Consider the following 113,344-nt stretch of genomic DNA (forward strand, 5'->3'; position numbering starts at 1 on the left):
GCTGGGTGCTCGCATCCCGCATGGGATATCTGGACACCCTCCAGGCGCGCTTCTTTCCCTCCGTGCGCGAGGCGATCCGCCTGTCTCCCGGAGACTTTCCCGCGGGCGTGTCGGCGCCGGTGGCGGACGTGGCGTCCGTGCCGCTGCGGCCGGTGCTCATCGGTTTCACGCCGCGCGGCTCGGCGGCGGGGCTGCTCGTGGCGGCCGGTGGGGCGACGACGCTGGACAACCCCGCGCCCCCTCCGAACGCGGCGCAGGGCTTCCTGAAGACGGCCTATGCGCTGGACGCGCGGGCGGTGCTCTTCGGCCGAGAGGAGGAGCTGCGGCAGGCCCTGGCCATTGGCGCGGAGAACGGCGGCGTGGACATGGCCATGCTGTCGGTGGACCGGCTGGCGTCGTGGGCCCCGGGCCTGCGGGACGCGGCGCCGAGGACGATATTGCTGGCGGGACGAAGCCGGGGGCAGGAGGCGCTCGCGGCGGTGGGCGTGACGGACCTGGCGAGCCTGCGAGGCAAACGCGTGGGCGTCTATCCGTTCAGCTCCACGCACTACTTCGCGCTGTGGGTGCTGGCGCGAGCGGGGCTGCGGACGACGGACGTGCGCTGGGTGGACCTGCCCTCCACGCTGGATGCCGGGCGAGCGCTGCGCGAGGGCCGCGCGGACGCGGTGGTGGGGCTGTGGGGCGACGTGGAGCTGGCGGCGAAGGACCGGGGCGGCGCGGTGCTCGCGACGACGGCGGATGCGCCGCACCTGGTGGCGACGGTGCTGGTGGCGCGGGGGGATTTCGCGGCGCGCTATCCGGACGCGGTGAGGCGGGTGCTGCGCGGGATGCTGGACGCGGGGCAGAGCGTGCTGAAGGACCCGACGGCGGGGGCTCGGATGCTGGGTGAGGTGGCGCCGTACCTGGGTGACCCGATTGAGGCCATCCGCAGCGCGCCGCCCGCGACACTGGCGGACAATCGAGCGTTCTTCGGCCTTTCCGGCGAGGCGCCGGTCACCTATGACGAGCTGTACCAGAGCGCCGCCGCGCTCTTCCAGAAGCTCAAGCAGGGACCCCAGGTGCCACTCGCGGAGGATACGAGGGACCTGGGAGCGTTGAAGTACGTGTCGGAGGCGCGCGGTCCCTGAGGCAAGTCGACCGGGCGCCGGGAAGGGGAGGTCGGACGTGGCGAAGAAGTCGCCGAACTACATCAAGGCCGCATTCATGCTGCCGGCCAACCTGGTGGGGTTGGGCACGGCGGCCGCTTCGGCGGCGCTGACGGGCGAGCCGTTGCCCGCCTTGCTGGCGCTCGGGCTGGAGGGGCTGTACCTGGGCCTCTTCTCGTCCATGCCGCGCTTCCAGCGGGCCATCCGCTCGCGGGAGCCCACGGACCCGGAGGCCGCGCGCAAGGCGGTGGACTCGCTGCTGGCGGACCTGGCGCCGTCGCAGCGCGAGCACTACCAGCAGCTCGTTGGCCTCAAGGAAAAGATTCTCGCCAACTACCGCAAGCTGCCGGGCGGCAAGGTGCTGGAGTCCGACAGCGAGCCGCGCCTGGACGCACTGCTGACGTCGTTCCTGCGGCTCATCTCCACGCTGAACCAGTACCGCTCGTACCTCAACAGCTCCGACCGGGGACACCTGGAGAAGGACGTGCGGGAACTGGAAGAGGACGTGGCGCGCGAGACGAATCCCCGGCTGAAGGACGTGAAGCAGAACCGGGTGGATATTCTTCGCAAGCGGCTGGCGCGCTTCGAACAGGCGAGCGAGAGCCGGGAAGTGGTCAGCCACCAGCTCGCAGGCATCGAAGACATGATGCGGCTGACGCACGAGCAGTCGATCGCCATCCGGGACCCGGAGGTCGTCAACCGGCAGCTCACCATGCTGAGCGCGGAGGCCGAGGCCACCGACGAGTCCGTGCGGCAGATGGAGCAGTTCCTGGAGTTCACCGAGGAGACTCGCGGCCCGCTGCCGCATGGCTCGCGGGTGCGCTGACGCGTCGTCGCGGAGCTTCGCCTGGGTTGCGCATCATGGGGGCTGCTCGTCCCTTCCTCTGTCTCGCGGAGGAAGGGGCTTCTTCCAGAACGCAATGACTCCGCGGGGGCCCTCCGTCATGAGGATGCCGACGGTCACTGCCCCCATGAGAAGTCCCTGGCAGGCGTAGATGCCCAGCCCTCCGCCGACGAAGAGGCCCACGAGGCTGACGGCGGGATGGATACGCCACCCGAAGACGGCTCCGACGACGGCGCCCGCGAGGGCACTCAGAATCACCAGCATCTCGATGAGCGTCATGGGGACTCCTCGGCGAATGGGCATCGCTCGTGTTTCAAGCGCCGTGCCCTCGCGCCCCGTGACGGGTCACGTTGGAGTGGCCCTCGGGACTCCGTCAGATTGGCAATCTGGCGGCATGGCTTGCTGTCGCATTGACGTCGCGGGTTGCTGGTGGGGCCTCCCCTCCGAAGCCTCTGTGGCGGGCATCGAGTCTCGTGGAAGTTGCCTGCCCATCATCCGGGTCCCTTGGCCGGGAGGCGGACGTACGCCGCGCACAGGAATACATTGACTCTCCGCCCCAGCCGTCCTGTCCTGCCGTCATGTTCCGCCGAGCCTGGCTTCCGACCCTCCTCCTCGTGCTCGCCATCGCGGGCTGCTCACGCTGTGGCAAGGACGAGGGGCCCGTCGCCCCGACGGCCTCCGGCCCCGCGCGCTACCTGCCTCGCGATGCGCAAGCCTCCGTCGTCATCCACGACCTGGGAGCGCTCGGAGAGAAGCTGGCGCGCTTCCAGAACCTGAAGGTCGCCTCCTTCGCCGCCCAGCTCCAGAGCTTCTCCTCGGCGGAGGGCTATGTGAATGCGGTGATGCGGCAGGTGGGCGTCGACCTGCGCAGCCGTCAGGCCCTGGAGGCCGCGGGCCTTGCTCCCGAGCTGGGCGCTGGCGCGGCCTTCCTCGGTGACGGTCGCGCCATCTCCGTCGTGGGTGTCAGGGACGCGGAGAAGCTCGAGGCGACGTTCGCCGGCTTCGCGCGCACCCGACTTGGAGCCTCCGAGAAGAAGGAGGAGAGCGGCGTGGGCGGCAAGCTCGTCACCTTCAACCGCCCGGGCCACCCCGCCGCGGCGCTGGGCCTGCTCTTCATCAGCGGCGGGAAGTTCGCGCTCCTGGGCGCGGGGCCCTCCGTCGCATCGCTGCGCCCCCTGGCCAGCCAGGCCGAGGAAAGGTCGCTCGCGAAGGAGCCCGTGCTGGCCGCTTCGCTCCAGCGCCTGCCGTCGAAGCGAGACTTCCACGTGTTCATCCCCGGCGGCGCGGGCCTGCTGCTCCCCGCGGGCACCGTGCAGGGGCTCACGCTCACCGGGCTCGTCGATGACCGTGCCGTCACCGTCCACGCGGACGCGCCGTGGCCGGACACGAAGGAGTCGCTGGCCGCGCTGGACCCGGTGAAGGACGCGGCGGACCTGCGCGGCTTCCTGCCTCCGGACAGCTTCTTCGTGGCGCGCTTCCGGGGCGACCCGTCCCAGCTCGACGGCGTGTGGCCCTACCTCGTGGGCGACTACCTGACGCGCGCGGTGCAGAAGAGCGGGCTCGACGTGAAGGCGGAGGTGCTCGACAACTTCAAGCCGGGCACGGTGCTGGGCCTGTCGCTGTCGCCCAAGGTGCAGCTGGGCTCCGGCATGCCCGCGCTCGATTTGCGCCGCACCAACCCCTTCCGCTTCGTCAACCTGGTGGCCCTGTCGGAGCTGGAGGACGCCACGCGGACGCAGGCCCTCCTGGAGAAGCTGCCGCAGATCTCCAGCGACTTCGGCGCCAAGGTGGAGGCCTCCGACCTGAAGGGCCAGCGCGTGTACCTCACCTCGTATCGCGCGGGGGAGGGCGCCCACTTCGCGCTCGGGCCCAACGGCAAGTTGCTGGTCGCCTCGCCCCAGTCGCAGTTGGAGGCCTCGCTCACCGCCCTCGCGGCGAAGGCCGGCGAAGGGCCGCTGACCTCGGACCTGAAGGACGTGGGCCAGGACGCCGCGTTCAGCGCGGTGCTGGATTTGCGCCGGCTGGCGGACTCGGTGAAGAACCTCCCGTCTGAGGCGTGGGGCATTGGCGGCTTCGCCATCAAGGCCACCACCGTGCGCTGGCTGGAGGCCACCGATGACCTTCGCGCCGTGACGCTGTCCGTGTCTCGCAAGGAGCGCGCGCTCCAGGCGGAGATGTCCCTGCGCCTCACCCCCACCTCGCCGTCTTCCACCACGACCCAGCCGGCCACTCCGTGATTCACGCTCGAGACGTCACCAAGGAATATCTGGATGGAGATGGCACCCGGGTGCGGGTGCTCGACGGAATGACCCTGGACGTCGAAGCCGGGGACTTCGTCGCGGTGGTGGGCCCGTCCGGCAGCGGCAAATCCACGCTGCTGCACCTGTTGGGCGGCCTGGATGTCGACTACCGGGGCGAGGTGAAGGTGGGCGGAGTGACGCTCGGGGGCCTGAAGGACAAGGACCTGGCGCGCTTCCGCAACACGCACGTGGGCTTCGTCTTCCAGTCCTTCCACCTCATCCCCAACCTGTCGGCGCTGGAGAACGTACTGCTGCCCTCGTACTTCGGTCCGCGCACTCCCGACGCCGTCAAGCGCGCGGAAGCCCTGCTGGAGCGCGTGGGCCTGGGCGCGAAGAAGGACCGCGCCCCGGTGCGCCTGTCCGGGGGCGAGCGTCAGCGTGTGGCCATCGCCCGCGCCCTCTACGGCGGACCTCGGCTGCTCTTGTGTGACGAGCCCACAGGCAATCTGGATGCGACCACGGGCGACGGGGTCATTCAGCTCTTCCGTGAGCTGCACCGCGAGGGACTCACCGTGCTCGCCGTCACACACGAGGAACGGATGAGCGCGGCCGCGCGGCGGGTGTTGCGGCTCAAGGAGGGCAAGCTCGTGGAAGAGCCCGCACCGGAGCGCGCGGCCCTGGGAGGTGCTCCGTGAGACTGGACGCGCTGTCTCGACTGGTGCGACTGAGCCTCGCGCGCGAGCGCCGGGGGGCCTTCTTCTCCGCGTTCGGCGTGGCGATGGGCGTGGGCACGCTGGTGTTCTTCATCGGCCTGGGCCTGGGCGTGGGCCGCGTCATCCGCGAGAAGATCTTCCCCACCGACGCGCGACTGCTGGACGTGGTGCCCCCGGCGGTGTCGCTGGGCTCGCTGCTGGGGGGCGGCAAGCTGGACGCGGAGGCGGTGGAGCGCCTGCGCTCGCTGCCCGGCGTGGAGGCGGCGCATCGGAAGATGAGCGTGCGCGTGCCCGCGGTGACCCGCTACGACGGGGCCTTCTTCGGCACCAAGCTGCGCATGGGCATGGAGGTGCTGGCGGTGGGCGTGGAGCCGGCGCTCGTGAAGGGCGACGTGCAGATGGGCGAGTTCAAGGACCCGGGTGAAGGGCAGCCGATTCCGGCGCTCGTCTCCACGCGGCTCCTGGAGCTGTACAACAAGACGTTCGCCCCGGCGCGCAAGCTGCCGCAGCTCTCCGCGAGCATGCTTGTCGGCTTCGGCTTCCCGGTGGAGTTCAACCGCTCCTACGTGGCGGCGAACTCCGCGTCGGGACCCAGCCGCTCCGCGCAGACGCAGGTGGTGGGGGCGTCGGACCGGGCCATGTTCGCCGGCATCACCATTCCGCTGGAGACAGCGATGCGCATCAACCGCGAGGCGGGCGTGGACGCGGACACCTTCACGGGTGTCACGCTCGTCGCCACGGACCCGTCCAAGGTGCCCGCGCTGGTGGACGCGGTGAAGGCCATGGGCCTGGAGATCGACGACCAGGAGCGCCGCATGGCGGAGAACACGGGCGCGGCCGTCGCGCTCACGACCTCCGCGCTGGCGCTGCTGTCCATCCTCATCTGCATCCTGGCGGCGGTGAACATCGCCCACGCGCTGTCGGCCTCGGTGCGCGCGCGCGCCAAGGAGATTGGTGTGATGCAGGCGGTGGGGGCGTCGCGCTCGGACATCCGGGCCATCGTCCTGGCCGAGGCCGCCGTGGTGGGACTCGTGGGCGGGGCCATTGGCACCGCCGTGGCGCTGCTCACTTCCTTCGGCGTCAACCGCTTCGCCGCGGGCTACCTGCCCAACTTCCCGTACAAGCCCGACAGCTTCTTCTCCTTCCCCTGGCCGGTGGTGCTGGGTGGAGTGGTGCTGGGACTCCTGGCCGCGCTGGCCGGGGCCTACTTTCCCAGCCGCCGCGCCGCCGCCACCGACCCCGCACGGACACTCGCCGGATGAAGCTTCCCTCCCGAAAGACGCTGCTGGGCAATGTGCTCAGCCTGGCCGCCATCGCCTGGATCTACGGAGGGGACCTCGCGGACGCGCTGCGAGCTCGCACCGCGGATGTCTCGGCCCTCGTCGAGCTGCCCTCGCCCGTGCGCCCCGCGGTGGTGCTGGCGCTGGCCGCCCTGGCGACCGCCGTCGTTGTCCTGGGCGGACTTGCGCGGGGCAAGGTCGAGGACTTCAAGGGCTACCGGCTCCTGCCCATCCTCCTGGTCGGCGCGCTCTTCGCGGACCTGGTCCTGTCGGAGAGCCGCATCCCCATCGACTCCACGGACATGGCGTCCATGAGCCTGCAGCGCTTCCACAAGCTCGCCCAGGCGCTGTCCACCCAGGACGCGGTGGCCGAGGACCCTCGCGTGCTCCAGCCCCTGCTGGAAGAGCTCGGCCGCCCTCCCTACCTGGTGCGTGGGGAGCCGCTCACGGCCTATGCCCTCCAGGTCCGAAAGGACTGCGAGGGCCCGGTGCGGGATGCCCCAGGGGTGCGGCCCGGAACGCTGCTGTACTGTGTCGCGCCGGAGCGCAAGGGGGCCTGGGTGACGATGGTGGGCCTGGCCGAGGAGAATCGCTTCGGCGCGCCGGAGCTGCTGTCCGCGGGCGGCAAGCTGCGCTTCCTGCTCGTCCAGCCCGCGATTTCCGACGAGGAACAGGCCGAACCGGGGGACGCGTTCCGGGAGGTTCCGGGGCCCGCGGCCGAGGACGGCACGGACGGCGGCACCTCCAGTCTTCAACCTTGAGAAAAATGGCGCTGCTACGCGCCTGTTGCCTGCTCGCCTGGAGAGCGCGTGAGGGTCGCCGCGAGGTTGACCCTACAGAGGGGCGATCGCTAGGCTCCCGTCGAACGGACCCTCCCCCACGTGACGACCTCTCAACCGAAGCGTCAGCCCATCCCATTCGGGAAGTACCTCCTACTGGACCGCGTCAACATCGGCGGCATGGCGGAGGTGTGGCGCGGCAAGCAGTTCGGCGCGAGCGGCTTCGAGCGGCTCGTGGCGATCAAACGCATCCTGCCGAACATCGCGGAGGACGAAGAGTTCATCTCGATGTTCATCGATGAGGCGAAGATCAGCGTTCAGCTGAGCCACGCCAACATCGCGCAGATCTACGAGCTGGGGCAGATCGCCAGCAGCTACTTCATCTCGATGGAGTACATCCCCGGCAAGGACATGCGGGCCATCTTCGACCGGTGCCGGAAGAAGGGTGAGCCCGCGCCCGTGCCGCTGGTGGCCTTCTGCCTGTCGAAGATGTGCGAGGGCCTGGACTACGCCCACCGCAAGAAGGACGGGATGGGGCGGGACATGAACATCGTCCACCGCGACATCTCGCCGCAGAACGTCCTCATCTCCTTCGAGGGCGAGGTCAAGGTCATCGACTTCGGCATCGCCAAGGCGGCGGGCAAGGCGACCAAGACGCAGGCGGGCATCCTCAAGGGCAAGTTCGGCTACATGAGCCCGGAGCAGATCCGCGGCCTGCCGTTGGACCGGCGCTCGGACGTGTTCGCCATCGGCGTGTGTCTCTACGAGATGCTCACCGGCGAGCGGCTCTTCGTGGGCGACAGCGACTTCAGCGTGCTGGAGAAGGTGCGCAAGGCCGAGGTGCCGCCGCCGTCCACGTACAACCGGCGCATCCCGGAGGTGCTGGAGAAGATCGTCATGCGCGCGCTCGCCAAGGACGTGGACGAGCGCTACCAGTACGCCAGCGAGCTGGGCGACGACCTGCAGCGCTTCCTCATCACCAGTGAGACCATCTTCGGCCGCAAGGACCTCATGCAGTACATGAAGTCCACCTTCGCGGAGGAAGTGGAGCGCGAGAAGCAGCGCCTGTCCGACTACGCCGACATCCGTCCTCCCGATGGCATGCTCGCCGCGCTCGAAGCGGCGACGGGCTTCAGCACGGGAGGCTCGGGCGGGATGATGGCCATGCCCGCGGCGGCTCCGCAGCCTCCGCCTCCGCAGGCGGTTCCCGTGGTGCAGCCGGTGGCCGCGCCGCCCCGGGCCACCGCGACGATGGGGTCCGTGTCGCCCACCGGCGTGCGGCGCTCGCCCACGCTGGCGGCGTTGCCCCGGTTGACGGCGGCCACCGCCGCGCCCGCGCCCAAGGAGGACGAGATCCAGGCCACGCAGTTGGTGTCCAGCGACCACGTCTTCGACGACAGGCCGGAGCCGACCACGCAGCCTGGAGCGACGGTGGGCCGCACCGTCACTCCGCTGGAGACGCGCGCCCAGTCCCAGGGCGACGAGGACGAGGAGCCCACCACGGGCAAGACGTCGATCGTCCCACCCCAGGCCCCCCCGAGGATGTCCCAGCCGATGCCCGTGCTGACGCCCGCGGGCGCGCCGCCACGTCCCTCGGTGACGGTGCCCACGCTGATGCCCTCGGAAGTCGCCGCGTCGGCCCCCGGGCCGCGTGGCAGCCGTGGCGGAAATGATGGGCTGCCCCGCATCGTCCGGGACGGGCCCGCGCCGGACACCTCGCAGGGGATTTCGCGCTCGGCGCTCCCGCCGGATGTCTCGCAGGGGCTCTCCCGCGCGGCGCTGGCGGAGGGGCTGCAGAACAACTCGCGTCCGCCTCCCATGCTCGGCGCGGGAACTCCGCCGAGGCCGCCTCCGCCGCGTCACGTCGAGCAGGACGAGGACGACGACCAGGAAGACCGGCCGACCGCCGCCGTGCCCGCGCTGGGCCGACGGAGCCTGGACAAGCGGGTGCTCTATGGGGTGGGCGGCGCCGTGGCGCTGCTGGTGCTCCTCCTCGTGGGGTGGGTGGCGACGCGTCCGGGGGTCGGCTACGTCATGCTGGATCTCCAGCGCGTGCCGCCCGAGGTGCGAGGTCGGATGCAGGTGACGCTGGACACCCAGCCCATCCCCGTGGAGAGCGGTGGCACCACGCTCTTGCGCGAGGTGACGGCGGGGCAGGTCATGGTGACGGTGAGCGCGGAGGGCTACAAGACCTTCACGCGGACCCTCCAGGTCAACAGTGGCAAGGGCGTGGAGCCGGTGGAAGTCGCACTGGAGAGCCTGGTGCGCACCGCGTCGCTGGTGCTCGTCACTCAGCCCTCGGATGCCCAGGTGAAGGTGGACGGCAAGGTCATCCGGGCGCAGGGCGCTTCGGACGCGTTCATCAAGGGCGTCCCCATCTCCGGCCAGGAGTGGGTGGTGGAAATCAGCGCGCCGCAGCACAAGCCCGCCTCCAAGCGCGTGCCGTTGACGGGTGACGGTCCGTTCGAGGTGTCGCTGAAGCTGGAGCCGGTGGTGTCCAAGGTGTCGGTGAAGATCGACTCCAAGCCGGCGGGCGCGGTCATCTTCGCGGGTGGCCAGGAGCTGGGGGAGACGCCGGCCACGGTGCTGGTGTCCCCGAACGTGCGTCAGCTCACCCTGAAGCTGAAGTGCCACAACGACGCGGAGGTGGACGTCCCCGCGCCGGAGGCCGGAGAATCCATCGCCACGGCGACGGTTTCCCTCAAGCGTCAGCCCCGCTGCCGTTAGATTTCATGAAATCGAGCCCCGCTTCCCTCGTGGGAAGCGGGTGCGTCAGCTCCTCGAACCGGGGAGCGACAGGAGGCGTGTGTCCGTGAGCAAGGTGCGCAAGGTTCACAAGGAAGATCCGCTGGCGGACCTCCCCCGTTGGGCGCAGCAGTTGGCCCGCAAGTACTACACGAAGACGGTCAGCACCTTCCTGCTCTACGGGGCGGTGAGGGACCTCCAGCCGCTCCAGTTGGAGGACGGCGGGCGGGGCTTCGGCACGCTGAAGACCTTCCTCTCCGAGGAGCTGTTCGGCGGGCGGGACCACGTCCTCTTCTACGACCGCTCGTCGGGCATCCGCTCGGCCACGCCGGAGACGCAGAAGGACCTGGCGCGGACGATGTCCGGCTACGACGCGATGTACGGCACGGACTACGCGAAGGTGACGCCGAGAGACCCAGGCCGCGCGCTCCAGATTCTGGAGAACTTCCTGCGGATGCGGCTGAGCGAGGGCCGCTCGCTGGCGCTCATCATCGACTTCGCGGAGACGCTGGTGCCGGGCGGGGAGATTTCCCACCTGTCGTCCGAGGACCGCTTCGTGCTGGCCACGTTGGACAAGTGGGCGCATGACCCGCAGTTCCTCGCGGGCGACGTGTCCGTGGTGCTGCTGGCGGAGAACCTGGCGGACATCTCTCCGCGCATCTCCCGCAACCCGTACGTGGCGCCGATTGAACTGCCGCTGCCCACCGAGGAGGAGCGGCTGGAGTACGTGCGCTACAAGCTGGAGGGCAAGCGGCTCCAGTCGCTGTCGGAGGTGCCGCTGGCGGGCCTCGCGAAGATGACGGCCGGCCTGTCGCGCATCAACCTGGACCGCGTGCTGACGGAGGCGCTGGAGCGGGAGATTCGCATCACCTCCGACCTGCTCAAGGAGAAGAAGAAGGAGATCATCCAGGCGGAGTGCCACGGCCTTCTGGAGTTCATCGAGCCGACGCACACGCTGGATGCGGTCGCCGGACATGCCAAGGCGAAGCAGATGCTGCGGCAGGCGGCCTCCGCGCTGAAGAAGGGGCGCATCGAGGTCATGCCCATGGGCTACCTGCTGTCGGGCCCGGTGGGCACGGGCAAGACGTTCATGGTGAGCTGCTTCGCCGGGGAGATTGGAATCCCGGTGGTGAAGTTCCTGAACTTCCGCAGCCAGTGGCAGGGTGTGACGGAGGCGAACCTCGAGAAGATCTTCAACCTCCTCAAGGCGCTGTGGCCGGTGGCGGTGATGATCGACGAGGCGGACACCTTCCTCGGCAACCGCGACTCGGGTGGAGATTCGGGGACGAGCAGCCGCGTGTTCGGCTCCATCGCCTCCTTCATGGGCAACACGCAGTACCGCGGCAAGATTGTCTGGTTCCTGATGACGGCGAGGCCGGACCTGCTGCCCATCGACCTCAAGCGTCAGGGGCGCGCGGAGGAGCACCTGGCGCTCTTCTATCCGCAGACGGACGCGGAGCGGGACGAGCTGTTCCAGGTCATGTCCAAGAAGACGGGCGTGTCGGTGGAGGGCATCGATTCCTTCTCCAAGATGATTCCGGAGGGGATTCGGGCCTTCAGCGGCGCGGACATCGAGGCCGTCATGGTGCGCTCGAAGTTCCGCGCGCTGGCGGAGGGCCGGGAGTCCGTGGCGAAGGAGGACCTGGCGGCGGTGCTGGCGGACTTCGTGCCCCCCAGCTACCCGCTGGAAATCGAGCTCCAGAACCTGGTCGCGGTGCAGGAGTGCACCAGCCGGGAGCTGCTGCCGGAGGTCTACCGCTCGGTGGACCGTGATGCCATCACCCGTCGCGTGCGCGAGCTGAAGGCGCTGCTCGAAGCGGGGTAGCACTTCAGGAGACCGGCACCGGGGTTCCGCCCAGGTGCGGGTCGTCCACGTGCTCCACGATGGCCACGCGGTCTCCCGCGGAGAGCGCGTCGTGGAGCACGATGATGGCTTCGTTCGAGTGACGGATGCAGCCATGGGACACGTCCGCACCCAAGAGGGCGGGGGCGTTGGTTCCATGCAGCTCCTCGGCGGAGTGCCGGCCGTCGGCCCAGGACAGGTCGAGGATGCGCGTGCCGAAGACGTGCCGGTCGTTCCACAGGCGCGCGCCCGCTGCTTCGGCGGCGGCCTGGTCCAGTCGGGCCCGGATGACCTTGAGTCCCGCGCGAGTGGGCGTCGCGGACGTGCCCGAGGCATTCGGGAAGATGTCCAGCAGGTGGCCCTCCGCGTCGTAGAGGAACGTGCGGTGCTCGCGCAGCGCGACGACGACGCGCACGGGTTGGCCGTCGTAGAGGGCGGGAGGCGTCCCGCGCGACTGGCCGCGCATGCCGGGCTCGGGGGCCAGGGCATCGAGCGCGCGCAGCGTGGGGGCGTCCAGGACGCCCGTGGGTTTAACCGAGGGGAAGTCGCGACGCGCGTGGACCTGGAAGTTGCGCAGGGCGCGCACCGTCTGCGGACCGAACTGTCCGTCCGCGCCGCCGTGGAGCGCGAAGCCCATCTTCAGCAGCGCTGTCTGTACCGCGCGCGGGCCGTCACCTCGCGAGCCCGAACCGAGGACCTGTTGTCCGGACGCAACGTCTACGAGCTGGGGCAGCCCGGTGAAGCGGGCGTTGCCGAGGGGCGGGGATACCGAGAGCCAGGATGAGCTTCCCCAACCGTTCGTGGTGGTGGGCTGCACGGGAGTGGGAAGGACCGCGTTGGCGCTGACGAGGGCGTCGCCGCGCAAGGGGATGGTGCGCTCCGGAGTCCTGAGTGAGGCCGAGTCTGTTGCGAGGATGCTCGGACCTCGTGGAGCGGTTGCGATGTCGCGGGCGGTGGTGCTGGTGCGCACTGGTGTCCCGAAAGGGGGCGCGACTGTTGCCGGATTGCTCGGACGTCGTGGTGAGGTCGCGATGTCGCGGGCGGTGGTGATGGCTCGCTCTATCGTCCCGAGTGAGGCCGAGTCTTTTGCCAGTGTGCGGCTCGAACCCAGCGGGATGTTTACGAAATCGTGGGCGAGCTTACCGGCCCCTTCACCACGTTGTGCCGTCCGGACTTCGTGGGACGGGCGTCGCGAGACCTGGACGGAGAACGCCGCGCGTGGGGCGGTCTCCACGGAGTTGTCTCGGGCTCGCGTCGGGGGATGCGTGTGAGCCCATCCGGCATCCACATCCCTCGAGAGAGGGACGTCGTCGGCGTCGAGCGAGAAGGGCAGGGTGGGTGAGTCGTTCCGCGAAATGGGCGAGGTCATCCCCAGCCCCTGTGCAATTCACTCGCCCGACGATGGGCAGCCCGAAGCAGCCCTCGCGTGGATGCCCAGTGCGCGCTGAACGAAGAGGCGACGTGAGCCCCGTCAGCCTGCAACCGCGCGCCCGACCAGGGGAGATCCGAATCTGCCCTCGCGGGATGCCCACGGTGAACTCAGCGAATCGTCGAGGTCATCCCTCGCCACACGGCAACGACGCGTCCCACGGCGGGACGTCCGAAGACGTCCTCGCTCGGAGGCTCAGGGTGCGCTCAGCGAGAGAACCTTCCCCGTGGGGATGGAGCGGTGGTCCTTGATGTTGTTCCACCGCATGATGTCCTCGACGGTGATTCCGTAGCGCTGCGCCACGGACCAGAGCGTCTCGCCCTCGGCCAGCGCGTGCACCTTTCCGCCCGGCGTCCCCACGTTCGCGGCCACCTGCTTCGCCACCACCACCGTGCCCGCGCGCTCCTGCACCTGGGAGGTGCCCTCGGGCCACACGTACACCAACGAGCCGACCTGCAACGTCGGGTTGCGGCGGCGCAGGTTGTTCCACTTCTTCAGGTCATCCACCGACACGTTGAACTTCGTGGCGATGACCCACAGGCTGTCGCCGGACTGCACGCCGTACGTCACGCGCTTGCGCCCATTGAGCGTCTCCGTCTTCACCGGACCCGCTGCCACGGGGCCCTTCGGAGTCCCCGCGGGAACCTCGTCCTCGGGCCGGTGCACCACCACGCCGCTGCGGCGGGCCTGCGCCACCTTGCTCGCCAGCGCGCCGCCACTCGTGGGGCCCGCCTTGCTCGCCGGCACCGGAATCACCAGATCCGTGCCGAGCTTCAACGTCCGCGCGCTCTTGAGCCGGTTCATCTGGAGGATGGCCTCCGACGCCGTGCCGTAGCGCTCCGCGATTTGCGACAGCGTGTCGCCCCGCTTCACGGTGTGCACCCGGAACGTCAGTCGCTCGGCCGGCGAGAGCTTCTTGAAGCCCTCCACGAACCGGGGCGACGAGCCCGGGGGAAGCCGCAGCTTGTAGGGGTTCTTCGCGCTCGCCGGAGGCGTGCACCAGCGCTTCAGCTCTGGGTTCAGGTCCTGCACGTCCTGGATGTTCACCCCCGCCGCGCGCGCCACCACGTCCAGGTCCGTCGCGTCCGTCAGTTCCACCACGTCGAACTCGAGGGGCTGCTCGTAGTCGAACTCCTGCTCGGAGAAGCCGAACGCCGACGGGTTCTTCGCCACCAGCGCGGCGGCGATGAGCTTGGGCACGTAGTGCTTCGTCTCCTTCGCCAGGCCCTTCTCCTCCGACAGCACCCAGAAGTCGCGCGTGCCGTGGCGCTCCACCATGCGACGCACGCGGTAGGAGCCGGTGTTGTAGCCCGCCCACGCGAGGTACCAGTGGCCCAGCTCCCTGTAGAGGTCCTTGAGGTACGTCGCCGCGGCGCCGGTCGCCTTGATGGGGTCCCTGCGCTCGTCCACCCAGAAGTCCTGCTTGAGGCCGTACTGCTTGCCGGTGCTGGAGATGAACTGCCAAGGACCGGACGCGTGCGCCCACGAGTACGCGTGCGCGGAGAAGCCGCTCTCAATCATCGCCAGGTACACGGTGTCCCGAGGCAGGCCGTGCTTCTCCAGAATGGGCTGCATCACCGGCAGGTAGCGCGCGGAGCGGGACATCCACTTGCGGAACCAGCGCCGTCCGGGCCCCTGGAAGAACTGGATGTACTGCGCCACCAGCGGCTGCATCTCCACCGGGATGTCGTAGCGGTCCTGAATCAGCCCCACGTCGAACGCGGCCAGGTTGGTGATGAGCGGCAGCTGCTCCGGCGTGTCGTCCTCGCGGAAGGTGGGCTCCTCCAGCGCGTCCAGCATGCGCATGCGCAGCGGGTTCGCGAGCCCCAGTCGACGCAGGGACTGCATCACCTCCGCGCTCGGCCGGGCCGCTGGGTCCAGCGTCACGCCTTCCAGCGCGCGCAGTTCCTCCATCTCCGCGGACTCGGACTCCACCACCTCGCGCGTCGCCTCGGGCTCCCCGTCCGCGTCCTCCGCGTCCTGACCGTTCGCGATGGCGCGCTTGTCGTCGAGCTCCGGCGCATCACTGTTGCCCGGTGTCGACGACTTCTCTTCAGCGGACACCGTGTTGCCGGTAGCGGCTTGCGCCGTGCTCGGGGGCACCGGCGTCGTGCGCGCGGCCTGCGTCTTCGCCGCGTTGCCCGAGTTCGCAGTGGCGGGGGCTGTCTTCTCTCCATTCGTGGGCGCCGAGTTCGCAGTGGCGGGGGGCGTCTTCTCGCCACCGGAGTTCGTGGGCGTCGCGGGCTTCACCCCGTTGCCAGCGACGGGGCTCGTTGCCTCGCCGGCACTCGCGGAGGCAGGGGCCTTCACCGTGTTGTTCGTGCTCGGGCTCGCGGCAGCACCGGCACTCGTGGAGGTCGGGTCCTTCACCGTGTTGTTCGTGCTCGGGCTCGCAGTAGCACCTGCACTCGCGGAGGCAGGGGCCTTCACGGTGTTGCCAGAGACAGTGCCGGCGCCCGTGGGCGCATCGACCTGGGCCGTGGAGCCAACAGCAGGCGAGGAAGCAGAGCCCTCGGTCTTCACCGCACCGGTGTTCGTGGGCTGGGTCTTCGTGACGCTGCCGCCCGTGGTGGGCGGCGTGTCCTTCACCGTCGAAGGGGTGGGGGCAACAGCCCGCGTCTCATCCGCGGCGAGCACGCGCATGCCGGGCGGAGGCGGGGGCATGGGCGGTGGCACTCCCTCCGAGAGAGGGAGCGAGGCCAGGTTCAGCACGAGCAGGCAGAGAGGCAGCATTTGGTCGCAGGAAGAGTGCGCCCAGAAGCAGGCGAAGGCCGAAGTATTCGCCCTTTTTCTTGACAGTCAAACAAGGAGTCGCGCGGTATGGCCGAACTCTGCACGCTCCGTGGGTGCGGCCTACCAGGCGCTGACGCGTGATTACGGTTTGGCGGGCTTCCGAGTGTCCGCTGGCTTGCTCGACGGCTGAGCGTCCACCGGCTTGCCATGCCCCGGCCCCAGGATTCGCGGCAGATACGTCGCGAAGTCGAAGTGGGGCGAGTTCTCCGGGTTGTGGCAGGTGACGCACACGGCTTCACCAGGAGACGCGAGGATGTTGTCGGCGCTCGGCTCGTCCGAGTGCGCGGAGCCAGGCCCATGGCAGCTCTCGCACCCGACGTCCTCGCGCCCGGCCACCTTGTCCAGCCGGCACACGCCACCGGGCTGCTCCCAGCCCGTGACATGGCACCCCACGCAGTTGAGGTGGTGCTGCTTGCCGACCTCTTCCAGCGTCTCCCAGGCGTGGTGGTGCTTGGACTTTTCCCACACCGGGAAGGACTCCTCGTGGCATGCGCGGCACGGCTCGTTGCCGACGAATCCCGACTCACCCTTGGCGGGAACAGGGCAGTCCTGACCGTGCTCCTTCGCCCAGGCGAGGTTCAGCTTGCCCACCTCCGCGTCGTAGCGCGCCACCAGCGCCTGCGCGTCCGGCAGCGAGGGCAGTCCCGACTCCAGCGGCACGAAGCGCACCGTGAAGCCGTTGACGTCCGTGGCCGCCGCGGGAGGCGCCGTCACCAGGGCCTGCCTGCGCGCCACCAACTCGTCGCGCTTGGCCTGCTTGAGCGCCTTGAGCTTCGGGTCGATGCCCGGGAGGTTGATGTCCTTGTCCAGGAGCGCGGTGCGCTGCTCCAGGGCGGCCACCTCTCGCTCCAGGTCGGCCTGTCCCTTCTGGAGCGCGAAGCGCCCCGGCTGTGGCGCGTAGCTCAAGTCCACGCGCACCAGCGAGCGCCCCTTGCTCTGCGGCGCGACGACGGGCACCGACGCCTTCACCAGCCGGTTCTGCTCACCACTCATCTCCGTGGCGGAGCGCGTGGACACCAGCACGTCCACCGCGAGCCCCGGCGTCTCCGCGGCCTTCTGCGCCTCTTCCAACGGCGCATCCAGCAGCCCCAGCACGAAGTCCGCGCCCTCCGCGCGGGCCTTGGCACTGGCCGCCACGAGCTGCGCGGGCGTCTCCCCCGCGACGACGCCCACCTTGCGAGCGCCCGCCGGCAACAGCTTCACCGCGCCGTCCGCGACCTCCGGCAGACCGAGCCCCTGGCGGAAGTCCGCGCCGCGTGTGTCATCCAGCGGCCCCGTGGCGCGCACCGACAGCCCCATCAGCCGCATGGCATCCGCCAGCGCCTTCGCCTTCAGCTCCTCCTGGGGAACCTGTCCGGGCTTGAGGATGGTCTCCCCGAAGAGGCTGTTGCCGCCGTCCACGTACAGCACGGGCAGGGTGGTGCCCTGGCGTGCCTCGCGCACCTGGAACGCCGCGCGGGCGATGCCGCCGCGCATGTTCTCGCTGCAGCCGCAGGGGCCCAGGTAGCCGCGTGTATCAGCGGAGACGAAGAGGATGGCGCCGGGCGCCGAACTGGACGCGGTGCCGACACCCGCCTCGGGTTCGGGCGGGTGGGGCGGCGGCTCCTTGCGCATGCACCCACCGAGCACCAGCACCAGGCCCCAGAGGGCGGCGAGGGGGACGGGGCGCGGCATGCGGTTCACCAGAGGATGCTCTGCACCAGTTCGTCGATCTTCTCGCCCATGGCCTCCAGCCCGTTCATCTTCGACAGGAAGCCGTCGGCGCCGACCTGCTCGGCCAGCTTGGACAGCTCGTCGTCGGGCAGGCTGGAGAACAGGACGATGGGGATGTCCTGGGTGCCGTACTCGTTCTTCAGCGTGCGGCAGATGTCGGTGCCCTTGGCCTCGGGCATGTGGATGTCCGTGAGGATGAGGTCCGGCCGCCAGCTCTGGAGCGTCTTCTCGAACTCCATGAGCGTGGAGGTGGCGACGACCTCGTAGCCGCGCGCTTCCAGCACGGCCTTCTCCATGGCGAGCGTGATTTCGCTGTCGTCAATCAGGAGGATTCTTCGCTTCTCGGACACGTCGACCTTCCTTGGGCTCCGTTTCTATCCTACCCCCACCCGGCGCACCAACGCCTTTCCCACGGGGTAAGACGGGGTGGTGTCGTGGACGTCCCCCTCCCGGTCGTCCGGGCGGGGGGCGGAGCCTGACTTCTTCCGGCAAACCCACCGAAAAGGAGTATGCAGGGCGCCATGATGCACCCAGACCGCCGAGCCTGGACGGCCCTTCTCCTGGTGGGGAGTCTCCTCTGGACGCTGCCCGTCGCGGCGCTCAATTCGGGCCTGGGGTCCCCCTCGTCCCCCGTGGACCGGCAGTCCCCCCACTCCACCACCCAGGGGTTCCTGGCCGCGGCCCACCGGGGGGACTACGCCACTGCGGCGCACTACCTGGACCTGGACTTCATCCCCCGCGCCCAGCAGCCCGAGCGGGGCGCCCAGCTGGCCCGCCGGCTCAAGTTCGTCCTGGACCGCAAGCTCTCCATCGACCTGTCCCTCTTGAGCAAGGTCGCGGAGGGTGACCCGGCCGACCCCCGCTTCGACCTGCTGGGCATCATCCCGCTGGAGGGCGCCAATGTGTCCATCCGCGTCCAGCGGGTGGCCCAGGACGGCTCCCTGGTCTGGGTGTTCAGCGAGTCCACCGTGCGGATGGTGGACCCCCTCTTCGAAACCTACGGCCCCCGCGTGGCGGAGTGGCTGCCGCCCTTCTTCTTCTCCGGCACCGTGTTCGGCCTGGAGCCCTGGCAGTGGCTGGGCCTGCTGGTGACGCTCCTGGGCTCGGTGGGACTGGCCCTGCTCCTGGAGCGGCTGTCTCTCGCGTTCGGGCTGCGACTGGCGAAGTGGACGCACCTCACCCTGGATGACCAGCTGGTGGCGGCGGGGCGGGGGCCCCTGCGGTTGCCGTACTTCGCGATACTCCTGGCGGCGGGCACGTCCCTGCTGCTGCTGCCGCGCCCGGTGCAGACGCTGTTCAACCGGCTGAGCTATTCGCTCATCATCATCGCGGTGGCGTGGTTCATCCTGCGCTTCCTGCGGGTGTTCGCCAACTTCGTGCAGAACCGCGTGTCGGGCGACATGCGCGACGCGGGCCGGGCCCGCTCGCTGCGCACCCAGTTCGCGGTGCTGCGCGCCGTCTTCGAGGCGGCGACCTATGTGGTGGCCGCCGCGCTGCTCCTGATGCAGTTCGAGGTGGTGCGCAACGTGGGCGTGTCGCTGCTCGCGTCCGCCGGTATCGCCGGTATCGTCATCGGCCTCGCGGCGCAGAAGTCCATCGCCACGCTGCTCGCCGGCATCCAGCTCTCCATCACCCAGCCGGTGCGCATTGGCGACCAGGTGGTGGTGGAGACCGAGTTCGGCACCGTGGAGGAAATCACCCTCACGTATGTGGTGCTGCGCGTCTGGGACCAGCGCCGCATGGTCATCCCGATTACCTACTTCCTGGACAAGCCCTTCCAGAACTGGAGCAAGTCCAGCACGGAGATGCTCGGGGCCGTGACCCTCCAGGTGGACTACTCCACGGACGTGGACGCGGTGCGCGGGGAGCTGCGGCGCATCGTCGAGCAGGACGCGAAGCACCTGTGGGACGGGCGGCTCCAGTCCGTCGTCGTGTTGGAGGCCCAGGACCGCACGCTCACCGTCCGCGCGCTCGTCAGCGCGGCCAACCCGGACAAGCTCTTCGACCTGCGCGCCCTCGTCCGCGAGCGGCTGGTCGCCTTCCTGCGGGCCCATCCCGAGTGGCTGCCCTTCACTCGCACCGAGTCCCGGCAGGCCCCCACCGCGCTGCCGCCCCCGGAGGCTCGGGACCCCCAGCCGGATGCCCCCCAGGACCTCCCTCCCACGGGCCCTCGCACCTCCTGAGAGGGTGCGACAGAGACAGGGAGCCCTTGCCTGCCGGAAGGGTGTTTTGAATATTGGTGATGCCGCACCGTCGTTGCGTTGGAATTTTCGCACCTACCGCATGTGGGAGTCTTCGAGATGAAGCGTCATTCCAGGTTGTGCGGAGCCCTTCTGTCGCTGGCCGTCGCGGCGCCGTTGACCGCGGCCGCGCAGGACCGGGGCCGCACGGATGGGCCCGAGGAATCCGAGTATGGCAAGGGCGGCTATTCGGGCTCGAACAGCCAGGGCGTGTCGCTCCAGCTCGACTGGGGTGCGGCCATCAATGACAAGGAGCCCCCCGAGGACGCGCCGTCGGGCCCGCCGCTGTACGTGGGCGCCACGCTGTCGTTGTGGGGCGCGGACTGGTTCTCGCTCGACGCGAGCGCCGCCTATGTCTTCGACGGTGGGCGCTTCATCGGCATGGTGGGACCGAAGTTCCGCACCTGGGGCTGGCCGCTGGTGTTCACCGCGGGCCTGAGGGCCGGCGCCATCGTGATTCCCGAGGCGGAGGGGCTGCGCTTCGGCATCTCCCCCCAGGTGGGCGCCGAGATTCTGATGGGCCACCGGGACAACATCCTGCTGGGGCTCAACTACAACCCGGACATCCCCATTGGCGGTGGCGGCGTGACGCACCGGCTGGGCATGTCCATCGGTTACAGGTTCTAGGGGAGGTCGCTCGCCATGATTGCCCAAGTGCTCGCAGCCACGCTGGCGTTGGCCTCCAGTCAGGCCCCCGTCAGCCTCTCCTCCACGGGAGGAGGTCCGCAGGTCTCCCTGCCTTTCCCCACGGGCACCACGCAGACCTACAACATCATCCAGTGGGACCCGAACCAGCTGCCGCGCATCTACGAGCGCTCGGACCAGCTTCCCCTCACGGACGAAGAGCTGACCAAGCTGTCCCAGGCCGGCTTCGAGCCCGCGCAGCTGGTGAAGATGATTGAAGAGCGGCGCTGCGCATGTGACGCCAGCGCGGACGGCCTCATCAAGTTGAAGAAGGCCGGGGTGGACAAGAACGTGCTCGCGGCGGTGTCGCGCCACGGCATCGCGCCCAACCGGGAGCTGGAGCTGCTGGTGACGATGGACTTCACCGGTGAGAGCCGCGTCGCGCGCGAGGCGTTCCTCTACTTCTTCGTCGACGACGGGGACCTCACCCGCGTCTTCAGCGCCAACATCACGGACCTGCTCCAGCGCCGCAACCGCCACGAGGCGACGGTGGACCGCAGCGACATCCTCGTCGCGCGCACGGTGCGCCGCGTTCAGCTCTCCGGGCGGGTGCCGCTGAAGACGTACGGCAAGCACAACGTGCTGGTGGTCGCCAGCGCCAGCCCCACGCTCACCCATCCCTCCCAGCTCACCCCGCAGGAACGGGCGAAGTCGCAGAGCTACACCTTCGACTATCCCCGTGCCTCGCTCATGAGCCTGTGCCGCCTGACGGCGGGGTACCGCCGTGACGCGGTGCTCAACTACAAATGGAACTTCGAGGGCAGCCGCTTCGAATGCGAATGGAACTAGGAGTCATACGCACCATGAAGACCCATCGCCTCATCCTGACCGCCTGCCTCGCCGCCTCGCTCGTCGCGTGCACTGGCCCGCACGCGTACACGCGCGGGTCGTACGAAGACCCGAACGAAATCGAGATGCTGTCGGACCAGTTCAACGAGAACGACCTGCAGCTCATCGCCAAGAAGATGGCGGAGTCGCTGGCCAACTCGCCGCGCTTCTCCACGCCGCGTCCGGACGGCTCGCTGCCCATCGTCCTCGTGGGCAAGCTGAAGAACAGCACGTCCGAGCACATCGACATGCGCTCGCTGGGCGACAAGATTCAGACGGCGCTCGCGCAGACGGGCCGCTTCGCCATGGTGGACCAGGCCGCGCGCCAGGACATCGCGGAGGAGTACGAGTACCAGCAGTCGGGCTACGTGGACCCGAACGCTGCCAAGGGCCCGGGCGCGCAGGTGTCCGTGGACTTCATGATGACGGGAGACCTGGCCTCCATCATCCAGGAGGTCGGCCGCGACAAGCTCGTGTACTACAAGATGACGGCGAAGCTGAGCAACGTGCGCACCGGCCTCATCGAGTGGACGGACGAGAAGCAGATCCGCAAGAAGTTCGAGAAGCGCGGCGTCAGCTGGTAGCAGGCTGACGCAAGCCGCTGGCTCCACGCGAAGGCTCGACTGCTCATGACCTCTCTTCTCCGCCACCTGGCGCGCCCTCGAGGTGGGGGCGTGCTCGCGCTGGCGAGCGTGCTCCTGCTGACTGGCTGCGCGGGCGACTACGTGGCGCGCACGCGCGGCGTCCGCGTGTCCTATCAGTCGGAAGACTATCCGGGCGCGCTGGTGGGGCTCGACGCCGTCTCGAAAGAGGGCTCGGAGAAGGACGCGCTGCTCGTGCTCCTGGACAAGGGCATGGTGCTGCACGCCGCTGGCGAGTGGGCGGAGAGCAACAAGGTGATGGAGGAGGCGGAGCAGCTCAGCGCACGGCTCGACGGCGTCTCCGTCAGCGAGGAGGCGGGGGCGCTCGTGACGAACGAGCGTCAGCGCGCCTACCGCGGCGAGGACTTCGAGAAGCTGATGATCTCCGTCGTCCAGGCTCTCAACTACGCGGAGCTGGGAGACGACGAGGCGGCCATGGTGGAGGTGCGTCAGGTCAACGAGCGCCTCCAGAAGATGGTCACCGAGGAGAAGAAGCCGTACCAGCAGCTCGCCATCGCCCGCTACCTGGGCGGTGTCATCCGCGAGGACCAGCGCGACTGGGACTCGGCCTATATCGACTACGCGAAGGCGTACGAGCTGGAGCCCCGGCTGGGCGCGCTGGTGGAGCCCCTGCTGCGACTGTCGAAGTCCACCGGCCGCGATGACGTCTACGCGGCGCTGAAGGAGAAGTACCCGGAGGTGGCCCATCCGCCCCTGGCCCGTGACGAGTCCCAGGTCGTCGTGGTGGTGGAAGCGGGGCTGTCGCCGGAGAAGCAGCCCACGTCCCGCGACTACGGCACCGGCGGCAACCTCATCGAGGTGCCCGTCTACCGGGACCGGGGCAGCGCGCCGTCGGTGCGCGTGCAGCTGGGCGACCAGGACGAGCGGGCGGTGACGGTGACGTCCCTGGCGGACGTCGCGCGGCTCCACCTGGACACCCGCATCGGCGGGATGCTGGCCAAGCAGCTCGCCAGCGTGGCGGTGAAGGCGGGCCTGGCGGCGGGCCTCGGCGCCGCGACCAAGAGCGAGGAGCTGGGCGTGCTGGCCTTCCTCCTGCTCAACGCTGGCAATGCGCCAGACCTGCGCTCCTGGCTTTCCTTGCCCGCTGAGTTCCAGGTGGCGCGCTTCCGGGTGCCGGCGGGGAGCCACACGGTCCGTGTAGAAGCGGGGGGACGGGTGTCGGAGCACACGGTGGACGTGAAGCCGGGCCGGGTAGGGTTGGTGGTGGTGCGGCGCTACTGAGTCGGCGGTTTTGTTGTGGCGGTTTTGTTGTAGGGTGCGCGCCCCATGTCGGTCCTGGCCACGGTGGCCCTCTACTCCCTCATCGTCGTCATCGGCGCGCTGCTTGGCGCGATGGTGGTGTTGTGGAATCAGCGGCCCACGCAGCTGGTCCGCTTCCTCGCCTTCGCCGCGGGCGTCATGCTGGGCGCGGCCTTCTTCCACATGTTGCCGGAGGCGTACGAGGGCGGGGGCTGGTGGGCCTTCGCGCTGGTGCCCGCGGGCTTCGTCTTCCTGCTCGTGCTGGAGCGCTACCTGGTGGCGCACGCGGGTGAGGACCTGCCCGGAGACCACATGTCCGGCAGCGGGCGCTCCCCCGCGCAGGCCGGGCAGGTGCTGGGGCTCACCGCGTTCCTCGGGCTGTCCACGCACACGCTGTTCGACGGCATCGCCCTGGGCTCGGCGGTGGAGGAGGGCGTGGGGTTGATGGCGCTCCTGGCCATCGTCGCGCACAAGGTCCCCTCCGCGCTGTCGCTCGCCTCCATCCTGAAGACGGAGGGGCGCTCGCGAAGCTCCATCCTCCTGCTCTCCGTGCTGTACGGGTTGATGGTGCCGGCGGGCGCGCTGCTGTACTTCGCCTTCGACGCGGTGCTGCGCTTCGAGAGCATGGCGCCCAAGGCGCTGGCCTTCTCCGCGGGCACGTTCCTCTACATCGCCGTGTCGGACCTGCTGCCGCACGTGCACCGGCACGGCAAGGACCAGCCGGGCCGCAACGTGCTGGCGCTGTTCGTGGGACTGGCCCTGATGTTCGGGCTCGCGCGTCTGATGGGGCATCCGGCGCACTGAGCCTGCTCGCTCGTGCGCTAAAGCCTCGCGCTCCGGAGTTTCGTCACAAACCGTCATTCGGTGCTCTCTCCACCAGGGAGGGGCCGCACGCGCCTGGGCTGACGGCCGGGCGGACGGTGCCTCGACGGAGGGCCGGAAGCGATGAGCACACCCAGTGGCGTGGCGGAGGGCCCGGGCATGGTCTCCCCCGGCGCGGGGAATGCCCCCACGCACGCGGGCTCGGAGTTCGAGGACGCGGTGCTCCAGGGCCTCATCCATGGAGGCTCCGCGAGTCCGGTGCCTCTCCCGGGAGACAGGCTGGGAGGCCTGGACGGCCGTCGGTACGAGGTCCTCGGTCTGCTGGGCGGCGGCGGCATGGGGCAGGTGTTTCGCGCGGTGGACCACGAGCTGTGGCGCACGGTGGCGCTGAAGTTCCTCGCCGCGCACCGGGGCCTCGCGACGCCCTCGCTGCTGGCCGCATTGCGCGAGGAGGCGCAGGCGATTGCCCGGCTGGACCACGAGAACATCGTCCGCATCCATGACGTGTCCGCGTGGAACACCGGGACGCTGGCGCAAGGCGAGGAGGTGCCGCTGCGCGTGCCCTTCCTGGTGATGGAGTTCCTGGAGGGCGAATCGCTGCAGCGAATGCTGCGCCGGGAGCGACCCGACTTGCGGCGCACGTTGGACCTGATGACGGACGTGGCCGCGGGGCTCGCGCATGCGCATGAGCGGCGCCTGGTGCATCGCGACCTCAAGCCCGCCAACGTCTTCGTGCTCGCGGATGGCAGGGCGAAGCTGCTCGACTTCGGCCTCGCGCGCTCACCGGCCGGACCCGCCCTGGCGCCCGAAGCCGCGCGCGCGGGGACTCCCGCGTACATGGCTCCGGAGCAGTGGCGGGGAGAGCCTCCGGACGCGAGGGCCGACGTGTGGGCCGCGGGGCTGTTGCTCTACGAGTTGCTCACCGGCGAGCACCCACTGCCGCGCTCGAAGGCCGCCGAGCTGCGCCTGCACATCCCTTCCGCCCAGCCCATGCCCTCGGTGAGCTGGAGATGTCCCGGGTTGCCGGAGGAACTTGTTCGACTGGTGGCCTCGGCGCTGGCCAAGGACCCGGCGGAGCGGCCGGCGAATGGAGGCGAGCTGCTGGAGCGACTGCGCGGCTTGCGTCGACTGCTGGCGCTGGACGTCAACTCGGCCTCGCGCTCGAGCATCTCCGGTCGTCGATTGGTGACGCTGGTGTCGTGCCGGCTCGCGCAGGAGCGCGGTGGAATGGAGCGCCTGGACCCGGAGGATTGCAGCGAGTTGGAGGGCGCCTTCCACCAGGGCTGCACGCGCATCATCCACGAGCACGCGGGCGCGATGACGCTCGCGGTGGGCGCGGAGGTGCTCGCGTGCTTCGGTTTTCCCGTGGCACGCGAGGGGGATTCGGAGCGGGCGGTGCGCGCGGCGCTGCGGCTGCAAGAGGTGCTTCCCGGTGAGCTCGCGGGGCTGGGGCCTCCGGGTGTGGTGGTGAAGGTGGGGCTGCACACGGACCGCGTGGCGTTGGCGGATGCCTCTCCGCTGCTGCACGGCACGGCGCCTCCCATGCAGGGCGAGGCGCCCAAGGTGGCCTCATGGCTGGCCGCACAGGCGGGGCCCGACGCGGTGCTGCTCACCGAGGGCACGCATGCGTTGGTGCGAGGCCGCATCCGCACGCGCTCACTGGGGGCCTGGGCCTTCGAGGGACTGTCGGGCACGTCATGGCTGGACGTGCATGAAGCGCTGGGAGAGCGGCCGGGTGCGAGCCGGTTCGACCGGGCCCTGGTGGTTGGCGCGTTGTCGCCGTTGGTGGGCCGCGAGCGAGAACTCCAGCGGCTCACGACGTGGCGGGCCGATGCGCTGAGTGGACGCGGCGTGGGCGTCCTGGTGCGAGGAGACGCGGGCATCGGCAAGTCGCGACTCGTCCAGGAGCTGCATGACCGGGAGGCACCGGGGACGAGCACCTGGGCGCGTTGTCAGTGTGGTGTGCGGGGAACGGGCAGCGCCTTCCATCCGCTCATCGACTGGTTCCAGCGCTTCCTGGGCTTCGCCCGCGACGACGCTCCCGAGCGCAAGCTCGCGCGTCTGGTGGAGCGTCTGGGCGTGCTGGGCGTGGACGTGGAGCTCTCGTGTCCGCTCGCTTCGTTCTTGTCGCTGCCTGTTCCGGAAGGCTCGCCCTTCCTGCACCTGTCCGGTGAGCGGCAGCGGGCCGCGATGATGAAGGCCCTGGTGGAGGTGTTCCATCACGAGGATGTGCGCAGGCCGGTGGTGCTGGTGGTGGAGGACCTGCACTGGGCGGATCCTTCCACCCTCCAGTTCCTCGGAGTGCTGCTGGAGCGATTGGAGGGGACTCGCCTGTGTGTGCTGCTCACCGCGCGCCCGGGCGTCACGCAGGTGTGGAGCGAGCGCGCGGCGCTTCAGTTCCTGGATGTGGAGCCCCTGCCTCCCGAGGCCACCGCGGCGCTGGTACGCGAGGTCGCGGGCCAGCGCGCCCTGACTCCGAAGACAGTGGCGCGACTGGTGTCACGGACCGACGGAGTCCCCCTCTTCGTCGAGGAGCTGACGCGGGTGGTGGTGGAGCAGGAGGCCGTGCGAGGGGACTCGGGTGAGACGCTCTCCGCGGTGCCCGCGGTGTTGCACGAGCTGCTCCTCGCGCGCCTGGACCAATTGCCTCCCCGGCAGCGCTCCCAGGTGCAGCTCGCGGCCACGCTGGGGCGCGAGTTCAACTACGAGACGCTGCGCGCGGTGTCCTTCCTCCGGGAAGACGAGCTGGAGCCGGAGCTGGAGCGACTGGAAGAGGCGGGACTGCTCTTCCGGCAGGGCCAGCCGCCATGCACCACGTACGCCTTCCGACACGCGCTCATCCAGGAAGCGGCCTACCAGTCGCTCCTGCGCAGCACACGTCAGCGCTACCACGGTCGCGTCGTGCAGGTGCTCTCCGAGCAGTTCCCCGAGGTGGTGGAGGAGCAGCCGGAGCTGGTGGCCCACCACGCCACGCTCGCGGGGCTGACGCGCCAGGCGGCGGAGTTCTGGCGGAGCGCGGGCCAGCTCGCGGGCGCGAAGTCGGCCTTCCCGGAGGCCATCAGCCACTACTCGCGGGCGCTGGGACAACTGGAGCTGTTGCCTCCCTCTCGCGAGCGGGATGAGTTCGACATCGTGCTGCGCGTCGAGCTGGGACAGGCGCTGGTGGCCTCGAAGGGCTTCGGAACGCGCGAGGTGGAGGACGCCTTCACCCGGGCCGCCGCGCTGTGTGACCCATCTCAGTGCATCCCCACGTCGCTCTTCTGGGGACTGTGGAACATCGCGCTGGTGCGAGGGGATGGTGAAGGCATGGACCGCCTCGCGGAGCTCTTCCGCTGCCAGGGAGACGAGCACGCGGACCTGGAGGCACGCGTGGTGCTGCACGGCGCGCTCAACAGCCAGGCGTTCTGGCGCGCGGACTACACGTCGTGTCGAAGCCATGGCCTGGAGGTGAAGGCCCTGCTGGGCCGGGAGGGAGTGGCGGAGCAGCTCGCGCAGATTCGCGGTGGGCGGCTGGGCCATGCCTCCGAGCAGTGCCTGCATGCGCTGATGTACCTGGCGGTGAGCGAGCTGGTGCTGGGGCACACCGACACCGCGCTCGCGACGCAGGCGCAGGCCTTCGCCCTCGCCGAGTCCATGAGCCATCCCTATGCCATCGCCACGGTGTCCGTCTTCGGAGCGATGCTGGCGCTGGAGCGTGGAGACCCGGCGACAATGCTGGAGGTGTCAGGGCGGGCCGTGGGCCTCTGTGTCGAGTACGGCTTTCCGTTGCCCCTGGTGGGGAGCATCTGCCTGCACGGGCTCTCCCTGGCGGTCCTCGGAGACGTGGAGGGCGGCGTCGCGCGTGTCCACGAGGGAATCGCGTTGATGAACTCGCTGGGCGCGACGCTGCTCCAGGGCGCGTGCCTGACGACGCTGGCTCGCGCATACCTCGCGGGAGGGAAGGTCGACGAGGGGCTGGCCGCCTTGAGTCAGGCGCGGGTCCATGTGGAAGGGCGCGTGGCGCGCCATCCCCTGGCGACGTTGTTGCGAGTCCACGGGCAGCTTTTGTTGCTGCGAGGGGACATGGGCGAGGCGCGCGAGTGCTTCCGGCGCTCGCTCGCGGTGGCTCGAGACACGGGCGCGCGACTGCATGAGCTGGGCGCGGCGGTGGAGCTGGCGAGGCTTGCGCGGCACACCGACGAAGCGGCGGAGGCGCGCGTGCTGCTGGAGTCGCTGAAGGAGGTCTTTTCAGGGAGCCAGGCGCTCGCGGATGCCTGGGCCGCGCGTGCGCTGCTGGCGGAGTGGGACTGACGGCTCACGCCGCCGATGACAGCTCGGAGGGCGGGTCGCCGTGGGCGAGACTCCGGGAGACACACTTCAAAAGCTCGGACAGCTCACCGGACTTGCGCAGGAAGACTTCATCCGCGGCGCCAGGTCCACACTCCATGCTGCTGTGGACGATGCGCGGAATGCGGCACAGCCGTTCATCGGTGCGCAGCCTCCCGCAAAGCTCCAGGCCGCTCATTCCCGGCATCATCACGTCGGTGAGGATGAGGTCTGGCTTCAGCGACTGCGCGAGCGACAGGGCCACCTCACCATTCGGCGCGGAAGCGACCTCACAGCCCAGTTCCCCGAGAGCCTCGGTGTAGATTTCGAGGAGGGTCGAATCATCGTCGACGAGGAGGATGAGAGGCATGCGGGTGTCTCGGGGTGAGGCGGCCATGCCGCTGTTCCACTGGGATGGGGACGCGACGACATGGATGTGAATTCATCGGGACTCCGCGTTCGTCACGATGACGGTGCAAGCCATTCCATCCGCTCGGAGGTGTGAAGAATGTCGCCGAAGGAACGAGAGGCGCTGGAGCAGAGGATTCGCGAGCGCTGCACCCTGGAGGACACGGCGGGCGCCGTGGAAGCCGCGGTGGAGGGATATGGCCCGGAGATACGAAGACTCCTGGGGACGTTGTTGCGAGAGCCAGAGCAGGCGCGAGAGGCCTTCAGCATCTTCTGCGAGAGCCTGGTGAGGGACCTGCCAGGCTTTCGTTGGGAGAGTACTTTCAGGACGTGGGCCTATCGCGTGGCGCGGAATGTCGCGTACCGGATGGCCACCGCCTTCTCGCCGGGGCGGGAGCGGGTGGCGAGCCGGGAGATGGTCGACCTCATGCACGTCGAGCGTTCAGGCACGGCACCCTGGCTCCAGACCCCCGTGAAGGACCGCTTCCGTTCCTTGCGCGCGCAGCTGGAGCCGGGAGAGCGCAACCTCCTGCTGCTGCGAGTGGACCGTCGGATGTCCTGGCTCGACGTCGCTCGGGAGTTGGGGGGCACCCAGTCCTCGGAGGGGCTCCAGCGGAAGGCGGCCGTCCTTCGCCAACAGTTCAAGAGCCTGAAGGAGCGGCTGCGTGAGCTGGCGCGGGATGACCGTCTGATTTCCAGCGCGTGACGCCCGGGGCATGAGGGGACGCCGGCCCCCGCCCGCCTGCCCGCCCTGTCGCTGCGCGAACCGGGGCGCGGGCGCACCCTTGAGGGGACTCGGCCCGAGCGGCGCATGGTGCGCGCGAGGCTCGTGGACCGCGGCGAAAGGGGCCTTGTCATGCTCACCGTGGGCGACCTGATGACCCGGGATGTCGTCACGCTGGAAGAGACCGATGACCTGGTTCGCGTGGATGACCTGCTGAAGCTCAACCACATCCGTCACCTGCCGGTGGTGCGCGAGGGACGGCTGGTGGGGTTGGTGAGTCATCGTGACTTGATTCGCGCGTTGGCGCGTCAGCTCGCGACGAATCAGTCGGAGCCCATCTCCGTCGCGCGCATCATGTCGCGGGATGTGGAGATGGTGAGGTCGGACCTGCCCGTGCGGGACGGCATCTACAAGCTCCTGGACCACCGCTTCGGTTGTCTTCCGGTGGTGGACAGGGACAGGCGACTGGTGGGCATCGTCACCGAGGCCGACTTCATGCGCATGGCGGCGCGGCTGCTGGATGCGGCCTCGGCGCGCAGGGATGACTCGGCGGGAGTCTCCGCTCCTTGAACGGGAGGGTGGGCGCATGCATGACGGACACGCCGTCTCAGGTGGTGGTCCGCCCTCCGCGTCGGCGGAAGGCTCGTCGCGACATCACAGCGTATGGGGCTGGCTTCCAGGTGTGGTGCTGCTGGGCGCGTTCATCGCGTTCGTGGTGCTGCGCTTCGGAGAGGAGCGACAGTTTGCCCAGATGCTGAAGCGCGCGCGGCCGGAGTGGCTGCTGGCCGGTGCCGTGCTCCAGGTGCTCTCGTATCTCACGATGGCGGGCTGCTGGCTGGTGACGCTGAGCACGGCGGGGGTGAAGGCGCCGTGGATGCGCACCGCGGGGCTGGCCTTGATGAAGCTCTCCTTCGACCAGTTGGTGCCCACGGCGGGGATTGGTGGCTCGGTGGTGGTGATGAAGGGGCTCCAGAAGGAAGGAGCTCCCCCTCGGGTGGCGACCGCCGCGTTGCTGGTGGACATGGTGTCCTTCTATGCGGCGCATGCGGTGGCCGTGGTCATCTCCATCCTCATCATCTGGTTCCGCGCGCAGCTCCACGCGGCCATCCTGGGGTTGGCCACGGCGTTCGCCGCGCTCGCTTGCGCGGTGCCCTTCGGAATCCTCTGGTTGACGCGGCACGGAGGCTGGCAGCCGCCGCGCTGGGCTCGGCGCATCCCCGGGCTCAGTGGCCTGCTGGAGTCCATCTCCCAGGTCCCGCCCGAGTTGGTGCGCGACAAGTGGCTGCTGGTGCGTGCGAGCGCGTTGCAGTTCGCGACCTTCGTGCTGGATGCGCTCACGCTCTCGTGCATGTTCTTCGCAGTGGGGCACCCGGTGGATTTCCCGGATGTGTTCGCCGCGTTCATGCTGGCGACGCTGGTGATGACCCTGAGCATCATCCCGGGAGGGGTGGGGACGTTCGAGGCCACCGCGGTGGGGACGCTGTCCTCGCTGGGAGTGCCCGTGGAGGTGGGGCTCACGGCGGTGATGTTGCTGCGAGGTTTCACCCTGTGGTTGCCGCTGCCGCTGGGCGTGGTGCTGCTGCGTCGGATGCTCGGGGTTCGGCTGCGTGACGCGATGTCGAGTCCGGGGTCCGAGTCGTCGGCCTCGCCCGTGGTGTCGTCAGAACAGCGGACCGCGTGAGGGGCTGACACGCTTTGGCTTGGCTTTCGCCGCGCGGGACCTGAGGATGCGCGCGCCCGAGCGGGCACCCATCCATGGAAAAACGCACTGACTGGTACGAGCACCCGGAGTACTACGAGGCCATCTTCGGCACGGACACCGTGCGGGAGGCGGATTTCCTCCAGGCGCTCAGCGCGCGTCATGGCACGGGAGGCTCGCAGTGGCTGGAGCCCGCGTGTGGCGCGGGACGGTTGGTGGCCGAGGCCGCCAGTCGCGGCATGAAGGTGGCGGGCTACGACATCTCCGAGGCCATGCTCGCGCATGCGCGCAATCGGCTGACTCCGGCGGAGCGTCGTCGGGTGAAGCTGGCCCCGTCGCGCATGGAGGAGTTCTTCGAGCCCGCGCTGGAGGGGAAGGTGGATGTCGCGCACAACCTCGTCTCCACCTTCCGCTACCTGGACAGCGAGGCGGCGGCGCTCGCGCACTTGAAGGGCACGCGACGGCTGCTCAAGCCCAACGGCATCTATGTGCTCGGCTTCCACCTCACCGACTACTCGCGGAGCGTGCCCGAGCACGAGAGGTGGCTGGGGCGCGTGGGCAAGGACAAGGTCGTCTGCAACACCCACGAGGGGCTGCCGGACCGGCGCGCGCGGCGCTCACCCATGCGCAACCGACTGCGCATCACCGGTCCAGGGAAGGACTGGCTCATCGAGACGACGTGGTTCTTCCGCACGTACGACGCGGCGCAGGCGGGCAAGTTGTTCCGCGATGCGGGGCTGAGCGTGGTGGCCGCGTATGACTTCGACTACGACGTGAGCTCACCCGTGGCACGCGGCAGTCGGCGGCTGGACCGTGTCTTCGTGCTGCGGCCGGATGCAGGCTCGGTGGAGCAGGGGGCTTCCGAGAACGCGCCGGCGCGGAAGGTCGTCGCCGCGGCGAAGAAGCCGGCGCCGAAGGCGACTCCGGAGAAGAAGGTGGCTGCGCCGAGGAAGACCTCCCCGGCGCGGAAGGTCACCGCCGCGGCGAAGAAGCCGGCACCGAAGGTGACTCCGGAGAAGAAGGTGGCTGCGCCGAGGAAGACCTCTCCGGCGCGGAAGGTCGCCGCGACGAAGAAGGTGGCCACTGCGCCGGATGCGACTCCTCCGACGAAGAAGGTGGCCACGGCGCCGGATGCGACTCCTCCGACGAAGAAGCCGGCCCGCCGACGAAGCTGACTCCGAAGCAGGCACTGGCTTCGTCACGGACGAAGCCACCGGAGCAGGCGCTGAAGCCTTGGCGAAACAAGACCCAGCGGAAGGCTGGGTCTGTGTTCAGGCGTCCGCCCCCGCCTTCGCGAGCACGTAGCAGAGCTCACGCAACGCGGCCCGTCGCATGGAGTCCACGTCCGGGAATCCCTCGTCGCGTGCGGCCTGCTGGATGGGGCTTGGAACCATCCGTCCCTGATGCTCCTCGAAGTACCAGGCCCACAGGGCGCCCTCGGTGATGCCCGCGTCCTCCAGGCGTGGCGCTGACAGGCCCGCCTCCGTGAGCACTTGTTCCTTGTCTCGGGCCCTCTGTACCAGCGCGCCGTATTCGCCCGTCAGGCGCAGGTGGTCCGCCAGGTGGCGCAGGACATCCGGCTCGAAGAGGGTCTCCACCCAGCGCACGTGAGACTCGTCGCGCAGCAGGCGAGGGGCATCGTCGACGTACTGCTCCGACTTCCATTGCTCGAAAGTCTCGGGGGTGAGCTGCCGCTCCTGCCGCAACGCCTCTTCCGTCGCGCGAAGCTCCGCCACGCCCGGCTCCCGGCCCAGCCGTCGCGCTTCCTCCACGGCGAGCGCACGCGCCATGCTCGACCGTTGCGCCTCCTTCAGCCCGCCACGCAGTCGCAATTCATCGAGCAGCGCCTCGGACGACACTCCTTCCAGGGGATTCGCCGCGTAGCGCAGCGGCTGTCTGCCCGCGCGCCGCCGTGCCTCTTCCCACGCGTCGGTGTGCTGGAAGGGGAAGCGCGTCTGCTTGGGCGAGAGCCCCGCCTCCATCCGTGCCCGAATCTCGCGCAGCAGCGCCACCGCATCCGCGCGCTTCGCGTCCACACGGCCCCGCGGCAGCCAGGCCTTGAGCGCCTCAAGCTCCGCGCCAGGAAGCCCCTCTTGTGCGGCTCGCGTCAACACCGTGGGCCACACCCGCTCCACGTAGAAGAGGGACTTGGCCAGTTGCTCCAACGCCGCGCGAGTTCTCTCACTCACCACGTCGCCCAACCGAGCCGCCGCCAGCGTGGCGCGGATGTTCACCATCGCCTCGGACAGGGGCCGCCAGTGGTCCTCGGCGCTTGCGTGCGCCACCGCCACCTCGTCATCGTCCTCCAGCACGCCTCGCTGGAAGTCCTCGAAGATGGCGCCGACTCCCTCCATTCCGAAGGACGTCAGCTCCGCGGCACGCAGCGCGCCCATGCTCGCGGCGCCGAAGACGTGGATGCCTTCCGCCAGGGCCCAGAGGATTTCCTTGTGCCACACGGCGGGCACATGCTCGAAGAATCCGTCGATGATGCCGATGGCCACCGGCTTCTCCAACGTGGCCCGGTAGACGTCACCCTGTTGCACGGGAGGCAGGTACACCACGTCCAGCTCCTGGCTCGCCTCCTCGGGGCGCAGCGTGGGGCCCGTGAAGATGAACACCTTCATGTCCCATCCCCTCGCATGGCGCGCAGTGCGCGAGGGCCCGGGACATAGCCTGGTGCTTCATGCGTGGGCTCCAGTCCGGGTACCACCACGCGCACCACGGGCAACCCCAGCTCCGGCTTCGTCAGGTCCACCACGACCACTTGTGTCACTCCCGCCGCGCGCACCTTCGCGAGCACCCATTCGAGGTCCTCTTCGAACGTCTCCGCATCCTGATGCGGAGCGTCCTGGAAGCGGCGCACCGGCACCTCCTCGCGCAGCCGCGTCCGGAGCCGCTCCGCCACCACGCCTTCCCGAGCCTCCTCGTACGCCTTGCGGTGCAGGTCATCCCGCGCCCCGCTGATGCGCGTGAGCCGACTCTGCGCCGCCTCTGTCAGAGCCCGCAGCAGCGCCACGCCCCGCGACGGGTGACAGCCCATGCCGCCCGCCACCGCCACGGGGCGCAAGGGCTCCGACTCCCGGTCGACGATGTAACAGGCGAAGGCGGGCACCCCGACATCGCTCGTTGTCTCCCAGACGCCCACGGCCATGCCCGCGCGCGCATAGGTCTCCAGCACCTCGCGACAGGCCGCGTCGTCCACGGTGCCCAGGTCCAACCGCGTGGCGGCCTGGCTCCGTTCTCCACCCGCGTGCCACAGCGCGGTGGCGTCACGCTCCACCACCTCGCACAACCCATGGAGCGTCGCCTCGAGGACGTGATTCCCCGAGGCCAGCCCGTTGCTGCTCATGAGGAACGCGCCACTCCCGGTGGGAAGTGGCAGCGTGAAGTCGGTGTGCACCATGTCGAACGGCACCCACAGCGGACCTCCGCCGAGCAGGTCCACGCCTTCCACCCAGAGCATGCGCCAGTTGGGATGGAACAGGCTCACCGACAGGCGCGGCAGTCCCGCCACGTCGACCACGGGCGAGCGGAAGCGCAGCTCGTTGTACGTGGCCAGCTTCAGGGGCAGCGAGATGTGCTCGGCATGGTAGCCCTCCACGGACTCCATCACCCCGGACGCCTTCGCCGCCGCGAGCGTGAGGCCCTTGCCCTGGGACACCGCCAGCGAGCGCGCATTGGGCCGCGTCACCATGACGACGGGGATTCCAATCGTGTCCAACCCCGTGACGTTGGCGATGCGGGTGATGCCCAGGACGGGCATGAGGCGTCGCACGCGCTCCAGGGTCTGCTCGGGCGACATCACCCGATGTGTCCCGTGTCGGAACGGCTTGGGCGTCCCGGAGGAGGCGGACGGGGAAGAGGAGTCGAGGGCCGCGGTGCGCATCAAGGCTTGGAGTCGGAGAGGCGGGAGGTGGGCGGGCGGGAGACGGGGTCCTGCTGGCCAGCCTTGAGCCGCATGTCCGGCGAGTAGCTGAGGAGGATGCTGTTGAGGTTGAGCAGGAAGCAGGTGATGGGCTCGGCCCTCCCGCCCACGGGGCTCTCGCTGCTCGTGGCGGGCTTCCGGGGCTCGGGCAGGTTGGCCACCACCGCCTCGTTCTCGAGCAGCGGCTTGAGGGCGCTGCTCAGGCTCTCGCTGTCGAGGGAGATTCTCTCCGCGCTCTGCCACATCTCCGGCTTCACCCAGTAGAGATTCCCATCGGGTGCGTAGATGAGCAGGTCCGACTGGTCCACGATGCACTCCGCGCGAGCCTCGATGGGCGGGAACGTGGAGTCCTTGGGCTTCGGCTGGGCGATGACCCAGGAGTGTTTCTCGCTGGATACCAGGCCGGTGACTTCCACGACGGACGGGTTGGGCTGGGAGATGGCGATGGAGCCATCTCCGGTCTCCACCCGGAAGGTCATCTGGTCCGTCACGTTCTCCAGCTTGTCGGGAGACTGCGTGGGGACGCCCCACACCGAGAGCTTCGTGCTGAAGCCTTCCAGGATGGTCACGCTGTCGGGCTTGAAGAAGAAATACGAGTAAGGGCCTGCCATGCGCACCTCGGGAATGGGCCACGGGCCTTACGCCCGCGACGGGGAAGGAGCACGTCGGTCAATCCGTCACAGATAGCAGAGTCGCAGCGCCGACTCACACGCCTGGCGCAACGTCGCCCGAGCGTCCTCCAGGCGCCGTGCGTCCTGGTGCTCCAGGGCTGTCGACAGCGGCTGGGTGAGCGCGTCGGGGAGCCGCTGTTGATGGTGGGCGAGCAGCGCCCGCGCGTGCTCCAGGGCCTCGGTCAGCCGACCCTGCTCCAGCTCCACGGCGAGCAGGGGCCAGCGCGCCATCCACTGGAAGGGAAACACGAGCGAGAGGGGCTGCCACAGGCGCAGCGCCTCGGTGGCCTCCTCTCGCGAAAGCACGGTATCCCCGGCCCGCGAGGCCACCCACGCCCGGTGGGCATGCGCCGCGCCCTGGTAGTCGGCCATGCCGGAGCGCGTCGCCAGCTCGAGCGTGCGCGCCGTCGTCTCGCTCGCGGCGGACACCTGCCCGCGCAGCCGGAGGATGACGGTGAGATAGCTCAGACACCGCGTCTGCAACGTCACGTCACCCAACCGCTCCGCGCCCTTGAGCGCGTCCTCCATCCACGACTGGGCCTCATCCAGGGCGCCATGGAAGAGCAACACCATGGCGACCACGCACCGGGCTCCCGCGTGCTCCGCGTCCCCCTCTGCCTCCAACGCGGCTTCCGCGTAGGCCCGGGCGTGGGCCACGGTTTCCGTTGATGCTTGATAGCGCTCGCTGCGCAGTTGCATCTGTACCAGCGAGTTGAAGAAGCGCGCGCGTTGCAGCGGCGTGCCGTGGGCCCGCATTACGGGGCGCACGCCTTCCACCAGGGCCCGCATCTCGTCGAGCTGGGCCAGCCAGTAGTGGACGGTGATTCGCTCGCCCTGCAGTTGCACCCATTCATGCCACCAGGCGGCCTCGACCTGGCCCGGGGCGGAGGAGACGCTGTCGGGCATCGGACCCAGCTCGGCTTGAGCCTGGGCATAGACGCGCAGCGCTTCCTCGTTTTGATGGTGCGTCTGCAAGGACTTGCCCACCTTCCGCAGCACGTTGGCGCGATGGACGGGCTGGCTTTGCTCAATCCGTGCCAGGGCCTCCAGGAACGCTTGTCGCGCTTCCTCCTGCCGTCCGGTGAGCGCGAGCACCTCGCCCAGTCCCTCCCAGACGGCGTCCAGGGCCACCGTGCTCGCGTCCGCGGCGGACGCATCCGCGTTCCGGGTGGACGCCGCGGCCTCGCGCACGGCGGACTCGTAGAAGGTGATGGCGTCGCCGTTGGCGTAGGCGGCGCGCGCCGAGTCTCCCGCGCGAGCGAACCACACGCTCGCGCGAGTCGGCACGCCGGCGCGAGACCAGTGGTGGGCCAGTGCCGCGGCCTGGGGCGTGAGTCCCCTCGGTGCCCCCGCCTCGCGCAGCTCCAGGCCCTGGGCGCAGCGGTGGTGCAGCACGCGACGCTGTTCGTCGGCGATGCGCGCGTAGGCGACCTCGCGCAGCTTGTCGTGGACGAAGCGCAGTCGGCCGCCGCCGGACTCCTCGAGGACCTGCCGACGTCGCAGCTCCTCCACCGCCTCCAGTCCCGAGCTCTCCGGCAGCGCGGCGGTGGCGAGCAGCAGCTCACCATCCAGCTCGCGCCCCAGCACCGACGCCACCTCCGCCAGCGCGCGCCCGTCCGCGCCCAGGTCGGACAGCCGGCGCTCGATGAGTTCGGCGATGCTGCCCGGCAGGGGCAGGGGACGGCTGCCCGCGCTGCCTCCCGCTTCGAAGAGCCACTCCCCGGACGGCGCGCGGAAGAGCAGCCCCGCGTCGATGGCGGCGCGCAGATATTCGGCGATGAAGAAGGGGTTGCCGCTCGTCTCGCGCACCAGGGCGTCGACGAAGGGGCCGGGCACCTCGCGCAGCGCCAGCATGCCGCGCACCATCTTCCCCGCGCTGGTGGCGTCCAGCCGGCCCACTTCCACCCGCACCGCGTCCGGCGCGCCCACCACCGCGCGCAGCGCCGCGCCCATCTCGTCCATCCGGTACGTGCCGACGAGCAGCACGGGGCGCGATGCCAGGTGCCGCGCATCCAGCTCCAGGAGGAAGCTCAGCGTCAGCTCGTCAGCCCACTGGAGGTCGTCCAGCACGAGCAGCAACGGCTGCGCTTCCGCGAAGGCCCGGAGCGTCTCGCGCAGCGCGGCCAGCACCCGGGCGCGTGCCTCCGGAGCGGGCAGGGGCGGGGGCTCGGGTTGCTCTGGCTGGCCGGGGAGTTGGATGAGGGAGGGCTCATACGCGGCGAGCACGCGACCGCGCGGGCCGAGCAGGCGCTCCGCTTCGGCGGCGCCGCGCTCGTTGCACCGGTCCGCGACGGCCAGGAGCAGCGGACGCAGTGGGTGCAGGGGCGAGGCATGCAGGTCCGCGCCGCTCATGGCCACCGGGACGCACTCGCCCGTCACCACCGTCATGCGCCGCCAGCCGGCTTCCGACGCCAGCTCCAGCGCCAGCCGCGTCTTGCCCGCGCCGCTCTCTCCGCCCAGGAAGACGCGGCCTCCCTGGCCTCGCGCCGCCGAATCCAGCGCCTCCGTCAGCCGTCCCAGCTCTCCGCCGCGCCCGGCCAGGTCCGGGCGGTACAGGTAGGCCGGCGTCCGGGGCGTGGTGGCGGCGCCTTCCTCGCCTTCCTCCGCGCCGAGCGCCTCCAGCGCGGACGACACATCCTCCGCGTAACCGGGCCGCTCCTGGGGGCGTTTGGCGAGAAGCCGGAGCACCAGCGCGTCCAGCTCCGCGGGCATCCCCTCCACGCGCAGCGACGGAGGAACGGGCGTCAGATGCAGGTGCTGGTGCGGCAGCGGCCCCTCGCGGCCGGGAATGAAGGGGGGCCGTCCGGTGAGCTGCTCGTAGAGCATGCACCCCAGGGCGTAGAGGTCCGCGCGGGCGTCCACGTAGTCACCCCGGAGCTGCTCCGGGGCCATGTACGTGTCGCTCCCCACCACGGCGCCGCTCACCTCCAGCGTCTCCCGTCCCCGCGAGCCTCCGAAGCGCGCGGCGATGCCGAAGTCCACCAGCACCGGCGTCCCATCAGGACGCAGAAAGACGTTCTCCGGCTTCAGATCTCGATGCACCAGGCCGTTGGCGTGGAGGAAGGCCAGGGCCGAGCACAACCTCCGCATCAGGGTGAGCGTTGCGTTCAACTGGGACGCAGCCAGTGCGTCGGAAGAGGGGGCACGAGTCGCCCCACGGAGTGTCTGCCCCCGGAGCAGCTCCATGGCGTACCAGGGCAGTCCGTGTGCCACCCCCTCCGCGACGATGCGTACGACTCCAGGGTGCCTGAGGCGGCGCAACGCATGGATTTCCCGACGGATGCTGGCCAGCGGCACCTCGGTGGCCGCACGCACCGTCTTGACGGCGGCGGCCTCGCCGGTGGCTGGGTTCCACCCTCGGTAGACGACTCCCATGCCTCCCTGGCCGAGCACCTCGAGCAGCTCGTAGGGACCGATTTTCGCTCCCACGCCGGGCAGCTCTGGGAGCATCGCTGGTGCCGTCATAGGGGCTCCGAGCATAGCGACACCCCCTGGCACGTCCCATCTGCGTCGCATCTGGACGCAGCTGCGTTCCACTTGGACGCGGTTTCGGGCCTCCAGAGCCCCCCTCTCCGGTCAACCCCCTGAAAAGACGTGAAACGAGGTGTTGGCATGAACCGCGCATGGTGTTTCCGCGTGGCGTCGCGAGCAACCGGGCGCCCAGCCGTCAGCGAGGTTCGGGAACGCGGAAGGAGGGGCCGCTCCTTCCGCGTTCTTCATCTCCGCTACACTGCCTCCTTCCGAAGCGGCCCTTGGCGGGTACTCTCGGATGGCACCGGACGGAGGCGAGTGGATGCACGAGGAGATGCCGCAGCTCATGAGCGCGCTGCGGGGGGCGAAGGATTTCGAGACGGCCGCGGCCACCACCCTGAAGCGCATGTTGGCCGTAGCCCAGGACGCTGTTGCGTCCAGTCGGTACGCAGCCCGCGCCCGAGTGCTCCGAGGAATCGTCCACCTGCGCCCAGGCGAGGCTTATCGTCGCCTTGCCGCGCTCGATGTGGGAGCAACAGAGATTACGGATGCGAGTGTGGGGACCCCGTTCTTCACCTCGGCCACGGCGTGGCGCGCGGTGGTGGAGCACCGCTGCGCGGTGTCCATCGACGTCAACGTGGGCACGGTGCAGCCGCATGCGCCGGACGCGCCCGTGACGGGTGACCCGGGACTGGCGGGCTTCCACAGCAACGAGAGCCGCCAGCGCTTCCTGGGGCGCCATGCGACGCACGTCTGCGTGCTGCCGCTGCGCACGCCGGGCGGCAGCATCGAGGGGATGATTTCCCTGGAGGCTGATTGTCTGGCGGCGATGGGGCAGGAGTTCGTCTGGCGCGAAGCCGGCGAGCAGCTCCAGTTGCTCGCGGACGTGGCCTCGCCGTACCTCGCGGGGCTGCCGCAGCGTCCGGTGGCCACGCCGGAGGTGGACGAGTACCTGCCCGTGGTGGGCCGCTCCATGGCGGAGCTCCTGCCCATCCTGCGCGTCTTCGCGTTGCAGGATGAGACCATCCTCATCAGCGGCGCGACGGGCGCGGGCAAGTCGCGGCTGGCGCGCTGGTGCCACGAGCGCTCCAACCGTCGCGCCAAGCCCTTCGAGACGTTGGATTTGGTGACGGTGCCCGAGGACCTCCAGATGGCGGAGCTCTTCGGCTGGAAGAAGGGCGCCTTCACCGGTGCGGTGAGGGACGCGCCCGGCAGCGTGGCGCGCGCGGATGGCGGCACGCTGTTCATCGACGAAATCGACAAGCTGTCGCTGAAGGCTCAGGCGGGTCTGCTGCATCTGCTGGAGTCGCGCAGCTACCGGCCGTTGGGCGAGGGCACCGGCGAGCGACAGGCGGACGTGCGCTTCATCATCGGCACCAACGCGGACCTGCACGCGGAGGTGCGCGCGGGCCGCTTCCGCGAGGACCTCTACTACCGCGTCAACGTGCTGCCGGTGCGCATGCCGGCCTTGCAGGAGCGCCAGGACGAAATTCCGCTCTGGGCCCAGTACATGGTGAACCGGCGGCACCGCGAGCGCTCCCCCGAGGGCAACGCGCGCGTGACGCAGGACGCGGAGCGAATGCTGGTGGGCAGCTCGTGGCCGGGCAACCTGCGGCAGCTCGACAACATCGTCCGCCGCGCCTACACGCTGGCCATGGTGGAGCACGCCGTCTCCGGTGGAGAGCTGGTGCTCCACGAGAAGCACGTCGCGCGGGCGCTGGACTACGAGCAGGCGCCGGGCAGCAAGCCGCTGCCGGAAGCGCTGCGGGCCGCCGCGCAGGCGTTCGTCGCGGAGGCGCGGCGTCGCAACGCGCCTCTGGACCTGGACCTGGCGGATGCGTTCCGCGGGCTGGTGCTGGGCATGGCCATCCGGCAGGTGGGGCGGGACGACGGCTTCAAGCTGTTGGGCCGCGAGAGCCTGGTGAAGAACCGCAACCACCACAAGGCGCTCAAGCGCGAGCTGGAGAAGGTGGAGGCGCTCTACAAGGCCCTCGGTGAGGAGAGCTCGCCCTTCGCGGACCTCCTGTCCGAGGACGAGGCGGCCTGAGTCCGGCCAGTGGCCCGCGGTACAATCCTCGTCGAGAGGAGCCGTTGCTAGCTTCCGGGTCCACGATGCCCGGGGGTGAACCGTGAAGCTCCTCTCGAACAGCGCCATCGTCACGGGTGGCGCGCAGGGAATCGGTCTGGCTGTCGCCTCGCGCCTCATGCGCGAGGGCACCAGCGTGCTGGTTTTCGGACGAACGGAGACGAAGGTGGCGGACGCCGCCGAGCGCCTCAATCGCGAAGCGGAGGGGCGTGCTCGCGCCGTCCCCTTCGCCGGGGACGTGTGTCGGGCGGAGGACGTCGCGCGCGCCCACGCCTTCGCCACGGAGCAGTTGGGGCTGCCCGGCATCCTGGTGAACAACGCGGGCTCACTCTCCCTGACGCTGCTCGTGGACCTGCCCGAGGAGGAGCTGGACCGCGTGCTCGCGGTGAACCTGAAGGGGCCCTTCCTGATGCTGAAGACGTTCGCCCGCGCGCTCATCGCCGAGAAGCGCGCCGGCGCGGTGGTGAACATCACCTCTGTCTGCCAGGAGGTGGTGACGGAGGGGTTCGCTCACTACTCCGCCTCCAAGGCGGCGCTGGCCCAGCTGTCGCGGTCAGCGGCGCTGGAGCTGGGGCGCCATGGCATCCGCGTCAACGTCGTCGCGCCGGGCGCCACCCTCACGCCCGTGGCCGCCGCCTTCATCGACGAGCCGTCGGTGCGCCGCGAACTGCTCGCGCGCACCCCCCTGGGCCGCGCCCATGGGATGCCCGAGGACGTGGCCCGCGCCGTCACCTTCCTGTGTTCGGAGGAGTCTTCCTGGGTGACGGGAGAGAGCCTCTTCGTGGACGGTGGCAGCCACCTGCGGGGCCTGCACAGCTACTGGGACACGCTGAATCCACCCCGGTAGCCACCGCCCGAAGCGGGGGCGATTCCCGTCGCGCCTCGCGCCAGTTCGTCACACACGAGCGCCTGGAGCCGGAAGGCCATGCGCGCCTCCTGGATGATTTCGCGCGCCTCGTCCTCTTCCAGCTCCAGCCCGTCGATGCGCGAGTGGAGCCGCACGCGGAACTCCGAGAGCTCCGTCGGCGTGGCCGTGCCGTGGAACAGCGTGCCGCGCGCGTCCTCCAGCTCGAAGGCGCTCGAGATGACCCGTGCGCGCTCCGGCGCGGCGAAGAAGTCCAGGACGCACCGCGCATAGACATGCGCCACGAGCAGATGCGGCGCGTCCTCCGCCACCTCGCGCAGCCGCTCCGCGTGCAGGCGAGTCTCCACGCACGCGAAGGTCTCCGTGCGCGTCTCGCCGCAGAAGTAGGCCAGGTCCGCTTCTAGCGCGCTGGCGCGGCGCAGCTCCGGCATCAGCAGCACGGGCGTCAGCGCGGTGCGGGCCACGCGCGGCAGCACGCTCTCGAACGTCGCGTAGAGCACGTGGAGCTGGCGCAGGTAGCTGACGTAGTGCTGGGCCCGGACGAACTGGCCGTAGATGCCGTCCCAGCTGTCGACGAAGAGGGACTGGAGGAAGACGGAGCGCTCGGCCTGCTCGTGGGCCCGCGCCGTGCCTTCCGTGAGCAATATGGACAGGGGCGCCGCTGTCACACGAGGAGCCGCCGGGGCGGTCGCGTCCGCCTCGCTCTCGCTCAGTCGCCGCACGCGCGCGGACTGCTCCGTGCGCGACACCCTCAGGGTGCCGGTGGCGCTCACTGCTTCCACCCGCCCAGCAGCGAAGGCATCGACTCGGAATCGGACTCCTCGGCGTGGCCCTGCTCCGGCTCATCCAGGTTCTGCAGCGCCTCCGCCATCGTCAGGCCAATGGCGCGGAGGACCTCCTCCTCCACCCGAATCGTTACCGGACCCAGCGCCAGATGGATGTGACCACAGGTGCAGCGCGTCACCTCGGCGCATGGCCCCCGCGCGAGCACTCTCTTGCCGCATCCCTGACCGAGCATCTCGTGTCTCCTTGATTTTGATTTTGATTATCGAAATCAACAAGATGATGCGCGAAACCCGCCCGGGAGTCAATCCCGAGAGGGCGCGGTGGGGTTACGGCGAGTCGGTGGGTGCCACTTCCGTGTCGGTGGGAGACGGTGGCGTGTCGTCGGTGGGGGACGGCGCCATTTCGTTGATGAGAGACGGTGGCGTGTCGTCGGTGGGAGACGCTTCCGGGTCGGGCCCGGCGCCGAGCGGCTGGCGTTGCTCGTCCCTGAGTCCGACGAGGACGCTGGAGCCGTTGGTGGCGGCGCGCAGTTCTCCGTAGCGCGCACGGGCGTAGTGGTCCGCGTGACCTTCCTGGAAGAAGAAGGACTCGGCGCCCAGGCGTGTCCTGCCTTTGCGCGTGCGGTAGCTCAGCTTGAACTCGCCGGGGGCGAGGGGCTGGTCGGGGCTGTCCATGCGCACGAAGCGGCCGACGCCGTGTTCATCCAGCTTGAGCACGAGCAGGCCGGAGCTGGGGCCGTCGAGGCCGTCGACGTTGAGGGCGCGGGTGAGGGCGTAGTCGAGCACCATGTAGTCGCCCTGCATCAACGAGCGAGGGTCTCGAGGGGCCAGCTCCAGCAGCACGGTCTGCCCGGTGGCGAGGACGTGCTCCTTCTGGGCGACGAGGCCGAGCGGAACGAGGAGCGCGAGCGCGAGTCCGACGAAGAAGAGGATTGAACGCATCAGCGTGCCTCCGCCGGCGTGGAGGCCGTGGGGTAGCGCCGTGTGAGGACCCATCTGAGCGCGAGCAGGACGAGCCCACTGCCGGCCAGCGCGATGGCCTTGGCCAGCAGGGTGAGGCCCAGGTCGTAGTAGTACCAGGCGCCCGAGGCGATGAGGAACGCGACGGCGATGCCGAGCAGGATGCTGCTGCGGCGATGGAAGCCGAGCGTGAGCAATCCGACGGCGGCGATGACCGCGGGCGTGTGCGGGGTGATGAGGGCCGTCACGGTGAGGGCGGCGAAGACAGCCGCGCCCGCGACGCCGGTGGGGTCCAGCTCCAGCTCCCTCATGACGTTCCAGGCGGTGAAGAGGGTGATGGTGGTGAGGCCCACGGTGAGGGCGGGGATGGGCAGGGCCGCGCGCTCGAAGAGGAAGGTGCCGATGACGTCGGGCAGGCCCCGCGCGAGGAGCACGAGCGGCAGTCCGCTCGCGAGCGCGAAGGCCGCGGGGCCGACGAGCGCGCCCCGGGGACCGGCGCTCAGGCGCGACTGGAAGAGGAAGAGGCCGTGCGCGAGCGCCGCGCACGCGAGGATGCCGAGGTCCAGTCCCACGCCGCCCAGCGCATCCCAGAGGATGAAGAGCGCGGCGCCAGCCATGTTGAACGTGGCGAGGAAGCGCATGACGGGGTCTGGGAAGGTGACGAGCAACGCCGCGCAGACGATGAAGTGCGCGACGGCGGGGATGATTTCGTCACGGGCCATGAAGGCGATGCCGCTGGTCGTCAGTCCCACGCCGGCCAGAGCCAGGGCGAGGGCGAGCTGCTCCAGGAAGGCGCCCTGGCCCGAGCGTCGGAGGAAGGTGGCGCCGACGCACAGCAGGACGCCGAGGCAGAGGAGGGCGGCCTCTTCCTTGTAGAGGCCGGTGCAGCCGAAGAAGCTCAGCAGGAAGGCGGCGGACACCCAGGCACCGAAGCCGGCGAGGGCTTTGACGAACCAGGGTGTGGCGGTGCTGGAGCGCTGGTGGACCTCCAGGGTGGCGAGCGCGCGGGCCTCGGCGTGCTCGTCGAGCTGGTGCTCGCGTTGGAGTTCCTGGATGACGTGTCGCAGGGAGGGATGCAGGGACATGTCAGGACTCCTCGGTGGCGCCGGTGGCGCGGGCCTCGGCGCGCAGCCAGCTGACGGCGAGCGCGACCTGTCCGATGAGGACGAAGGGAAGGATGAAGAGGGTGAGTTCGTCGGCATCCATGTCGACGATGAGGATGCGGCCCGCGACGGTAGTGATGAGCGTGATGAGGCTGAGCACGCCGATGGTGAGCAGGAACAGCTCACCGCGAAGGTGACGGTGGAGCGCGTATTCGGCGGCGAAGGTCGCGACGAGCAGGGCCAGGGCGACGACGGCGCCGGAGCCGACTTCGGAGGGGATGACGATGAACGCCTCCCCGGCGGCGAGCAGGGGAGCGGTGGTCATCGCCGCGAGCACGCGAGGCATCCACCGGTCCGCGAGCCAGGGGACGCGCAGGTTGGCGAAGTGTTCGTAGGTGGCCCAGGCGAAGCCGTTGAGGAGGCCGAGAGCCACCGCGAGCCAGGTGATGAGGCGATCCGTGTCTCCGAGGACCTGCTGTTGGAACAGGACAAGGCCGGTGTTGGCGAGGATGACGAGCAGCATCCACAGGGGTGGGAAGCGCGACATGGCGACCCACGGGAGGATGAGGACGGCCCACCCGATGAACAGCTCGTATGGGTCCGCGCCCGTCTGGTAGGCCTGTCCGTAGACGGCGAGCAGCGCGCCGACGAGGACGGAGGCGGCGAGCAGGCAGAGCTGGCCCGCGAGTCTGTCGCCGAGCTTGCGAGCGCCCAGCGCGGTGCCGGCGATGGCGGCGGCGATGAGGCCCAGCTTGCCGAAGCGGTGCAGGGCGGCCCAGTTGTAGGCGAAGAAGTAGATGACGCCGGAGAGCACCAGCAGCGCGCCGAGTCCCAGCAGCGTGGACGACACGAAGCGGCGCCAGGCTTCGGCGGGAGGCGACGCGGTGGACAGGTAGAGCGCGCGCTCCAGGTTGGATGGAGGGATGACTCTGGCGTCCGTGAGCGCGCGGAGGCGCTCGGGGGTCGCATCGAGGTCGAGCAGGTCTTTCGGCACGGTCGCGCAGTGTAGCCAAGACGCGGGCGTCACGGGGTGCCGCGCGGGTGGGTTGCGAGCCCCGTCGTGTCCACGAAGGCGCGTGGTAGGTTGCCCGCGTCGCGAGCAGTCGAGGTCGGGTGGTGCCGTTCGGGAGGGAGCGGAGTCCATGTCCCAGGTCTCGTCCGCCGTGCTTCGCGCCGTGGCGTGGTGGGTCTGCGTGTTGCTGGCCGGGTGCTCGACGACGAGCACGGGGCGGCACGAACGGTCGGGTCGCTACGAGCAGACGGTGGACTCGGCGACGAACGCATGTCTGCGAAATCCCGCCTGTTACACGCAGGTGGGAGACGATGCCGTGTTGCCGTGGCTGTCGCGCGCCGCTTCGGGGGCGCGGACGGTGGTCGCGCCGCTCCGGTTCCTGGAGGCGGCGGAGCTCGCCCAGGTCGAGGATATCCTCGTGGACTGCGCGAAGCGGGCCAACCTCGAGGTGAATGAGCGGATGCTGGGAGAAGGGAAGCGACCGACCCGGGAGTGGTGTGAGAAGGAGGTGCGACGCGATGCCAGGAACAACGTGGTGACGTGGGCGATGGAAATGGGGAGTGCCAAGCACGAGGTCGCGCTGGAATGTGCCCGTGCGCGATTGAGCGAGCGGTTCCCGGGGAGCTTCAGCGTGGAGCCTCGCTACTTCCGAGACCCGAAGACGGGCAGGCTGCGGTTGCTTGACCCCGAAGAGGTACGCCGCTGGCTTGATGAAGGCTTGTTCCATCTCTTGTCGGGAACGCTCGTTCCGGACATTGTCATCCATGCTTCGGGAAATCCCCTTTCCGTGCAGAGGGTCTACGACTTCAAATTCCCGTGTTCAGATTTGAGAGTGCCCGACTGGGGACGGACCTCTGCAACGGATGGTTCTGGAAGACGGCTCACGCAAGGGGAGTTGTACGATGCGGTCCTGACGCCAAGGCTGCGATCTGTCCACGTCTCACCGGGACACGGGATCACAAGATGAGTCCACGATACCCACGGATATGTTTGCCGTTCCTTGTTGAAACGGAGGATGAAGAGATCGTCATCCTGCGAGACAGCGTGAGCATCACCTTCTATGTGGACCGTAATCACAGCGAGATTTCGCAAGCAGTGAAGAAGTCGTTGTCCCACTATGAAGCCGCGATGGGACCCGAGTCGCTTGCCCTGTACGTTGATGATGAAGGTGACTGGCGAGAACTCGACGCGAAGGGTCGGGCGTTCGTTCAGGCAGAGTTCGAGGCACCGCTAGGCGCGCGCATCAGGCTGAGTGATGGCTCAACGTTGCTGAGTCATTCATTCAAGTATCGAGGAGAGTCCCCAATAGAGTCCTGGGGAGAGTCCGAGCAGCACCGGCCTATATCGTCGGTGGAGTTCTACCTGCCCACCGAATACTTGCTTGAACATGGAGCGGGCCGAGTTCGTGACCTCGCCATGGAGCTGGGTGCGGAACTGCCGTTTGTTTCGGGACACGCGGGACTGTCATTTCACATGGCTGCTTGGATGAGAGATAACACTCCTGTCGTTCGGGAACTGAGCCAACGCCACCCGGGCTTCGACCTCCCAGGAATAGACGAGCTCCGTCGCGTCATGGGTTCGAGAACCCGCGGGGCCTCCTGGCTCACCTTCCTGGGCCAACCCATCCTCGGAGGGCTGGGTGGTGTGGCGGGGCTGCGCGCTCAACTGAAATCTCCGGGCACCACCGTTCAGGAGATGTCGGGAGACCGAGCAGTGGTGTCCCTGGGTGAGTGGCCCGAAGCTGGAGACCTGGAGAATGGAGACACGTTGCCGCACTACCGTGAGCTGGCGCGTGTCCTCGAACCGTGGATGTACACCCACGGTGATGCCTACTGGGGGAACCTCACCCCAGAAGAAATCCGTCGCTGGGAGCGCCGCTTCCTTGATTGACTCGCGACCTTAAGGACACCGCCATGCACCACGTCGGACGCAGTCGCTACAGTCGATTCGTCGCTCGCTGCTTCCTCGTCCTCACCTGGGGCCTCGTGGGCACGGTCCACGCCCGCTCCGCGCAGTCCGCCGCTCCCGCCATGTCCTCCTCTTCCTCCGTCTCCATCCCCGGCCCCCAGGCGCTCGCGGCGCGGTGGGAGCAGGTCCACTCGAAGGCGCTCCCGGTGGCGCCGCTCGTCCGGCACCCCGACGTGGAGCAACACCTCAAGGCCCTCCAGGCCCGCGCTCCCGACTTGTTCCAACTGGAGGTCGCGGGGCACTCGGTGGAAGGGCGCGCGCTCTACCACGTCACCCTGGGCACCGGCCCGCGCCACATCCTCCTCTGGTCGCAGATGCACGGCGACGAGCCCACCGCGACCACCGCGCTGCTCGATTTCTTCGAGTATCTCCGCACGCATCGCCAGGAACCGTGGGTCGCGCGGCTGCTCTCCAGCCTCACCCTCCACGCCGTGCCCATGCTCAACCCCGACGGCGCCGAGCGCTTCCAGCGTCGCAATGCCCAGGGCATCGACATCAACCGGGACGCGCTTGCGCTCCAGACGCCCGAGGCCCGCACCCTCAAGTCCCTGCGCGACAAGTTCCAACCCTCCGTCGGCTTCAACCTCCACAACCAGAGCTGGCGTCACGCGGTGGGCGACACCGGTCGCCCCGCCTCCATCTCCCTGCTCGCCCCCGCCTTCGACCGCGCCCGGAGCGACAACCCCGGACGCATCCTCGCGAAGAAGGTCTGCGCGGTGATTCGAGACGCCGTGGAGACGCTCGCGCCCGGGCAGGTCGGCCGCTACGACGACTCCTTCGAGGTGCGTGCCTTCGGCGACAACATGACGCTCTGGGGAACGCCCACCGTCCTCATCGAGACCGGCGCGTGGCTGTCCCTGCCGCCAGACGAGCCCCTGGTCCGCCTCAACTTCGTCGCGCTCGCCACGGCCCTGGATGCCCTGGCGAATGGCCAGGCCGAAAAGGCCGACGTCTCCCGCTACGACTCCATCCCCGAGAACGAGAGTTCCGGCCTCGTCCACCTGCTGCTCAAGGGCGTCGGCATGTTCGGCGCGGACGGCAAGCCCTTCACGGGCGACGTGGGCATCGCCGTCAGTCGCGCCGTGCGCGGCCAGGGAAAGAAGCTCCTGCTCGCGCACGTGGGCAAGGTCGAGGAGTTGGGCGACCTGCGCATCCTCGGTGCGGTCGAGACCGTGGACGGCAAGGGACTCTTCGTCGTGCCGCTGACGGGCAAGGGCGCGAAGCCCGGGGACACGTACCGGCTCACCCGTCCCGCGAAGCAGTCCCTGTCACTGGGCCAGCGCGCGGACCTGATGCTCCTGAAGCCGCTGGAGGCGTCCGACACCTTCCGCATCGAACGCATCATCCGCTTCGACCCCTGAGCCGATCCGCTACGGAGCTTCCGCCTCCAGGAACGCCTTCAGCTCCGGAAGCACGCGCTCGGGGCGCTCCTGATGAGGGCTGTGCGCCGCGTCCACGCGCAGCAACCGCGCGCGCGGAAATCGCCGCAGGGCCTCCTCGGCGAGCGACAGGGGCAGGACGTCCTCACGCTCACCCCAGATGAGGAGCACGGGGACCTTCACTTCGGCCAGCCGCTCGCGGTGGTGGAACACGGGCCCCGTCAGGGGCACCAGTCGATTGAAGGCCCGCGTCGCCTCGTCACGTCCGCCAGGGGCCGCCACCAGCTCGTACTCCAGCTCCCCGAGCCGCATTCCCAAGGGCGTCGGCACCGGAGGCATCATCCGCGCCCAGGCCCAGGGCCCCAGGGAGCGCGCCAGTCGCTCCGGTCCCGCGCGGAAGAAGACGCGGGCCTTGCGCTCCAGCTCCGGACCCAGCCCCATGCTGTCCACGAGCACCAGCCGCTCCACCGGCACACGAGCCCGCAGGCTCAGCTCCAGCCCCACCAGCCCGCCCAGCGAGTGACCCACCACCGCCATGGGCCCAGGGGCGAGCCGCTCCAGGAGCGCCTCCACCGGGTCGGCGAAGAAACGCACCCCCTCCTCGGCCGAGCGGACGGGGCCCTCTCCAGGGGACGACATCCCGAAGCCCGGCAGGTCCACCGCCAGCACCCGGTGCCCCCGCGCCAGGGCCGTCAGGTACGCGAACCACGTCGAGGCCGCCCCGCCACGCCCGTGGAGGAGCACCACCGTGGGGCCCTGGCCCCCCTCCAGCACCCGCAGCGCGCCCCCTCCAGGCACCCAGTGCACCGTCGCCTTCACCCCGGGGGAGAGCTGTGCCAGCAGGCTGGCCTCCACCGGGCCCGCCGTGGGGGACTTCGCCAGGGGAGAGCCCTTCATGGCCCGTCCTGGGGCCCCACCGGGCCGCGCGGGGTGGTACAGAGGGTGGGGGGCAAGAGGGCCATGGGGTGGAGCCCTCCGGGGGGCCGACTCGGAACTTACTGGAATGCCCGCCCTTCTGCGGTGTTGAGCCCGATACCCGGTCAACCCTAGGCTGCCCGCCGCAAGTCCTTACCGAGGCGTCATGAACACGGACATCCGCGCGCTAAACGAACGCGTGCAGCAGGAAAGCAGCTTCGTCGAGGTCCTCAACCAGGAAACCGGCAAGGTCATCGTCGGCCAGCGCTACATGCTGGAGCGCATCCTCATCGGCTTCTTGTGCAATGGCCACGTGCTGCTGGAAGGCGTGCCCGGTCTCGCCAAGACGCTCACCGTGCGCACCGTGGCGGACGCGCTCAGCGCCAGCTTCATGCGCATCCAGTTCACCCCGGACCTGCTGCCCGCCGACGTGGTGGGCACGATGATCTACAACCAGCAGGCGGCGAACTTCACCGTCCGCAAGGGTCCCATCTTCGCCAACATCGTCCTCGCCGACGAAATCAACCGCGCGCCCGCCAAGGTGCAGTCCGCCCTGCTGGAGGCCATGGCCGAGCGACAGGTGACGATTGGCGACCAGACCTTCGGGCTGCCCTCGCCCTTCCTCGTCCTCGCCACGCAGAACCCCATCGAGCAGGAGGGCACGTATCCGCTGCCCGAAGCGCAGGTGGACCGCTTCATGCTCAAGGTGAAGGTGGGCTACCCCACGCGCGACGAAGAGAAGGTCATCATGGACCGCATGTCCGGTGGCACGACTCCGCGCGCGCAGAAGGTCATCGCGGTGGAGCACCTGATCCGCGCCCGCGAGCTCGTCCACCAAATCTACATGGACGAGAAGGTGAAGGAGTACATCCTCAACGTGGTGTTCGCCACGCGCGAGCCCGGCAAGTACGGCCTCAAGGACCTGGCGGACTACATCCAGTTCGGCGCCTCACCGCGTGCCACCATCTCCCTGGCGCAGGCCGCGCGCGCACATGCCTTCCTGCGCCACCGGGGCTTCGTGACGCCCGAGGACGTCAAGGCCATCGCCTTCGACGTGCTCCGCCACCGCATCGCCATGACGTACGAGGCGGAGGCCGAGGACCTCACCCCGGAGAAAATCATCCAGCGCGTGTTTGATCGCGTCGAAGTTCCCTGACCGCCCGACGAGCGACCCGTGCTGCCCAAGGACCTCATCCGCCGCATCCGCAAGCTGGAGATTCGCACCCGCAAGGTGGTCTCCGACATGCTCGCGGGCCAGTACCACTCGGTCTTCAAGGGCCGGGGCATGGCCTTCTCCGAGGTGCGGCAGTACCAGCCCGGGGATGAGATTCGCATCATCGACTGGAACGTCACCGCGCGCATGAACGAGGCCTACGTCAAGGTCTTCACCGAGGAGCGCGAGCTGACGGTGATGCTCCTCGTGGACGTGTCGGCCTCCAAGGAGTTCGGCTCGCGCGAGCGCACCAAGTCGGAAATCGCCGCCGAGGTCGCCGCGCAGATTGCCTTCAGCGCCATCGCCAATAATGACCGGGTGGGGCTCATCCTCTTCTCGGACAGGGTGGAGAAGGTGGTGCCGCCGCGCAAAGGCCGCACCCATGTACTGCGCCTGGTGAGCGACATCCTCACCTTCCAGCCGGTGGGCAAGGGCACGGACCTGGCGACGGGCCTGACGTACCTGACGCAGGTGGCGAAGCGGAAAGCCGTCACCTTCCTCGTTTCCGACTTCCAGGCGCGCGATTTCGAGAAGCCGCTGCGACTGGTGGGGCGCAAGCACGACCTCGTCCCGGTGGTGGTGGAGGACCCGCTGGAAGAGGCCTTCCCGCGCCTGGGGCTGGTGGAGATGGAGGACCCGGAGACGGGAGACCGCTTCGTCGTGGACACGAGCGACCCGGGCGTGCGCGGACGCTATGCCCGGGCGATGCAGGGCGCGCGCGACGAGCGCCGCAAGCTCTTCAAGAAGCTGGAGTTGGACCACGTGGAGCTGCGGGCCGGAGATGACCACGGCAAGGCGCTCGCGCAGTTCTTCCGCGCGCGGGCCCGGAGGATGGCGGCATGAGCCGGTGCATGGTCCTGCTCGCGGTGCTGCTGTGTCTGGGGACGCTTCCGGCGGGGGCGAAGTCCCAGCCGAATCCCCCGGGCGTGCCCGCGCACGAGGTGACGCAGCCCCTGGACGTGTCGGTGCGCGTGGAGCCGCAGCAGGTGCGCATCGGCGACCCGTTCACCTACCACGTGGTGCTCACGCATCCGAAGGACCACCGCTACGAACTGGCGGTGCCCAAGGAGACGGGCGACTTCGAGTTCCTGGACCAGACGCGTCAGCGCCATGACGGGCCCGACTCGGCCACCACGACGTTCGCGGTGCGCCTGTCCGCCTTCGCGCTGGGCACGGTGCAGGTGCCGCCGCTCGAGTTCGACGTGGCGACGCCGGAGGGGCCGCGTCACTACTCGCTGCCAGGTCGCGAGGTGGAGGTGGCCGCCACGCTGCCCCCGGACGCCGAGGGCAAGGGCGCGGACCTGTTCGACATCCAGCCGCCGCAGGAAGTGCCCATCCGCTCGTGGCGGCTGGTGCTGACGCTGCTGGGCGTGCTCGCCGCGGGCCTGCTGGCCTGGGCGCTCGTGCGCTGGTGGAAGAACCGCCCCAAGCACGTGAACCTGCCGCCGCCCCTGCCGTTGGACGTGCGCACGCGCAAGGCGCTGGACTCGCTCAAGGCGGAGAACCTCCCGGGGCGTGGCCACGTGAAGGACTACTATTTCCGCCTGTCCGAAATCGTCCGAGGGTATCTGGGCGAGCGCTATGGCTTCGAGGCGCTGGAGTGCACCAGCTCGGAGCTGATGACCGCGCTGCGCCGCCTGTCGCCGCTCGGGCTTCCCGAGGACAAGCTGATGCGCTTCGTGTCCGAGTCGGACATGGTGAAGTACGCCCGGGCGGATGCGTCGCCCGAGAGCTGCCGAGACGCGCTGCTGTTCGGCTACGAACTCATCGACAAGACCTACGTTCCGCCCCCGCCGCCTCAGGCTCCCGCCAATGCCGCCGCTCCCCGCGTTCAATAACCCCGAGGCGCTCTGGGGACTGCTGCTCGTGCCGCTCCTGCTGGTGCAGGCCTGGCGGGAGCGTCGCGCTCGCGCGCCCCTCCGCTTCTCCGCGGCGAACGTGTTCGCCCGAAGTGGCAAGGGCCTGCGCACGTACATGTTGCCGCTCTTGCCGCTGTTGCGCGCGGTGGCCGTCGCGGCGGCGGTGTTCGCCATCGCCCGGCCCCAGGTGCGCGACTCTCGCGTGCGCGACTTGTCGGTGGAGGGCATCGACATCGTGGTGGCGTTGGACCTGTCCACCTCCATGGAGGCGGGCGACTTCCGGCCGCAGAACCGCCTGCACGTGGCCAAGGAAGTGCTCAGCGAGTTCATCGCCAACCGGGTGAATGACCGCATCGGCCTGGTCGTCTTCGCGGGCGCGGCGTACACGCAGGCGCCGCTGACGCTGGACTACGGCGTGCTGAAGGAAGTCATCAAGCAGCTGCGCACCCGCGTGCTGGAGGACGGCACCGCCATCGGTGACGCGCTCGCCACGTCGCTCAATCGCCTGCGGGACTCTGAGGCGAAGAGTCGCGTCGTGGTGCTGATTACCGACGGCGACAACAACGCGGGGAAGCTGTCCCCCATCGACTCCGCGCACATGGCGGAGGCGCTCCACGTGCCCATCTACACCATCCTCGTAGGCAAGGGCGGCAAGGTGCCCTTCCCTCAGGGGACGGACCTGTTCGGCAACACCGTGTGGCGCGAGACGGAGATTCCCATCAACCCGGAGCTGATGCAGGACATCGCGGACCGCACGGGCGGCGAGTACTACCGCGCCACGGACCCCGAGGGCCTGCGCCGGGGACTCCAGAAGGTGCTCGACTCGCTGGAGCGCTCCAAGCTGATGGAGGGGGGCGCCTCCGCGACGTACCGTGAGGAGTTCCATCCGTTCCTGCTGGCCGCCTTTGGTCTCGTCGCGCTGGAGTTGCTCCTGCGCGCGACCTTCCTGAGGGTCTTCCCGTGACGCCCGTGGAACCCTGGCGCTTCACCGTGCTCGGCTATCAGGCGGGTATCGCCCAGCCGTTGTTCCTGGGGCTCGTGCTGGTGGGCGTGCTGCTGGGATTGCTCGCGCTCACGCTGTCGCTGAGGCGCCGCTCCCGCGTGCGCGCGGTGCTGCATGAGCGGCACGCCGAGCGCTTCACGCCGGGCATCTCCGTGTGGCGTCCAGCGACGCAGGGCAGCCTGTATGGCCTGGGGCTGGCGCTGTTCGGCTTCGCGTTGGCGCAGCCGCAGTGTGGCACCAAGAGCGAGCTGACGAAGCGGCGTGGCATCGACGTGGTGGTGGCGCTGGATGCGTCCAAGTCCATGCTCGCGCGCGACGTGCAGCCCAGCCGGCTGGAGCGCGCCAAGCTGGAGTTGACGACGCTCCTGGACGAACTGAAGGGCGACCGCGTGGGTCTGGTCGTCTTCGCGGGGGATGCCTTCATCCAGTCGCCGCTGACGTCGGACTACTCGGCGGTGAAGCTGTTCCTGCGCGCGGTGGACCCGGAGGTCATGCCCCAGGGGGGCACCAACGTGGGCGCGGCGCTGCGGCTCGCCCATCAGGTGCTCGAGAACGCGGACCGCGGCTCGAAGGAGCGCGTGGTCGTGCTGTTGTCGGATGGCGAGGACCTGGTCGGCGACGTGGGCGAGGCCACCGACGCGCTGAAGGAAGCGGGCGTCCAGGTGCTGGCGGTGGGCGTGGGCTCCGAGGCTGGCGAGCCCATTCCCGTCTATGACCGGCGCGGCGAGTTCGTGGACTACAAGAAGGACTCGGCCGGAGACACGGTGATTACGCGCCTGGACCGCGCGGGGCTGACGGCCATCGCGGAGGCCACCGGTGGGGCCTTCTTCTTCCAACCGCGCGGCGTGGCGATGAGCCAGGTGGTGGAGCGCATCGACCAGATGCAGAAGAGCGAACTCGAGAGTCGGGTGACGGTCCGCTACGACGAGCGCTTCCAGTCCTTCGCGATTCCCGGACTGGTGCTGCTCGTGCTGGGGATGATGTTGCTGCCGTCCACGCGCAGGAGGTCGTCGCCATGAGCGCGAGCCTCGAAACACGACGACGTCGCGGCGCGCGACTGCTGGCCTGTGTGGCGTGCCTCATGCTGCCGCTGTCGGCGCTCGGCGCGGGGCCGCTGGAGAGGGATCATCCGCGGGTCCAACAGGGACGCGAGGCGTACCTGGCTGGCCGTTATGAGGACGCGCTGAAGGCGTTCGAGGACGCGAAGAAGGAGCGTCCCAATGACCCGGCGGTGGACTTCAACCGGGGCGACGCGCTGGCGAAGCTGGGCCGGGTGAAGGACGCACAGGAGGTCTTCCGCGGGGTGACGGAGTCCAACCGTCCCGACCTGCGACAGAAGGCCTGGTACAACCTGGGCAACCTCGCCGCGACGACGGGGGACCGGGTGGAGGCGCTGAAGTCCTACCGACGCGCGCTGACCCTGGACCCGCAGGACGTGCAGGCCCGGCACAACTACGAGGTGGTGCTGCGAAACCTTCCTCCGCCGCAGGACAACTCGGCGGATGGCGGCTCGGATGGTGGCGGTGACTCCGGGACGGACGGTGGTCGGCCCGACGGCGGCGAGGACGGCGGCACCAAGGCGGACGGTGGGACTCCCGTGGACGGGGGAACCGACGGAGGCCAGGACGGTGGCGCGGATGGCGGTGCCGACGGGGGTGGTGACGGTGGCGCGGATGGCGGAGGCGACGGTGGCGCGGATGGGGGTGGTGACGGCGGCGCGGATGGTGGGGACGGCGGTCAGGAGGGTCCTCCGCAGAAGGGTGATGGCGGCAGCGACGGTGGCTCCGACGGCGGTCAGGATGAGGGCGAGGGCGACCCGAAGGACGGCGGGACGGATGGGGGCAGCGAGTCGGAGGGTGACGCGGAAGATTCGCGCTCGGATGGTGGAGTGAGTCCATCAGAGCTGGACCGGCAGGAGGCGGAGCGCCTGCTGGATGCGATGAAGCAGAACGAGAAGAATCTCCAGCTCTGGCGTTTCCAGCAGAAGAAGAAGCAGAGGAAGGCCAATGAGAAGGACTGGTAGCAGCGGCCCCGTGGCGGTGCTCGTCGGGCTGGCCCTGCTGGCCTCGGCGCCGGCATGGGCGGCGGGCCTCGAGTTCTACCAGACGGTGAACCGCGAGGAGGTGGGCAGCGAGGACACCTTCCTGCTCACGGTGGTGACGGTGGATGCGCCCGCCGACGCGAAGGTGAAGCTGCCGCGGTCGGACGACTTCGAGGTCGTCAACAGCTCACGCAGCACGCAGCGCTCCGTCTCCTGGTCCGGCGGCGGGCCTGCCAACATCCAGGACGTCACCAAGTACGTGATGGTGATGCGGGCCAATCGCGCGGGGAAGCTGACGATTCCTCCGTCGGAGATGACGACCGCGGGCAAGACGCACCGCACGGACTCCGTGCAGATTGACGTGAAGCCGGGACGGCTGGGGCCTCCACCCGCGCAGTCCGGGCGGCAGCAGCGACTGCCGGACCCGTTCGCGAGCATGCCCTCACGCCTGCCGGACCCGTTCGCGGACGAGCCGGAGGACGAGCCCACGATTCCCCGGGGAGACTCGGACCTGTTCCTGCGCTCGAGCCTGGACCGGGACGAAATCTTCGTGGGCGAGCAGGTGACGCTGTCGCTCTACATCTACTCGCGCGTGGACCTGTCCAGCGTGGATGCCGTCACCATGCCCAAGCTGGAGGGCTTCTGGACGGAGGAGGTGGAGAGCCCCACGCAGCTGTCCGGTGAGCAGAAGGTCGTCGACGGCGTCCCGTACCGGGCCTATCTGCTGCGCCGTCGCGCGCTCTTCCCGGTGAAGGCCGGCACGCTGTCCATCTCCGCGGCGGAGGCGGACATCACCACGGGCTTCCTCTTCGCGGGCCACCGCGTGCACCGCGTGTCCAACGGGCTCAAGGTGAAGGTGGCGCCCCTGCCGCCCGGTGCGCCCCCGGGCATGTCCAATGCGAACGTGGGCTCCTGGCGGCTCTCCATGGATGTGTCGCAGACGCGCGTGGAGCTGGGACAGCCCATCACGGTGAAGGTCATCCTGGAGGGCTCGGGCAACGTGAAGAACGTCAACCCGCCGAAGCTCACCGGTCCCTCCGCGCTGAAAATCTATGACCCCACGACGACGGACAAGGTGGCGCCGCAGCGCAACCGGGTCCAGGGGCGGCGCGTGGTGGAGTACCTGGTGATGCCGCAGCGCACGGGCACCTTCACGTTGCCCGCGCTGGAGTTTCCCTTCTTCGATGCACGCGCGCGCTCCTACGAGGTCTCGCGCACGGACCCCATCACCCTCACGGTGGAGCCCGCGGCGGGCAGCACGGCGCTACCGCCCACGTCGTCCGCGCATGTGGCGGACTCGGCCAATGAGCAGAAGAACGTGCTGACGTCCGGTGGGCTGCGGCCGGTGCGCTACCAGGCGCGCTTCGTCGCGCCGTCCGAGCCACCGTGGAAGCGGAGCTTCTTCGTGCCGCTGGTGCTGGCCCCGCTGGGGCTGCTCGCGGGTGCGGCGCTCCTGGGCGGCGTGCGAGGCCGCATGGCGACGCGCACCGAGGCGGACAAGGGGCGTCAGCAGGCGAAGGCCGCGCGCAAGCGACTGGTGGAAGCGGAGAAGCTCCAGGCCGGCGCCGACGCGGGGGCCTTCTACACCGAGGTGGAGAAGGCGCTGCATGGCTTCCTGGGCGCGCGGCTGGGCGGCCCGGTGATTGGCCTCACTCGCGAGGCCATTGGCGAGCGCATGACGGCGGCGGGCGTGGCGCAGGAGCGACGTGCCCGGGTGCTGTACGTGCTGGAGGCCTGTGACCTGGGCCGCTATGGCGGTGGAGGTGATGCCGCCGCGCGACAGAAGGTGATGGATGCCGCGGTCGCGGCCATGGAGGGCTGGGCGTGAGCGGGTACTACTCGCCTGAAGAGGCGCAGGACGTCTTCCTGAAAGCCAACGAGGCCTACGCGCGCGAGGACTACGCGGCGGCGCAGGAGGGCTACGAGAAGCTCCTCTCGCATGGCCATGGCGGCGCGGACGTCCTCTACAACCTGGGCACGACGCATCTGGCGCGGGGGGACCTGGGCCGCGCGGTGCTCTCGCTGGAGCAGGCGAAGAAGCAGGGCGGCCGCGCGCCGGACCTGGAGGCCAACCTGGCCGTGGCGCGCGCGCGACAGGTGGACAAGGTGGTGGGCGCCACGGCGGAGGAGGAGTTCCTTCCGCGCGTGACGGCGGCCACGGACGGCACCGTGGTGGCGTGGACCTTCCTGGGCACGTGGGTGGCCGCGCTGGTGCTCCTGCTGGTGTGGCGGTGGCTGAAGCCGGGACGCCGCACGGGCCTGGGCATCGTCGCCGCGCTGCTGTTCACCGTGGCGGTGCCCACGGGCGCGCTGCTGGCCGCGCATGCGTGGGTGGACGAGACGGTGCACGAGGCCGTGGTGCTGTCGCCCACGCTGGTGGCTCGGGAGCTGCCGCAGCTTGGCGCCCGCTCCATCTTCGAGGTGCATGCGGGCCTCAAGGTGCGGCTCCTGGAGGAGACGGGCCGCTTCGTGCGCATCCGTCTGCCCAACGGACTGGAAGGCTGGGCCGAGCGCGAGGGCGTGGCGGAAATCTGAGCGTTCCGGCACGCCGGGACGAAACCTGGAAGCGCGCGTGACGCCGGGGGTAGACTCTCTGTAAGGGATGGCGGGTTTTCCTTGGAGGTCTCAGCCCCGTGTTCGAAGTCGAGGCCCTTGTCGGGAAGAACCGACTGGTGGTGCGCATCTGGGGTGACATCGCCAGGGAAGAGGCCCAGCGCGTCGGCGACGCGGCGGTGCGGGCCATCGAGCGGTTGCGCCCGCGGTTCGACCTGCTGTCGGACATGAAGGGCGTGACGTCGTTGGACGCCGAGGCCACGGTGCAACTGCGGCGCATCATGGAGGCCGCGAAGGTCCGGGGTTTCCGTCGCGTGGTGCGGGTGGTGGGCCGCTCCGTCGACACGGCGCTCGTCTTCGAGCGCACCAGTCGTGAGCTGGGCTACGACGCGCACCTCGCCTTCTCGTTGGAGGAGGCGGAGCGCCTGTTGGACAGCGGCAGTCCTTGAGTGACGGGCCGCTCAGCTCCGCTTGCCGGTGAGGCGGGCGAAGAGTCCGGGCTTGCGCTCCTTGCCCTGGCCAGCGGAGGCCGCGGACAGCGCTGCGACCTTCAGGAGATTCTGCTGGAAGACGGTGTTGCCCGGCTCCAGCTCCACCGCGCGCTCCAGCAGTCGGGCCGCTCGGACGTAGTCCTTGCGCTGGTGGACGAGGATGAGGGCCAGCTTGCTGTGGAGCGCGGCGGCTTCGGGGGCACGGTCGATGCCCTTCGTGAGAACCTCGATGGCGCGGTCCACATGGCCTCCGCGCTCCAGTCGCACCGCGCGCTGGAGGAAGTCTTCCGGCGTCTGGGTGGTGGACACCGGAGCGGGCGCGTCCAGGGGCATGGTGGGGCGCATGGGGCGCGGTGCGCGCTCCGGGGCTGGGGGAGCCAGGGTGGGTGGTGGGCTCGCCGCCGACGAGGGGAACGGCGATGCGGGCAGGGTGGGCACCGAGCTCGCCGTGACGTGAGGGGCCGGTGCGGGACGGCTGGCCACCGGTGGCGCGGCGGTGGCCGGGGCGACGACCCGGGTCGAACCCCCCAGCCCGCTGGGGGCACTGCGTGTCGCCGGAGGAGGCCCGGTGCGCGCCGTGGTGGGCAAGGGGGGCGGACCGGGGCGTGCGGCGGAGGGGTGCTCCTTCGCGGGCGGAGCAGGGGCTCCCGGGAAGGTGACGTGTTCGGTGAAGCCACTGGCGCGCGGGGCCTGGGCGACGCCGGGGCGCATGGCGCGAGTCGGCTGCGAGGGCGCGCTCGGATGTGCCCCGCCGGACGTGGTGGACCTCGTGGGACGTGGAGCGGGAGGTGCGAAGGGCTCCTCGTCGCCGAGCGCCATGGGAGAGAGGTCCTCCTCGGCGCCCAGGGCCATGAGCACGGCGGGACGCTCCCCGGTGAGCGTGGGGACCTCGTCGTCCTGAATCGTGGATGGCTCTTCGTCGTCGAACGCGGGCGCTTCCGGGGTGAGGAACTCGCTGCCGTCGAGCACGGGAAGCTCGTCGGTCCGGCTTCGTCGTGGAGGGCTGCCAGGCGCGCGGCGCAGCTCCAGCACGCCTCGTTCCAGCAGGGCCTTGAGGACGACCTTCACCTCGATTTCAGGCAGCCGCGCCGCGAGGGCGAGCTGGGGCACCGCGTGGACTCCGTCGACGAAGGACGCGATGTGGGCCTCGAACGGGTGGAGGGGCTGCAACGCGATGTTCAGTCCGGCACGAAGGTGCGGCACGGTGTCCGCGTCCATGGGCACGGTGAATCGCGCGGTGGCCAGGTCCTGCGGCGCGGGCCGCTGGGGCGGCGGCCTGGGCACTTCCATGGTCCTGCTGCGCTGGGGTGGGGAGAGCAGGGCCCGGACGATGGTGGGCTCCGTGATGATGTACTCCCCGCTGGCCTGCTCCGGGTCCAGGAGCAACCCGCAGAACTCACACTGGAAGTCGTCCCCTTCCACCGTGCCCCTGCACTCTGGACATTCTAGTTTTGCGGCCATTTCGGGCCCATCATAGCGCTCCGGGACCCCCATCACCTGACGCCTCGCGGGGAGGGGTGAAAATGGGGGCCCGGGGGGCGCGTCTGGAGGGACAAGGCGGCTTCATCCCCCTGTCAGACTGGCTGATGAGCGGGCGGGCATGGAAGTCAGGCATCCCCTCTCCCGTTGGCTTACGTATGGCTGATGCGTGGTGCTCCACACAAATGATGGAGCAACCCTGGTGCGCGTGGTGTCGGCGGGGCTATACCGCGCGCGGCAGGTGGCACCGGCAGTGGGGGTGGCGCGCCCGCGAATCATCGTCCCTCTGAGGTCCAGAGTCGCGCCGGAGAAACATGGTTGGCATGTCCCAGGCACCCTTCCACATCCTGCTCGTCGAGGATGAACCGGTCATCCGGGAGCTGGTGCGCTCGATGTTGAGCGACGGCACCGTGGAGGTGGTGTGCGCGGCCAACGGGCTGGAGGGACTGAAGCTGGCGCGCAGCCGGACCTTCCACCTCATCCTGATGGATGTGGTGTTGCCGCAGCTGGACGGAATCTCCGCGTGTCGCATCCTGAAGAGCGACCCCGTCACCGCGACGGTGCCGCTCTACATGCTCACCGCGAAGGCGAAGAAGTCGGACATGGAGAGCGCCACGCTGGCGGGCGCGGACGGCTACATCCACAAGCCCTTCCGAGGCGCGGAGCTGATGGCGCTGGTGGAGCGCCTGCGAGTGGCCTCGCCTCGCTCGGAACCGGCCTGAAGCGACGGGGACGGACCTCCCCGCTCAGGGCAGGCGCGGATGGAGGAAGCGCGCCAGGGCGATGAGGTCGTCCCAGTCGAGCTCACCGAACTCCAGGGCCACGCCGTCCGCTTCCCGGCGGCGGATGGTGCAGGTGGTGACGATTTCCTTGTCCCCTGGCAGCGGCAGGCTGAGCGTCAGCTGGCGCTGGGCATCTCCGGGGTGCGCGAGCAGGAACAGCCCCGCCATGGAGACATCGCGGGCGCGGGCCATGACGGCGCGTCCTGGCAGGAGCACTTTCACGGGGAGGGACGCCTCGACGCGCGGGTGGAAGCGCTCGGCGATATGGGGTCCACCATTGGAAGTGTTCATCGGCTCAGCTCCTCACTGCGACAGGGTGCGACAACTCTGAGGCACCTTGCGTGCGAGGCAAGTTTCCGTCCTCGCGCCGCCGTCCCGTGAGACGGACGCTCCTCCCGGCCCCTGGAGTTTTCCTGGCGCGCGCGACGCGGCCATGAGCGCGGGATTGCTTGGGTTTTCATCTGGCACGTCGCCTGAAGAGCCCCCCGCGCAACCCGCCGCCGGAGGCAGCTCTTGGACCCGAACCACCGCAGGCTTCAGTCGCTCAGCATCACCCCCACCATGCCTCGGCAGACGCCGCGCAATGACTTCGGCACGGTGCTGGCGCACGCGGCCCACCAGGTGGTGAGCAAGGGGGCGGGGCTCGTGGGCGGGATGATTCCATCGGGTCCCATCCTGAGCGCGGCCGTCTCCAGTACGAAGATGGCGGTCTCCTCGGTGGTGCCGATGGGAGCGACGACCACGTCGGCCGCGTCCACGTCCGCAGCGGGCGCCTCGCTGGGGACGCCGACGGGCAACGGGGATGCGTGGGACCTGCTGGAGGCGCAGAAGGCGCTCAGCGCGGACGGCCAGAAGTTCAACGCGGCCTATCTGCAGCTCCAGAACGAGATGCAGCGGGAGAGCCGCGAGCACAACGCGGTCTCGAACATCATGAAGGTCCGCCACGACTCGGCGAAGGCCGCCATCAACAACATCCGCTGAGAGGGGCGCGGCGAGCCATGAGCGTGGACAAGGTGGGAGCGGTAAGCGGTGCGGGCCTGGCGTCCGTGGAGCCCGGCCGGGAGCGATTCGACAAGGTGCTGGAGGGTGTCCGAGCCCCCACGCGCGAGGCGACGACCTCGGTGACGACGGAAGGCGTGGCGCGTCCGCCCGTCGAGGCCACGAGGGGCGTGGCTCGGGCCGAAGGCGGGGGGACGCAAGCCCCGGCGGGATGTTCGGAGGCGAGGACGGGGACGCGGGTGGACTCCGTCCAGACGGCGCGAGAGCAGCAGGCCGCGCAGGCATTGGAGCGGGTGGGGCAGGCGCAGAAGCGCTTGGACCACATCCTGGAGCTGGCGGAGTCGGGTCGCGACTTCACGCCGGGGGAGTTGCTCTCGTTGCAGGCCCAGGTCTACCGGGCGAGCCAGGAGCTCGACCTCGCCGGCAAGGTTGTCGAGAAGGCGACCGGCGGCGTCAAGCAGGTCCTGCAGACGCAGGTTTGAGGAGCGCGCATGTCTTCGAGTTCCCTCCGCTGTCTGCTCTTCCTGTGGCTCTTGTGCGCCACCGCGTGTCGAGAGCGCATCCAACATGGCCTGGATGAGCGGCAGGCCAACGAGCTGCAGTCCGTGCTCATCGAGCGAGGGCTGGATGCTCGCAAGGTGCCGGAGGCGGGCAAGAAGCCGTCCTGGGCCATCGAAGTCACGGGAGACCAGTCGTCGGACGCGGTGCGTGTCCTCGCGGAGCTGGGGCTGCCGAGGCCCGCGGCGGAAGTGGGCTGTGATGTCTTTGGTGGCAGCGGACTGGTGCGCACGCCAGTGGAGGAGGGCGTCTGCCGGGTGCGCGTGTTGGAGCGGGGCCTGGAGAAGACGCTCCAATCCGTGGAGGGAGTGCTGCTGGCGCGAGTCCACCTGGTGGTGCCTCCAGCGCCACGACCCGGGCAGACAGCGGTGCCATCCAAGGCCTCGGCGATGCTGCGAGTGACGCCGGGCAGTGCGGCGAGGGTGCGTCAGTCCTCGGACGTCTTGAAGGCGCTCCTGGCGGGAGGTGTGGAGGGGCTCTCCTCCGACGCGGTGTCGCTGCTGGTGGACGAGGTGCCCGCGCGGGTGGAGGTGGCTTCGGCGGGTGGCCTGTCTTCTTTGTCCAGACTGCGGGTACTGCTCGCCGTGCTGGGGGTGTTGGTGACGGGGCTGTCGGGAGCCTTGGTGTGGGCGACGCTGCGGATGCGTCACTACCGGGAGCGGAGCGTGGTGCCTGCCGCGCCGCCGGTCCCTGCTCGTCCCGTGCTCTCGGCTGGAGCGGCTCGCAAGGTCGCCTGAGCAAGCGACGGAGAGACTCATCATGGATGCGACACGTGTGGGTCGGGCATCGCGCCCGGCGAGGAAGGGTGTGCCCGCTCCGACCCAGGAGCCGATGCCCGCTCCGGTTCCGAATCCGCTGGCGGAGCAGGCGACGACGATTCGTCGTCAGCCTCCAGCGCTCCCGTTGGAGCGCTATGCGCTGGTGGCATGGGTCCTGGGACGGGAGCGAGCGGGAGAGCTCCTGGAAGGTTTGGGAACGGAGGCCTTGAAGCGAGCCAAGGCGCATTTGCGGCGCATCGCCGCGCTCCCGTCCGCGCAGCGACAGGCGAAGGTCGCGAAGGAGTTCGGCGAGAGGAGCGATGCGGCGACGAGGCTGAAGGCCTTGATGGACGAGGTTCCGGAGCTGCTTCGCAAAGAGGTGTTCCGTCGTCTCCCGGCCTATCACCGGACCCTGTTTCCGGGTCGCAAGGTGGAGCCCGTGGACCCACTGGCGCCACCGTTATTGTCGGCGCTCGCCGAAAGACTCATCCGGGAAGCCACGCGCTGAAGTCCTCGCGTGGCGCCGTCCTGGCCCGTGTACGCGGCATCCCAGGCGCGGATGCCCATTCACTCCAAACCCGCGTCACCACGAGCGCCCCTCCTGGCGGGCGTCGTGCACGAGCGGGGTGTCACCCCTTGCCCTTGGCGAACCTTCGATGAATTCAGAGACAGAGCCCTCCCATTCTCCCGAGCCACGTCGGCTGCGACGGTTGGGGGCGCGCCGGATGAGTCGGGCGCACGTCGTGCTTTCGCGGCGGCCCCGCGTGGCGAGCCTGGGGCGTGAGGCCCTGGACGAAATCTGCGCGGCGCTGGGCCGGGAGCTGAGTTGCTCGGTGACGGCCGAGGCCCGGTTGCTGGATGCCATGGTCTCACCCGTGAATGGGCTGCAGCGGCCTGCGGTCTTCGTCCTGCTGGAGCTGTCGGCGGTGGGGGGAGTTGCGGTGCTGGAGTTGGAGCCCGCGCTGGCCGTTGCCGCGCTGGAGCGAATCGCCGGCCCGGGTGGCAAGCCGGGAGTGGCGACAGAGCTGGCGAGGCTGGAAGAGGCGACGCTGGCGTATCTGGTGCTGGTGGCGCTCTCCGCTGTGCGCTCCAAGTCGCCGCTGTATCCCGCCCTGGCGCCCCGGCTGTCCGCCGTGACGATGCGACGTGAGGACGTCGTGGCTCGGCTGCGGGGGCGGCAGCCGCTGGTGGGCGTGGAGCTGGATGTTTCGGTGGGGCCGGTGCGTGCGGGAGGACGGCTGTTGCTTCCCTCACCGGTGCTGCAGTCGGTGTTCCAGGAGTTCCCAGTGGAGCGCGACACGAGCGTCGCATCGGAAGTGCTCGCCGCGGCTCTGAAGATGAGGTGCCTCATCGGACAGACGCCCCTGTCGCCCCAGGCGATGGATGCGCTCGCGGTGGGGGATGTCGTTGTCTTTGAAGGCGTGCGTCGCGAGGACACGCGCCTCTTCGGCCCCGGACGGCTGGTGGCCCGGGGCTTCTCGCTCGCGGGGACGTTTCAGCCCGAGGGTTTCTCGCTGTCCCGTGCGCGTGTCCGCGTGCATTTCCAGGAGTCGAACATGGTGGTGGTGAACGAACGAGGCGAGGGCATTCCCCCGCTCCCCGTGGACGTGGAGGTGGAGTTGACGCGGGTGCTGGTTCCGCTCTCGGAGCTGGCGGCGTTGAAGCCGGGCGTCCTGCTCCCGTTGCACATCAATGCCAGTGAGCCGGTGTTGTTGCGCGTGGGAGACCGGGTGGTGGCGCGCGCGGAGTTGGTGGACCTCGAGGGCGAGGTGGGCGCTCGTGTCCTGGCCCTGTTGCCGTGAGTGAGCACATGAATGTCCGGCGCGCGTCGCTCTCTCCTCGCACGCGCCTTCAAGTCGCGACGCTGCTCGTCCTCGGGTTGGCCTTGCTGGGGCCCCTGGGCGGAGTGTCCGTGGTGTCCACGGCTCGGTGGCTCCTGATTCTGGGGACACTCTGTGGCCTGGGGTGGTGGTGGTTTCGACGGGGGGCCAAGGGGCCCCGCGTGGAGAGTGCCGAGCGGATGCAGGTCATCTCCCGGGCAGGCCTGTCGCCTCGTTGTGGCCTTGCGCTGGTGGAGGTCGAGGGGCGGGGCTTTCTCGTGGCCTTCGGTGATGCGTTCGCGGAGGTCCATCCGCTGCCCGAGCGGGAGGAGGTGCCACGGACCTTCGCCCAGGCGCGGCGACCGCGTCCGGGGCGTGGTCTCCGGAAGGGGATGAGCTCATGACGGGCGGCCTGGGAATGCTGGCGCCAGTCATGGCCGTGGCGTCGGAGGGGGCGCTCAGCCAGCAGTCCTATGCGGGAAGCCCGCTGTCGATGATGGGCATGCTGGCGGTGATGTCACTGCTGCCGTTCGCGGTGTTGATGTTGACGAGCTTCTCGAAAATAGCGGTGGTGTTGTCGCTGGCACGCTCGGCCATGGGAACCCAGCAGGCGCCGCCCACGCTGGTGCTGACGGGACTGGCCGCGGTGCTGACGGGCCACATCATGGCCTCGGTGATGGAGCGGACGTACGACGCGGGGCAACGCGCCTATCAGGAGCTGGAGGCCGGCTCGGGCGTGCGGATTCTCGATGCGGCGGCACAGGTGGCGGAGCCGCTGCGCGGGTTTCTCGTGAAGCATGGCAGCCCCGAGGAACGCGCTCGTTTCGTGGACCTGGCGCGAGAGCTGCGTCCCCCAGAGGAAGTGGACTCGGTGCGCGAGACGGACCTCTTCGTCATCATTCCCGCCTTTGTCATCACGGAGTTGAAGGAGGCCTTTCAGATTGGCTTCCTCGTCTTCCTCCCGTTCCTGGTGCTCGACATGGTCATCGCCAATGTGTTGCTCGCGCTGGGGATGCAGACGTTGTCGCCCAGCCAGGTGAGCCTGCCTTTCAAGATTCTTCTCTTCGTGGCCGTGGATGGCTGGTCGCTGCTCGCGCGCGGCCTCATCCTCGGTTACCGGTGACTCGATGACCCAGGATGTGTTGTTGACCCTGGGGCGTGAGGCTTTGCTGTTGATGGTCCTCGCGTCCTTGCCACCCATTGGGGCCAGCCTATTGGTGGGCTTCCTGTCGAGTCTCTTTCAGGCGACGACGCAGCTTCAGGAGAGCACGCTATCGGTGGTGCCGAAGCTGTGTGCGGCGGTGGTGGCGTTGGTGCTCTCCGGGCCGTGGATCGCCGGGCAGTTGACGCGATTCACACAGCAGCTCCTGATGCTCATCTCCGAGGTGTCGGCGTGAGCCTGGAGTTGCTGCGCGCCCACCTGGAGGCGCTGGGCCCGGACGCGGTCGCCGTGGCGCTGTGTGCCGCACGGCTCCTGCCCGTGGCCTTCCTGTGTCCGCTGTTGGGAGGGCAGGCCACGCCCACCACGGTGCGGCTGGGCTTGGTGTTGTCGCTCTCGCTCTTCCTGCGGGCGGAAGGTGGCGTTGGACTGGCGGAGCCCGTGACTTCGTCGCTGGAGTTGGGGGGATGGGTGTTGCGAGAGCTGGCCTACGGGGTGTCGGTGGGGCTGGTCGCGGCGCTGCCGTTCGATGCGGCGCGAATGGGGGGGCGATTCATCGACCTGCTTCGCGGAACGTCCGCGGAGGCCAGCCTTCCGCTGGCAGGGAGTCGGGAGTCGGCCACGGGCGAAGGGCTCTATCATCTGCTGGTGGGACTGGTGACGTCGGGGGCTGTGGCTCCGCTGGTCTTCGGCGCGTTGGTGCGGGGCTTTGGCGTGGTGAAGCTGGGGGCCTTCGTGCCCACGGAAGCGGCGACGTTGCATCTCGTCGTGCTCGCGGGCGGCGCGCTGGCCACGGGACTGGCGGTGGGCGCACCGATGGCGGCCGCGATGCTGACGGTGGATTGCTTTCTGGCATTGGCATCGCGCGCGGCGCCGCAGGTGAACCTGCAGGAATTGGGGGCTCCGTTGCGAATCCTGGGGGGCGGCGTGGTGCTGTGGTTGGGCATCGGGATGCTGTGTGAGCGACTGCTGGCGGAGGTCCTCTCCACGGAGGGCACGCTCTCCTTGCTGGGGAAGCTGGCCCAATGAGTGGAGAGAAGACGGAGTTGCCGTCGGCCAGACGCCTGCGTGAGGCGCGCCGCAAGGGGCAGATTCCCCGCAGCCGGCTGTTGTCCTCCAGCGCGGTGATGTTGGGGGGAGTGCTCGGGTTCATCTCGGGCGCCCCGGGGATGTTCGAGCGTCTCCAGGAGTGGACATCGCGGCTGTTCCTGGTGCAGCAGCCGGAGGGCGCCTGGGAGGAAGGGCTCTGGATTTTCGTGCGCCTGAGTGCGCCGGTGCTGGGAGGCGCGTTCGCGGCGTCACTGGCGGTCTCCGTGGCTACCGTGGGATTCGAGGTGAACCCGAGCCATGTGGCGCCGAAGCTGGAGCACGTCAGTTTCTCCTCCGGACTGAAGCGTCTCTTCAGCGTGAGACCGTTGAAGGAGCTGGGCAAGGCGCTGCTGGTGGTGTGGGTGGTGGCGATTCTTGTCTGGGGCGAGGTGGAGTCGGTGGGGCCGGATGCGCTGCGCACCGCCTGGCTGGCCGGAAGTGAGGGGCTGCCACTCATGCTGGAGCAACTCACGGAGCTGATTCGCCGCGTGGCCTGGGTGCTGCTCGTGCTCGGCGTTGGAGACTACGTGCTCGCCAGGCGGAGCCACGTGCGCGAGCTGATGATGAGTCGCGAGGAGCTGAAGCGCGAGCACAAGGAGAGTGAAGGGGACCCACGGCACAAGGGACAGCGTCGGGCCTTGCACCGGCAGCTGGCTCAAGGGGGGCCGGCACGAGGGGTGCAAAAAGCCACTGCCGTGGTGGTCAATCCAACGCATCTGGCGGTCGCGCTTCGCTACGACGCGCGGGAGTGTGAGGCGCCCTACCTCGTCGCGAAGGCCCGGGAGGAGGACGCCTTGATGCTTCGGGAGGAGGCCCAGCGGCTTGGAGTGCCGGTGGTCCGAGACATTCCGTTGGCGAGAAGCCTCATCCACTACGACATCGGGGAGCCCATTCCCGAAGAGCTGTACCAGGCCGCGGCGGTCGTCTTGCGCACGGCGATGGAGTCGCGGGACGCGGACGGTGTCCCCCGGAGACAGACCTCATGAAGGTGTTCGCGAAGTGGTTGGTGAAGGCGCGAAGCTCGTCGGACCTCGTGCTGGCGGTGGCGATGGCGGCGGTGCTGGGGGCGCTCATCATTCCCCTGCCGGCGTGGCTGCTGGACGTGGGGTTGGCGGTGAACCTGGCGGCGGCGGTGGCGTTGCTGGTGGCGTCGTTGAGGGCCAGGGACGCGCTGCAGGTGACGTCATTTCCCTCGCTGTTGTTGTTCACCACGTTGTTCCGACTGGCGCTCAATGTCTCGTCCACGCGGCTGGCGCTCGCGGAGGGGCACGCGGGCGAGGTCATCCAGGCGTTTGGTGAGTTCGTCGTCCAAGGAGACTACGTGGTCGGCGGCGTGGTGTTCGCCATCCTTTCGCTGGTCCAGTTCCTGGTGGTGGCGAAGGGCGCGGAGCGTGTCGCGGAGGTGTCCGCGCGCTTCACCCTGGACGCGATGCCGGGCAAGCAGATGTCCATCGACGCGGACCTGCGAGCGGGGGCCATTGACCAGGCCCAGGCACGGAAGCGGCGGAGGGACCTGGAGCGGGAGTCTCAGATGTTCGGCGCCATGGATGGCGCGATGAAGTTCGTGAAGGGAGACGTCATCGCGGGCCTCGTCATCGTCGCGGTGAACCTGCTGGGCGGCTCGCTCATCGGCGTCCTGCAGGGAGGGATGACGTTCTCGGAGGCCGCGGCGACCTTCGCGCTCATCGCCATCGGAGATGGCCTCGTGTCCCAGGTGCCGTCCCTGTGCATCACCGTGGCGGCGGGACTCGTCGTCACGAGGGTGGCGTCGGAGCGGGAGGAGGACTCGCTGGGCTCGGAGATTGGCTCGCAGTTCTTCGGTGAGGCCCGGACACTCTGGGTCGTGGCGGGATTGTGTGTGGCGCTCGCGTTGATGCCGGGCATGCCGCACCTGACCTTCTTGCTGCTGGCGGCGGGACTGGTGGGACTCGGGCGCGTCCTGCAGCGAGGACTGCCCCGAGAGGGCGCTGCGACGCGCGGCGGGGGTGCGACGGGGTCCAAGGAAGGAGCCGAGGAGAAGGCGGGGGCTGCTCCGGAGAGCGCCGTGGTGCCCGTGGGAGTGTCTCCTCTCACGCTTGACCTCGCGCCGGACCTGACAGTGCTGGCGGAGTCGGCGGCTGGGGCTTTCGTGCACCAGACCTTGAACGCCGTGCGCGACGAGCTCTTCTTCGAGCTGGGCGTGCGCATCCCTGGCATCCGGGTGCGGACCCAGGCGGCCTACCTGGGCACCGGGGAGTACCGCATCCTGGTGGACGAGGTGCCGGCGGGAGGCGGGCAGCTGAGTGTGGGCGTGCTCTATGCGATGGCGCCTCCCGACGAACTCGCGTTCCTCCAGGTGAAGGCGGAGGCCGCGGTGGAACCGTCGACGGGCAGGACCATCAGCCGCGTCCCTGAAGCGGGGCGAGGACCCGTGGAACTCGCCCAGGTCCCGGTCCTGCGGCCCGAGGAACTGCTCGCGGACCATCTGAGAGGCGTTTTGCGGAGCCGGGCCGCGGACCTGCTGGGCCTTCAGGATGTCCAGGGGCTGCTGGATGGCCTGGAGACTCGTGCTCCCATGCTGGTGAAGGAAGCGCTGCAGAAAGTCCCTCTGCCGCTGCTGGCGGACGTGCTGCGAAAGCTCCTCCAGGAAGGCGTCAGCATTCGAGACCTGCGAGCCATCCTGGAGGCGCTCGTCTCACCCACCACGGAAGGAGACGCCTCCGCGCTCGCCGAGCGCTGTCGTCAGGCCCTGCGCCGCTACCTCAGTCACAAGTTCGCGCCCACCGGGCCGCTGTATGCGTACCTCGTGGACCCGGAGGTGGAAGAAATCCTGCGGTCCACCGGACCTCGGGGACCCGCGCCAGACCCGGACCGGGTGGCGGAAATCCTGGAAGGCGTCCGACAGGTGGCGACAGGAGGAAGGGCGGTGCTGCTCACCGCGCCAGACGTCCGGCGGTCACTGCGAAGGCTTTGCGAGGGAGCGTTTCCGGAAGTGGCCGTGCTCACCTATGGGGAGCTGGACGGCGCCCTTCAGATTCGTCCCATCGGCAGGCTTTCGCCCGTGCCGATGGGGTCCTGAGTCGACTCAGAGGCCCGTGCCGGTGCTGCCGGGGCTCTTGCTCTCGGGGGAAGGCAAGTCGCTCTGGGCCTGCTGGGGGGCGGGACGGTTGACCCGGTCCCTCAGCTCCTTGCCCGTGCGGAAGAGCAGGCCCCGCTTGGGCTTCACCGGGATGACCTGACCCGTCTTCGGGTTGCGTCCCTGGTAGCCCTGGTAGTTCTTCACGTGGAAGGCGCCGAGGCCGCGAATCTCGATGTTCTCACCGCGACAGAGGGCATCCTTCATCGACTCGAAAATCGTCTCGATGGTGGCCTCAGCCTGCTTCTGCGTCACGCCCCGCTTGGCCACGAGGATGTTGATCAGATCGGACTTGAGCATCGGACGCTCCCGCAAACCCGGTGACCCCTTGGCGACAGGGCACTCTGGCCCGTGGTGAATCAGGAAAACATAACAGAACGCGCCGGCACTGCAAGCAGGGTGGACTCCCAACCACCTAGAAACTTTACGGATTTCCGCCTGCCGCCACCTTGGTGGGGGCAGAAGGGGCCGTGTCCGCCAATCCGGGCCGCAAGGGGACCACCAGGTCGGTCCACCGTGTCTGACGCAGGCGCTCGACGCCGAGGCAGTCCGCCTCCTGGAAGAAGTGCTCCACCTGCTCGAAGCCCGCGGCTCGCGGTCCATCCCAGGTATCCGCGCCTCCGGAAATCATCACCCCGTGCACGGCGAGGGTGGTGTCCGCGAGGGTGAGTGAGGCTGGATCCCTCGCGGGCCGCAGTCCTCCCCGGCGTTGGCGCTCCAGCAGCCCCGCGGCCTCCATGCGGTCCACGACTTCGTGGACGAGCGACTCGGGGACGCGAAGCCGGGTCGCCAGCTCGCGGGGCGTGGGAGCAGGCCCCCCATCCACCCACGTCAGCGTGGTCTCCTGGGCGATGCGGGAGGCCACCAGCTCATGGGCCCGGGGGTGGGTGCCGAACGCGAAGAGGGAGTCGCGGAAGGCGGTGTGCTCGACGGCGTAGGAGAGCCGCGCGCCGAAGAGCAGCAGCAGCCAGCTCACGTAGACCCAGGCGAGAAAGAGGGGAAGGGCGCTCAGCGAGGCATAGAGCAGGTTGTAGCGGAAGCTCCGTGCGGCGAACTCGGCGTAGAGGGACTTGGCGACCATCCACCCGAGCCCGGCGACGAGTCCTCCCGCGAGGGCGGAGCGCACCCGGACGTGCGCATAGGGCGTCCAGAAGTACAGCATCGTCAGCCCCACCACCGCGACGAGCGTGGTGCCCAGGGCGATGAAGGCTCCGGGATACGGCAGGCTCTGCAAGACGCCTCGTACCGCCCGGGTCCCCGTGAAGGAAGCGGCCAGGAAGATGGGCCCCAGCAGCAACAGGCCGGCGTAGATGAGCAGGCGGATGCCCCACGGGCGCTGGCGGCGGATGCCCCACAGCTCGTTTACCGCGCCGTCGATGTGGCGCAGCAGCGAGCCCGCGGACAGGAGGATGGCCAGGAAGCCGATGCTGCCGATGGCCACGGAGTTGCTCTGGTCGAGGAGCCGGTTGAGCACCGCGGCGGACTTCTCCTGGACGCCTGGTGCGAGCAGCTCGCGGACGACGGAGCGCAGCCGTTCCTCGAAGCGGTCCTGGTGGAAGGCATTCAGCAGGACCAGGCCGACCGTCAGCAGGGGCACCAGCGAGAACATGCTGATGTAGGTGAGGGCGGCCGCGCGAAGCCGGAGGTTCTCTCCCCGAAACCCCTGGCCCACGGTCCTCGCGGCGAGCACGGTGTCCGTCGCGAAGCGGCCCACCGGAGTGCCCTCGATGGGGGCCCAGACGCGCAACGCCCAGGCTCGTGCCCGGTCTCGGGTGTTTCGCAGCCATGAAAGCGGAGTCTGGGCCACGGCCGCTCTCAGGTACGCCAGCCCACGAAGGGGCGCGCCCCTCGAAGGCAGGGGAGAAGGGGGCGGCGACAGGAGGTCTGGAGCGGAGCGGAGATGAGGGTCATCCGGAACGGAAGTGGGGCAGGGACGTCGACGACGCTCCGCGACATGGAGCGGCAAGGCTAGTCAAACCCGAGCCTCCTGGGCCAGCCCACCCCAGTGACGAGGGTGACTGGGGCACACCGCCCGACATCCCCGCCCGGCCCCAAGGGTATGGCCAGGACGTGAGGCCGCCGCTCTCATGGCCCTCGAGTCGGAGGTGAGGTGCCTCGGCCGCGAAGGCGTGGCTCCGGGGGGCACGACGGAAGACCCGGTGCCAGGTTCGAACCCTGTCACCGACGCGCCGTGGACCTTGGTGGGGGAAGGCTTGCCCGGATACCTGGCGCCGGTTTGGCGAGATGCCTCAGGGGAGTTTTGGGCGCTGGCCTGGCGAAGCCTTGCGTGAAGACTCCTGCCCGCCTTTGGGCGAGGCCGGGCGCAAGCGACTGGCTCTGGCGAATGAGACCTTGCTGGCTCTCGAACCCGCCCTGGCTTCGAGCGCGGGATGCGCCGCCCTCGGGACAGAGGGCGGCGCCAATCTCAACCCTCACCCCTCAGCGAGGTGAGGGTTCGATGGGGTGGGGATGCGATGGCATCACCCACTCCACCGTGAAGCATCAGGTCGTGCCGCCCGAGGGGTCCGAGCCGCCCTGACCAGAAGCCGGAGGCGTCGAGCCGCCGCCACCGCTCTCGCCGCCACTTCCTCCGGACGTACCCTGGCCACCGCCGCGCTCACCGCGACGCTCGCCGCGCTCACCACGTTCGCCGCGCTCCGCACGTTCCCCGCGCTCACCACCGCGGTCGGCACGCTCGCCGCGCTCACCACCACGGTCCGCACGCTCAGCACCACGTTCGCCGCGCTCGCCGCCACGGTCCGCACGCTCGCCGCCGCGCTCAGAACCACGGTCCGCACGCTCGCCGCCACGGTCCGCGCGCTCACCACCACGTTCGCCGCGCTCGCCGCTCCGGTCTCCGCGAGGACGGTCGCCGCCACGCTCCGGGCGTCGGCCGCCACCGCCGCCACCACTACCACCGCCGCCACCGCTGCCGCCGCCGCGGTCATCTCGCCGGTCGCCGCCCCGGTCCCGGTCCCTGCCACCGCCTCGGCGGTTCTGGTCCTGGCGTCCGAAGCCACCGCTGTCCGGCTTGCGATGCTGCATCGCAAGCTCGCCATCACCCGAGCCCGGTGACGACGCCACCTTGTGCTCCGGCCCCGTGGCCGAGCGTCCGTAGATGTCGTACTGCTCGCGGTGGTAGTTCTGCTGCGCCTTGACCTGGATGGACTTGTTGTAGCGGTCCATCAAGTGCCGCAGCTCGTTGCGCTCCTCGCCCTGGAGCAGGCGCGCCACTTCCGCGTTGCAGTTGATGACCAGCGTGGAGTCCTTGTAGCCCGGCGCCTCCCGGCGAATCTCGCGGAAGATTTCGTACGCCACCGTGGTGGCCGTCTTCACGAAGCCGTTGCCGTCGCAGTACGGGCAGTCCTCGTGCAGCACCCGGCCAATGGACTCGCGCACGCGCTTGCGCGTCATCTCCACGAGACCCAGCTCGGAGATGCGCAGCACGTTCGTCTTCGCCTTGTCGCGCCCCAGCGCCTCCTGCAGCGACTTGAAGACCTTGTCCCGGTTCTGCGCCTTCTCCATGTCGATGAAGTCGCAGATGATGATGCCGCCGATGTTGCGCAGCCGGAGCTGGTAGACGATCTCCTTGGCCGCCTCGACGTTGATCTTGGTGATGGTCTCCTCGAGGCTCTTCTTGCCGACGTAGCGGCCCGAGTTGACGTCGATGGCGGTGAGCGCCTCGGCCTGATCGATGATGAGGTAGCCGCCGCTCTTCAGCCACACCTTGCGCTGCGTGGCGCGCTGCAGCTCCTGCTCGATGCCGTACGCGTCGAAGACGGTGTCGTCGCCCTCGTGCAGCGCCACCCTGTCCCGCAGCGCCGGGTCCTGCGCCGTGACGAAGCCGAGGATGCGCTCGTACTCCTCACGGTCGTCCACGACGAGCTTCTCCACGTCGTGCGCGAACAAGTCGCGCGTGGCGCGCAGGATGAGGTCCAGGTCCGGATGCAAGAGGCCCGGCCCGCCCCGCTTCTCGTTCTTGCGGACGACCTGGTTCCACACCTCGATGAGGAACCGGATGTCGCTCTCGAGCTTCTCCTGCGGCACGTTCTCCGCCACCGTGCGCACGATGAAGCCCGTCCCGGGCGGCCGCAGCCGGTCCACGATTTCCCGCAGGCGCCGGCGCTCCTTCTCGTTGGAGATGCGGCGGCTGATGCCCACGTGGTCCACCGTGGGCATGAACACCAGCTGACGGCCGGGAATCGAGATGTGCGAGGTGAGGCGCGCGCCCTTCGTGCCGATGGGGTCCTTGGAAATCTGGACCACGACCTCCTGGCCCACCTTCAGCAAGTCCTCGATCTTGTCCGTCCGGCGCTGCTTGACCTTCTCCTTGCCGCCGCCTTCGTCGTGCTTGTCCCGGCGCTTGTCGTCCTGCTTGTGCCGGCCCTTGTCCTTCTCCTTCTCGCGGGCGCGCGGCTCACGCGCCTCCCGGGCCTCGCGCGGGGCGCGGCGCTCTCCGGAGACCTCGGCGGGACGCGCGGCGACGGCCGCCTCCTCACCCGTCGGAGGAGGAATCAGCTCGCTCAGCGCGGTGGCCGCGTGCGGCGGCGGCTCGGGCGGAATCATCGCCACGGCCAACGCGGTGGCCGTTTCGTCGGAGAGGGGCGTGGACTCGGGGGAAGCCTCGGACGTGCCCTCCGTCGGGGACGTCTCGAGCACCGCGACGGCCACGGACGCCGTCTCCACGACGGGCGCCGCTGGCTCGGCGGACACGGTCACCTCGGTCGCGACCACCGTCACGGTGGCCTCGGCGGCGGCCGCGGGGGCCTCCTCGACCGACTCACCGCCCGGGGCCTCGGTGGGGGCTGACGGCACCTCGATGGACGGCGCGGTCGCCGCCAGCTCCATGATGGTGTCGCGCGGCAGGGACTCGGTGCGGTGGGCCTGGTCCTCACCGGCCAGATCCGCCGCTTCCGCCTCCACGTCCACGCTCGGACCCGCGTCCCGTGCCGCTTCTTCGGCGGCATCGGCCTCGGACTCGGTGGGCACGTCGGGGGCGTCCTCGTGCTCTCCCTCCGTCAGCTCGAACTGGGCCCGGGCGAAGTCCGGGTCATAGACGACGTCGCTGACGTAGAGGAAAGCGGCCTTCTCCAGGCCGATGTCCACGAAGGCCGCCTGCATGCCGGGGAGCACCCGGACCACGCGGCCCTTGTAGATATTTCCGACGACGCCCTTGTCCTTTTTACGCTCGAGGTAGAACTCCGCGATGTGCCCGTTCTCGACGAGCGCCACGCGGGTCTCCCGACCCGCGGCGTTGATGACGAGGATGCTGCTCATGGACGAATCCTGGACGCGCGCGCGGTAGGGCGGACCTCACCGGACGGGAGGCGGCAAGACGCCGCGCCTCCGAGCACGCTGCGAAGGGAGAGGCGGCCTCCGGTGGCCCTCCAGTCAGGACGGCCTTCCCGGTCTGTCCGGGTACGGCTCGCGTCACGCTGTCGAGGGCCAAGGGGACCACCGCCTGCTCCTCCGAATTTAGTCGCTCCGCTTTGCGACCGGCACCCTGCCGGGCGGAGCCTTGTCTTCAACCGCGTTCGAGGTCCTCCACCACGCGCGTGCCGCCCGCTCCTTCCTTCCACACCCGGTCGGTGCCCTTCAGTGGGTCACCTTGGGGGGGCGACTGGAGCCCCGGCGCAGCCGACGCGCCCGGAGGTATCCGGGAACGCAACCCGTCAAAAATTCACGACTGGGCGTGACCTTCGCCAATGCGGAGTGTCACACAAGCGCCCAGAAACACGGGGAGTTTTCCACGCCCCCGGCACACGTGTAAAGCCGAGAAACGGCATCCATCCACTGTCGGGCAGATGCCGGACGCCTCCCTGGCAGGTTCTCAGGCCTGGGCGGGGGCCTGCTTGCCGCCTGACGGCTTGTCCAGTCGCCCACGCGGCCGGCGCACGAGCCTCAGGCCCGTCCACGTCGAGTCGATGACGCAGATTTTGTTGTCGACCAGGCCGATATCCAGCGCGGCCTGGCGCACGAAGTCCTCGGAGAGGTTCGTCTTCACGCCCTCGCCACCGGGCCAGCAGACCCAGATACCGCCGGTGAGGGCCATGGCGCGCGCCAGGGCGGGCAGCCGCTGAACCAGCTCCTGCGCGTCCTGGGAGAAGAAGAGGATGACATCCAGGCCCGTCACCGCGGTGATGAGGAACTCCACCCCGTCCGGCAGCGGATTGAGCTTCTGCACGAAGCCGCGCGGCGGGTTGATGACGGAGACCTTGGAACCGGCCCGGATGCCCAGCATGGCCGGCAGGGATGCCAGCGCGTAGGGCGTCATGATGTGCGCTCCACGATGAAGTGACTGTACTCGCCAGTGGCCTCGCTGTCCGTGCGCCCGACGCTTTCGACACGCGCCTGGGACGGACCCCGGTGACACCAGCGGATGAATTCTTCCATCATTCCAGGCTCACCCTCCACCACCGCCTCCACGGAGCCGTCCGAGCGGTTGCGCACCCAGCCGACGAGACCCAGGCGCGTGGCCTCCACGCGGGCGCTCTCCCGGAAGAAGACGCCCTGCACCTTGCCCTGGATGCGCAGCGTTGCCCGCCGCGTGCTGCTCATGGACCGAATGCCTCACCCTCTGACGTCCGTCTGCAACAGCTGCAGGAACGCCTGCTCGTCCAGGATTCTTACCCCGAGTTCCTGGGCCTTCTTCAGCTTGGTGCCGGCATCGTCCCCGGCCACCACGAAATCGGTCTTGCGCGAGACACTTCCGGCCACCTTCCCACCCCGACGCTCCACCTCCTCCTTGGCCTGGTCCCGAGTCATACCTGTCATCGAGCCGGTGAGCACCACCGTCTTTCCGACGAAGGGGCCGCCCGTGCTGACCTGGGGCGGGGCGGGGGAGACCCCGGCGTTGAGCAGGGCGAGGATGGCCTCCCGGTTCTGGGGCTCCTGGAAGAAGGCGTGGATGACCTGGGCCATGACGGGGCCCACATCCTTCACCCGGGTGATGTCGTCCAGCGACGCCTCGAAGAGCTGGCGCACATCCGGGAATCCCTCCGCGAGCGCCTTGGCCGTCGCATCGCCCACGTGTCGGATGCCCAGCGCATAGAGGAAGCGGCGCTGGGTGGTTCCCTTGGAGTGCTCCAGCGACTCCAGGAGGTTGTCCGCGCTCTTGTCGCCCATGCGCTCCAGCGTCAGGAGCTTCTGCTTGGTGAGGCTGTACAGGTCCGCGAAGGTCTTCACGGTGCCGGTGGCCACCAGCTGCGCGGCCAGCTTGTCGCCCAGGCCTTCGATATCCATGGCGATGCGGCTGGCGAAGTGGCGGATCTTCTCCACCAACTGCGCGGGGCAGGACGCGCCCGTGCAGCGGATGACCGCGCCGTCCTCGTCCTTCACCGCGGCGGCTCCGCAGACGGGGCAGTGCTTGGGGAACTCGAAGGGCTGGGAGTTCTCCGGGCGCTTGGAGAGCACCGTGGAGACGATCTCCGGAATCACGTCTCCAGCTCGGCGCACGAAGACGGTGTCGCCCTTGCGCACGTCCTTGCGGCGCAACTCGTCCTCGTTGTGCAGCGTGGCGCGCGCCACGGTGACGCCGCCCACCTTCACGGGCTTCAAGTGCGCCACGGGGGTGAGCGCGCCGGTGCGGCCCACCTGGATGCCGATATCGAGCACCTCCGTGGACTCCTCCTCCGGAGGGAACTTGTAGGCCACCGCCCAGCGGGGGCTCTTGGAGACCTGGCCCAGCCGCTTGCGCTGGTCCTCGTCGTCCACCTTCACCACCATGCCGTCCACCTCGAAGGGCAGCTCATGGCGGCCCTTCAGGGAGGCGTCATAGGCCTTTCGCACGCCGTCGATTCCCTCGGCGCGCACGTAGCGGTTGATGGGCAGGCCCAGCGACTTCAAGTACTCGAGCTTCTCGATGTGGGACTTGAAGGCGGGCACGCCCTCGGTGGGGACGCACTCGTAAAGATAGACGGAGAGGGGGCGCGCGGCGGTCTCCTTCGGGTCCAACTGGCGCAGGCTGCCGGCCGCCGCGTTGCGAGGGTTGGCGAAGAGCGGCTCGCCTTCCTCTTCCCGCTTCTCGTTGAGCTTCCGGAAGTCCGCCTTGCGGATGAAGACCTCGCCGCGCACCTCCAGCAGCGCGGGCACCTTCACGTCGTCCAGCGGGAACAGCTCCATGGGCAGGCTGCGGATGGTGCGCAGGTTGCCGGTGACGTCCTCGCCCGTGGTGCCGTCGCCGCGCGTGGCGCCCTGGACGAAGACACCCTTCTCGAAGCGCAGGGCGATGGCGAGTCCGTCCAGCTTGGGCTCACACACGTAGGTGACGCCAGGCTGGCCCAACAGCTTGCGCACGCGCTCGTCGAACTCCACCAGCCCCTCGTCCTCGAAGAGGTTCGCGAGCGAGAGCATGGGGACGCGGTGGACCACCTCGCCGAACTCGTCGGCCGCCTTGCCGCCCACGCGCTGGGTGGGGGAGTCCGGCGTCTGGAGGCTGGGGTGTTTCTCCTCCAAGGCCTGCAGCTCGCGCATCAACGTGTCGTATTGCGCGTCGCTGATCTCCGGCGAGTCGAGCACGTAGTAGCGGTGGTTGTGGTGGGCCAGCTCACGACGGAGCTCGCGGGCTCGTGCTTCTGCGGTCTTGAAGTCGTCCACGGTGGGCGGTCCTTACCCCAAATCGCCCCCTGCGAGGGCGTGTCCAATGCCGCGCAATCTAGAGCGTCCCCCCGACATCGCGTCGAGCCCGTTCCCGGACGTCGGGCCCACCCGCTCGAGGACGCCCTGGCACGTAGGCTGTGAATCGCGCCGGGGGTGAGGGCCCGGGAGGACCTGGCACCCGGGCGTCGTGCGGGGATGCCCGGGATGGCACCTGCGAGGGCTCACGGGCCGCGAAGCAACCTCGCGGGTCCTGGTCCCCGGGTCGGAAGTGTCCCTGGTGACGGTGGAAATGTCTGGCGACGGGCTCCTGTTGCTCCAGGAGGAAGAGTCCGTGCCAAAGGCCTCAAGATGCCTTGACAGGCCAGGAGGGGGTCAATAACGTCCCCGCGCGGTTCATTGGCGCAGGAGTTTCGACGGCGCCATCTCTTCCCCAAACCACCGGCCCGCGCCCGCGCAGTCCCGTTCAGGGATTCCGGTAGGGCTGTCCTCCTGGAAGGTGCTTCCGAGGCCGCGCGGAATCTCCCCCGGCAATCGAGCGTCCGAGTCCTCGGGCACCCCACCAATCCCCAAGCGTTCCAGACATGCGCAAAGCCCGTACTTCGAGAGAGAAGGCCGCCGACGTCGTAGTTCCCGTCGAGGCCGACGACAAGCCCCGTCGCAAGCGCGCGGCGGCGAAGACCGCCGAAAGGGAAGATACCGAGAAGCCCTCCCGCACCCGCCGCCCCCGCCGCGACGAGGAAGTCAGCGCGGAGCCGGAGGCCGAGGTGAGCGCCGAGCCGCCCCGCCCGGTCCTGACCCCCATTTCCCGTCCCGTCCGCGACGACGACATCCAGGAGGCGCGTCTTTCCTCTGGAGAGGACGATTCGCCGGCGGCCACGCTGCCTCCCGCGCCGGAGGTCCCCGACGCGCCCGCGATCACGGAAGTCAGCCGCGACGGCGCGCCGATGCAGGTCATCAAGCTCAATGACCTGAAGCGGATGAAGATCACGGACCTGTCCAAGATGGCCCACGACGTGGGCATCGAGAACTACCAGGGTCTGAAGAAGCAGGACCTCATCTTCGCGCTGCTCGGCGGCATCGCGGACAAGCGCTTCGAGGTCCACGCCGAAGGCGTGATGGAGATGCTCAGCGACGGCTTCGGCTTCCTGCGCAGCTCCGACAGCGACTACCAGCCCAGCCCGGACGACATCTACGTGTCTCCGTCGCAGGTGCGCAGGTTCAACCTGCGCCCGGGCGACACGGTGACGGGCCCCATCCGCCAGCCCCGCGAGGGCGAGCGCTTCTTCGCGCTCCAGAAGGTGGACAAGGTCAACTTCACGGACCCGATGTCGGACGCGGCGCGCGAGCGCATCCTGTTCGACAACCTCACGCCGCTGTATCCGACGCGCAAGCTCAAGCTGGAGCACGAGTCGTCGGAGATGACCACGCGCATCATCGACATGTTCTGCCCCATCGGTCTGGGTCAGCGCTGCCTCATCGTCGCGCCGCCGAAGGCCGGCAAGACGGTGCTGCTGCAGAACATCGCGCACGCCATCAGCCGCAACCACCCGGACGTGTACCTCATCGTGCTGCTCGTGGATGAGCGCCCGGAAGAAGTCACGGACATGGAGCGCAGCGTGCGGGGCGAGGTCGTCTCCTCCACCTTCGACGAGCCCGCCACGCGGCACGTGCAGGTGGCGGAGATGGTCATCGACAAGGCCAAGCGCCTCGTCGAACAGAAGTACGACGTCTGCATCCTGCTCGACTCGATTACCCGTCTGGCGCGCGCCTACAACACGGTGGTTCCCGCGTCCGGAAAGATTCTCTCCGGCGGCGTGGACGCCAACGCGCTGCACAAGCCCAAGCGCTTCTTCGGCGCCGCGCGCAACATCGAGGAAGGCGGCTCGCTGACCATCATCGGCACCGCGCTCATCGACACCGGCAGCCGCATGGACGAAGTCATCTTCGAGGAGTTCAAGGGCACGGGTAACTCCGAAATCGTCCTGGACCGGAAGCTGATGGAGAAGCGCATCTTCCCGACGCTGGACATCAACAAGTCCGGCACGCGCAAGGAAGAATTGCTCTTGTCGCCGGGCGATCTCGTGCGCATCACTGCGCTGCGCCAGGTGCTCCACCCGTTCACTCCCATCGATGCGATGGAGTTCGTGCTCAAGCACATGCGTCCGACGCCGACGAACGCTGACTTCCTCGGCTCGATGAACCGGTAAGCCACCGCCCATCGGAGGGTCCATGTCTCGTCCCATGTTCGTCCGTCTGCTTCCCCTCTTCATCGGGGTGTCACTCGGAGGTGGACTGGGATGCGATGTGGACCCCCTGGGGCCGCTGGATGACGCGCCGCCGGTGCTGTCCGACCGGACCTGCTACTCGGATGACGACTGTGTCGCCAATGCCTGCTGCGGGCTGGGGACCGCCGTCACCCACGCGGATGAAGGCCCGAGCTGTGGCGGTGTGAGCTGCACGGGCGGGTGCCCCGAAGGCTCCATCGACTGTGGCCGCTGCATCCCCTTCTGTCGTGGGGCACGCTGCGACGCCGCCTGTCAGTGAGGCGACTCCCGCGGCCTCACGCCTTTCGGGCCGCCATGCGGGCTGCGAAGCTGGGGCGGTGACGACTGAACTGGAGTGGGAGCGGCGCATCGCGGAGCTGTGGGCCTCTTTCGAGGGGGCTGCTCCCGGTGACTTCCTCGCCCGCGTGGAAGCGCTCTCGGCGGAGCTGCCGGTGGGGCATCCGCGAGCACTGTTCGAGCGGGCGTCGGCCCACGACTCACTCGGACAGGAAGCGCTGGCCGCGCCGCTGTATCGACAAGCCCTGGCCTCGGGACTGAGTGGCGGCCTGCGGCGCCAGGCCGTGATTCAACTGGCCAGCACGCTGCGCAATCTGGGCGAAGTGCAGGAGAGCGTCGCGCTCCTCACCGCCGAGCGGGCCGTCGGGTCCGATGAACTCGATGACGCTGTCTCCGCGTTCCTCGCGCTGTCGCTCGTGGATGCCGGACGCGAGCGGGAGGCGGTGGGGCTCGCGCTCGGTGCACTGGCGCGTCATCTGCCGCGCTACAACCGCTCTCTCTCGAACTACGCCAAGGCGCTCGGGGGCAGGGCTCCGTAGTCGTCTCGCGCGGGAGACGAAGGGGTGCTCAGGCCGCCGGAGTCCGCTGGCCGGTGACAGGGGCCGGCTCGGAGGAGGGGAGCGTCACCACGGGCTGCGGTTGCGCCTTGAGGCGGGCGTAGTCGAAGCAGGCCACGAGGATGGCGGTGATGGGCACGGCGAAGAGCGCGCCCACGAGGCCAAAGAGTCGTTCTCCCGCGATGAGCGAGAAGGCGACGATGACCGGATGGATGCGCGCGGCCTGCCCCATGATTTTGGGGTTGAGGAAGTACGCCTCCACCGCGTGGATGCCGATGATCCACACCAGGATGGCCAGGCCCTTCTTGAAGCCGTCCGCCATCGCGATGAGGACGATGGGCACCGAGCTGAGGATGGTGCCGAAGATGGGGATGAGGCTGAAGAACGTGGCGATGGTGGCCAGCAGGAAGGCGAACTTCACCCCGAAGAGCAGCAGCCCCACGAAGGTCAGCGCGCCGTTGACGACGCAGATGGTGACCTGGCCCCGCACCACGCCGGACAGCGAGCGGTCGATTCGCTCGGCGAGCTGCCTTGCGTCGTGCGCGTACTCGGCGGGCACCAGGGTGCCGCAGTACCGGCGGATGGCCTGGCCGTCGATGGAGAAGAAGGCCGCCACCATCAGCACGAAGAACAGCGTGAAGACGCCCGCGGCGACCCCGGCGATGATGCTGCGGGACACGCTGACGATGTCCCCCAGGTTCTCCTGCACCAGCGACGAGACGCGCTTCACCGTGTCACTCAGCAACTGCTCCAGGTCCAACGCGAGGCTGAAGTGCCCTCCGCCCGCGGCGTCGGCGCCTTCCAGGGCCCGGTTCGAGAGCGCCACGGGAATGCCGTAGTCGCTGAGCCACGCCTCCCCGCGCTGCGCGAGCACCTGCACCTGCTCCGGCGTGAGCGTGTTGGCCAGCGCCATCGTGTCCCGGCTGACGCGCGCCATCTCCCGGTAGAGCTGGGGGACCAGCGCCACCAGGAAGAGATACACGCCAACGAAGAAGCCCGCGTAGATGAGCAGGATGGCCGCCCAGTGGGGGACGTTGCGTCCGGCGACCTTCAGCCGGGTGATGCGAGAGACGAGCGGCTGCACCAGATACGCGATGAGCGCCGCGCCGGCGAAGGGCATCACCACCGAGCGGAACGTCACCAGGGCCGCCGCTACGACGAGCCAGAGTGCACCCAGGATGAGCAGGCGCTTGCGGCGGTCGGTGGTGGGCGTCGGAGGCGGGGTGTCCAGTGGCTGCAACATGCCTCGGGCTTACGGCAGTGCCCGCGCGCTGACAAGGCCCGGCGTCCCTGGTTCTCGCCCGCCCTCCGAGCCGGGGGGCTGCTCCGGTTCCAAGCGGGCGGAAAGTTCGAGGTCCCAGCTTCCTGACGAAGGGACCGCTCACGACTGCTTGTATCGACTGACTTCAAGCCCGGTCTTCAAGCAGACTTCGAGGGGTATTCCGCTGGCTCAGGAGGGGCGTGGTGGCAGGAAAGACCATCAAGTTGTTCTTCGTGGACGGGGACCCCAGTGGTTTGCGGGTTGCGGACGTCATGAACTGGGCGGGTATTGCCCTGGCCGTTCCGCGAAACCATCTGCCCCAGTTCAAGTCGCGCAAGGAGGCCGTGCGCCCAGGGGTGTACATCCTGCTCGGCGATGACCCGGACGCGGTGGGGGAGGTGCGTGGCTACATCGGTGAGACCGAAGCGCTGGGTCTGCGGCTCGCCCAGCATGCTCGGGACTCCTCGAAGGAGTGGTGGACCGAGGCCGTGGTCTTCACGTCGAAGGACGGCAACCTCACCAAGGCCCATGCGAAGCACCTGGAACTCGCGCTGCACACGCTCGCCAGCGAGGCGGCTCGGGTCAACCTGACGAATGGCGCCGCTCCTTCGGGCGCCGCGCTCCCCGAGTCGGACCTGGCTGACATGGAAGGCTTCCTCGAATACGTGCGGCTCACGCTTCCCCCGCTGTCTGGACGTGCGGGCCAGATGCTTGAGCCACGGAGTGGGACGCGGACGAGCGGGCCCGAGTTCACCTATTTGGTGCTCAAGGCGCAGGCTCGGATGCGGAGGTCCTCCGAGGGATATGTCGTGCTGCGCGGCTCGACGGCGGTCCGGAAGACCTACGACTCGATTTCGAAGGGGTACCGGGCGCTCCGCGAAGGGCTTATTCGCGACGGCACGCTGGTCCCTCACGAATCCGCCGAACTGCTTCTGTTCCGCACGGATGCTGTCTTCACCAGCTCTTCGGCGGCGGCCGTGGTGGTCGCTGGCTCTCCCCAAAGCGGCCCTGCTGGGTGGCGCCTGCCGGATGGGACGAGCCTGGGTGCCGTCGAGGCCGCTGAACTCGAATAGCCATCGTCCGTGATGGCTCGGCTCGTTGCTCCTCGACTCGCGATACGAGACGTCGAAAGTCGCGCGTCAGGTCTCTCCCTGTTGGCGAGACCCGCTCACGCCTGGGCGCCCTGCGCGAGCCGGAGCTTCGTCTCCAGCTTGTCCAGGCAGGCTTGCATCTGTTTGCGTTTGACGCGGCCCTCGGTGGCTTCTCCCAGGCTCAGCATCTGCTCCGTGAGCCAGCGCGCGAGGAACAACAGCGACAGCCGGTCCTCCGGCGCCAGTCCTCGTTCGAGGTAGCGCTTGTTGCGCATGTAGTCGTCGAACGCGTCCGTCTCGTGCATCAGCTCCCACCGCGTCAGTCGCAGCGCTTCGGTGTAGACGACCGGCGCGGGGCGCGGGTGAGGCTCGGTGAACAGGGGCGCGAAGTGGCCTCCCGTGTCCAGGTCCACCTCCTCCACCGGCGGCGGCCACTTCTGGAGGTCCTGCGCCAGCAGCTTCGCCACCTCCTCCACGAAGTGGTCCATGAGCGGCACGGGCTTCAGGTCGAAGAGGCGGTCCCAGCGCGAGGGCATGTTCCCTCTCTACCTCAAGAGGCGGACGGTGGCAGCGACACGGCGCGCAGACCCTGCGCGCATTCGCCATAACCCGCGACCAGCTCGCGCCGGATGACCTCGTAGACCGCCCGCCGGGTGAGCAGCTCTCCGTGGCCCACGTCGGGAAGTTCGTGGTTGAACACCTGTGGCTGCCCCTCCACGTCCAGCCGCGCCGATGCCCAGGGCGTGACTTCATCCATCTTCGAGTAGAGCGACGCCAGCCGCACGTTCCGCGGAAACGCCCCCATGCGCAGCTGCTTCAGGAACGGCGACACGGGCGTGAGTTGCCACATGCTGCGGCTGAACCACCCGAGCGTCGCGCACCCCAGGTACGCCAGCCGCGAACCCTTGTGCGGAGTGCCGAGCGTGATGAGGTTGCGCACCCGCGCATCTCCGCCCAGGCGCTTCACGTAATACATGCCGATGAGGCCCCCCTTCGAGTGGCCGACGATGCTCAGCGGCCCCATGTGCGGATAGCGCGTGTACATGCGCTCCACCTTCTCACTCACCTTCCGCGCCAGCGCGTCGATGCCGCACGTGTTGAACCGATCCAACGCTCCGCCCAGGTGGATGGACCAGACGGAATAGCCGTCACGCCGCAGCCGCTGCTCCAGCACCTCGAACACGCGGCGCGTGCTGAAGAAGCCATAGAGCAACAACACCGGCCGGGGACAGTGCGTGAAGTCCGTCCTCCGGACGATGTGGTTGGCGCGTGCGTCCAGATGCAGATGGCCCGCGAGGTTTCGCAGTCGTCGTGTCCACCGGCGGTAGTGCGGAACGAGAGGATTCATGGCGCACTCGGTCGGCGCGAGGAGCGCCGTCCGGACACACCCTGTGAATCATGGCCTCGTTCCGCCGGGCTCGCGCGGGGGCCTCAACCCGCGAACGCGTGCTGCTCAACGTCCGGCGTCGGACGGCCCCGGCCCAGCGTCCGGAATTCCACCATCCCCCGTGCCTCCGTCCGTGCCGGCATCCGTCCCACCATCGCCCGGCCCCGTCACGCAGCACGCCGGAACCTTCGCGAAGTACAGCGCCGCCTGGGAGCAGAAGGCGCGGATGTCTCGGTGGTGCGCGCCGCAGCCGGTGACGAAGCGGCCGTCCTCGCAGACGGGCTCGGGCGCCGTCGCCGGGTCACACGCCGTCAGGCTCCGCGCGCACACGGCCCGCGAGCGATAGAAGCGCGCGTCGCTCCGGTCTCCCGGCACGACGGTGCAGGTGGTGCCCTGGTCGCACTCCTGGAAGATGGCGCCGGTGGAGCAGGGGCCCACCGTGCAGGCCGTCTCGCAGTTGAGCGCCTCCGAGTCGTCACAGCGAGGAGCCTGGGAGCACGGGTCGCCGTCCGAGCAGGCGGAGACGAGAAGGGCGAGTAGCAGCGACGGCAGGAAGCGCGGCAAGGGGAGCCTCGAAGGGGGTCAGGTGAAGCGCTCCAGGAAGTTCATCAGGATTCGCCTCCCAGCGGGAGTGGGAGTCAGGCCCGCGAGCAATCGGGGCACCTGCGCACCGGGCGGAATCCCCCGCGCCACGGCCTCCTGCTCCAGTCCCTCCTGACGCGCGTGGATGACGGCGCGCAGGGCGTCCGGCGCCGCTTCCGGGTGGAATTGCACGCCTCGGACCTTCGGGCGGAACGCCAGCGCCTGCGCGGCCGTGTTGGCGTTGCCCGCGAGCACCGTCGCGCCCTCGGGCACCTGCGCGACGATGTCCTCGTGCGTGGCCTGGGCGGCGAAGACCTCCGGCACCCCGTCGAACAGCGCGTCCCGACGCCCCGCCTCGGTGAGCCTCACCTCCACCGTCCCCGTCTCCCGGCCCTGCGGATTTCGCGCCACGTGTCCACCGTACGCACGCGCGAGCAACTGATGACCAAAACACACGCCAAGCACCGGCGTTCCCTTCTCACCGGCCTCCACCATGAAGTCCGCGACGTGCTCCATCCACGGCTCCAACCGCGTCACCGACAGAGGGGAGCCCGTCATCATCACCGCGTCGTACGCATGCGCGTCCCGTGGCAACGGCGCGTCGCGGTGCACCGGGAGGATGTCGAAGCGATGGCCCTCCAGTCCGATGGTGCCCAGGAACCAGTGCTCGTAATCACCGACGGTGAGGCGCACGGACTCAGCAGCCTCGCCGGCTTTCAGCAACAAGACGTTCTTCACCACCGCAGGTTGCCGCGTCTGGACGTCATTCCTACCCTGTCGTGCCACCTGTGTTCGCTCCTGGCCAATCTGTCTGGAACGCCCCTGTGCGCCCCGAGGAATCCCCATGCTAGACGCCCGCTCGCTCTCCCCCCGGCTGCCCGTCCTGCAACTGCTCATCGATGGGCAGGGCGTGGACCCCCTCGAAGGGGGCTCGCTCCCGGTGGTGAATCCCGCCACGGGTGAGAAGGTGTGCGATGTACCCAGCGCCACCGCCGCCGACGTGGACCGCGCGGTGAAAGCCGCCCGTCGCGCCTTCGAGTCCGGCCCGTGGAGCAAGATGTCCGCCCGGGAGCGCGGCAAGCTCATCCGCAAGCTGGCCGACCTGCTGTGGCAGCGCCGCGAGGAGTTCGCGCTCGTCGAGTCGCTCAACAACGGCAAGACCTTCCGCGACGCCGTCCGAGGCGACGTGGCCCCGGGTGCCGGCACGCTCGCGTACTTCGCGGACTGGGCGGACAAGATTCATGGCGAGGTGCTCCCGGTGGACGGCCCCTTCCACACCTACGTGCTCAAGGAGCCGGTGGGCGTGGTGGGCCTCATCGTCCCGTGGAACTACCCCACGTGCATCCTCTGCTGGAAGCTGGGGCCCGCGCTCGCCGCGGGCTGCACGGTGGTGGTGAAGCCCTCCGAGATGACGCCGCTGACGGCGATGAAGCTGGGCGCGCTCGCGCTCGAGGCGGGCTTTCCTCCCGGGGTCCTCAACGTCGTCACCGGCTACGGGGACCCCGCGGGCGAGGCGCTCGCGCGGCACCCGGACGTGGACAAGATTTCCTTCACCGGCTCCGGTCGCACCGCGCGCCGGCTGATGCAGGCGTCGGCGGGCAGCAACCTCAAGAAGCTGACGCTGGAGCTGGGCGGCAAGAGCCCGCAGGTCATCTTCTCCGACGCGGACCTGGAGCGCGCCGTGGAGGCGTGCTTCTGGGGCATCTTCGGCAACAAGGGCGAGACGTGCAACGCGGGCAGCCGCGTGCTCGTGCAGGACGGCATCTACGACGACTTCGTGGCCCGGCTGGCGGACCGCGCGCGCAAGCTGCGCGTCGGAGACCCGTTGGACCCGTCCACGGAGATGGGCGCGCAGGTGAGCCAGAAGCAGCTCGACACCATCCTCGGCTACGTCGAGAGCGGCCGTCAGCAGGGCGCGAAGCTCCTGGCCGGTGGTGAGCGCGACACGGAGAGCGTCAAGGCAAAGGGCTACTTCATGCGGCCCACCATCTTCGGCGACGTGAAGCCGGACATGAAGATTGCCCAGGAGGAGATTTTCGGCCCGGTGCTCAGCTGTCTGCGCTTCCGCGATGACGCGCAGGCGCTGGAGCTGGCCAACGGCACGCTCTACGGCCTGGCCGCCTCGCTGTGGACGCGCGACGTGGCGAAGGCGCACGCGCTGGCTCGCAAGGTGAAGAGCGGCGTGGTGTGGATCAACTGCTTCAACGAGTTCGACGATGCCGCGCCGTTCGGCGGCTACAAGGAGTCCGGCTGGGGCCGCGATTTGTCGCACCACGCGCTGGATGGCTACCTCCAGTGCAAGGCGGTGTGGACGCGCCTGCCGACGGACACCTGAGCATTCCCTCACCCCAGGAAGGAAGGTCCCGATGCCGACCCGTCCCAAGGCGAAGGTACTCACGCATCCGACCGTGGCTCGCAGGGCTCGCGCGAAGGAGCGCGGTGGCCCCGTGCGCGGCGCCGCCGTGCCCCGGGACTCCGGCGGCACCGACACGCTCAAGCGCTGGCTCGACGACAACGGCGTGAAGAAGGTGAAGGTCGGCGCCATCGACATCGACGGTGTCTGGCGCGGCAAGTACATCTCCCTGGAGAAGTTCCTCAGCGCCGCCAAGGGTGGCCTGGGCTTCTGCGACGTCGTCTTCGGATGGGATTTGGGCGACGAGCTGCTGGACAACACCCAGGTGACGGGCTGGCACACCGGCTATCCGGATGCGCACGCGACGGTGGACGTGACGACGGGGCGGGTGATTCCGTGGGAGCCCGACACCGCGGCCTTCCTGCTGGACTTCGTCAACCCGGACGGCACGCCCTTCGAGGCCAGTCCCCGGCAGCTGCTCCAGAAAATCGCCGCTCGCGCACGGGAGCAGGGCTACCTGCCTCGCTTCGGCGCCGAGTACGAGTTCTTCATCTTCAAGGAGCAGCCGGACACGCTGAAGCAGAAGGGCTTCCAGGACCTCACGCCGCTGACGCCCGGCATGTTCGGCTACTCGTGGTTGCGCACGTCGCAGAACGCGCCGCTGGTGCACGCGCTCATCGACGGGTGCAACGGCTTCGGCCTCAACATCGAGGGCTTCCACACCGAGACAGGGCCCGGCGTCTTCGAGGCGGCCATCCGCTATGACGACGTGGAGCGCTCCGCGGACAAGGCGGCCCTCTTCAAGACGGTGGTGAAGGAGCTGTGCGCGCGCCAGGGCCTCACCGCGTGCTTCATGGCGAAGGTGAACGCGAAGCTGCCAGGGTGCTCGGGGCACGTGCACCAGTCGCTCTGGGACCTGAAGGGCGAGCACAACCTCTTCCACGAGGAAGGCTCGCCGCACGGCATGAGCCGCCTCATGCGCCACTACATCGGCGGGCAGATAGCGCTGATGCCGGAGCTGACGGCGCTCTACTGGCCCACCATCAACAGCTACAAGCGCAGCGTGGAGAACACCTGGGCGCCCACCACCGCGGCGTGGGGTCTGGAGAACCGCACCTGCGCCGTGCGCGTCATCGGTGAGAACGCCAAGGCGATGCGCATCGAATACCGCCAGCTCGGCGCGGACATGAACGCGTACATCGGCATGGCGGCGAGCCTGGCCGCGGGCCTGTGGGGCATCGAGAACGAAATCGAGCCGCCCCCCGCGTGCAACTCCAATGCGTACGCGTCCCACGAGGCCGCGCCGCTGCCGCGCAATTTGAGAGATGCCGTGGCCCTGCTCAAGCAGAGCGAACGCGCCCGGGAAATCCTGGGCGAGGGCTTCGTGGACCACTTCGTGCGCACGCGCGAGTGGGAGGTGCGCCAGTACGAGCGCGCCGTCACGAGCTGGGAGTTGGAGCGCTACCTGGAGCTCATCTGATGAGCCCGAGGGAGGAACCCGCGATGAAGCCGTTCGACATTCCCGCTGAGCCCCGTATCACCGAGATGGCGTGGCCCACCCGCATCGTCCTGGGCGCGGGCGCGCTCCAGCGACTGCCCGCCCAGGCGCAACGCTTGAACATGAAGCGCCCGTTGCTGGTGACGGACGCGGGCGTGGTGAAGGCGGGGCTCGCCTCCCGCGTGCTCGAAGTCTTGAAGACGGCGGGCCTGGCGTGCGCCGTCTTCGACGGCGTGGAGCCCAACCCCACCGAGAAGGACGTCTTCGCCGGCCTGGAGGTCTATCGCCACCACAACTGCGACGGGCTCATCGCGCTGGGCGGCGGCAGCGCGCTGGATGCGGGCAAGCTGGTGCAACTGCTCACCACCCACGAGCCTCCGCTCAGTCGCTATGACGACGCGAAGGGCGGGGACCAGTACGTGAAGGACGACCTGCCTCCGCTCATCGCCATTCCGACGACGGCGGGCACGGGCTCGGAGGTGGGCCGCTCGGGCGTGGTGACGCTGGCGGACACGGGGCGCAAGACGGTGATTTTCAGCCCGGCCCTGCTGCCTCGCGCCGCCATCGTCGACCCGGAGCTGACGCTGGGGCTTCCTCCCGGCGTCACCGCGGCCACCGGCATGGATGCCTTCACGCATTGCCTGGAGGCGTACCTGGCCAATGGCTTCCATCCGCTGGCGGACGCGGTGGCCATCGACGGCATCCAACGCGTGAGCCGCTCGCTGGTGACGGCGGTGCGGGAGGGCACGGACCTGGCGGCGCGCACGGACATGATGATCGCCGCGATGCAGGGTGCCATGGCCTTCCAGAAGGGCCTGGGCGCGTGTCACGCGCTGGCGCATGCGCTGACGCCCATCTCCGGCGTGCACCATGGCCTCGCCAACGCCGTCGTGTTGCCCGTGGTGATGGAGTTCAACCGCGCTTCGAGCACGACGCGGCTGGCGCGCGTGGCCGTGGCGATGGGGGATACCTCCAATGCCCGTGAGGACGTGCTCGCGAGCAACGCCATCGACCGGGTGCGCAAGCTCAACGCGGCCATCGGCATTCCCACGCGGCTTCGCGACGTGGGCGTCAAGGAAGAGGACCTGCCGAAGATCGCCGACAAGGCCTTCCAGGACGCCTCGCACCTGAGCAACCCGCGCAAGGTGGTGGAGGCCGACCTGCTGGCCATGGCCCGCGAGGCCTGGTGATTCAGCGTCGTTCCGGGGGAGGCGAGCGCCTCCCTCGGGGTGACGGACCGCTCAGTTGCCCTGGTCCGAGGCCGCCGGCAGGACGCCGGTGGTGCCACCGTCTCCGAGCACCGTGGCGCCCAGGTCCTTCTCGCTCACCGAGCCAGGGCCGGAGTCGGTGACTTCGCCGTGCGAGCCCACCACCGCGCCGGTCATCTCCGCGGTGCCTTCCTCGGGAACGAAGTCCAGCGTCTCCACGTAGACGCGCCCGGGCAGGCGCAGGTCCATCGCGTTGATGCGCTCCTGGCCGCGCAAGTCATAGAGCTGCTGCGCGACGGGGCCCGCGGGGATGCGGTCGTCGGAGAAGAAGATGTAGACCTTCACCTTCCCCTCCTGCGTGGGGACGCGGAAGCTGGTGTTCGCGATGGGCTTGTTCGAGTCGCACCGGATGGAGCGGTTCTCCCGCGTCAGCGTGAGCTGACGGATGACGCCCTTCTGGGACACCGTGTAGAGCATGCAGTAGGGGAGCTGCCCGGCGGAGGGGATGACCTCCATCGTCGCGGGTCCCGTCTTGCGAATCTGCGCGCGCGTGGGCCGGTCGTCCTTGCTGCCGTTCTGACAACCCGCGCTCATCGCGGCCACTGTGAGCCATGTACTCCAGCGCTTCATGTGTCCCTCCCGGGGGCGTGGAAGAACCACCGTTCGCGGCTCCAGCCTACTGCGAGCCTCGTGCTCCAGGGAGGTCCTGGCGTCCGCTCGCGCACTCTCCGGCGGCCCCAACGACCGCCAGTTCACATCCTCGCTCCAAGGACTCTCCGACGAGCGCCCGGCCCTCACGGGCGCGCCGCGTCTCAGGGGCCTTGCAATTTACGCAGTGCGTCGAGTGCTTCCTGGAGACCGACGCCGAGGAAGAGCAGCAGCGTGGCGACGAGCGCGGCGTTGGTGAGCCAGCCATTGCGCAGCGAGCCCACCCAGGCGCGTCGGTTGTTCATCCACAGCAGGGTGGCGGCGAGCAGCGGCATGAACAGCGCGCCGACCACGGCGTAGGCCAGCTGCGCGCGCTGGAGCGGCGCCCAGAGCATGGGCAGCGGGACGATGGCGAGCGCGACCAGGTACAGCCGCCATGCGCGGGTGGTGCGCAGGTCCACGGCGGGCCCCGGCGGGCCTTTGCGGTGGATGCGCAGGAAGTCCGCGAAGAGGTAGGGGATGCCCTCCCAGACGCCCAGCAGGCTGGAGAAGACCGCGCCCCAGAAGCCCGCGAGGAACACCCAGTAGCCGGCGGGACCGATGACCGCCTCCAGCCGCGAGGCGAGCAGCGACGCCACCTTCAGGCCGGTGCCCTCCAGGCGCAGCGTCGAGCCGATGATGACCATGGCCGCGCCGAACATCCCCGTCAGCGCGTAGCCCACGGTGAGGTCCGCCTGACAGGTCTTCAAGCCGAGTGGACCCTCGCGGCCCTTCTCTCGAATCCAGTAGCCATACGACAGCATCGTCACCGTGCCGCCCACGCCGCCGAGCAGACCCAGCACCCACACGGTGCTCTTGTCGGGCAGGGAGGGAATCACGAGCCCACGCGCGGCGGCCGCCCAGTCGGGTTGCGAGGCCACGGCGGTGAAGAGGACCGCGCCGAACATCAGCGCGATGCAGGCCGCCATCAGCTTCTCGAAGAGGCGGAACCCGCCGAGCCCGACGAGCGCGAGGCCGACCAGCGAGTGAATCACGCCCCAGATGCGCCGGGACGTCTCCGGGTCTCCACCCAGTGGCCACAGCGCATCTCCCGCCGCGCCACACGCGGAGATGAGCGCGCCGCCCGTGAAGAAGCTCCAGCCCAGCAGATAGATGAAGAAGACATTGCGCAGGCCCGGGCCCAGCCGCGCCCAGCCCTCCAGCAAGGTGGTGCCGGTGGCGAGCTGCCAGCGCGCGACGCCTTCGTTGAGGAAGCCCTTGAGCACCGAGCCCACGACGGCGGCCCACAAGATGGCCACACCCACGGCCGAGCCTCCCAGGCTCGCGGTGAGCAGGTCTCCCGCGCCCACGCCCGTGGCGGCGACGAGGATGCCGGGCCCGAAGCGAGCCATCAGCCCGGGCCTCGCGGGAGCGGCGGACTGCGCGGAGGAAGGTGCCGGGCTTTCCATGGGGCCCCGAAAGGCTACCACCCCCAGATGAGCGACATCGTCATGGAGCCCGAGCAGTCATGCAGCGGCGGGCGTGGACCGCCTCTCATGCCGAGCTGGGCCTGAATCGTCTTCCACTCGTCGATGAAGGATTGGTGTGCCGCCACCTCCTGACGTGAGGTGACGTGCGTGGCTCCCGGCTCGGCCAGCTTGGTCTGGAGGAACTGGGCCTGCTGGTGGAGCTCGTTCGCCGCGCTCGCGAGCCGCTCGGTGCTCAGGGGGCGAGGATGGGGCAGGTGAGGGTCCTCGGTCGCGTGACACTCCACGGCGCGCGTCAACAGCTCACCCAGGCTCTCGAAGGTGCTCTGGGAGAACGCGACGCGGACGAAGGTGTTGGGGTGGGTGGACAGCTCGGTCATGGAATCGCGCAATCGCGCCAGCGCGGACCAGCCGAGCCAGACGGACGCTTCCGGGTCCTGGGCCTCCAGATTGACGACCCACTTCGAATGGATGTCCCGTGCGTCCATGCCAACGAGTCTGGCACGACTCCTCAGGCCAGGTCTGGAAGGGCCTGCTCGATGAGGTCCGCGGCGCGCCCTGCGCCCCCCGACTTCTTCGCCGGGGAGCGTGGGCTGACGTCCGCTCAGGGCATGTCGGGGCTCATCCCCGGGCACTTGCCGGGCTTCATCTGGTCCGCCGTCTTGTGGACCTCGCTGCTGAGCTGCTTCTGCTTGGACGGGTCCATCGCGGTGTAGACGATGATGACGCCATCCGGCGTGTCCTGGACGCTCGCGCTGGAGGGCATGGTCGGCGCGCCCGCCATGCCGGAGCCACCCATGCCGGTGTCGTCCAGGCCGTCCTGCTCTTCCAATGGGCTGTCACCCAGGTCCTCGCGCTGGGCCTCCTGCATGGGCGTCTCCTGCTGCGCGCGCTGGGTGCTCTCCGCCTGCTCGTGGAGCATGGCCCGGCTGCGCTGCTGGAGCTCCGCCACCTGCGTCGGCTCCGGCGTGCTGATGATGAGCGCCACGCCTTCGGGCACGTCCTGGGCGCGGGCCATGGCGCCCGAGACGGACATGGGACAGTTGGGCTCGGAGACGCCCTTGTGGTGCTTGCCATGGTGCTCGTCACCCGGCGGTGGTGGCTGCGGCCCCATGTCAGGGGGGACTGCCTCCGCGGTGGCCGGTGGAGGCGGCTGGGCGGGCGGAGGCTGGGTGCTGGCCTGCGGCTCGGCGCCCTCGGATTGAGAGCCCCGCTTGGAGCAGCCGACCGAGAAGCAGAGCGCCGCGGACACGGCGAGAATCGACGGAAGCCTGGACAGATGCATGTGGAAGTCCCCCCGGGCGTGAGCCCTTCTCGCGGAAGGTGGGCAGGGGGACCGGGCGTCGGCAATGCGACCGCATCCAGGGCCGCCCGGTGGCCCCGCCCGGCGGACGGTGGTGTCTATCCAGGGGGAGACGCGCCCCCAGGCGACCTTCGCCATCGAACGCGTCGCCAGAGAAGGCCAGGTGCGGTGGATGGGCCGCGTGATGACTCGCCAACGCGGGTGCGGCTCCTGTCTGCTCGCCTCGTTCATTGCGCAACACGCTGTCTTTCATGTCGGCATCCAAATCCATGGCCACCTCCGTCACATCTGGGTGCGTGCGCGGGCCTCCGGCTGGGAGGCTCGACCGCCATGAAAGGTTTGGTATGAGAAGGCTCGCGGTGCTCGACCTGGATGGGACGCTGACGCCAGACACCCTCGGCGCGTTGCTGGTGAGGGAATTGCTGGCACGAGGTGCCTGCGAGGCTGAGATGGGGCAGGGCTTCCTGTCGGCCCTGGCGCGTCACCGTGCGGGGTGTCAGGACTTCTACACCACCGTCGCTGAAGTCTACCAAGGGCTGGGGCGAGCCGTGGCGGGGGTGGCTGTCTCCAGCGTCGAGCGCGCGGCGGAGGAGGTCTGGGCTCATGCCCAGGGGCGAATGTTTGGCTTCGTACGCCCGCTCGTGCGGATGCTCGAGGCGGAGGGCTTTCTGGTGGCCCTCGTCTCCGGCAGTCCCATCGAGGTCGTCCAGTTGGTGGCCAACGACCTGGGCATCGATGTCTTCCGGGGCGCGGTGATGGGCATCCGGCACAATCGCTACACCGGGCGCGTGCTCCAGGGCCCCGGCCTGATGGGCGGAAAGCCGCGCATCCTCCGGGAGCTGGAGGCGCTTCATGAGGTCTGTCTGGCGGCATCGCTCGCCATGGGCAACTCACCTTCCGACGGGGAGGTCTTCGGGTTGGTCGGGTTGCCGGTGGCCTTCGAGCCCTCCGATGAATTGGCGGGACTCGCGGCGCGCAACGGGTGGTGCGTCGTGGACCGGCATGACGTGTTGCGAGTCCTCCTCCGGCTCCTGTTGCGCTCCGCGGGTGGGGAGGATTCTCTCGAGCCCGGGTGAGCGTCGTCTGGGCGTGCCCATGGCGCGTGGCGTTGAGGCGCTGGGTGCCTTTGGGGTGAATGGGTTTCCGGGTTGCTATTGCACTTTGATGGAGTGATTGCGTCTGTGGTGTGGAGGTGGTTGCCTTTCGCGTGTGTGTTTTGTGGGGTGGGTTGCTGTCTGGTTGGTGTCCGGCTCTGAACTTGCGTCCTGGCGGTGGTGCTTTCGGCCTGTGGTGGGATCGAGGACACGAGTCCTCCAGAGGATGCGCTGGGCCAGCAGGAGGCGGGCATCGACAACGGGGCCCGTTGTCCCTACCGTGACTCGGGCCGGACGTAGACGACCACTTGGGGTGTCTCGTCCAGGTACAGGCCCGTCGCCGGCGTGCGTGTGCCGAACGCCTGCCACGTCTGGAACTCGTACTCGCGAAACTCCTGGTGGTACTGGTACGCGACGACGTCCGCGTCGAAGGGACTGCCCACCGCGCGCAAGTCGGGCCGGAGCATGCCGTTGCGCTGGTAGTCGCGGAACGAGCCGCCGTGCACCTCATGAAGGAACAGCCGCGCGCCCGGCTTCGCGTGCTCGTTGATCCACGGCAGCACGCCGGTGACATGGCTGGACCAGAACTGGCGCTGCATCCCCAGCGTCGCCGCGCCCGGCGCGCCTCCCGCGAGCTCCGAGTAGGCCGCCGTGCCGTAGGGGAACACGCGCGCCGAGTACACCAGCGCGGGCGTCAGCAGCAGCGCGAACACGGCCACCGCCACGGAGGCACCCGGCAGCGAGGGCCAGCGGCCCCGGAGTCGCTCCACCAGCGCCGCGCAGCCCCGGGACACGGCCTGCCCTGAGAGCAGGCCCAGGAACACCATGGACGGGAACCAGTGCTTCACCCCGCCGAAGTGCGGCACCTGGGGATGGCTGATGATGAGGATGGACGTCACCGCGTTCACCCCGACGAGCGCCTCGGCCATCGTCAGGGGGCGCACCCAGGCGCGCGTCCGCTCCCACTGCCCCAGCACCACCCGCGCCGCCAGCGCGACGAAGCCCGTCACCATGGGCGCCAAGAGGCTGGTGGGCACCGTGAGCGCCGTCTTCACCAGCACGTAGGACAGGGGGAAGGGAGGCTCGCGCAGCAGCGTGCCCAGATAGAACCAGGCGTAGTGGTTGTGCTTCGCGTGGAAGGCCAGGTACCACGCGGTGCGGTCCACCGGCTGGTGCCAGAGGTAGGGCCAGTGCAGGTAGAAGATGATGGGGCCGAGCACCGCCATCGCCGCCACCGGCACCAGCGCCCGCGTCACGGGCGCGCTGACCTTCTCCAGGCCCTTGAGCATCCACGCGCCGCCCGCCGCGAGGCCCACGAACAGCAGCGTGTGGGGACTGAGCAGCAGGAACTTCTTCTGGAAGCCCTCACCGCCGCCCAGCGACAGCACGAGCAGCCCGTAGAACACCGCCACCGCGGTGAACAGGCCCACGAAGCGAAGCAGCCACCCACGGGCCTGTGGCTCACCCTCGCTCGCGGTCCACGCCCTCCACAGCGCGAAGGGCGTCAGCACGAAGGGCAGGAACAGCGCGTTGTGCTTGGCGGCCAGCGCCAGTCCGAAGGCCACGCCGCAGGCGACTCCCCAGCGCGTGTCTTCCAACGCCCGCCAGAAGCAATACACGACGAGCAGCCACAGCGCGGCGACGGGCAGGTCGAAGCACGCCAGCTCCGCGTTGAAGTACTGACGCGGCACCAGCATGAAGGCGAGCGCGGCGAACAACCCGGCCGTGCGCCCATACAGCGCGCTGCCGAACAGGAAGCTCAGCGCGGGCACCAGCGCGGCGAGGGCGAAGGCCGGCAGCCGGAACGCGGTGGCCGAGCGCATCCACCCCAGCGTGTCGTGGAAGAGCAGGTGGCTCAGTCCGAACAGCGTCTTCATCAGCGCGGGGTGCTCGTGGTTGTAGTCCCACGCGCGGACGATGGCCGCGTCCGTCAGCGCCTTCGCCGGTGAGTGGAAGAGCTGCCGGAACCAGCCCGCGTAGCCCTCCGCCGCGGCGAAGTAGACGCTCTCGTCGCGCGTGAAGCCCACCGCGGACTCCGTCCACCACAGGGCCACGAAGGCCAGCGCCCACAGCGCCCACGCCAGTCGCTTCTCATCCCGGGTGGCGGGCCTGCCCATCATCCCTTCACCCCCACCGCCGGCTCCACCGCCAGCACGTCCAGACACACCGCCCGCCGGTCTGGATTCTCCGAGCGGACCCAGACCTTCACGGTGCGCGCCTCACCCGAGGGCAGGTGGACCTCCGACTTCTTCACGCCCTCCTGGCCCGGCGGTATCGCCACTTCCAACAGCCGCGCGCCGCTGGCCGCGTCGTCCACGCCCAGCATGGCGGTGGTCAGCCGCGCGTCCTTGGGAAAGGCGTACTCGAAGATGATGCCGCCCTCCAGCCGCAGGCCCACGTCACCGGGCACGCCGTCCAGCTCCGCCACCAGTCGCTTCGCTCCACCCGGAGCGGGCATCCACAGGCAGCGGCGCGGCTCGTAGAGGATTTCGTGCCATTCCCGCGCGACGTACACGTTGCCGGGGCCCGGGCAGCGGTGCGCCGTTCCATCGAAGGGGCACTTCTCGCGCGAGCCGTCGTCGGACTCCAGATACACCCGCGCGCGAGCGACGGCGTCCGCGGCATCGAAGCGGCGCGGCCGGTGACGGCCATTCTCGTAGAGCGTCAGCGACAGCGGCCCCTCCCGGGTGGCGGTGCCCACGGCGCGGCGCTCCGGGAGGAAGCCCGCGAGAAAGGCGGCTTCGTCCGAGCGAGGCAGCTCCGGCTGGCCCAGCACCCAGATGCGCGGATGCACGGAGAGGTCATCCCGGTCCGAGCCCAGGTAGCCGTAGACGGGCAGGGACGGAGGCAGGAAGAGGCGGGCGCGCTCCGCCCACCAGGGGAAGAGGAGGACGGCGTCACCGGGCCGGGCCTCCGTCTTCAGACGCTCCGCCACCGCGCGGTAGCTCTCCTCGGAGGGGAGCTTGCCCGGCAGCCGCAGGTGGAAGAGCAGACTCAGGAGCGCGACCAGCAAGAGGCCCCCCAGCTCCACGAGGGGCAGCGCGCGTGTGACGCTAGGACTTCGCAAGGCGAATCTTCTGCTCGCTCTTTTCCCGGCAGAAGGTGCAGAAGATGGGCTCGCCCGAGGAGAACGACGGCGTCCAGGGCGGGTACATCGAGCACCGCGGGTCCAGGCAGTGGTGCAGCTCCCAGAGGTGGCCGAGCTGGTGGAGCGCGTGGCGGGCCACGGGCTTGAAGCCGACCTCCAAATCCTTGTGGGGCAGCAGGGTGATGACGGCGCGGTCCTTGCCCTGGCGCGCGAAGCCCGGGGTGGGCGCCACGCCGCTGGGCAGCTCACGCTCCTTCAGCTTGCGCGAGGTGAGCAGCAGCACCTTGTCATCCTGGTAGGCGCGAATGCCCTTCACCTGGTCCAGCAGCTTCTCGGCGTCGAGCGGCTCGCCGAGCCCGGGAGGAATCTCCGCGGTGCCGGAGTGCTCGCTGCCCACGCCGAACGCCGTGTAGAGCGTGCGGTTGAGCTTGGCGAGCTGCTTGTCGTCGAAGGGGTCCAGCGTCACGACGCGAATCACGGGGCGTCACCTCGGCGCAAAGGGCCCTCGGGAGGGGGCCATGAGCACCGCCCCCGGGACTCGGGTGTCGACTGTCAGTCCTCGCCGCCCTCGGCGGGCTTCGCCTTGGGCGGACGGCCACGCTTCTTGGGAGCGGCGGGTTCGGCGCCCTCCGCCTCGGGCGGCTTGGCCTTGGGCGGACGGCCGCGCTTCTTGGGCGCGGGGGCTTCGGCGCCGGGCGGAGGAGCCTCCGGCTTCGGCTTCGGCGGACGGCCGCGCTTCTTCGGGGCGGCGGGCTCGGCGCCCTCGGCTTCCGCGGGCTTGGCCTTGGGCGGACGGCCGCGCTTCTTGGGCGCGTCTTCGTCGGAGGACTTCTCCTCGGACTCCTCGCCCTCTTCCTCGGAGGAGGTCTCTTCCTCGGACTCGGAGGCCTCGGCCTGCGGCTCCTCGTCGGAGGGCAGGTCCAGGTCTCCGTCGAGCCCCAGCAGGTCGCCATCCAGACCCAGGTCGTCTTCTTCTCCGCGCGCGAACTCGGCGGCGGTGCGCTTGGGGCGCTCGCGGCCGGGCGGGAAGAGGACGATGTCGATGGCGTCCTCGGCGTTGACCTCGGCGGTCCCGAGCGCGGCGGCGACCTCCGACACCAGCAGGTGCCGGGCGTTGTCGTACAGCTCGCGCTCCTTGGTGGGCAGGGGCCGCAGCTCGCTGAGGATCTGGAGATCCTTCACGACTTCGGCCAGTCCCAGGATGCCGCCCTGGGTCATCCGGTCCAGGTTGGTGCGAGCGCGCTGCTTCCAGTCCAGGTCGGCCTTGTCACCGTCCGAGCGCAGGAAGGCGAAGACGCTCTTCACGTCCTCGGCATTGGCGACCTTGCGCACGCCGATGGCGACGATCTTGGCCTGGGGCACCATGACGACGGCGCCGTCTTCCTCGCGGCGCATCGTGACGAAGACGAGGCTCTGACCGGCCACGACCTTCGTATCGATGGCGGTGACGCGGCAGACACCCTGATTCGGATAGACGACCCGGTCGCCGACCGCGAGCTGGTTGAGTGACGCGGACCCTTCAGGCATGTCCCCCTCACGGGCAGATGGACGTCAAAGGAGGCCCGGGCTTAACACCGAGTCGCGCTCGACGCCACGAGATTACCGGTGAACCGACGCTGTGCGTTCGCCCGTTCGCTGTGCCTCCAAAAGGATGCCCAGAAGCTCCTTCTGCCGCGCGTCCAGCGCCGCCTCCACCTGCGCCTGCGTCGGCTCCGCTTCCGTGCTCCCTGGCCGCGCATCCACGCGACCGGACAGCCCCACCGTCCCCAGCACCACCGCCCCGACCACGGCCACTGCCACCAGTTTCAACATGTTGAGCCCTCCTTGTCGCTCAGGGTAGGGGGAGGGCCCGGAGGATCAACTTTTCGGCGACAGGCCGCTGCACGGCTGTAGCAACCTGCTAGCGGGTGGGGCGCTCGTTTCGCCGCTCTGGAGGGGCGGTGGGGATGACCTCCAGGAGGAGGGTGCCGGTGTTGTCGGCCAGGTTGTCGTCCGGGAAGGCGAGCTGGAGCCAGGATGCTCCCCTGAGCCGCGAGGGCTGGCCCACTTCCAGGAGCGCCAGGCCACTGGGCGAGCCGTCGGGGCCCTGGTCCGTGCCCACCAGGCCGAGCACCCGTCCCACCGGACCTCCACTCAAGCCCCGCGTCCGGGCGGGCTCGGCCGTGTAGCGCAGCACCACCTCGTAGGTGGTGCCCGGGTCCAACGCGTGGAGGGTGAAGCGGTCCGCGCGCGAGAGCTTCACGGCATGGTGGCGCGCATCCAGTCGGAACGGCGGATGGGTGGGGCCGCCCAATTCCCGCACCCGTACCTGGAGCCCGCCACGGTTGTCGTCGCGACGTGCGTCCAGCGCGAAGACATAGAGGACGGAGGCGTGGCGGATGAGCTGCTCCTCGGGGCCGAGCAGTCCGAAGGACTCGTGCGAGGACAGCTCTCCGTCGCCTTCCAGGAAGTAGCCGGCGTGCTCCACGGCCATCGGTCCACCCAGGGACATCCGTCCTTCGGTGTGCACCAGGTAGGTGCGGGCCGGGTCCAACGGCACGCGCGCGGCGGACGTCACCGGGACGCGGAAGGCGTGGCTCACGGCGGACAGACGCAGGGCTCCGGGGGCCCAGTCCGCGTCCTGGAGCGGAGGGGCATGGGCGGCCCTGGCCGCGGCGAGGGCGGCGGCGCCTGAGGCGGGAGTGTTCAGTCGTGGACGGAGGTGTGCGTGGACGGCGAGGGTGTTTCCCCGCTCGGCGCGCACCACCTGGCTCCACGGCACCATGCCGGGGATGTGGACCTCCAGCAGGTGCTCGCCGTCCGCGGGCAGGTGCGTGAGGAGGGCGGGGGTGACGGAGCCCAGCGTCCTGCCATCCACGCGAATGGTGGCGCCGGGGGGCGAGGAGCTGAGCTCCACGGAGAAGGTGCCGTTGCGCCCCAGGGCCATCACCACGAGCGCCACGCCCACGGCGGCCAGCACGGGCGCGCCCAGCGCCACCGCGCGAGGCAGCCGGAAGCCAGGGCGGGGCGGAGGGGCGGGATGAGGCGGCTCGGTGGGGGCCTCGCTCTCCGGGGTGGGACCGGGCACCGCGGGGATGGGCTGGGTGGTGCGCTCGCGTCGGCCCTCGCCGGGCGTCGGGGGCCGCGGCGGAGGGATGGACTCGGGTGGCGGGGGGAGTTCGAGCGGGGACGGCTCGTGGACCGTGGGTCGCTCGGAGGGGGCCTTTGCCCAGCGGGCCATCTGCGCGAGGAACTCTCGCGGCAGCAGCACGGGCCGTCCATCCGCCACCAGCTCCGTCTCGAACAGGTAGCCCATGAAGTGGGCCAGCGCGCTGGAGGAGACATCGGGCGTGGCGGTGTGCAGGTAGCGGGTGAGGGCCTCGGCGAAGGCCTCGGCGGTGGGGTAGCGCTGCTCGCGCTCCACGGCGAGGGCGGTGAGGAGGATGCGCTCCAGGGCCGGAGGGATGTCCGGGGCCAGCTCGCGCGGACGCGGAAAGTCGCCCAGGGCGATCTTGCGCATCACGTCCGGGACGGAGCCCTCGAAGGGCAGTCGCCCGCACAGCGTCTCGTACAGCAGCGTGCCCGCGGCGAAGATGTCCGCGCGGGCGTCCAGCTCCCGGCCCCGGGCCTGCTCCGGGGCGAAGTACGCGTACTTGCCCTTGGCCTCGGCCTCGTCGGACTCGTCGCTGACACCATGGCTGGCGAGCCGGGCCCGGGCGATGCCGAAGTCCACCAGCTTCACCTGTCCCTCGAAGCTCAGGAGCACGTTCTGCGGGCTGACGTCGCGGTGGATGATGTGCAGCGGACGGCCCCGGTCATCCAACCGGGTGTGGGCGTAGGCCAGCCCCTTGAGCACCTCCACCGTCACCAGCAGGGCCAGCGGTTGGGGTAGGGTGTAGAGCCCCTTCTCCCGGGCGCGTCGCAGCACGCGTGACAGCGGATGCCCGTCCACCCACTCCATGGCGATGAAGTACTGGCCGCCCACTTCGCCGAAGTCGAAGACCTGGGCGATGTTGCCGTGGCTCAGCCCCGCGGCGATGCGCGCCTCGTTGACGAACATGGAGACGAAGGCACTCTTGTCCGCGTAGCCCGGCAGGATTTTCTTGATGACGACGGGCTTGGTGACCCCCGCCACCGCCGTCATCCGGGCGCGGTAGATCTCCGCCATGCCGCCCGTCGCGATGCGCTCGAGCAACGTGTACTTGCCGAAATCGAGCCCTTCGGACGGGTGCTCCACGTGTCTTCCGGCTCCTCTGGGCGCACCGGGCCGCTGTGCTGCCCCTCCACGACTCCACGACGCCTCTTGAGGCCCGCGCGAAGCTATCATCAGGGCTCCAGGAACGTTAACACGGGAAAATTCCGTTGAACATGCTCACTCGTCTCTTTGTCCTGGGTGTCTTACTCGGGGGCTCCCACGCGGTGGCGGCGCCCGCGGTGCTGTTGGCGCCGGTGTTGGGGTTGCCCGAGCGCGTCATGCTTCAGGGGCGCGTGCTGAAGGAGGCGCCCTCGGACGGCAGCTCGGCGCTGTCGCGGAACCTGCGGCGACTGGCGGCGCCCAACTGGGAGGGCGCGAAGGTGTCGGTGCGCTTCCAGGGTGTCACCGCCATCGTGACGAGCGGGCACGACGGTGGCTTCGAGGTCACCTTGATGCCGCCCGAGGGAGGCCGCTTCAAGGAGGGCGCTTCCGAGGCGGAGGCGTGGGTGGAGGGCGCCATCACCAGCGCGCGCGTGGAGGTGCTGCCGGCGACGACATCGCTGCTGGTGGTCTCCGACTTCGACGACACGCTGGCGGTGACGCAGGTGACGAAGCCGGCGAAGCTGGTGCAGACGGCGCTGCTGAAGGACTCGGACACGCAGGAGGTGGTGCCGGGCATGGCGGCGCTCTACGGATGCCTGCGGGGGAGCGCCACGTCCTCGGCGTTCGCGCTGGTGAGCGGCTCGCCCGTCCAGTACCTGCCGCGCGTGCGCGGGTTCCTGGAGCGGCACCAGTTCCCGGCGGGCTTTGGCGTGTACCTGCGGGACCTGGGCCCGTCGTCGCTGTCCAACTACAAGCAGCCCATCATCCGCCGCCTGCTCACGCAGTTCCCGCTGCCCGTCGTGCTGGTGGGGGACTCAGGGGAGAAGGACCCGGAGGTCTACGCGCAGATTCGCGAGGAGTTCCCGGGACGGGTGAAGGCCGTCTACATCCGCGACGCGGGGCGCACGAAGGACGTGAAGCGCTTCCAGGACATGGTGCTGTTCAAGGACGCGCGTGAAGCGGCGGAGCACGCCGTCGGCCTGGGGCTGGCGGACGCGGCCTGTGTGGCGAGCGTGCTGCCGAAGCCCTCCGTGTCGCTGCCGGCCACCGCGGGCCCGACGCCTCCATGACGTTCGTGCCGCGTGTCGCGGAGGTTCGAGGCAGCGAGGGGCGTCGGCGACTCGACTGGCTTCGCCTCGCGACCCGGCGGTGCCTCGAAGCGCGGACGCGAATCGCCTCTCTCGGTGTTCGACGCCTCGTGGTGCTGCTGTGTCCGCTGCTCGCGGTGGTGGGCTGTCGAGAGGAGAAGGCCGCCGAGCCGCTCCAGTCGCTGAAGCCCGCGCCACTGCCTTCGCTCGCCACGGGAGGGAGTCGAGCGTCCGGGGATGGAGGGCCTGTCGCTCGAGGCGACGTGCCCGAGTCCGTGCCCGTGTATGGCGAGGCGCTGCCGTCCAACGCGCTGCGACTGGCGCTTGCGGGTGAGCACGCGCGGCTCGGGGACGAGACGTTCGAGCCCTCGAGTCCGGCATCCATCGCGCGTCTCGCGGAGCGGGTGAAGGGGCGCGAAGTCGTGCTGGTGCCCGACGCGGACACGTTCCTGGCGCAGGTCTCCGAACTGCTCGCGATGCTGCGGGACTCCGCCGAGACGGTGTGGCTGGCGCATCCGGATGCACCGGTGGCGTATCCGCTGGTGCTTCGCGACGAGGAGGGCTTTCGCGAGTGGCTGGCGGAGGTGGCGCCGGGAAAGCTGCGCATCATCCAGCGCGCGGACGGCTTCGAGCTGAGCACCAGCGTGGGCAAGCTCCCGGGTCCCGATGCGAATGGTCCCTCGGTGCCGGTGCGAGAGGGGCGTCAGGACCTCGCGACGTTGCGGCACGGGTTGGGATTGCTCAAGGGCCGCTTCAAGCAGTCCGAAGACATCTGCCTGGTCCCCTCGTTCGGCACGGAGGTCTCCCAGGCCGCGCGTGCGCTCGGAGCCGTATACACGGCCCCGGGCGAGCCCTTGTTCGACACCCTGTGCCTCGTCTTCCCGACGCCTCCTCGTGTCAGGGATGGGGGCTGACGCTCAGGGCTGGAAGCCGAACAGGAAGAGGTCCGACACGCCGCTCGCCGTCCATGTCCGCGAGCCCACCTGGAGCGTGTCGTGGAAGAGGCCGAGGACCGCGGCGCGGCCGTCCTTGGAGACGGCGACGGTGCCCTCGTCGAGACCGGGAGAGCTGCGGTCCAGGCCGCTGGGGAAGCTTTGTACCCACCGGCGCTGGCCCTGGATGCGGTCGAACTTCGCGACGTAGACGTTGGCGGCGCTCGACGGGTTGCCGGGCAGCGGGCCCAGGATGCCCAGGTCCGAGCTGCCCGCCTGATAGCCCCCGACGACGGTGACGCCGTCGCGCTCGTCCATGGCGACGCTCTCGATGTCGAAGCCGAAGTTGTACGCCCAGCGCTCTTCGCCATCGCGCGTCCATGCGACGACGAAAGCGTCCTGGTTGATGCCGAGGTTGCCGGTGGAGGTGTGGGTCTGCCCGGCGAAGGTGAAGGTGAACGCGTACGTGCCGACCATCACCACGCGGTTGCCATGGGTGGCCAGGCCGAAGGCGAAGCCCAGCGCGCCAAGCAATCGCCGACGCCAGCGCGGCTGTCCTTCGGGCGAGAGCATGACGAGGTAGGGCTCCGAGGAGCTCGTGGCTCCCAGGGCATCGCCACCCACGAAGAAGTTGCCCTCGCTGTCGGCGGTGGCGGTCCGGCCCAGGCTCTGGGTGGTGTCCGTGTCGACGAAGCGCCACAGCCGGGTGCCCTCGGAGTTGTGCTTGAGGAAGGTGAGCCTGGGGCTGCCTTGTGACGTCACGCTGTAGCCACCGATGCCGATGTTGCCGTCGCGGTCGGTCACGAGCGTCTGGACGAAGATGTCGGTGGAGAGGATGGGCCGCAGCCAGAGCAGGCGGCCGGCGGCGTTGAGCTTCACCAGTTGGAGGCCGTCGCTGAACAGGCTGCTGCCGGGGCTGACGCCGATGGCCTCGACGATGATGATGATGTTGCCCTGTCCGTCCACCGCGTGACGAAGCGCGTAGAGCCCGCTGATGACTCGGATGACACTCGGCTGGCCCTGGGCGTCATGACGAACGAGCGCCAGGGCCCGGTCCGTCGGCCCACCCGGTGCCTGGATGGGGCCCGCCCCCACGTCGATGCTGCCTGTGAAGTTGATGAAGGAGATGAAGCTTCCGTCTTTGCCGGAGGCAATCCGTCCGGTCTCGTCGTCCCCAGGACCGCTGAGCTGATGGGCCCATGACAGGCCTCCCGCGAGCGGCTCGGCGGCGGTCGACCTCGCGCTGCCCGCGATGACGCCCACGACGCACAACCACGACAACACCCGTGTCCTCATCCCCATGACAACCCCCATTCACAGGAGCGGAAGAGGGCCCCTGATTGAAGTGAGGTCGCATGGGTGAGCACTGTGAATGGCGGGGGCTCGCCCCGACGGACGTGATTGTCGCTCACGGCACAATCCGCTGCGGCCTTGTGACTCATGGAGACGGCGTGGCCGTTCCGCTCAGCGGAACGGTCGTGTGCCACCTCGGTACTGCCTGGCGAAACCGCCGGGCTGAACCCGAGAGAAAAGGGCTGGCCTGCTCGCCACTCCTCCTATGATGCGGCGCTTCATAGCTTGCCAAGGATGGGCCGACTCTCCGCTCGACGGACGTGAGGCCCTTCGCGCATCTGGCGCGCATCTGGGAGGTCATCGATGGCCGCAGTGAACGAGCCCGCCGCGTCGAAGGAAATTCCCACCGGAGGGGCCTTCCTCTTCCAGGAGGTCGGCACCTCCCGCTTCGTCACGCCGGAGACCTTCACCGAGGAGCAACGCCTCTTCTTCCGCACGGCGCTCCAGTTCAGCCGCGAGCAGGTGCTGCCCCAGGCGGTTCGAATCGAGCACAAGGACAACGTGCTCTTGCGCGAGTTGCTGCGCCACGCGGGAGAGCTGGGTCTGCTCAGCGTGGACATCCCGGAGGCCTACGGCGGCACGGGCCTGGACAAGACCACGTCGCTCCTGCTCGCGGAGGCGATGAGCCTCAACGGCTCCTGGTCCGTGACGTTCGGCGCGCACACGGGCATCGGCTCGCTGCCCATCGTCTGGTTCGGCAACGCCGCGCAGAAGGCGAAGTACCTGCCCAAGCTGGGCACCGGCGAGTGGGTGGCGGCGTACGCCCTCACGGAGCAGGGCAGCGGCAGTGACGCGCTGGGCGCGAAGACGAAGGCGGTGCGCTCGCCGGACGGCAAGCACTGGATTCTCAACGGCTCCAAGCTCTACATCACCAACGCGGCGTTCGCGGATGTGTTCATCGTCTTCGCCAAGGTGGACGGCGACAAGTTCACCGGCTTCATCGTGGAGAAGGACACTCCGGGCCTCACGGTGGGGCCCGAGGAGCACAAGATGGGCATCCGTGGCTCGTCCACGTGCCCGCTCTACTTCGAGGACGCGCGCGTCCCGGCGGAGAACCTGCTGGGCGAGGTGGGCAAGGGTCACAAGATTGCCTTCAACATCCTCAACTACGGCCGGTTGAAGCTGGGCGCGGGCGTGCTCGGGGGCATGAAGCTCCAGCTCGGCAACGCGCTGCGCTTCGTGCAGGAGCGCAAGCAGTTCGGCACGCCCATCGTCCGCTTCCCGCTGTCGCGCGAGAAGCTGGCGCGCATGGCCGCGCTCATCTACGCGTTGGAGAGCATGACCTACCGCACCACGGGCCTCGTCGACGCGCGCCTCGCCGCTCGCGACAAGTCCGCCCCCGGGTACGAGGGGCATCTCCTGGCCGCCGTGGAGGAGTACGCCATCGAGTCCTCCATCATGAAGGTCTACGGCTCGGAGGCCCTGGGGCAGGTGGTGGACGACGCGGTGCAGTTGCACGGCGGCGCGGGCTACATCGAGGAGTACCCCGTCGAGCGCGCCTACCGCGACGCGCGCATCAACCGCATCTTCGAGGGCACCAACGAAATCAACCGCATGCTCATCACCGGCATGCTCATCAAGCGCGCGGTGAAGGGGGACCTGCCGCTGTTCGCCATGGCGGGCAACGTGGCGGAGGAGCTGTCGCGAGGCGAGAAGCCCCGGGCCCGGACCGACGACGCGTTGGCCCCGCAGGAAGTGGCCGCCGAGGTCGCCAAGCGCCTGGCCCTCCATGGCCTGCGCGTGGCGGCGGAGACGTTCGGTCCGGAGCTGGAGCAGCACCAGGAGGTGCTCGCCTCGCTCTCCGACGTGGTGATGGACGCCTTCGCCCTGGACTCGCTGGTGACGCGCACCCGACAGGCGGCGTCCGGCGGAACGTTGGATCCGGTGCGGCTGGCGCTGGTGCGCCTGTTCGCGCTCGACAGCATCCCCCGCGCCTACGACAGGACGCGCCGCGCGCTGTGCGCGACGCTCCAGGGTGACGCGCTGGACAAGGAGTTGAAGCGGCTGGCCACGCAGGACATCTTCACGCCCTACAACCCCGCGGAGCTGCGCGAGACGGTGATGGCCGCCATCGAGTCCGCCGGCGGCTACCCCTTCACGGAGTAGCCAGGCACCGTCACGGCATCCGCGTCACGGCGTCCATGCCAAAGCTCACCCGCGCCTTCCAGGGCGCGGGGGGCAGCGACTCCAGCGCGAGCAGCGCGTCCAGCCGCTGCTGCATGGGCGCCCGCAGCCGGCCGAACGTGGCGCCGAAGCCCGGCGTCGCCTCGGTGGCGTTCTTCCGGGGCACCGACGACGTCCACACCACCTCGCCGTGCAGGAGCAGCGAGCCGCCCGTCAAATCCATCTCCAGCAGGAAGGGCGTGCCCACGCGCACGTGGCGGGGCAGGGTGGGCGCCATCACCTCCAGCCCCACGCCGCCTCGGGAGATGTCCCGGACCAGGAACGTCGGCGACAGGGGCGTGGCCTCCACCGCGCGCAGGTGCAGCGGGAGCCGGGGAAAGCGCCGCAGCCCCTCCTGCTCCTGGGCGGCGAAGATCCGCTTGAGCACGGCGTCCAGCGCGGTGCGGTCCTCGCTGGCGCCATAGCGCACGGTGACCAGGTAGTTGCGCTCCTCGCGGGGCTCCACCTGCACGACTTCGCCCAAGACCTCCACGGGCCGGGGTACCCCTCCGGCATGCAGCTCGAAAGTGAAGCGAGTCCCCAGCGGGAGGCTGCGCCGCGTCTGGAGCGTGGCGCCACCTTGACCCACGCTGCGCGTGTACTCCCCCACCAGGGACTGCGGGCTCTTGTAGGCCACCTTCAGTCGCACGTTCGTGTTCACGGAGCCGTCACTCTGCGCTCTTCCCGGAGGGAGCTCAAGTTTGCCCCCTCCCCACGGGTAGGGCGCTGCGGCGCGCCAAACACCTGACCTTCCAGGTGTGACGGGTTGTCTGGATGTCGGGAACCCACTGGCGGCGTGTTCCAACCTGTTGCGCTTTCTTGACCCCCCCTGGGGGGCCGCGTATGAATGCCGCCCGGTAGTGGCAAGAAGTGGGAAGGAGTGGAGCTTCATCCCCTGAAGGGCTGAAAAGGTGGATCGTCCCCCGTGTTCCGAGGCGTCTATGAGCACCAGATCGACGCGAAGGGGCGGACCAGCCTCCCGGCGAAGCTCCGGGAGACCTTGGTGGGGGCCTATGACGAGCGGCTCATCATCACCACGGCCCTGGACCGGTGCCTCCACGCGTACCCGGTGCGGGAGTGGGAGGCGCTCGAGGCGTCCCTCGCGCGGCGCAATCCGATGGAGCCCGGGGTGAAGACGCTGATGCGCCTGTACGTGGCGAGCGCTCAGGAGTGCCCGTTGGACCGGCTGGGGCGGCTGCTGATTCCGCCGTCGCTGCGGACGTACGCGGGGCTGGAGAAGGACGTGGTGTGGGCGGGGATGGTGAAGGTGATCGAGCTTTGGAGCCGCGAGGGTTGGGCGAAGGCCCAGGAAGAGGCCCGCCAGGAAGCGGCCTCCGCGGACGTGATGAAGGTGCTTTCCGAGCTGCGGCACCAATAGCCGGAAAGTCGACAAAAGGTCGGAGTCCCGAGAGGGTGGCACGCGTATGAATCAGGTTCTGGAGGTCCGGCGGAGGGCGACGAGCGCACTGGCGGGTGCCGAGCGCGTGGAGACGCTCATGCTGGAGGGCGAGCTGAGCGAGCAGGACCTGCTGAAGCTGTGCGACGAGCTCACCCAGCGCATGCACCGGGGCCTGCGTCAGGTGGTGCTGGACCTGTCCGAGGTAGGGCACCTCAACTACCGGGGCGTCAAACCGCTGATGGCCCGCGCCGAGGCGTTCCGCCGCACGGGTGGAGACCTGAAGCTGTCTGGACTGTCGCCGTACCTGGCCGCCATCTTCCGCGCGGCCGGCGCGCACGACACGTTTGAAATCTACCCGCACATGAACGACGCCCGCGCCGCGTTTTCACTCGCGCGGGCTCCCTTCGTCTGACCGCGTGGGGGACTTGGACTTCCAGCATCAGACCGTCCTTCTGCGTGAAGCCGTGGAGCTGCTGCGAGCCGGAGCGGGCAAGGTGATCATCGACGGCACACTCGGGGGTGGTGGCCACACGGAGGCGCTCCTTGCTCAGGGCGCGTCCGTGGTGGGCGTGGACCGCGACCCGGTGGCGCTCGCCGCCGCCTCCGCCCGCCTGGGGCCCAACCCCCGCTTCCAGGGCCGCGCCGGCAACTTCGCGGACCTGCCCCGCGTGGCCGCGGAGCTGCTGCCGGTGGACGGCGTGCTGGTGGACCTGGGGGTCTCCTCCCCGCAGCTGGATGTGGCCGAGCGCGGCTTCTCCTTCATGAAGGACGGCCCGCTGGACATGCGCATGGGCCCGGACGGCCCCACCGCCGCGGAGCTCATCGCGTCCACGGACGAGTCGGAGCTGGCGCTCCTCCTGAAAGAGTACGGCGAGGAGCCCTTTGCCCGGCCCATCGCCCGCGAGCTCAAGCGCGCGCTGCCCACGCGCACGCTGGAGGCCGCCGAGGTGGTGAAGCGCGCGGTGCCCCGCAAGGCGTGGCCCACGCGGATCCACGTCGCCACCCGGACCTTCCAGGCGCTGCGCATGGCGGTGAACCAGGAGCTGGAGGCGCTGGACTCGCTCCTGGCCGCGCTGCCGTCGCTCCTCAAGGTCGGTGGCCGCGCCGCGGTCATCTCCTTCCACTCGCTGGAGGACCGCAAGGTGAAGGAGGGCTTCCGCACGCTGGAGGGCCGCTGCACCTGTCCTCCGGGCCTTCCCATCTGCGTCTGCTCCAGCGTGGGCAACTTCAGCGTGGTGACGAAGAAGGCCGTGGCCGCCTCGGACGAAGAGATTTCGGCCAACCCCCGCTCTCGAAGCGCGCACCTGCGCGTGGTGGAGAAAGTGCGATGAGCAAGGCGTCGTCCTCCCAGCGTGGCTCCGTGTCGTTGACGGGGGTGCTGTTGCACCTGTTGCCCGCCGTCCTCCTGTTCTCCCTCTTCGCCGCGGTGGGCATGCTCCATGTCACCAGCCGGGTGATGGTGGTGGACATGGGCTACCGGCTGTCCCGCGCGGAGGCGGAGAGCCGCTCGCTGACGCGGGACAATGACCGACTCAAGCTGGAGCTGGCCACGCTCAAGGCGCCGGGCCGGCTGGAGCGCGTGGCGCGCGAGCAGCTCGGCATGACGATGCCCGCTGGCAGCGCGGTGGTGTCGCTGTCCTCGGAGAAGCCGGCTCGAGGCAGCGCTTCCGCGTCCGCCCCGTCCCCGTCTCAAGACAAGCCCGGCGTACGCGTGGCGGGCCGTGGAGGTTCGGGCCGGTGAGGGATTTCAAGGCGACACGGGCCCCGGAGTCCAACGCGAAGGGACTGAAGCTGCGTGTGCAGCTCCTGTTCAGTCTCTTCCTGTTGCTCCTGGGTGTCGCCTTCGGTCGGGCCGTGCAGCTGCAGGTCTTCGAGCAGGAGAAGCTGCGCGGAATGGCGCAGGACCAGTACGTCCGCCAGATTGAAATCCCCGCCCGTCGCGGCGACATCTTCGACCGTCGCGGCACGCCCCTGGCCCAGAGCGTGGAGGTGGACTCCATCTGGGTGGATCCATCGATGCTGCCCGACGTGCGTCAGGCCTCGCGCTCGCTGGCCAAGGCGCTGAAGGTGGACGCGGACGAACTGGGCGCCAGGCTTGCGCGCTCCAAGCGCTTCGCCTGGGTGAAGCGTCAGGCCAAGCCCCAGGAAGTCGCCGCGGTGAAGGCGCTGGGCCTGCCCGGCATGGGCTTCACCAAGGAGCCCAAGCGCTTCTATCCGCAGCGCGAGCTGGGCGCCCACGTGGTG

General features: G+C 69.3%; 102 protein-coding genes (2 of these 102 only partly in view). 61 read left to right on the forward strand and 41 right to left on the reverse strand.

Annotated elements, in window-relative coordinates:
* Together HUA74_RS01105 and HUA74_RS01110 are read left to right on the forward strand one after the other, a co-directional pair.
* On the forward strand, window positions 1-1,127 hold the 3' portion of the coding sequence (locus tag HUA74_RS01105) for an ABC transporter substrate-binding protein (RefSeq protein WP_141648170.1). It extends 61 nt beyond the left edge of the window; 1,127 of the gene's 1,188 nt are visible here — the last part of the coding sequence; the start codon falls outside the window, past its left edge; the stop codon is at window positions 1,125-1,127.
* Between the two features lie 76 nt (window positions 1,128-1,203).
* Window positions 1,204-1,971: a hypothetical protein gene (locus HUA74_RS01110; RefSeq protein WP_141648175.1), complete on the forward strand. Its 768-nt coding sequence runs from the start codon at window positions 1,204-1,206 to the stop codon at window positions 1,969-1,971.
* Between the two features lie 33 nt (window positions 1,972-2,004).
* Here HUA74_RS01110 and HUA74_RS01115 read toward each other — a convergent pair whose 3' ends face one another.
* Entirely contained in the window at window positions 2,005-2,268 is a 264-nt protein-coding gene (locus HUA74_RS01115) for a hypothetical protein (protein WP_174453075.1), read from the reverse strand.
* 299 nt (window positions 2,269-2,567) lie between these two features.
* Between HUA74_RS01115 and HUA74_RS01120 the strand changes: the two genes are divergently transcribed.
* The 6 genes from HUA74_RS01120 to HUA74_RS01145 all read left to right on the forward strand — a co-directional run bounded on the left by HUA74_RS01120 (window position 2,568) and on the right by HUA74_RS01145 (window position 11,571).
* Window positions 2,568-4,226 carry a hypothetical protein gene (locus HUA74_RS01120; RefSeq protein ID WP_174453076.1) on the forward strand — a complete coding sequence of 553 codons (1,659 nt, stop codon included), beginning with the start codon at window positions 2,568-2,570 and terminating at the stop codon, window positions 4,224-4,226.
* Entirely contained in the window at window positions 4,223-4,924 is a 702-nt protein-coding gene (locus tag HUA74_RS01125) for an ABC transporter ATP-binding protein (RefSeq protein ID WP_174453077.1), read from the forward strand. The genes HUA74_RS01120 and HUA74_RS01125 overlap by 4 nt, the downstream gene beginning before the upstream one ends.
* Window positions 4,921-6,204: an ABC transporter permease gene (locus HUA74_RS01130; RefSeq protein WP_141648166.1), complete on the forward strand. Its 1,284-nt coding sequence runs from the start codon at window positions 4,921-4,923 to the stop codon at window positions 6,202-6,204. Before HUA74_RS01125 ends, HUA74_RS01130 begins: the two co-directional genes overlap by 4 nt.
* Window positions 6,201-6,983 (forward strand): hypothetical protein, encoded by a 783-nt coding sequence (locus tag HUA74_RS01135; RefSeq protein WP_141648165.1) that lies wholly within the window; start codon window positions 6,201-6,203, stop codon window positions 6,981-6,983. The genes HUA74_RS01130 and HUA74_RS01135 overlap by 4 nt, the downstream gene beginning before the upstream one ends.
* Before the next feature lie 120 nt (window positions 6,984-7,103).
* Window positions 7,104-9,728: a serine/threonine-protein kinase gene (locus HUA74_RS01140; protein WP_174453078.1), complete on the forward strand. Its 2,625-nt coding sequence runs from the start codon at window positions 7,104-7,106 to the stop codon at window positions 9,726-9,728.
* 85 nt (window positions 9,729-9,813) lie between these two features.
* Window positions 9,814-11,571 (forward strand): AAA family ATPase, encoded by a 1,758-nt coding sequence (locus tag HUA74_RS01145; RefSeq protein ID WP_174453079.1) that lies wholly within the window; start codon window positions 9,814-9,816, stop codon window positions 11,569-11,571.
* 4 nt (window positions 11,572-11,575) lie between these two features.
* On the opposite strand, the gene HUA74_RS45320 is transcribed toward HUA74_RS01145, so the two are convergent.
* The 4 genes from HUA74_RS45320 to HUA74_RS01165 all read right to left on the reverse strand — a co-directional run bounded on the left by HUA74_RS45320 (window position 11,576) and on the right by HUA74_RS01165 (window position 17,874).
* Window positions 11,576-12,454 (reverse strand): L,D-transpeptidase family protein, encoded by an 879-nt coding sequence (locus tag HUA74_RS45320; protein ID WP_371817180.1) that lies wholly within the window; start codon window positions 12,452-12,454, stop codon window positions 11,576-11,578.
* Between the two features lie 759 nt (window positions 12,455-13,213).
* A complete protein-coding gene (locus tag HUA74_RS01155) occupies window positions 13,214-15,682 on the reverse strand; it encodes a LysM peptidoglycan-binding domain-containing protein (RefSeq protein WP_254624859.1) in 2,469 nt (822 codons plus the stop codon).
* A 210-nt stretch (window positions 15,683-15,892) separates the two neighbouring features.
* Window positions 15,893-17,485, reverse strand: a complete 1,593-nt coding sequence (locus tag HUA74_RS01160) for a multiheme c-type cytochrome (protein WP_174453081.1) — start codon at window positions 17,483-17,485, stop codon at window positions 15,893-15,895.
* Between the two features lie 5 nt (window positions 17,486-17,490).
* Window positions 17,491-17,874, reverse strand: coding sequence for a PleD family two-component system response regulator (locus HUA74_RS01165; RefSeq protein ID WP_015351808.1), 384 nt, complete (start codon window positions 17,872-17,874; stop codon window positions 17,491-17,493).
* A gap of 171 nt (window positions 17,875-18,045) precedes the next feature.
* Here HUA74_RS01165 and HUA74_RS01170 point away from each other — a divergent pair, with 171 nt between their 5' ends.
* From HUA74_RS01170 to HUA74_RS01200, 7 genes are all read left to right on the forward strand, one after another.
* Window positions 18,046-19,707, forward strand: coding sequence for a mechanosensitive ion channel family protein (locus HUA74_RS01170; protein ID WP_174453082.1), 1,662 nt, complete (start codon window positions 18,046-18,048; stop codon window positions 19,705-19,707).
* A 117-nt stretch (window positions 19,708-19,824) separates the two neighbouring features.
* The gene (locus tag HUA74_RS01175) at window positions 19,825-20,391 is read left to right on the forward strand and encodes a hypothetical protein (RefSeq protein ID WP_141647881.1); all 567 of its coding nucleotides are present in this window, start codon (window positions 19,825-19,827) and stop codon (window positions 20,389-20,391) included.
* Between the two features lie 15 nt (window positions 20,392-20,406).
* Window positions 20,407-21,237, forward strand: coding sequence for a hypothetical protein (locus tag HUA74_RS01180; protein WP_174453083.1), 831 nt, complete (start codon window positions 20,407-20,409; stop codon window positions 21,235-21,237).
* A 14-nt stretch (window positions 21,238-21,251) separates the two neighbouring features.
* Complete coding sequence (gene lpoB, locus HUA74_RS01185; protein ID WP_174453084.1) at window positions 21,252-21,860, forward strand: penicillin-binding protein activator LpoB; 609 nt, start codon at window positions 21,252-21,254, stop codon at window positions 21,858-21,860.
* Window positions 21,861-21,905: 45 nt separating this feature from the next.
* Entirely contained in the window at window positions 21,906-23,159 is a 1,254-nt protein-coding gene (locus HUA74_RS01190) for a COG3014 family protein (protein WP_174453085.1), read from the forward strand.
* 45 nt (window positions 23,160-23,204) lie between these two features.
* Window positions 23,205-23,981 carry a ZIP family metal transporter gene (locus tag HUA74_RS01195; protein ID WP_141647885.1) on the forward strand — a complete coding sequence of 259 codons (777 nt, stop codon included), beginning with the start codon at window positions 23,205-23,207 and terminating at the stop codon, window positions 23,979-23,981.
* Between the two features lie 141 nt (window positions 23,982-24,122).
* Complete coding sequence (locus HUA74_RS01200) at window positions 24,123-28,289, forward strand: protein kinase (protein ID WP_174453086.1); 4,167 nt, start codon at window positions 24,123-24,125, stop codon at window positions 28,287-28,289.
* A gap of 4 nt (window positions 28,290-28,293) precedes the next feature.
* On the opposite strand, the gene HUA74_RS01205 is transcribed toward HUA74_RS01200, so the two are convergent.
* Window positions 28,294-28,674: a PleD family two-component system response regulator gene (locus HUA74_RS01205; RefSeq protein WP_174453087.1), complete on the reverse strand. Its 381-nt coding sequence runs from the start codon at window positions 28,672-28,674 to the stop codon at window positions 28,294-28,296.
* A 138-nt stretch (window positions 28,675-28,812) separates the two neighbouring features.
* Here HUA74_RS01205 and HUA74_RS01210 point away from each other — a divergent pair, with 138 nt between their 5' ends.
* From HUA74_RS01210 to HUA74_RS01225, 4 genes are all read left to right on the forward strand, one after another.
* Window positions 28,813-29,418, forward strand: a complete 606-nt coding sequence (locus tag HUA74_RS01210) for an RNA polymerase sigma factor (protein ID WP_141647888.1) — start codon at window positions 28,813-28,815, stop codon at window positions 29,416-29,418.
* Between the two features lie 150 nt (window positions 29,419-29,568).
* A complete protein-coding gene (locus tag HUA74_RS01215; RefSeq protein WP_174453088.1) occupies window positions 29,569-30,006 on the forward strand; it encodes a CBS domain-containing protein in 438 nt (145 codons plus the stop codon).
* 16 nt (window positions 30,007-30,022) lie between these two features.
* Window positions 30,023-31,117: a lysylphosphatidylglycerol synthase transmembrane domain-containing protein gene (locus HUA74_RS01220; RefSeq protein WP_254624860.1), complete on the forward strand. Its 1,095-nt coding sequence runs from the start codon at window positions 30,023-30,025 to the stop codon at window positions 31,115-31,117.
* A 74-nt stretch (window positions 31,118-31,191) separates the two neighbouring features.
* Entirely contained in the window at window positions 31,192-32,310 is a 1,119-nt protein-coding gene (locus tag HUA74_RS01225) for a bifunctional 2-polyprenyl-6-hydroxyphenol methylase/3-demethylubiquinol 3-O-methyltransferase UbiG (RefSeq protein WP_254624861.1), read from the forward strand.
* 96 nt (window positions 32,311-32,406) lie between these two features.
* Here the strand turns inward: HUA74_RS01225 and HUA74_RS01230 are convergent, their stop codons facing one another.
* From HUA74_RS01230 to HUA74_RS01245, 4 genes are all read right to left on the reverse strand, one after another.
* Window positions 32,407-33,759 carry a TfuA-like protein gene (locus tag HUA74_RS01230; RefSeq protein WP_174453090.1) on the reverse strand — a complete coding sequence of 451 codons (1,353 nt, stop codon included), beginning with the start codon at window positions 33,757-33,759 and terminating at the stop codon, window positions 32,407-32,409.
* Window positions 33,756-34,937 (reverse strand): YcaO-like family protein, encoded by a 1,182-nt coding sequence (locus tag HUA74_RS01235; RefSeq protein WP_305794670.1) that lies wholly within the window; start codon window positions 34,935-34,937, stop codon window positions 33,756-33,758. The genes HUA74_RS01230 and HUA74_RS01235 overlap by 4 nt, the downstream gene beginning before the upstream one ends.
* An 83-nt stretch (window positions 34,938-35,020) precedes the next feature.
* Window positions 35,021-35,671, reverse strand: a complete 651-nt coding sequence (locus HUA74_RS01240) for a hypothetical protein (RefSeq protein ID WP_174453092.1) — start codon at window positions 35,669-35,671, stop codon at window positions 35,021-35,023.
* Between the two features lie 66 nt (window positions 35,672-35,737).
* Window positions 35,738-39,196, reverse strand: a complete 3,459-nt coding sequence (locus tag HUA74_RS01245; protein ID WP_254624862.1) for a serine/threonine-protein kinase PknK — start codon at window positions 39,194-39,196, stop codon at window positions 35,738-35,740.
* Window positions 39,197-39,548: 352 nt separating this feature from the next.
* Between HUA74_RS01245 and HUA74_RS01250 the strand changes: the two genes are divergently transcribed.
* A complete protein-coding gene (locus HUA74_RS01250) occupies window positions 39,549-41,249 on the forward strand; it encodes a sigma-54 dependent transcriptional regulator (protein ID WP_305794671.1) in 1,701 nt (566 codons plus the stop codon).
* Between the two features lie 82 nt (window positions 41,250-41,331).
* Complete coding sequence (locus HUA74_RS01255; RefSeq protein WP_141647960.1) at window positions 41,332-42,135, forward strand: SDR family NAD(P)-dependent oxidoreductase; 804 nt, start codon at window positions 41,332-41,334, stop codon at window positions 42,133-42,135.
* Here HUA74_RS01255 and HUA74_RS01260 read toward each other — a convergent pair.
* The 5 genes from HUA74_RS01260 to HUA74_RS01280 all read right to left on the reverse strand — a co-directional run bounded on the left by HUA74_RS01260 (window position 42,105) and on the right by HUA74_RS01280 (window position 45,995).
* On the reverse strand, window positions 42,105-42,926 hold the full coding sequence (locus HUA74_RS01260) for a biliverdin-producing heme oxygenase (protein WP_174453094.1): 822 nt from the start codon (window positions 42,924-42,926) through the stop codon (window positions 42,105-42,107). The genes HUA74_RS01255 and HUA74_RS01260 overlap by 31 nt on opposite strands.
* On the reverse strand, window positions 42,923-43,171 hold the full coding sequence (locus tag HUA74_RS01265; RefSeq protein WP_141647962.1) for a hypothetical protein: 249 nt from the start codon (window positions 43,169-43,171) through the stop codon (window positions 42,923-42,925). Before HUA74_RS01265 ends, HUA74_RS01260 begins: the two co-directional genes overlap by 4 nt.
* Window positions 43,172-43,265: 94 nt before the next feature.
* The gene (locus tag HUA74_RS01270) at window positions 43,266-43,880 is read right to left on the reverse strand and encodes a GDYXXLXY domain-containing protein (RefSeq protein ID WP_174453095.1); all 615 of its coding nucleotides are present in this window, start codon (window positions 43,878-43,880) and stop codon (window positions 43,266-43,268) included.
* A complete protein-coding gene (locus HUA74_RS01275) occupies window positions 43,880-44,983 on the reverse strand; it encodes a DUF4401 domain-containing protein (RefSeq protein ID WP_174453096.1) in 1,104 nt (367 codons plus the stop codon). Before HUA74_RS01275 ends, HUA74_RS01270 begins: the two co-directional genes overlap by 1 nt.
* A 1-nt stretch (window position 44,984) precedes the next feature.
* The gene (locus HUA74_RS01280; RefSeq protein ID WP_174453097.1) at window positions 44,985-45,995 is read right to left on the reverse strand and encodes a DUF2157 domain-containing protein; all 1,011 of its coding nucleotides are present in this window, start codon (window positions 45,993-45,995) and stop codon (window positions 44,985-44,987) included.
* Window positions 45,996-46,329: 334 nt separating this feature from the next.
* Here HUA74_RS01280 and HUA74_RS01285 point away from each other — a divergent pair, with 334 nt between their 5' ends.
* From HUA74_RS01285 to HUA74_RS01295, 3 genes are read left to right on the forward strand one after another with little or no spacing between them, the layout of a single operon-like run.
* The gene (locus tag HUA74_RS01285) at window positions 46,330-46,980 is read left to right on the forward strand and encodes a hypothetical protein (protein WP_174453098.1); all 651 of its coding nucleotides are present in this window, start codon (window positions 46,330-46,332) and stop codon (window positions 46,978-46,980) included.
* A 23-nt stretch (window positions 46,981-47,003) separates the two neighbouring features.
* The gene (locus tag HUA74_RS01290; RefSeq protein ID WP_174453099.1) at window positions 47,004-47,903 is read left to right on the forward strand and encodes a type VI immunity family protein; all 900 of its coding nucleotides are present in this window, start codon (window positions 47,004-47,006) and stop codon (window positions 47,901-47,903) included.
* A gap of 23 nt (window positions 47,904-47,926) precedes the next feature.
* Complete coding sequence (locus HUA74_RS01295) at window positions 47,927-49,342, forward strand: M14 metallopeptidase family protein (RefSeq protein WP_174453100.1); 1,416 nt, start codon at window positions 47,927-47,929, stop codon at window positions 49,340-49,342.
* 9 nt (window positions 49,343-49,351) lie between these two features.
* Here the strand turns inward: HUA74_RS01295 and HUA74_RS01300 are convergent, their stop codons facing one another.
* Entirely contained in the window at window positions 49,352-50,257 is a 906-nt protein-coding gene (locus tag HUA74_RS01300) for an alpha/beta hydrolase (protein WP_174453101.1), read from the reverse strand.
* 184 nt (window positions 50,258-50,441) lie between these two features.
* On the opposite strand from HUA74_RS01300, the gene HUA74_RS01305 reads away from it, so the two are divergent.
* From HUA74_RS01305 to HUA74_RS01345, 9 genes are all read left to right on the forward strand, one after another.
* Window positions 50,442-51,431: a MoxR family ATPase gene (locus HUA74_RS01305; protein ID WP_141648836.1), complete on the forward strand. Its 990-nt coding sequence runs from the start codon at window positions 50,442-50,444 to the stop codon at window positions 51,429-51,431.
* Window positions 51,432-51,449: 18 nt separating this feature from the next.
* Window positions 51,450-52,331, forward strand: a complete 882-nt coding sequence (locus HUA74_RS01310) for a DUF58 domain-containing protein (RefSeq protein ID WP_141648835.1) — start codon at window positions 51,450-51,452, stop codon at window positions 52,329-52,331.
* Entirely contained in the window at window positions 52,328-53,326 is a 999-nt protein-coding gene (locus HUA74_RS01315) for a BatD family protein (protein WP_141648834.1), read from the forward strand. Before HUA74_RS01310 ends, HUA74_RS01315 begins: the two co-directional genes overlap by 4 nt.
* The gene (locus HUA74_RS01320) at window positions 53,301-54,311 is read left to right on the forward strand and encodes a VWA domain-containing protein (RefSeq protein ID WP_141648833.1); all 1,011 of its coding nucleotides are present in this window, start codon (window positions 53,301-53,303) and stop codon (window positions 54,309-54,311) included. Before HUA74_RS01315 ends, HUA74_RS01320 begins: the two co-directional genes overlap by 26 nt.
* Complete coding sequence (locus HUA74_RS01325) at window positions 54,308-55,369, forward strand: VWA domain-containing protein (protein ID WP_141648832.1); 1,062 nt, start codon at window positions 54,308-54,310, stop codon at window positions 55,367-55,369. The genes HUA74_RS01320 and HUA74_RS01325 overlap by 4 nt, the downstream gene beginning before the upstream one ends.
* Window positions 55,366-56,373 (forward strand): tetratricopeptide repeat protein, encoded by a 1,008-nt coding sequence (locus HUA74_RS01330; RefSeq protein WP_174453102.1) that lies wholly within the window; start codon window positions 55,366-55,368, stop codon window positions 56,371-56,373. Before HUA74_RS01325 ends, HUA74_RS01330 begins: the two co-directional genes overlap by 4 nt.
* The gene (locus tag HUA74_RS01335) at window positions 56,357-58,219 is read left to right on the forward strand and encodes a BatD family protein (RefSeq protein WP_174453103.1); all 1,863 of its coding nucleotides are present in this window, start codon (window positions 56,357-56,359) and stop codon (window positions 58,217-58,219) included. The genes HUA74_RS01330 and HUA74_RS01335 overlap by 17 nt, the downstream gene beginning before the upstream one ends.
* The gene (locus HUA74_RS01340; RefSeq protein ID WP_174453104.1) at window positions 58,216-58,926 is read left to right on the forward strand and encodes an SH3 domain-containing protein; all 711 of its coding nucleotides are present in this window, start codon (window positions 58,216-58,218) and stop codon (window positions 58,924-58,926) included. The genes HUA74_RS01335 and HUA74_RS01340 overlap by 4 nt, the downstream gene beginning before the upstream one ends.
* Before the next feature lie 98 nt (window positions 58,927-59,024).
* A complete protein-coding gene (locus HUA74_RS01345; protein ID WP_141648829.1) occupies window positions 59,025-59,393 on the forward strand; it encodes a hypothetical protein in 369 nt (122 codons plus the stop codon).
* Between the two features lie 12 nt (window positions 59,394-59,405).
* Here HUA74_RS01345 and HUA74_RS45325 read toward each other — a convergent pair whose 3' ends face one another.
* A complete protein-coding gene (locus tag HUA74_RS45325) occupies window positions 59,406-60,857 on the reverse strand; it encodes a lipopolysaccharide assembly protein LapB (protein ID WP_305794672.1) in 1,452 nt (483 codons plus the stop codon).
* A gap of 371 nt (window positions 60,858-61,228) precedes the next feature.
* On the opposite strand from HUA74_RS45325, the gene HUA74_RS01355 reads away from it, so the two are divergent.
* Complete coding sequence (locus tag HUA74_RS01355) at window positions 61,229-61,636, forward strand: response regulator (RefSeq protein WP_141649448.1); 408 nt, start codon at window positions 61,229-61,231, stop codon at window positions 61,634-61,636.
* Between the two features lie 24 nt (window positions 61,637-61,660).
* Here the strand turns inward: HUA74_RS01355 and HUA74_RS01360 are convergent, their stop codons facing one another.
* Entirely contained in the window at window positions 61,661-61,987 is a 327-nt protein-coding gene (locus HUA74_RS01360; protein ID WP_141649449.1) for a PilZ domain-containing protein, read from the reverse strand.
* A gap of 270 nt (window positions 61,988-62,257) precedes the next feature.
* On the opposite strand from HUA74_RS01360, the gene HUA74_RS01365 reads away from it, so the two are divergent.
* The 11 genes from HUA74_RS01365 (at window position 62,258) to HUA74_RS01415 (ending at window position 71,137) form a co-directional block, all read left to right on the forward strand.
* The gene (locus HUA74_RS01365) at window positions 62,258-62,677 is read left to right on the forward strand and encodes a hypothetical protein (RefSeq protein WP_174453648.1); all 420 of its coding nucleotides are present in this window, start codon (window positions 62,258-62,260) and stop codon (window positions 62,675-62,677) included.
* 17 nt (window positions 62,678-62,694) lie between these two features.
* The gene (locus HUA74_RS01370) at window positions 62,695-63,177 is read left to right on the forward strand and encodes an ATP-dependent helicase HrpB (protein WP_174453105.1); all 483 of its coding nucleotides are present in this window, start codon (window positions 62,695-62,697) and stop codon (window positions 63,175-63,177) included.
* Window positions 63,178-63,186: 9 nt separating this feature from the next.
* Window positions 63,187-63,990 carry a flagellar M-ring protein FliF gene (locus HUA74_RS01375; RefSeq protein ID WP_174453106.1) on the forward strand — a complete coding sequence of 268 codons (804 nt, stop codon included), beginning with the start codon at window positions 63,187-63,189 and terminating at the stop codon, window positions 63,988-63,990.
* A 94-nt stretch (window positions 63,991-64,084) separates the two neighbouring features.
* Window positions 64,085-64,519 carry a hypothetical protein gene (locus HUA74_RS01380; RefSeq protein WP_371745489.1) on the forward strand — a complete coding sequence of 145 codons (435 nt, stop codon included), beginning with the start codon at window positions 64,085-64,087 and terminating at the stop codon, window positions 64,517-64,519.
* A gap of 217 nt (window positions 64,520-64,736) precedes the next feature.
* The gene (gene sctQ / locus HUA74_RS01385; protein ID WP_246137797.1) at window positions 64,737-65,813 is read left to right on the forward strand and encodes a type III secretion system cytoplasmic ring protein SctQ; all 1,077 of its coding nucleotides are present in this window, start codon (window positions 64,737-64,739) and stop codon (window positions 65,811-65,813) included.
* An 8-nt stretch (window positions 65,814-65,821) separates the two neighbouring features.
* Window positions 65,822-66,235, forward strand: coding sequence for a flagellar biosynthetic protein FliO (locus HUA74_RS01390; protein ID WP_141648566.1), 414 nt, complete (start codon window positions 65,822-65,824; stop codon window positions 66,233-66,235).
* Complete coding sequence (gene sctR / locus HUA74_RS01395; protein ID WP_174453109.1) at window positions 66,232-66,954, forward strand: type III secretion system export apparatus subunit SctR; 723 nt, start codon at window positions 66,232-66,234, stop codon at window positions 66,952-66,954. Before HUA74_RS01390 ends, sctR begins: the two co-directional genes overlap by 4 nt.
* Before the next feature lie 4 nt (window positions 66,955-66,958).
* Entirely contained in the window at window positions 66,959-67,228 is a 270-nt protein-coding gene (locus tag HUA74_RS01400; RefSeq protein ID WP_141648564.1) for a flagellar biosynthetic protein FliQ, read from the forward strand.
* Window positions 67,225-68,019: an EscT/YscT/HrcT family type III secretion system export apparatus protein gene (locus tag HUA74_RS01405; RefSeq protein WP_141648563.1), complete on the forward strand. Its 795-nt coding sequence runs from the start codon at window positions 67,225-67,227 to the stop codon at window positions 68,017-68,019. The genes HUA74_RS01400 and HUA74_RS01405 overlap by 4 nt, the downstream gene beginning before the upstream one ends.
* Window positions 68,016-69,065, forward strand: coding sequence for a flagellar biosynthesis protein FlhB (locus HUA74_RS01410; RefSeq protein WP_174453110.1), 1,050 nt, complete (start codon window positions 68,016-68,018; stop codon window positions 69,063-69,065). Before HUA74_RS01405 ends, HUA74_RS01410 begins: the two co-directional genes overlap by 4 nt.
* Entirely contained in the window at window positions 69,062-71,137 is a 2,076-nt protein-coding gene (locus HUA74_RS01415) for a flagellar biosynthesis protein FlhA (RefSeq protein ID WP_174453111.1), read from the forward strand. Before HUA74_RS01410 ends, HUA74_RS01415 begins: the two co-directional genes overlap by 4 nt.
* A 6-nt stretch (window positions 71,138-71,143) precedes the next feature.
* Here HUA74_RS01415 and HUA74_RS01420 read toward each other — a convergent pair whose 3' ends face one another.
* The 6 genes from HUA74_RS01420 to ligA all read right to left on the reverse strand — a co-directional run bounded on the left by HUA74_RS01420 (window position 71,144) and on the right by ligA (window position 79,789).
* On the reverse strand, window positions 71,144-71,494 hold the full coding sequence (locus HUA74_RS01420; RefSeq protein WP_141648560.1) for an HU family DNA-binding protein: 351 nt from the start codon (window positions 71,492-71,494) through the stop codon (window positions 71,144-71,146).
* 124 nt (window positions 71,495-71,618) lie between these two features.
* Window positions 71,619-73,001, reverse strand: a complete 1,383-nt coding sequence (locus HUA74_RS01425; protein ID WP_371745488.1) for a YhjD/YihY/BrkB family envelope integrity protein — start codon at window positions 72,999-73,001, stop codon at window positions 71,619-71,621.
* A 695-nt stretch (window positions 73,002-73,696) separates the two neighbouring features.
* The gene (locus HUA74_RS01430) at window positions 73,697-76,471 is read right to left on the reverse strand and encodes an Rne/Rng family ribonuclease (RefSeq protein WP_174453112.1); all 2,775 of its coding nucleotides are present in this window, start codon (window positions 76,469-76,471) and stop codon (window positions 73,697-73,699) included.
* A gap of 553 nt (window positions 76,472-77,024) precedes the next feature.
* A complete protein-coding gene (locus HUA74_RS01435; RefSeq protein WP_141645932.1) occupies window positions 77,025-77,468 on the reverse strand; it encodes a DUF3052 family protein in 444 nt (147 codons plus the stop codon).
* Complete coding sequence (locus HUA74_RS01440) at window positions 77,465-77,752, reverse strand: acylphosphatase (RefSeq protein ID WP_174453113.1); 288 nt, start codon at window positions 77,750-77,752, stop codon at window positions 77,465-77,467. Before HUA74_RS01440 ends, HUA74_RS01435 begins: the two co-directional genes overlap by 4 nt.
* Window positions 77,753-77,764: 12 nt before the next feature.
* Entirely contained in the window at window positions 77,765-79,789 is a 2,025-nt protein-coding gene (ligA, locus tag HUA74_RS01445; RefSeq protein ID WP_174453114.1) for an NAD-dependent DNA ligase LigA, read from the reverse strand.
* Between the two features lie 584 nt (window positions 79,790-80,373).
* On the opposite strand from ligA, the gene rho reads away from it, so the two are divergent.
* Genes rho through HUA74_RS45330 form a run of 3 tightly spaced genes read left to right on the forward strand, consistent with a single transcriptional unit; the run spans window position 80,374 to window position 82,892 of the window.
* Entirely contained in the window at window positions 80,374-81,999 is a 1,626-nt protein-coding gene (gene rho, locus HUA74_RS01450) for a transcription termination factor Rho (protein WP_174453115.1), read from the forward strand.
* Window positions 82,000-82,021: 22 nt separating this feature from the next.
* Window positions 82,022-82,336, forward strand: coding sequence for a hypothetical protein (locus HUA74_RS01455; RefSeq protein WP_174453116.1), 315 nt, complete (start codon window positions 82,022-82,024; stop codon window positions 82,334-82,336).
* A 58-nt stretch (window positions 82,337-82,394) separates the two neighbouring features.
* A complete protein-coding gene (locus tag HUA74_RS45330; protein WP_174453117.1) occupies window positions 82,395-82,892 on the forward strand; it encodes a tetratricopeptide repeat protein in 498 nt (165 codons plus the stop codon).
* Between the two features lie 28 nt (window positions 82,893-82,920).
* Here HUA74_RS45330 and HUA74_RS01465 read toward each other — a convergent pair whose 3' ends face one another.
* Entirely contained in the window at window positions 82,921-84,153 is a 1,233-nt protein-coding gene (locus tag HUA74_RS01465) for an AI-2E family transporter (protein WP_174453118.1), read from the reverse strand.
* A 221-nt stretch (window positions 84,154-84,374) separates the two neighbouring features.
* Between HUA74_RS01465 and HUA74_RS46760 the strand changes: the two genes are divergently transcribed.
* Window positions 84,375-85,244 (forward strand): GIY-YIG nuclease family protein, encoded by an 870-nt coding sequence (locus tag HUA74_RS46760; RefSeq protein WP_174453119.1) that lies wholly within the window; start codon window positions 84,375-84,377, stop codon window positions 85,242-85,244.
* A gap of 95 nt (window positions 85,245-85,339) precedes the next feature.
* On the opposite strand, the gene HUA74_RS01475 is transcribed toward HUA74_RS46760, so the two are convergent.
* The 4 genes from HUA74_RS01475 to HUA74_RS01490 form a co-directional block, all read right to left on the reverse strand.
* Window positions 85,340-85,798 (reverse strand): hypothetical protein, encoded by a 459-nt coding sequence (locus HUA74_RS01475; RefSeq protein ID WP_174453120.1) that lies wholly within the window; start codon window positions 85,796-85,798, stop codon window positions 85,340-85,342.
* Between the two features lie 14 nt (window positions 85,799-85,812).
* Entirely contained in the window at window positions 85,813-86,610 is a 798-nt protein-coding gene (locus HUA74_RS01480) for a triacylglycerol lipase (RefSeq protein ID WP_174453121.1), read from the reverse strand.
* A 105-nt stretch (window positions 86,611-86,715) separates the two neighbouring features.
* Entirely contained in the window at window positions 86,716-87,213 is a 498-nt protein-coding gene (locus tag HUA74_RS01485) for a hypothetical protein (protein WP_174453122.1), read from the reverse strand.
* 18 nt (window positions 87,214-87,231) lie between these two features.
* The gene (locus HUA74_RS01490; RefSeq protein ID WP_371817181.1) at window positions 87,232-88,017 is read right to left on the reverse strand and encodes a glutamine amidotransferase; all 786 of its coding nucleotides are present in this window, start codon (window positions 88,015-88,017) and stop codon (window positions 87,232-87,234) included.
* A 58-nt stretch (window positions 88,018-88,075) separates the two neighbouring features.
* On the opposite strand from HUA74_RS01490, the gene HUA74_RS01495 reads away from it, so the two are divergent.
* From HUA74_RS01495 to HUA74_RS01505, 3 genes are read left to right on the forward strand one after another with little or no spacing between them, the layout of a single operon-like run.
* Window positions 88,076-89,566, forward strand: a complete 1,491-nt coding sequence (locus HUA74_RS01495) for an aldehyde dehydrogenase family protein (protein ID WP_174453124.1) — start codon at window positions 88,076-88,078, stop codon at window positions 89,564-89,566.
* A gap of 31 nt (window positions 89,567-89,597) precedes the next feature.
* Window positions 89,598-91,064: a glutamine synthetase family protein gene (locus HUA74_RS01500; protein WP_174453125.1), complete on the forward strand. Its 1,467-nt coding sequence runs from the start codon at window positions 89,598-89,600 to the stop codon at window positions 91,062-91,064.
* 23 nt (window positions 91,065-91,087) lie between these two features.
* Window positions 91,088-92,272 carry an iron-containing alcohol dehydrogenase gene (locus HUA74_RS01505; RefSeq protein ID WP_141645921.1) on the forward strand — a complete coding sequence of 395 codons (1,185 nt, stop codon included), beginning with the start codon at window positions 91,088-91,090 and terminating at the stop codon, window positions 92,270-92,272.
* Between the two features lie 51 nt (window positions 92,273-92,323).
* On the opposite strand, the gene HUA74_RS01510 is transcribed toward HUA74_RS01505, so the two are convergent.
* The 4 genes from HUA74_RS01510 to HUA74_RS01525 all read right to left on the reverse strand — a co-directional run bounded on the left by HUA74_RS01510 (window position 92,324) and on the right by HUA74_RS01525 (window position 95,689).
* Window positions 92,324-92,920, reverse strand: coding sequence for a hypothetical protein (locus HUA74_RS01510; protein WP_246137497.1), 597 nt, complete (start codon window positions 92,918-92,920; stop codon window positions 92,324-92,326).
* Between the two features lie 182 nt (window positions 92,921-93,102).
* Entirely contained in the window at window positions 93,103-94,386 is a 1,284-nt protein-coding gene (locus HUA74_RS01515) for an Nramp family divalent metal transporter (RefSeq protein ID WP_174453126.1), read from the reverse strand.
* Between the two features lie 14 nt (window positions 94,387-94,400).
* Window positions 94,401-94,892, reverse strand: coding sequence for a hypothetical protein (locus HUA74_RS01520; RefSeq protein ID WP_174453127.1), 492 nt, complete (start codon window positions 94,890-94,892; stop codon window positions 94,401-94,403).
* A gap of 116 nt (window positions 94,893-95,008) precedes the next feature.
* On the reverse strand, window positions 95,009-95,689 hold the full coding sequence (locus HUA74_RS01525; RefSeq protein ID WP_174453128.1) for a hypothetical protein: 681 nt from the start codon (window positions 95,687-95,689) through the stop codon (window positions 95,009-95,011).
* Between the two features lie 362 nt (window positions 95,690-96,051).
* Here HUA74_RS01525 and HUA74_RS01530 point away from each other — a divergent pair, with 362 nt between their 5' ends.
* Complete coding sequence (locus HUA74_RS01530) at window positions 96,052-96,783, forward strand: HAD family phosphatase (protein ID WP_174453129.1); 732 nt, start codon at window positions 96,052-96,054, stop codon at window positions 96,781-96,783.
* Window positions 96,784-97,076: 293 nt separating this feature from the next.
* Here HUA74_RS01530 and HUA74_RS01535 read toward each other — a convergent pair whose 3' ends face one another.
* The 6 genes from HUA74_RS01535 to HUA74_RS01560 all read right to left on the reverse strand — a co-directional run bounded on the left by HUA74_RS01535 (window position 97,077) and on the right by HUA74_RS01560 (window position 104,105).
* A complete protein-coding gene (locus HUA74_RS01535) occupies window positions 97,077-98,921 on the reverse strand; it encodes a glycosyltransferase family 39 protein (RefSeq protein ID WP_174453130.1) in 1,845 nt (614 codons plus the stop codon).
* Window positions 98,918-99,868, reverse strand: coding sequence for a hypothetical protein (locus HUA74_RS01540; protein WP_174453131.1), 951 nt, complete (start codon window positions 99,866-99,868; stop codon window positions 98,918-98,920). The genes HUA74_RS01535 and HUA74_RS01540 overlap by 4 nt, the downstream gene beginning before the upstream one ends.
* Entirely contained in the window at window positions 99,855-100,367 is a 513-nt protein-coding gene (locus HUA74_RS01545) for a hypothetical protein (protein ID WP_141645914.1), read from the reverse strand. Before HUA74_RS01545 ends, HUA74_RS01540 begins: the two co-directional genes overlap by 14 nt.
* Window positions 100,368-100,441: 74 nt before the next feature.
* Entirely contained in the window at window positions 100,442-101,416 is a 975-nt protein-coding gene (locus HUA74_RS01550; protein WP_141645913.1) for a CarD family transcriptional regulator, read from the reverse strand.
* 72 nt (window positions 101,417-101,488) lie between these two features.
* Window positions 101,489-101,701 carry a hypothetical protein gene (locus HUA74_RS01555; RefSeq protein WP_141645912.1) on the reverse strand — a complete coding sequence of 71 codons (213 nt, stop codon included), beginning with the start codon at window positions 101,699-101,701 and terminating at the stop codon, window positions 101,489-101,491.
* An 88-nt stretch (window positions 101,702-101,789) separates the two neighbouring features.
* The gene (locus HUA74_RS01560; RefSeq protein ID WP_174453132.1) at window positions 101,790-104,105 is read right to left on the reverse strand and encodes a serine/threonine-protein kinase; all 2,316 of its coding nucleotides are present in this window, start codon (window positions 104,103-104,105) and stop codon (window positions 101,790-101,792) included.
* 131 nt (window positions 104,106-104,236) lie between these two features.
* On the opposite strand from HUA74_RS01560, the gene HUA74_RS01565 reads away from it, so the two are divergent.
* Window positions 104,237-105,235 carry an App1 family protein gene (locus HUA74_RS01565; protein ID WP_174453133.1) on the forward strand — a complete coding sequence of 333 codons (999 nt, stop codon included), beginning with the start codon at window positions 104,237-104,239 and terminating at the stop codon, window positions 105,233-105,235.
* Window positions 105,236-105,363: 128 nt separating this feature from the next.
* On the forward strand, window positions 105,364-106,167 hold the full coding sequence (locus HUA74_RS01570; protein WP_371817182.1) for a hypothetical protein: 804 nt from the start codon (window positions 105,364-105,366) through the stop codon (window positions 106,165-106,167).
* A 3-nt stretch (window positions 106,168-106,170) separates the two neighbouring features.
* Here HUA74_RS01570 and HUA74_RS01575 read toward each other — a convergent pair whose 3' ends face one another.
* Window positions 106,171-107,487 (reverse strand): hypothetical protein, encoded by a 1,317-nt coding sequence (locus tag HUA74_RS01575; protein WP_174453134.1) that lies wholly within the window; start codon window positions 107,485-107,487, stop codon window positions 106,171-106,173.
* Between the two features lie 354 nt (window positions 107,488-107,841).
* Between HUA74_RS01575 and HUA74_RS01580 the strand changes: the two genes are divergently transcribed.
* Window positions 107,842-109,644, forward strand: a complete 1,803-nt coding sequence (locus tag HUA74_RS01580; RefSeq protein ID WP_141648207.1) for an acyl-CoA dehydrogenase family protein — start codon at window positions 107,842-107,844, stop codon at window positions 109,642-109,644.
* Between the two features lie 10 nt (window positions 109,645-109,654).
* Here the strand turns inward: HUA74_RS01580 and HUA74_RS01585 are convergent, their stop codons facing one another.
* Window positions 109,655-110,362 (reverse strand): PilZ domain-containing protein, encoded by a 708-nt coding sequence (locus tag HUA74_RS01585; RefSeq protein ID WP_141648206.1) that lies wholly within the window; start codon window positions 110,360-110,362, stop codon window positions 109,655-109,657.
* A gap of 264 nt (window positions 110,363-110,626) precedes the next feature.
* Here HUA74_RS01585 and mraZ point away from each other — a divergent pair, with 264 nt between their 5' ends.
* The 5 genes in view from mraZ to HUA74_RS01610 are tightly spaced (at most 46 nt apart) and all read left to right on the forward strand, a layout consistent with a single transcriptional unit that may run on beyond the window.
* On the forward strand, window positions 110,627-111,079 hold the full coding sequence (gene mraZ, locus HUA74_RS01590; RefSeq protein WP_141648205.1) for a division/cell wall cluster transcriptional repressor MraZ: 453 nt from the start codon (window positions 110,627-110,629) through the stop codon (window positions 111,077-111,079).
* Between the two features lie 46 nt (window positions 111,080-111,125).
* Window positions 111,126-111,512, forward strand: coding sequence for an STAS domain-containing protein (locus tag HUA74_RS01595; RefSeq protein WP_141648204.1), 387 nt, complete (start codon window positions 111,126-111,128; stop codon window positions 111,510-111,512).
* A gap of 4 nt (window positions 111,513-111,516) precedes the next feature.
* The gene (rsmH, locus tag HUA74_RS01600; RefSeq protein ID WP_174453135.1) at window positions 111,517-112,431 is read left to right on the forward strand and encodes a 16S rRNA (cytosine(1402)-N(4))-methyltransferase RsmH; all 915 of its coding nucleotides are present in this window, start codon (window positions 111,517-111,519) and stop codon (window positions 112,429-112,431) included.
* Window positions 112,428-112,841 (forward strand): cell division protein FtsL, encoded by a 414-nt coding sequence (locus tag HUA74_RS01605; protein WP_141648202.1) that lies wholly within the window; start codon window positions 112,428-112,430, stop codon window positions 112,839-112,841. The genes rsmH and HUA74_RS01605 overlap by 4 nt, the downstream gene beginning before the upstream one ends.
* Window positions 112,838-113,344: the 5' end (the start) of a penicillin-binding protein gene (locus HUA74_RS01610; RefSeq protein ID WP_141648201.1), read on the forward strand. It continues 1,512 nt past the right edge of the window; the window shows 507 of its 2,019 coding nt (coding positions 1-507); the start codon lies at window positions 112,838-112,840; the stop codon falls past the right edge of the window. Before HUA74_RS01605 ends, HUA74_RS01610 begins: the two co-directional genes overlap by 4 nt.

This window comes from Myxococcus sp. CA051A, from assembly GCF_013336705.1.
GTDB lineage: Bacteria > Myxococcota > Myxococcia > Myxococcales > Myxococcaceae > Myxococcus > Myxococcus llanfairpwllgwyngyllgogerychwyrndrobwllllantysiliogogogochensis.

Excerpts from the sequence above, each read along its gene's own strand:
- HUA74_RS01230 (WP_174453090.1), bottom strand. The coding sequence starts at position 33,759 with ATGAAGGTGTTCATCTTCACGGGCCCCACGCTGCGCCCCGAGGAGGCG.
- HUA74_RS01440 (WP_174453113.1), bottom strand. The coding sequence starts at position 77,752 with ATGAGCAGCACGCGGCGGGCAACGCTGCGCATCCAGGGCAAGGTGCAG.
- HUA74_RS01190 (WP_174453085.1), top strand. The coding sequence starts at position 21,906 with ATGACCTCTCTTCTCCGCCACCTGGCGCGCCCTCGAGGTGGGGGCGTG.
- HUA74_RS01555 (WP_141645912.1), bottom strand. The coding sequence starts at position 101,701 with ATGTTGAAACTGGTGGCAGTGGCCGTGGTCGGGGCGGTGGTGCTGGGG.
- HUA74_RS01315 (WP_141648834.1), top strand. The coding sequence starts at position 52,328 with ATGAGCCGGTGCATGGTCCTGCTCGCGGTGCTGCTGTGTCTGGGGACG.
- HUA74_RS01380 (WP_371745489.1), top strand. The coding sequence starts at position 64,085 with ATGCCCGCTCCGGTTCCGAATCCGCTGGCGGAGCAGGCGACGACGATT.
- HUA74_RS01430 (WP_174453112.1), bottom strand. The coding sequence starts at position 76,471 with ATGAGCAGCATCCTCGTCATCAACGCCGCGGGTCGGGAGACCCGCGTG.
- HUA74_RS01390 (WP_141648566.1), top strand. The coding sequence starts at position 65,822 with ATGAATGTCCGGCGCGCGTCGCTCTCTCCTCGCACGCGCCTTCAAGTC.
- HUA74_RS01170 (WP_174453082.1), top strand. The coding sequence starts at position 18,046 with ATGATGCACCCAGACCGCCGAGCCTGGACGGCCCTTCTCCTGGTGGGG.
- HUA74_RS01535 (WP_174453130.1), bottom strand. The coding sequence starts at position 98,921 with ATGATGGGCAGGCCCGCCACCCGGGATGAGAAGCGACTGGCGTGGGCG.
- HUA74_RS01435 (WP_141645932.1), bottom strand. The coding sequence starts at position 77,468 with ATGACGCCCTACGCGCTGGCATCCCTGCCGGCCATGCTGGGCATCCGG.
- HUA74_RS01110 (WP_141648175.1), top strand. The coding sequence starts at position 1,204 with ATGCTGCCGGCCAACCTGGTGGGGTTGGGCACGGCGGCCGCTTCGGCG.
- HUA74_RS01210 (WP_141647888.1), top strand. The coding sequence starts at position 28,813 with ATGTCGCCGAAGGAACGAGAGGCGCTGGAGCAGAGGATTCGCGAGCGC.
- HUA74_RS01335 (WP_174453103.1), top strand. The coding sequence starts at position 56,357 with ATGAGAAGGACTGGTAGCAGCGGCCCCGTGGCGGTGCTCGTCGGGCTG.
- HUA74_RS01455 (WP_174453116.1), top strand. The coding sequence starts at position 82,022 with ATGTCTCGTCCCATGTTCGTCCGTCTGCTTCCCCTCTTCATCGGGGTG.
- HUA74_RS01575 (WP_174453134.1), bottom strand. The coding sequence starts at position 107,487 with ATGGGGATGAGGACACGGGTGTTGTCGTGGTTGTGCGTCGTGGGCGTC.
- HUA74_RS01330 (WP_174453102.1), top strand. The coding sequence starts at position 55,366 with ATGAGCGCGAGCCTCGAAACACGACGACGTCGCGGCGCGCGACTGCTG.
- HUA74_RS01245 (WP_254624862.1), bottom strand. The coding sequence starts at position 39,196 with ATGACGGCACCAGCGATGCTCCCAGAGCTGCCCGGCGTGGGAGCGAAA.
- HUA74_RS01205 (WP_174453087.1), bottom strand. The coding sequence starts at position 28,674 with ATGCCTCTCATCCTCCTCGTCGACGATGATTCGACCCTCCTCGAAATC.
- HUA74_RS01505 (WP_141645921.1), top strand. The coding sequence starts at position 91,088 with ATGAAGCCGTTCGACATTCCCGCTGAGCCCCGTATCACCGAGATGGCG.
- HUA74_RS01320 (WP_141648833.1), top strand. The coding sequence starts at position 53,301 with ATGCCGCCGCTCCCCGCGTTCAATAACCCCGAGGCGCTCTGGGGACTG.
- HUA74_RS01120 (WP_174453076.1), top strand. The coding sequence starts at position 2,568 with ATGTTCCGCCGAGCCTGGCTTCCGACCCTCCTCCTCGTGCTCGCCATC.
- HUA74_RS01160 (WP_174453081.1), bottom strand. The coding sequence starts at position 17,485 with ATGCCGCGCCCCGTCCCCCTCGCCGCCCTCTGGGGCCTGGTGCTGGTG.
- HUA74_RS01240 (WP_174453092.1), bottom strand. The coding sequence starts at position 35,671 with ATGGCAGGCCCTTACTCGTATTTCTTCTTCAAGCCCGACAGCGTGACC.
- rho (WP_174453115.1), top strand. The coding sequence starts at position 80,374 with ATGCGCAAAGCCCGTACTTCGAGAGAGAAGGCCGCCGACGTCGTAGTT.
- HUA74_RS01300 (WP_174453101.1), bottom strand. The coding sequence starts at position 50,257 with ATGAAGGGCTCTCCCCTGGCGAAGTCCCCCACGGCGGGCCCGGTGGAG.
- HUA74_RS01365 (WP_174453648.1), top strand. The coding sequence starts at position 62,258 with ATGCCTCGGCAGACGCCGCGCAATGACTTCGGCACGGTGCTGGCGCAC.
- HUA74_RS01355 (WP_141649448.1), top strand. The coding sequence starts at position 61,229 with ATGGTTGGCATGTCCCAGGCACCCTTCCACATCCTGCTCGTCGAGGAT.
- HUA74_RS01605 (WP_141648202.1), top strand. The coding sequence starts at position 112,428 with ATGAGCAAGGCGTCGTCCTCCCAGCGTGGCTCCGTGTCGTTGACGGGG.
- HUA74_RS01515 (WP_174453126.1), bottom strand. The coding sequence starts at position 94,386 with ATGGAAAGCCCGGCACCTTCCTCCGCGCAGTCCGCCGCTCCCGCGAGG.
- HUA74_RS01500 (WP_174453125.1), top strand. The coding sequence starts at position 89,598 with ATGCCGACCCGTCCCAAGGCGAAGGTACTCACGCATCCGACCGTGGCT.
- sctQ (WP_246137797.1), top strand. The coding sequence starts at position 64,737 with ATGAGTCGGGCGCACGTCGTGCTTTCGCGGCGGCCCCGCGTGGCGAGC.
- HUA74_RS01200 (WP_174453086.1), top strand. The coding sequence starts at position 24,123 with ATGAGCACACCCAGTGGCGTGGCGGAGGGCCCGGGCATGGTCTCCCCC.
- HUA74_RS01565 (WP_174453133.1), top strand. The coding sequence starts at position 104,237 with ATGCTCACTCGTCTCTTTGTCCTGGGTGTCTTACTCGGGGGCTCCCAC.
- HUA74_RS01580 (WP_141648207.1), top strand. The coding sequence starts at position 107,842 with ATGGCCGCAGTGAACGAGCCCGCCGCGTCGAAGGAAATTCCCACCGGA.
- HUA74_RS01155 (WP_254624859.1), bottom strand. The coding sequence starts at position 15,682 with ATGCCCCCGCCTCCGCCCGGCATGCGCGTGCTCGCCGCGGATGAGACG.
- HUA74_RS01220 (WP_254624860.1), top strand. The coding sequence starts at position 30,023 with ATGCATGACGGACACGCCGTCTCAGGTGGTGGTCCGCCCTCCGCGTCG.
- HUA74_RS01265 (WP_141647962.1), bottom strand. The coding sequence starts at position 43,171 with ATGCTCGGTCAGGGATGCGGCAAGAGAGTGCTCGCGCGGGGGCCATGC.
- HUA74_RS01135 (WP_141648165.1), top strand. The coding sequence starts at position 6,201 with ATGAAGCTTCCCTCCCGAAAGACGCTGCTGGGCAATGTGCTCAGCCTG.
- lpoB (WP_174453084.1), top strand. The coding sequence starts at position 21,252 with ATGAAGACCCATCGCCTCATCCTGACCGCCTGCCTCGCCGCCTCGCTC.
- HUA74_RS01250 (WP_305794671.1), top strand. The coding sequence starts at position 39,549 with ATGAGCGCGCTGCGGGGGGCGAAGGATTTCGAGACGGCCGCGGCCACC.
- HUA74_RS01530 (WP_174453129.1), top strand. The coding sequence starts at position 96,052 with ATGAGAAGGCTCGCGGTGCTCGACCTGGATGGGACGCTGACGCCAGAC.
- HUA74_RS01295 (WP_174453100.1), top strand. The coding sequence starts at position 47,927 with ATGCACCACGTCGGACGCAGTCGCTACAGTCGATTCGTCGCTCGCTGC.
- HUA74_RS01415 (WP_174453111.1), top strand. The coding sequence starts at position 69,062 with ATGAAGGTGTTCGCGAAGTGGTTGGTGAAGGCGCGAAGCTCGTCGGAC.
- HUA74_RS01225 (WP_254624861.1), top strand. The coding sequence starts at position 31,192 with ATGGAAAAACGCACTGACTGGTACGAGCACCCGGAGTACTACGAGGCC.
- HUA74_RS01525 (WP_174453128.1), bottom strand. The coding sequence starts at position 95,689 with ATGCATCTGTCCAGGCTTCCGTCGATTCTCGCCGTGTCCGCGGCGCTC.
- HUA74_RS01180 (WP_174453083.1), top strand. The coding sequence starts at position 20,407 with ATGATTGCCCAAGTGCTCGCAGCCACGCTGGCGTTGGCCTCCAGTCAG.
- HUA74_RS01275 (WP_174453096.1), bottom strand. The coding sequence starts at position 44,983 with ATGTCCCTGCATCCCTCCCTGCGACACGTCATCCAGGAACTCCAACGC.
- HUA74_RS01420 (WP_141648560.1), bottom strand. The coding sequence starts at position 71,494 with ATGCTCAAGTCCGATCTGATCAACATCCTCGTGGCCAAGCGGGGCGTG.
- HUA74_RS01235 (WP_305794670.1), bottom strand. The coding sequence starts at position 34,937 with ATGTCGCCCGAGCAGACCCTGGAGCGCGTGCGACGCCTCATGCCCGTC.
- HUA74_RS01480 (WP_174453121.1), bottom strand. The coding sequence starts at position 86,610 with ATGAATCCTCTCGTTCCGCACTACCGCCGGTGGACACGACGACTGCGA.
- HUA74_RS01550 (WP_141645913.1), bottom strand. The coding sequence starts at position 101,416 with ATGCCTGAAGGGTCCGCGTCACTCAACCAGCTCGCGGTCGGCGACCGG.
- HUA74_RS01175 (WP_141647881.1), top strand. The coding sequence starts at position 19,825 with ATGAAGCGTCATTCCAGGTTGTGCGGAGCCCTTCTGTCGCTGGCCGTC.
- HUA74_RS01215 (WP_174453088.1), top strand. The coding sequence starts at position 29,569 with ATGCTCACCGTGGGCGACCTGATGACCCGGGATGTCGTCACGCTGGAA.
- HUA74_RS01520 (WP_174453127.1), bottom strand. The coding sequence starts at position 94,892 with ATGGACGCACGGGACATCCATTCGAAGTGGGTCGTCAATCTGGAGGCC.
- HUA74_RS01370 (WP_174453105.1), top strand. The coding sequence starts at position 62,695 with ATGAGCGTGGACAAGGTGGGAGCGGTAAGCGGTGCGGGCCTGGCGTCC.
- HUA74_RS01465 (WP_174453118.1), bottom strand. The coding sequence starts at position 84,153 with ATGTTGCAGCCACTGGACACCCCGCCTCCGACGCCCACCACCGACCGC.
- HUA74_RS01115 (WP_174453075.1), bottom strand. The coding sequence starts at position 2,268 with ATGACGCTCATCGAGATGCTGGTGATTCTGAGTGCCCTCGCGGGCGCC.
- HUA74_RS01595 (WP_141648204.1), top strand. The coding sequence starts at position 111,126 with ATGAATCAGGTTCTGGAGGTCCGGCGGAGGGCGACGAGCGCACTGGCG.
- HUA74_RS01475 (WP_174453120.1), bottom strand. The coding sequence starts at position 85,798 with ATGCCCTCGCGCTGGGACCGCCTCTTCGACCTGAAGCCCGTGCCGCTC.
- HUA74_RS01400 (WP_141648564.1), top strand. The coding sequence starts at position 66,959 with ATGACCCAGGATGTGTTGTTGACCCTGGGGCGTGAGGCTTTGCTGTTG.
- HUA74_RS01305 (WP_141648836.1), top strand. The coding sequence starts at position 50,442 with ATGAACACGGACATCCGCGCGCTAAACGAACGCGTGCAGCAGGAAAGC.
- HUA74_RS01195 (WP_141647885.1), top strand. The coding sequence starts at position 23,205 with ATGTCGGTCCTGGCCACGGTGGCCCTCTACTCCCTCATCGTCGTCATC.
- HUA74_RS01360 (WP_141649449.1), bottom strand. The coding sequence starts at position 61,987 with ATGAACACTTCCAATGGTGGACCCCATATCGCCGAGCGCTTCCACCCG.
- HUA74_RS01495 (WP_174453124.1), top strand. The coding sequence starts at position 88,076 with ATGCTAGACGCCCGCTCGCTCTCCCCCCGGCTGCCCGTCCTGCAACTG.
- HUA74_RS01270 (WP_174453095.1), bottom strand. The coding sequence starts at position 43,880 with ATGCGTTCAATCCTCTTCTTCGTCGGACTCGCGCTCGCGCTCCTCGTT.
- HUA74_RS01410 (WP_174453110.1), top strand. The coding sequence starts at position 68,016 with ATGAGTGGAGAGAAGACGGAGTTGCCGTCGGCCAGACGCCTGCGTGAG.
- sctR (WP_174453109.1), top strand. The coding sequence starts at position 66,232 with ATGACGGGCGGCCTGGGAATGCTGGCGCCAGTCATGGCCGTGGCGTCG.
- HUA74_RS01375 (WP_174453106.1), top strand. The coding sequence starts at position 63,187 with ATGTCTTCGAGTTCCCTCCGCTGTCTGCTCTTCCTGTGGCTCTTGTGC.
- HUA74_RS01510 (WP_246137497.1), bottom strand. The coding sequence starts at position 92,920 with ATGAAGCGCTGGAGTACATGGCTCACAGTGGCCGCGATGAGCGCGGGT.